The 115,343-nt window shown below is 60.2% G+C and carries 93 protein-coding genes, 2 tRNA genes and 1 pseudogene (1 of these 96 cut by a window edge); 52 read left to right on the top strand and 44 right to left on the bottom strand.

What is annotated here, in order from left to right; genetic code table 11:
* The 5 genes from HMPREF2836_RS07605 to HMPREF2836_RS07585 all read right to left on the bottom strand — a co-directional run.
* On the bottom strand, positions 1-357 hold the start of the coding sequence (locus HMPREF2836_RS07605) for a S8 family peptidase (RefSeq protein ID WP_070630000.1). 1,605 nt of this gene lie to the left of the window's left edge; 357 of the gene's 1,962 nt are visible here — the first part of the coding sequence; its start codon is at positions 355-357; the stop codon falls past the left edge of the window.
* 641 nt (positions 358-998) lie between these two features.
* Complete coding sequence (gene purM, locus HMPREF2836_RS07600; protein ID WP_005504604.1) at positions 999-2,144, bottom strand: phosphoribosylformylglycinamidine cyclo-ligase; 1,146 nt, start codon at positions 2,142-2,144, stop codon at positions 999-1,001.
* The gene (gene purF / locus HMPREF2836_RS07595; protein ID WP_049340957.1) at positions 2,144-3,895 is read right to left on the bottom strand and encodes an amidophosphoribosyltransferase; all 1,752 of its coding nucleotides are present in this window, start codon (positions 3,893-3,895) and stop codon (positions 2,144-2,146) included. Before purF ends, purM begins: the two co-directional genes overlap by 1 nt.
* 240 nt (positions 3,896-4,135) lie before the next feature.
* Positions 4,136-4,588 (bottom strand): sterol carrier family protein, encoded by a 453-nt coding sequence (locus tag HMPREF2836_RS07590; RefSeq protein WP_070629999.1) that lies wholly within the window; start codon positions 4,586-4,588, stop codon positions 4,136-4,138.
* Between the two features lie 2 nt (positions 4,589-4,590).
* The gene (locus tag HMPREF2836_RS07585) at positions 4,591-5,718 is read right to left on the bottom strand and encodes an asparaginase (RefSeq protein ID WP_070629998.1); all 1,128 of its coding nucleotides are present in this window, start codon (positions 5,716-5,718) and stop codon (positions 4,591-4,593) included.
* Positions 5,719-6,289: 571 nt separating this feature from the next.
* Here HMPREF2836_RS07585 and HMPREF2836_RS09475 point away from each other — a divergent pair.
* The 3 genes from HMPREF2836_RS09475 to HMPREF2836_RS07570 all read left to right on the top strand — a co-directional run bounded on the left by HMPREF2836_RS09475 (position 6,290) and on the right by HMPREF2836_RS07570 (position 9,258).
* Positions 6,290-6,631, top strand: a complete 342-nt coding sequence (locus tag HMPREF2836_RS09475) for a hypothetical protein (protein WP_246822848.1) — start codon at positions 6,290-6,292, stop codon at positions 6,629-6,631.
* Between the two features lie 151 nt (positions 6,632-6,782).
* Complete coding sequence (purD, locus tag HMPREF2836_RS07575) at positions 6,783-8,066, top strand: phosphoribosylamine--glycine ligase (RefSeq protein WP_049340963.1); 1,284 nt, start codon at positions 6,783-6,785, stop codon at positions 8,064-8,066.
* Positions 8,067-8,331: 265 nt separating this feature from the next.
* Positions 8,332-9,258: a phosphoribosylaminoimidazolesuccinocarboxamide synthase gene (locus tag HMPREF2836_RS07570; RefSeq protein WP_005508230.1), complete on the top strand. Its 927-nt coding sequence runs from the start codon at positions 8,332-8,334 to the stop codon at positions 9,256-9,258.
* 113 nt (positions 9,259-9,371) lie between these two features.
* Here HMPREF2836_RS07570 and HMPREF2836_RS07565 read toward each other — a convergent pair whose 3' ends face one another.
* The 6 genes from HMPREF2836_RS07565 to HMPREF2836_RS07540 all read right to left on the bottom strand — a co-directional run bounded on the left by HMPREF2836_RS07565 (position 9,372) and on the right by HMPREF2836_RS07540 (position 16,694).
* Entirely contained in the window at positions 9,372-10,529 is a 1,158-nt protein-coding gene (locus HMPREF2836_RS07565) for an ABC transporter permease (RefSeq protein ID WP_070629997.1), read from the bottom strand.
* The gene (locus tag HMPREF2836_RS07560; RefSeq protein ID WP_070629996.1) at positions 10,530-11,306 is read right to left on the bottom strand and encodes an ABC transporter ATP-binding protein; all 777 of its coding nucleotides are present in this window, start codon (positions 11,304-11,306) and stop codon (positions 10,530-10,532) included.
* A 1-nt stretch (position 11,307) separates the two neighbouring features.
* The gene (locus HMPREF2836_RS07555; RefSeq protein ID WP_070629995.1) at positions 11,308-12,522 is read right to left on the bottom strand and encodes a peptidoglycan-binding domain-containing protein; all 1,215 of its coding nucleotides are present in this window, start codon (positions 12,520-12,522) and stop codon (positions 11,308-11,310) included.
* A 196-nt stretch (positions 12,523-12,718) separates the two neighbouring features.
* Positions 12,719-13,621, bottom strand: a complete 903-nt coding sequence (locus HMPREF2836_RS07550) for a hypothetical protein (protein ID WP_005504617.1) — start codon at positions 13,619-13,621, stop codon at positions 12,719-12,721.
* 328 nt (positions 13,622-13,949) lie between these two features.
* Positions 13,950-14,798, bottom strand: a complete 849-nt coding sequence (locus HMPREF2836_RS07545; protein WP_070629994.1) for a FadR/GntR family transcriptional regulator — start codon at positions 14,796-14,798, stop codon at positions 13,950-13,952.
* A gap of 222 nt (positions 14,799-15,020) precedes the next feature.
* Positions 15,021-16,694, bottom strand: a complete 1,674-nt coding sequence (locus tag HMPREF2836_RS07540) for an L-lactate permease (RefSeq protein WP_070629993.1) — start codon at positions 16,692-16,694, stop codon at positions 15,021-15,023.
* An 844-nt stretch (positions 16,695-17,538) separates the two neighbouring features.
* Between HMPREF2836_RS07540 and HMPREF2836_RS07535 the strand changes: the two genes are divergently transcribed.
* Genes HMPREF2836_RS07535 through HMPREF2836_RS07525 form a run of 3 tightly spaced genes read left to right on the top strand, consistent with a single transcriptional unit; the run spans position 17,539 to position 20,622 of the window.
* The gene (locus HMPREF2836_RS07535; RefSeq protein ID WP_005504630.1) at positions 17,539-18,333 is read left to right on the top strand and encodes a (Fe-S)-binding protein; all 795 of its coding nucleotides are present in this window, start codon (positions 17,539-17,541) and stop codon (positions 18,331-18,333) included.
* A 16-nt stretch (positions 18,334-18,349) separates the two neighbouring features.
* Positions 18,350-19,978, top strand: coding sequence for a lactate utilization protein B (locus HMPREF2836_RS07530; RefSeq protein WP_005508245.1), 1,629 nt, complete (start codon positions 18,350-18,352; stop codon positions 19,976-19,978).
* Complete coding sequence (locus HMPREF2836_RS07525; protein ID WP_070629992.1) at positions 19,978-20,622, top strand: LutC/YkgG family protein; 645 nt, start codon at positions 19,978-19,980, stop codon at positions 20,620-20,622. Before HMPREF2836_RS07530 ends, HMPREF2836_RS07525 begins: the two co-directional genes overlap by 1 nt.
* Positions 20,623-20,838: 216 nt before the next feature.
* Here the strand turns inward: HMPREF2836_RS07525 and HMPREF2836_RS07520 are convergent, their stop codons facing one another.
* Both HMPREF2836_RS07520 and HMPREF2836_RS07515 read right to left on the bottom strand, forming a co-directional pair.
* Positions 20,839-22,398 (bottom strand): molybdopterin-dependent oxidoreductase, encoded by a 1,560-nt coding sequence (locus HMPREF2836_RS07520; RefSeq protein WP_005504634.1) that lies wholly within the window; start codon positions 22,396-22,398, stop codon positions 20,839-20,841.
* Between the two features lie 607 nt (positions 22,399-23,005).
* Positions 23,006-24,589, bottom strand: a complete 1,584-nt coding sequence (locus tag HMPREF2836_RS07515; RefSeq protein WP_070629991.1) for a cation:proton antiporter — start codon at positions 24,587-24,589, stop codon at positions 23,006-23,008.
* 371 nt (positions 24,590-24,960) lie between these two features.
* On the opposite strand from HMPREF2836_RS07515, the gene HMPREF2836_RS07510 reads away from it, so the two are divergent.
* Positions 24,961-26,094, top strand: coding sequence for a hypothetical protein (locus HMPREF2836_RS07510; RefSeq protein ID WP_070629990.1), 1,134 nt, complete (start codon positions 24,961-24,963; stop codon positions 26,092-26,094).
* Between the two features lie 139 nt (positions 26,095-26,233).
* Here the strand turns inward: HMPREF2836_RS07510 and HMPREF2836_RS07505 are convergent.
* The 5 genes from HMPREF2836_RS07505 to HMPREF2836_RS07485 form a co-directional block, all read right to left on the bottom strand.
* A tRNA-Pro gene (locus tag HMPREF2836_RS07505) sits at positions 26,234-26,307 on the bottom strand.
* A gap of 109 nt (positions 26,308-26,416) precedes the next feature.
* Positions 26,417-28,279, bottom strand: a complete 1,863-nt coding sequence (locus HMPREF2836_RS07500) for an ABC transporter ATP-binding protein (protein WP_070629989.1) — start codon at positions 28,277-28,279, stop codon at positions 26,417-26,419.
* A complete protein-coding gene (locus tag HMPREF2836_RS07495) occupies positions 28,279-30,318 on the bottom strand; it encodes an ABC transporter ATP-binding protein (protein ID WP_070629988.1) in 2,040 nt (679 codons plus the stop codon). The genes HMPREF2836_RS07500 and HMPREF2836_RS07495 overlap by 1 nt, the downstream gene beginning before the upstream one ends.
* Entirely contained in the window at positions 30,318-31,331 is a 1,014-nt protein-coding gene (locus tag HMPREF2836_RS07490; protein WP_070629987.1) for a metallophosphoesterase, read from the bottom strand. The genes HMPREF2836_RS07495 and HMPREF2836_RS07490 overlap by 1 nt, the downstream gene beginning before the upstream one ends.
* Positions 31,332-31,371: 40 nt before the next feature.
* Complete coding sequence (locus HMPREF2836_RS07485; protein WP_070629986.1) at positions 31,372-33,516, bottom strand: transglycosylase domain-containing protein; 2,145 nt, start codon at positions 33,514-33,516, stop codon at positions 31,372-31,374.
* Between the two features lie 166 nt (positions 33,517-33,682).
* On the opposite strand from HMPREF2836_RS07485, the gene HMPREF2836_RS07480 reads away from it, so the two are divergent.
* From HMPREF2836_RS07480 to HMPREF2836_RS07470, 3 genes are all read left to right on the top strand, one after another.
* Positions 33,683-33,886, top strand: coding sequence for a DUF4177 domain-containing protein (locus tag HMPREF2836_RS07480; protein ID WP_005504647.1), 204 nt, complete (start codon positions 33,683-33,685; stop codon positions 33,884-33,886).
* A gap of 185 nt (positions 33,887-34,071) precedes the next feature.
* Entirely contained in the window at positions 34,072-34,554 is a 483-nt protein-coding gene (locus HMPREF2836_RS07475; protein ID WP_005508253.1) for a RidA family protein, read from the top strand.
* Positions 34,547-35,722: an NUDIX hydrolase gene (locus HMPREF2836_RS07470; RefSeq protein ID WP_070629985.1), complete on the top strand. Its 1,176-nt coding sequence runs from the start codon at positions 34,547-34,549 to the stop codon at positions 35,720-35,722. Before HMPREF2836_RS07475 ends, HMPREF2836_RS07470 begins: the two co-directional genes overlap by 8 nt.
* A 146-nt stretch (positions 35,723-35,868) precedes the next feature.
* Here the strand turns inward: HMPREF2836_RS07470 and HMPREF2836_RS07465 are convergent, their stop codons facing one another.
* Positions 35,869-36,546 carry a Crp/Fnr family transcriptional regulator gene (locus HMPREF2836_RS07465; RefSeq protein WP_012902921.1) on the bottom strand — a complete coding sequence of 226 codons (678 nt, stop codon included), beginning with the start codon at positions 36,544-36,546 and terminating at the stop codon, positions 35,869-35,871.
* Positions 36,547-37,032: 486 nt separating this feature from the next.
* Here HMPREF2836_RS07465 and HMPREF2836_RS07460 point away from each other — a divergent pair, with 486 nt between their 5' ends.
* Positions 37,033-38,211: a MarP family serine protease gene (locus tag HMPREF2836_RS07460; RefSeq protein WP_049351934.1), complete on the top strand. Its 1,179-nt coding sequence runs from the start codon at positions 37,033-37,035 to the stop codon at positions 38,209-38,211.
* 138 nt (positions 38,212-38,349) lie between these two features.
* Here the strand turns inward: HMPREF2836_RS07460 and aroQ are convergent, their stop codons facing one another.
* Positions 38,350-38,790: a type II 3-dehydroquinate dehydratase gene (gene aroQ / locus HMPREF2836_RS07455; RefSeq protein WP_070629984.1), complete on the bottom strand. Its 441-nt coding sequence runs from the start codon at positions 38,788-38,790 to the stop codon at positions 38,350-38,352.
* A 131-nt stretch (positions 38,791-38,921) separates the two neighbouring features.
* Between aroQ and nth the strand changes: the two genes are divergently transcribed.
* Both nth and HMPREF2836_RS07445 read left to right on the top strand, forming a co-directional pair.
* Positions 38,922-39,857, top strand: coding sequence for an endonuclease III (gene nth / locus HMPREF2836_RS07450; protein WP_070629983.1), 936 nt, complete (start codon positions 38,922-38,924; stop codon positions 39,855-39,857).
* Positions 39,858-39,907: 50 nt separating this feature from the next.
* A complete protein-coding gene (locus HMPREF2836_RS07445) occupies positions 39,908-40,672 on the top strand; it encodes an NUDIX hydrolase (protein WP_070629982.1) in 765 nt (254 codons plus the stop codon).
* Positions 40,673-40,841: 169 nt separating this feature from the next.
* Here the strand turns inward: HMPREF2836_RS07445 and HMPREF2836_RS07440 are convergent, their stop codons facing one another.
* Positions 40,842-42,848 (bottom strand): bifunctional 3'-5' exonuclease/DNA polymerase, encoded by a 2,007-nt coding sequence (locus tag HMPREF2836_RS07440; RefSeq protein ID WP_070629981.1) that lies wholly within the window; start codon positions 42,846-42,848, stop codon positions 40,842-40,844.
* A 237-nt stretch (positions 42,849-43,085) separates the two neighbouring features.
* On the opposite strand from HMPREF2836_RS07440, the gene HMPREF2836_RS07435 reads away from it, so the two are divergent.
* The 5 genes from HMPREF2836_RS07435 to HMPREF2836_RS07415 all read left to right on the top strand — a co-directional run bounded on the left by HMPREF2836_RS07435 (position 43,086) and on the right by HMPREF2836_RS07415 (position 47,922).
* Positions 43,086-44,708 carry a TadA family conjugal transfer-associated ATPase gene (locus tag HMPREF2836_RS07435; RefSeq protein WP_246822847.1) on the top strand — a complete coding sequence of 541 codons (1,623 nt, stop codon included), beginning with the start codon at positions 43,086-43,088 and terminating at the stop codon, positions 44,706-44,708.
* Positions 44,709-44,750: 42 nt separating this feature from the next.
* Positions 44,751-46,025 (top strand): type II secretion system F family protein, encoded by a 1,275-nt coding sequence (locus HMPREF2836_RS07430; protein WP_070629980.1) that lies wholly within the window; start codon positions 44,751-44,753, stop codon positions 46,023-46,025.
* Positions 46,026-46,154: 129 nt separating this feature from the next.
* Complete coding sequence (locus HMPREF2836_RS07425; protein WP_083309184.1) at positions 46,155-46,796, top strand: DUF4244 domain-containing protein; 642 nt, start codon at positions 46,155-46,157, stop codon at positions 46,794-46,796.
* Positions 46,797-46,877: 81 nt separating this feature from the next.
* The gene (locus HMPREF2836_RS07420) at positions 46,878-47,393 is read left to right on the top strand and encodes a TadE family type IV pilus minor pilin (protein ID WP_070629979.1); all 516 of its coding nucleotides are present in this window, start codon (positions 46,878-46,880) and stop codon (positions 47,391-47,393) included.
* A complete protein-coding gene (locus HMPREF2836_RS07415; RefSeq protein WP_246822846.1) occupies positions 47,362-47,922 on the top strand; it encodes an Rv3654c family TadE-like protein in 561 nt (186 codons plus the stop codon). Before HMPREF2836_RS07420 ends, HMPREF2836_RS07415 begins: the two co-directional genes overlap by 32 nt.
* Before the next feature lie 57 nt (positions 47,923-47,979).
* Here the strand turns inward: HMPREF2836_RS07415 and HMPREF2836_RS07410 are convergent, their stop codons facing one another.
* Positions 47,980-50,727: a DEAD/DEAH box helicase gene (locus HMPREF2836_RS07410; RefSeq protein ID WP_070629977.1), complete on the bottom strand. Its 2,748-nt coding sequence runs from the start codon at positions 50,725-50,727 to the stop codon at positions 47,980-47,982.
* Between HMPREF2836_RS07410 and HMPREF2836_RS09330 the strand changes: the two genes are divergently transcribed.
* The 7 genes and pseudogenes from HMPREF2836_RS09330 to HMPREF2836_RS09470 form a co-directional block, all read left to right on the top strand.
* Positions 50,717-50,887, top strand: coding sequence for a hypothetical protein (locus HMPREF2836_RS09330; RefSeq protein ID WP_168163661.1), 171 nt, complete (start codon positions 50,717-50,719; stop codon positions 50,885-50,887). The genes HMPREF2836_RS07410 and HMPREF2836_RS09330 overlap by 11 nt on opposite strands.
* 61 nt (positions 50,888-50,948) lie before the next feature.
* Positions 50,949-51,860 (top strand): oxygen-dependent tRNA uridine(34) hydroxylase TrhO, encoded by a 912-nt coding sequence (locus HMPREF2836_RS07405; RefSeq protein WP_070629976.1) that lies wholly within the window; start codon positions 50,949-50,951, stop codon positions 51,858-51,860.
* Positions 51,860-52,357 (top strand): GyrI-like domain-containing protein, encoded by a 498-nt coding sequence (locus tag HMPREF2836_RS07400; RefSeq protein WP_070629975.1) that lies wholly within the window; start codon positions 51,860-51,862, stop codon positions 52,355-52,357. Before HMPREF2836_RS07405 ends, HMPREF2836_RS07400 begins: the two co-directional genes overlap by 1 nt.
* A 326-nt stretch (positions 52,358-52,683) precedes the next feature.
* Positions 52,684-53,784 carry an LLM class flavin-dependent oxidoreductase gene (locus HMPREF2836_RS07395; protein WP_070629974.1) on the top strand — a complete coding sequence of 367 codons (1,101 nt, stop codon included), beginning with the start codon at positions 52,684-52,686 and terminating at the stop codon, positions 53,782-53,784.
* A 195-nt stretch (positions 53,785-53,979) separates the two neighbouring features.
* Positions 53,980-54,339: a Cd(II)/Pb(II)-sensing metalloregulatory transcriptional regulator CmtR gene (locus HMPREF2836_RS07390; protein ID WP_070629973.1), complete on the top strand. Its 360-nt coding sequence runs from the start codon at positions 53,980-53,982 to the stop codon at positions 54,337-54,339.
* Positions 54,336-54,986 carry a cation diffusion facilitator family transporter gene (locus tag HMPREF2836_RS07385; RefSeq protein ID WP_005508275.1) on the top strand — a complete coding sequence of 217 codons (651 nt, stop codon included), beginning with the start codon at positions 54,336-54,338 and terminating at the stop codon, positions 54,984-54,986. The genes HMPREF2836_RS07390 and HMPREF2836_RS07385 overlap by 4 nt, the downstream gene beginning before the upstream one ends.
* A 38-nt stretch (positions 54,987-55,024) precedes the next feature.
* A pseudogene (locus tag HMPREF2836_RS09470) lies at positions 55,025-55,111 on the top strand (luciferase); the annotation flags it as partial.
* Between the two features lie 231 nt (positions 55,112-55,342).
* Here HMPREF2836_RS09470 and HMPREF2836_RS07375 read toward each other — a convergent pair.
* Positions 55,343-55,606, bottom strand: a complete 264-nt coding sequence (locus tag HMPREF2836_RS07375; protein WP_049357223.1) for a pyrimidine dimer DNA glycosylase/endonuclease V — start codon at positions 55,604-55,606, stop codon at positions 55,343-55,345.
* A gap of 2 nt (positions 55,607-55,608) precedes the next feature.
* Positions 55,609-57,360 (bottom strand): DUF7059 domain-containing protein, encoded by a 1,752-nt coding sequence (locus HMPREF2836_RS07370; protein WP_246822845.1) that lies wholly within the window; start codon positions 57,358-57,360, stop codon positions 55,609-55,611.
* A 144-nt stretch (positions 57,361-57,504) separates the two neighbouring features.
* On the opposite strand from HMPREF2836_RS07370, the gene HMPREF2836_RS07365 reads away from it, so the two are divergent.
* The 6 genes from HMPREF2836_RS07365 to HMPREF2836_RS09465 all read left to right on the top strand — a co-directional run bounded on the left by HMPREF2836_RS07365 (position 57,505) and on the right by HMPREF2836_RS09465 (position 66,462).
* On the top strand, positions 57,505-57,963 hold the full coding sequence (locus HMPREF2836_RS07365) for a pyridoxamine 5'-phosphate oxidase family protein (RefSeq protein WP_044145909.1): 459 nt from the start codon (positions 57,505-57,507) through the stop codon (positions 57,961-57,963).
* 343 nt (positions 57,964-58,306) lie between these two features.
* Complete coding sequence (topA, locus tag HMPREF2836_RS07360; RefSeq protein ID WP_070629970.1) at positions 58,307-61,123, top strand: type I DNA topoisomerase; 2,817 nt, start codon at positions 58,307-58,309, stop codon at positions 61,121-61,123.
* 341 nt (positions 61,124-61,464) lie between these two features.
* Positions 61,465-62,436 (top strand): Ppx/GppA phosphatase family protein, encoded by a 972-nt coding sequence (locus HMPREF2836_RS07355; protein WP_070629969.1) that lies wholly within the window; start codon positions 61,465-61,467, stop codon positions 62,434-62,436.
* Positions 62,437-62,550: 114 nt separating this feature from the next.
* Positions 62,551-64,143 (top strand): hypothetical protein, encoded by a 1,593-nt coding sequence (locus HMPREF2836_RS07350; RefSeq protein WP_053087942.1) that lies wholly within the window; start codon positions 62,551-62,553, stop codon positions 64,141-64,143.
* Between the two features lie 155 nt (positions 64,144-64,298).
* Positions 64,299-65,414 (top strand): hypothetical protein, encoded by a 1,116-nt coding sequence (locus HMPREF2836_RS07345; RefSeq protein WP_049358929.1) that lies wholly within the window; start codon positions 64,299-64,301, stop codon positions 65,412-65,414.
* A 499-nt stretch (positions 65,415-65,913) separates the two neighbouring features.
* Positions 65,914-66,462 carry a DUF6609 family protein gene (locus HMPREF2836_RS09465; RefSeq protein ID WP_070614891.1) on the top strand — a complete coding sequence of 183 codons (549 nt, stop codon included), beginning with the start codon at positions 65,914-65,916 and terminating at the stop codon, positions 66,460-66,462.
* Between the two features lie 78 nt (positions 66,463-66,540).
* Here HMPREF2836_RS09465 and HMPREF2836_RS07335 read toward each other — a convergent pair whose 3' ends face one another.
* A complete protein-coding gene (locus tag HMPREF2836_RS07335; protein WP_070614894.1) occupies positions 66,541-67,950 on the bottom strand; it encodes a chloride channel protein in 1,410 nt (469 codons plus the stop codon).
* A 351-nt stretch (positions 67,951-68,301) separates the two neighbouring features.
* Between HMPREF2836_RS07335 and proC the strand changes: the two genes are divergently transcribed.
* The gene (gene proC, locus HMPREF2836_RS07330) at positions 68,302-69,147 is read left to right on the top strand and encodes a pyrroline-5-carboxylate reductase (protein ID WP_070614895.1); all 846 of its coding nucleotides are present in this window, start codon (positions 68,302-68,304) and stop codon (positions 69,145-69,147) included.
* A gap of 233 nt (positions 69,148-69,380) precedes the next feature.
* On the opposite strand, the gene HMPREF2836_RS07325 is transcribed toward proC, so the two are convergent.
* Positions 69,381-70,043 (bottom strand): potassium channel family protein, encoded by a 663-nt coding sequence (locus tag HMPREF2836_RS07325; RefSeq protein ID WP_005504725.1) that lies wholly within the window; start codon positions 70,041-70,043, stop codon positions 69,381-69,383.
* Positions 70,036-71,661 (bottom strand): TrkH family potassium uptake protein, encoded by a 1,626-nt coding sequence (locus tag HMPREF2836_RS07320; RefSeq protein WP_049338027.1) that lies wholly within the window; start codon positions 71,659-71,661, stop codon positions 70,036-70,038. The genes HMPREF2836_RS07325 and HMPREF2836_RS07320 overlap by 8 nt, the downstream gene beginning before the upstream one ends.
* Positions 71,662-72,071: 410 nt before the next feature.
* On the opposite strand from HMPREF2836_RS07320, the gene HMPREF2836_RS07315 reads away from it, so the two are divergent.
* The 4 genes from HMPREF2836_RS07315 (at position 72,072) to HMPREF2836_RS07305 (ending at position 76,656) form a co-directional block, all read left to right on the top strand.
* The gene (locus HMPREF2836_RS07315) at positions 72,072-73,256 is read left to right on the top strand and encodes an ArsR/SmtB family transcription factor (RefSeq protein ID WP_070614899.1); all 1,185 of its coding nucleotides are present in this window, start codon (positions 72,072-72,074) and stop codon (positions 73,254-73,256) included.
* A 93-nt stretch (positions 73,257-73,349) separates the two neighbouring features.
* On the top strand, positions 73,350-75,446 hold the full coding sequence (locus HMPREF2836_RS07310; protein ID WP_070629968.1) for a FadR/GntR family transcriptional regulator: 2,097 nt from the start codon (positions 73,350-73,352) through the stop codon (positions 75,444-75,446).
* Between the two features lie 263 nt (positions 75,447-75,709).
* Entirely contained in the window at positions 75,710-75,808 is a 99-nt protein-coding gene (locus tag HMPREF2836_RS09155) for a 30S ribosomal protein bS22 (RefSeq protein ID WP_005504750.1), read from the top strand.
* Positions 75,809-75,966: 158 nt separating this feature from the next.
* A complete protein-coding gene (locus HMPREF2836_RS07305; RefSeq protein WP_070629967.1) occupies positions 75,967-76,656 on the top strand; it encodes a histidine phosphatase family protein in 690 nt (229 codons plus the stop codon).
* 126 nt (positions 76,657-76,782) lie between these two features.
* On the opposite strand, the gene HMPREF2836_RS07300 is transcribed toward HMPREF2836_RS07305, so the two are convergent.
* The 6 genes from HMPREF2836_RS07300 to gluQRS all read right to left on the bottom strand — a co-directional run bounded on the left by HMPREF2836_RS07300 (position 76,783) and on the right by gluQRS (position 83,918).
* Positions 76,783-77,181 (bottom strand): PLD nuclease N-terminal domain-containing protein, encoded by a 399-nt coding sequence (locus HMPREF2836_RS07300; protein WP_070629966.1) that lies wholly within the window; start codon positions 77,179-77,181, stop codon positions 76,783-76,785.
* A gap of 102 nt (positions 77,182-77,283) precedes the next feature.
* The gene (locus tag HMPREF2836_RS07295) at positions 77,284-78,198 is read right to left on the bottom strand and encodes a 1,4-dihydroxy-2-naphthoate polyprenyltransferase (RefSeq protein WP_005504756.1); all 915 of its coding nucleotides are present in this window, start codon (positions 78,196-78,198) and stop codon (positions 77,284-77,286) included.
* 126 nt (positions 78,199-78,324) lie between these two features.
* The gene (locus tag HMPREF2836_RS07290) at positions 78,325-79,695 is read right to left on the bottom strand and encodes an AMP-binding protein (protein WP_070629965.1); all 1,371 of its coding nucleotides are present in this window, start codon (positions 79,693-79,695) and stop codon (positions 78,325-78,327) included.
* A 188-nt stretch (positions 79,696-79,883) separates the two neighbouring features.
* Positions 79,884-80,837 carry a 1,4-dihydroxy-2-naphthoyl-CoA synthase gene (locus tag HMPREF2836_RS07285; RefSeq protein ID WP_005508297.1) on the bottom strand — a complete coding sequence of 318 codons (954 nt, stop codon included), beginning with the start codon at positions 80,835-80,837 and terminating at the stop codon, positions 79,884-79,886.
* Between the two features lie 186 nt (positions 80,838-81,023).
* Positions 81,024-82,511 (bottom strand): sodium/proline symporter PutP, encoded by a 1,488-nt coding sequence (putP, locus tag HMPREF2836_RS07280; RefSeq protein WP_070629964.1) that lies wholly within the window; start codon positions 82,509-82,511, stop codon positions 81,024-81,026.
* A 381-nt stretch (positions 82,512-82,892) separates the two neighbouring features.
* Entirely contained in the window at positions 82,893-83,918 is a 1,026-nt protein-coding gene (gene gluQRS, locus HMPREF2836_RS07275; protein ID WP_070629963.1) for a tRNA glutamyl-Q(34) synthetase GluQRS, read from the bottom strand.
* Positions 83,919-84,226: 308 nt separating this feature from the next.
* Between gluQRS and HMPREF2836_RS07270 the strand changes: the two genes are divergently transcribed.
* Positions 84,227-85,135: an MBL fold metallo-hydrolase gene (locus HMPREF2836_RS07270; RefSeq protein ID WP_070629962.1), complete on the top strand. Its 909-nt coding sequence runs from the start codon at positions 84,227-84,229 to the stop codon at positions 85,133-85,135.
* 108 nt (positions 85,136-85,243) lie between these two features.
* Here the strand turns inward: HMPREF2836_RS07270 and HMPREF2836_RS07265 are convergent, their stop codons facing one another.
* From HMPREF2836_RS07265 to HMPREF2836_RS07255, 3 genes are all read right to left on the bottom strand, one after another.
* Positions 85,244-86,263 (bottom strand): glycosyltransferase, encoded by a 1,020-nt coding sequence (locus HMPREF2836_RS07265; RefSeq protein ID WP_070629961.1) that lies wholly within the window; start codon positions 86,261-86,263, stop codon positions 85,244-85,246.
* Positions 86,264-86,540: 277 nt separating this feature from the next.
* Entirely contained in the window at positions 86,541-88,370 is a 1,830-nt protein-coding gene (menD, locus tag HMPREF2836_RS07260; protein ID WP_070629960.1) for a 2-succinyl-5-enolpyruvyl-6-hydroxy-3-cyclohexene-1-carboxylic-acid synthase, read from the bottom strand.
* A gap of 79 nt (positions 88,371-88,449) precedes the next feature.
* Positions 88,450-89,493, bottom strand: coding sequence for an o-succinylbenzoate synthase (locus tag HMPREF2836_RS07255; RefSeq protein WP_070629959.1), 1,044 nt, complete (start codon positions 89,491-89,493; stop codon positions 88,450-88,452).
* A gap of 293 nt (positions 89,494-89,786) precedes the next feature.
* Between HMPREF2836_RS07255 and HMPREF2836_RS07250 the strand changes: the two genes are divergently transcribed.
* The 3 genes from HMPREF2836_RS07250 (at position 89,787) to HMPREF2836_RS07240 (ending at position 93,082) form a co-directional block, all read left to right on the top strand.
* The gene (locus HMPREF2836_RS07250) at positions 89,787-91,463 is read left to right on the top strand and encodes a phosphatase PAP2 family protein (RefSeq protein WP_070629958.1); all 1,677 of its coding nucleotides are present in this window, start codon (positions 89,787-89,789) and stop codon (positions 91,461-91,463) included.
* Positions 91,464-91,631: 168 nt separating this feature from the next.
* On the top strand, positions 91,632-92,009 hold the full coding sequence (locus HMPREF2836_RS07245; RefSeq protein WP_005504776.1) for a cupin domain-containing protein: 378 nt from the start codon (positions 91,632-91,634) through the stop codon (positions 92,007-92,009).
* Positions 92,010-92,248: 239 nt separating this feature from the next.
* Positions 92,249-93,082, top strand: a complete 834-nt coding sequence (locus HMPREF2836_RS07240) for an oxidoreductase (RefSeq protein WP_070629957.1) — start codon at positions 92,249-92,251, stop codon at positions 93,080-93,082.
* 101 nt (positions 93,083-93,183) lie between these two features.
* Here the strand turns inward: HMPREF2836_RS07240 and HMPREF2836_RS07235 are convergent, their stop codons facing one another.
* From HMPREF2836_RS07235 to HMPREF2836_RS07225, 3 genes are all read right to left on the bottom strand, one after another.
* On the bottom strand, positions 93,184-93,963 hold the full coding sequence (locus HMPREF2836_RS07235; RefSeq protein WP_070629956.1) for an amino acid ABC transporter ATP-binding protein: 780 nt from the start codon (positions 93,961-93,963) through the stop codon (positions 93,184-93,186).
* Between the two features lie 33 nt (positions 93,964-93,996).
* The gene (locus HMPREF2836_RS07230; protein ID WP_070629955.1) at positions 93,997-94,800 is read right to left on the bottom strand and encodes an amino acid ABC transporter permease; all 804 of its coding nucleotides are present in this window, start codon (positions 94,798-94,800) and stop codon (positions 93,997-93,999) included.
* A 132-nt stretch (positions 94,801-94,932) separates the two neighbouring features.
* Positions 94,933-95,772, bottom strand: a complete 840-nt coding sequence (locus HMPREF2836_RS07225; protein ID WP_070629954.1) for an ABC transporter substrate-binding protein — start codon at positions 95,770-95,772, stop codon at positions 94,933-94,935.
* Between the two features lie 276 nt (positions 95,773-96,048).
* On the opposite strand from HMPREF2836_RS07225, the gene HMPREF2836_RS07220 reads away from it, so the two are divergent.
* From HMPREF2836_RS07220 to HMPREF2836_RS09150, 4 genes are all read left to right on the top strand, one after another.
* Entirely contained in the window at positions 96,049-96,780 is a 732-nt protein-coding gene (locus tag HMPREF2836_RS07220) for a demethylmenaquinone methyltransferase (protein ID WP_049349165.1), read from the top strand.
* Positions 96,781-96,834: 54 nt separating this feature from the next.
* Positions 96,835-97,896 carry a polyprenyl synthetase family protein gene (locus HMPREF2836_RS07215; protein ID WP_049356287.1) on the top strand — a complete coding sequence of 354 codons (1,062 nt, stop codon included), beginning with the start codon at positions 96,835-96,837 and terminating at the stop codon, positions 97,894-97,896.
* A gap of 380 nt (positions 97,897-98,276) precedes the next feature.
* Positions 98,277-99,860, top strand: coding sequence for a sodium-dependent transporter (locus HMPREF2836_RS07210; RefSeq protein ID WP_049353378.1), 1,584 nt, complete (start codon positions 98,277-98,279; stop codon positions 99,858-99,860).
* A gap of 8 nt (positions 99,861-99,868) precedes the next feature.
* Complete coding sequence (locus HMPREF2836_RS09150) at positions 99,869-100,012, top strand: methionine/alanine import family NSS transporter small subunit (protein ID WP_005508316.1); 144 nt, start codon at positions 99,869-99,871, stop codon at positions 100,010-100,012.
* A gap of 114 nt (positions 100,013-100,126) precedes the next feature.
* Here HMPREF2836_RS09150 and rarD read toward each other — a convergent pair whose 3' ends face one another.
* Both rarD and HMPREF2836_RS07200 read right to left on the bottom strand, forming a co-directional pair.
* Entirely contained in the window at positions 100,127-101,098 is a 972-nt protein-coding gene (gene rarD / locus HMPREF2836_RS07205) for an EamA family transporter RarD (protein ID WP_049349172.1), read from the bottom strand.
* A gap of 188 nt (positions 101,099-101,286) precedes the next feature.
* Positions 101,287-102,624 carry a DUF6882 domain-containing protein gene (locus tag HMPREF2836_RS07200; protein WP_049353377.1) on the bottom strand — a complete coding sequence of 446 codons (1,338 nt, stop codon included), beginning with the start codon at positions 102,622-102,624 and terminating at the stop codon, positions 101,287-101,289.
* A 280-nt stretch (positions 102,625-102,904) separates the two neighbouring features.
* Here HMPREF2836_RS07200 and HMPREF2836_RS07195 point away from each other — a divergent pair, with 280 nt between their 5' ends.
* On the top strand, positions 102,905-104,239 hold the full coding sequence (locus HMPREF2836_RS07195; protein WP_049338047.1) for an SseB family protein: 1,335 nt from the start codon (positions 102,905-102,907) through the stop codon (positions 104,237-104,239).
* A gap of 114 nt (positions 104,240-104,353) precedes the next feature.
* Here the strand turns inward: HMPREF2836_RS07195 and HMPREF2836_RS07190 are convergent, their stop codons facing one another.
* Positions 104,354-104,944, bottom strand: a complete 591-nt coding sequence (locus tag HMPREF2836_RS07190; protein ID WP_070629953.1) for a Fur family transcriptional regulator — start codon at positions 104,942-104,944, stop codon at positions 104,354-104,356.
* Between the two features lie 194 nt (positions 104,945-105,138).
* On the opposite strand from HMPREF2836_RS07190, the gene HMPREF2836_RS07185 reads away from it, so the two are divergent.
* Entirely contained in the window at positions 105,139-105,402 is a 264-nt protein-coding gene (locus HMPREF2836_RS07185; protein WP_049338049.1) for a hypothetical protein, read from the top strand.
* Between the two features lie 139 nt (positions 105,403-105,541).
* Positions 105,542-106,426, top strand: a complete 885-nt coding sequence (gene htpX, locus HMPREF2836_RS07180) for a zinc metalloprotease HtpX (protein ID WP_070629952.1) — start codon at positions 105,542-105,544, stop codon at positions 106,424-106,426.
* Between the two features lie 233 nt (positions 106,427-106,659).
* Here htpX and HMPREF2836_RS07175 read toward each other — a convergent pair whose 3' ends face one another.
* Positions 106,660-107,151, bottom strand: coding sequence for a YajQ family cyclic di-GMP-binding protein (locus HMPREF2836_RS07175; RefSeq protein ID WP_005504808.1), 492 nt, complete (start codon positions 107,149-107,151; stop codon positions 106,660-106,662).
* Between the two features lie 141 nt (positions 107,152-107,292).
* Here HMPREF2836_RS07175 and HMPREF2836_RS07170 point away from each other — a divergent pair, with 141 nt between their 5' ends.
* The 3 genes from HMPREF2836_RS07170 (at position 107,293) to HMPREF2836_RS07160 (ending at position 108,705) form a co-directional block, all read left to right on the top strand.
* On the top strand, positions 107,293-107,679 hold the full coding sequence (locus HMPREF2836_RS07170; protein ID WP_005504812.1) for a hypothetical protein: 387 nt from the start codon (positions 107,293-107,295) through the stop codon (positions 107,677-107,679).
* Between the two features lie 254 nt (positions 107,680-107,933).
* Positions 107,934-108,015, top strand: a tRNA-Tyr gene (locus tag HMPREF2836_RS07165).
* Between the two features lie 312 nt (positions 108,016-108,327).
* The gene (locus HMPREF2836_RS07160; protein ID WP_049353817.1) at positions 108,328-108,705 is read left to right on the top strand and encodes a thioredoxin family protein; all 378 of its coding nucleotides are present in this window, start codon (positions 108,328-108,330) and stop codon (positions 108,703-108,705) included.
* A gap of 91 nt (positions 108,706-108,796) precedes the next feature.
* Here HMPREF2836_RS07160 and HMPREF2836_RS07155 read toward each other — a convergent pair whose 3' ends face one another.
* A complete protein-coding gene (locus tag HMPREF2836_RS07155; RefSeq protein WP_070629951.1) occupies positions 108,797-110,074 on the bottom strand; it encodes a DNA-3-methyladenine glycosylase family protein in 1,278 nt (425 codons plus the stop codon).
* A 235-nt stretch (positions 110,075-110,309) separates the two neighbouring features.
* Here HMPREF2836_RS07155 and HMPREF2836_RS07150 point away from each other — a divergent pair, with 235 nt between their 5' ends.
* Positions 110,310-112,151, top strand: coding sequence for a DUF2079 domain-containing protein (locus tag HMPREF2836_RS07150; protein WP_070629950.1), 1,842 nt, complete (start codon positions 110,310-110,312; stop codon positions 112,149-112,151).
* Between the two features lie 648 nt (positions 112,152-112,799).
* The gene (locus HMPREF2836_RS07145; RefSeq protein WP_070629949.1) at positions 112,800-115,007 is read left to right on the top strand and encodes a DEAD/DEAH box helicase; all 2,208 of its coding nucleotides are present in this window, start codon (positions 112,800-112,802) and stop codon (positions 115,005-115,007) included.
* Positions 115,008-115,343 lie beyond the last annotated feature (336 nt).

Below are 115,343 nucleotides of genomic sequence, written 5' to 3'. Positions count from 1 at the left end.
CTTGGCTTCGTCGGTGTAGGTGACGATGAATCGGTCGAAGTTCTGCTGGGGAAGCGTGCCGGGGGCTGCCGCGGTGGGGGTGGTGGGGCGTGCTACGCCGTTGCGTGTGAGGGTGAGGGGGCTGACGGGGCCTTCAATCTGGGGCGCTGCCTGAGCTGCTGCCAGGATGGCTTCGTCGCTGGGTGCCTGCGCGAGGACGGCGGGTAGGTCGCCTCCGAAGAGGACGGCGCCGGCGGCGAGCAGGCTCAGTGCTGCGCGTGCGGGGCGCTTGCGGCGGCGGTTATCGACGCAGTGGTTATCGATGCGGGGGCGAGGAGGTGTTTCGGTGCGCTGCGCACCGATGTATGGAAGCCTCATCTGGTTCTCCTGATGTAGGTGGTATGCGAACTGTGTGATGTGTACTGGTGTTTCCGTCTGTAGGTGCACGAGGTGCGCATAGGGTTTTACGGGGCGGCAAAGGGGCCTGTTTTTGGGCGCGCTGAAGTAATGAATGGGGTGAGGGAATAGTGTTTTGTAGACCCTTTTTCGTACCGGAAGAACCCTTTTTGGACGGTGTGCAACGTACATTTCTAAGGTATCACTTCAAGGTGAACTTGAGGGATTTTTGAGGTGCTTTTCACGGGTTAATGTGCAGAAAATCAACCTCTGGAGACTGAATAGTGCCCAATGATTGAGAGTTTATGTAAGTAAAGCTTGAGGGTTGGAATATGCGAGGCAGGATATGCGGTACCTCTTGCTGACAGGGGAGAGGAATAAATGTTTTAACACTGTGGTGTAAGCACTAGAATGCATTAAAAATGCAGTTGATAGCAAAAAATAAAAATAGCCTGAAATGCGCGTGAAAATAAATAAAAAGCTGGCATCAATACGCTGGACAGCACGCACCGCCGGTAGACACACACACAGACCGGGGCGGCCACCGCGTTGGTGACCGCCCCGGTCTATAGAATCATCAGCACCAGCAAACTGGCGCTCGCAATCTACTGGAGAAAGCGTCCTTAGGAAGCGTAGGAGCCCAGCAGGCGAACCGCTCCGCCGTCCACGCCCTTAGCTCCCTGAACGTAATCGGGGTTGTTAGCCTCGGGCTCGCCGGCGGCAACAACGTCACCCATAATCCAGGAGGGGATGCCGCGGTCGTTCAGGCGCTTGGTAGCGGCCTCAGCCACGGAGGGATCAACGATAGCAATCATGCCCACGCCCAGGTTCAGGGTGCGCTCCAGATCGGCCAGGGGCACGTTGCCCAGCGAACCGATCAGGGAGAAGATTGCAGGAATCTGCCAGGTGGAGCGGTCCACGCGACCCTCCAGGCCCTGGGGCAGAACGCGAGCCAGGTTGGCAGCCAGGCCGCCGCCGGTCACGTGAGAGAAGCCGCGCACACCGCTACCGGTGGTGCCGTCCTCACCGTTGACGGGGAATGCTGCCGCCAAATCCAGGCAGTCTGCCGCGTACACGCGGGTGGGTTCGAGCAGCTCTTCACCGATGGTGCGGCCCAGCTCGTCCACCTGACGCTCCAGACCCCAACCGGCAACGTTCAGGACCTTGCGGACCAGGGAGTAGCCGTTGGAGTGAATACCGGAGGACGCCATAGCAATCAGTACGTCGCCCTCACGCACGCGCTCGGGGCCGAGCAGCTCATCTGCCTCGACCAGACCGGTTGCTGCGCCCGCGACGTCGTACTCGTCTTCTGCGAGCAGGCCGGGGTGCTCAGCGGTTTCGCCGCCAACCAGGGCGGTGCCAGCCTGTGCACATGCGCCAGCGATACCGCGCACAATGTCAGCGATACGCTCGGGAACGACCTTGCCGGTGGCAATGTAGTCGGTCATGAACAGCGGCTTCGCACCGCACACGACGATGTCGTCCACGACCATGCCGACCAGGTCGTAACCGATGGTGTCGTGAATATCGAGTGCCTGCGCAATAGCGACCTTGGTGCCCACACCGTCGGTGGAGGTGGCAAGGTAGGGCTTGCGGTACTTGACCAGCTCGGAGACGTCGTACAGGCCCGCGAAGCCGCCCACGCCACCAACGACGGAGGAGTTGTGGGTCGCCTTGATAGCGCCCTTCATCAGCTCAACGGCGCGATCGCCAGCCTCTACGTCAACACCTGCGCTTGCGTAGGTTACGGTGGTGGTGTTCTCGCTCATTAGGATTCCTTCGGGGTAGTGGTAGCGGAGGAGTTTGCGGGGGTGCGGTCCTGCTCGGTGAGCAGTGCCTCGAGGTCGGCGTCGGGGCCGGGGTTGCACATGCCCATGCCGGGGTCGTCAGCAGCGATTTCTACGTCGGAGGCGTTGAACTTCGTTTCGAGAGTTTCGGTACCTTCGCGGGTTTCAATGGAGACAGCCTCGGCGTGCTCGGGCTTGGAGGGAACGGGACGTTCCACGGTCACCTCTGCCGCCTTACCGGCAAGGGGGCCGCCCTTGCCTTTTTCTTCGGCGTCAAAGAGGGACTTGCCGCGTCGTTCCTCGCTGGGCAGTTCAATCGGGTATTCGCCGGTGAAGCATGCGGTGCACATGTTTTCGGTGGGCTGTTCGGTGGCTGCCATCATGCCGTCCTGGGAGATGAAGCCGAGCGAGTCGGCACCCAGGGAGGAGGCGATTTCGTCCACGGACAGGCCGTTAGCGATCAGCTCCGCGCGGGAGGCGAAGTCAATACCGTAGAAGCAGGGCCACTTTACGGGCGGGGAGGAGATGCGCACGTGCACTTCCTTCGCGCCGGCTTCGCGGAGCATACGCACGAGGGCGCGCTGGGTGTTACCGCGAACGATGGAGTCGTCAATAACGACGAGGCGCTTGCCAGCAACCACGGACTTGAGCGGGTTCAGCTTCAGACGGATACCGAGCTGGCGGATGGTTTGCGAGGGCTGAATGAAGGTTCGACCCACGTAAGCGTTCTTGACCAGACCGTTACCGTAGGGAATGCCGGACTCTTCGGCGTAACCGATAGCAGCCGGAACACCGGATTCGGGGGTGGGCATGACCAGGTCAGCTTCGACGGCGTGTTCGCGGGCGAGCTGACGGCCCATTTCTACGCGGGATTCGTAGACGCTACGGCCGGAGATGGTGGTGTCCGGGCGAGCGAGGTAAACGTACTCGAAGACACAACCGGCGGGCTTAGCCTCAGCGAAGCGCTGGGAACGCAGGCCGTTCTCGTCAATGGTGAGGAATTCGCCGGGCTCAACTTCACGCACGAAGGACGCGCCGACAATATCAAGTGCCGCGGTTTCGGATGCGACAACCCAGCCGCGCTCCAGGCGACCGAGCACGAGGGGGCGTACACCCTGCGGATCGCGTGCGGCGTAGAGGGTGTTCTCATCCATGAAGGTGAGGCAGAAGGCACCGCGCAGGGTCGGCAGTAGGTCGAGTGCTGCTTCTTCGAGGGAGTCGAAGTCGTGCTCCGCCAGCAGGGCGGTGACGAGTGCGGTGTCGGTGGTGTTGCCCTGGGCGAGTTCGCCGTGCTTGGGGGGCTTGCCGCCATTCTTAGCGATGACTCGGTCGTAGAGATCAGCCGAGTTGGTGAGGTTACCGTTGTGCGCCAGGCAGAGCGTGCCGTGCGGGGTGGTACCGAGAGTCGGCTGTGCGTTAGCCCAGTGGGATGCGCCGGTGGTGGAGTATCGGGCGTGGCCGATAGCGTGGTCGCCGGGCATGGAGCTGAGGGTGGCTTCGTCAAAGACCTGGGAGACGAGTCCCATATCTTTGTACACGTGGATGCGTTTGCCGTTACTGGTTGCGATACCTGCTGATTCCTGGCCGCGGTGCTGGAGTGCGTACAGGCCGTAGTAGGTTAGCTTTGCCACGTCCTCGCCGGGTGCCCAGACACCGAAGACGCCGCAGGCGTCCTTGGGGCCGTGGTCAATCGGATCGAGGTCGTGAGTGAGTTTTCCGTCGGGGCGAATCAATTCACTTCTTTTCGACGTTGGGACTGCGGATGCGTCTGCGCAGGCGCAAGACGGACGTGTGTTTCTGTACTCGCACCTGCCTGTGTGTGCGGTAGCATACACCAGACCTTTAAAAGTGTACCGGGTTTCAATGTAGACGTGGTGAAGGATACGCTAAATACCTCAGTATGGACCACTAGAACAGGCAACAAACACGCCAAATTACGAAAACTGCGTGGACCTGCGGGCTCGTAGCAAATTCTAGAAGAGCGGAAGAAGCACCGATAAATCACTGCGCTCGCCCGACGCATCAAGCGCACCGGCACCCACCGCCTGCTCCCATGAACACGCACCCAGCACTAGTGCCGCCCACACGAGCGGGCGCGCCTCCACCACGGACGGCGGGGTGCCGCGCGTATGGCGAGGACCCGCCACGCACTGGGTCACGCCCAGCGGGGGTACGCGTACCTCCACACTATTGCCGGGGGCGAGGGTGGCAAGCTCCTCAAGGGTGAAGCGAACGAAGGTCGCACGCACAGAACGGGGGAGCGCGGCGAACGCCTGCTCCACCTCGGTGGCGCTCAGCAGGTACTCGCCTCGGGCGTGCGAATCCGCAGGCTCGCCGGCTGCCGCACGCCGTTCCTCAAAGAAAGCACGCACTTCGCGTACCGCCGCCATGCCGTCTGCTTCGGAAGTTTTACGTCGAATCGCCACGATTAGTCCTCTTCCGGGGCGCCGGGAACCAGACCCTCGCGGGTGAAAAGCTCCTCATGCACACGCAGCTCGCCCACCTCAACCGGCTTACCGTCCACGAAGCCGCCGGTCACCGGGTGAACCACCAGCGCGAGTAGGCGCTCGCATTCCTCGGCGCTCAGGTAGCCGCCAGCGGCGAGAGCGCGCAGAGCCACGGCGTACATGGCGCGGTGCGAACCGTCGCTCATCTTCACCACCACGGACGCGCCCGAACGCAGACCAATGCAGAGCACGCCCTCCGCACCGCCCTTGACGATCGCGTCCAGTTCTTCGCTGAGCACGGTGTCGGGGGAGCCGGGCGCTTGAATCAGCTCGGGGTAGTCCACCATGGCGGTCGCGACCGTGGAGGCGCGCGCATCCGCCCCGAGGTTGCGGATTGCCGCACCCAGGGTCGAGTAGGCGCGTGCGGCACCGGCCAGGGAGACGGCGTGCACGGGCGCACCACAGCCGTCAACGCCGATAGCGGCTACGGGCTCGCCGGTGAACGCCTCAATTTCTTCGGTGATGACCTGCTGCAGCGGGTGGGTGGGGTCGAGGTAGTTGTGCAGAGTCCAGTTCTGCGAGCCCTCTTCAAGGTCGCCGCGCTCAAGTTTGGCGGTGCACGCCCACAGGAATGCGGCGTGCTTGCCGGAGCAGGGGTGCGCCAGGGCAGTAGCGGCAAGGTTTGCCTGAATCATTGCCTGGCGTGCCTGCTTGTCGGAGGGGAGCGTGGGCTTGAGCGCCAGGTTTGCCGGGGTGAGCGGGTGGGTTTCGGTGCTGCCCTGGGTGAGTACGTCCTGCACGGCGCGCATCTGCTCGAAGGTGCCGCGGTGCGAGCCGCAGGCGATGGCGACCTGGGAGCCGCGCAGGGGAGCGCCCGCCTTCATGGATCCGATAGCCTGCAGCGGTTTGGCGGCGGAGCGCAGGTAGAAGGGTTCGTGAATGTCGCCGAGGGCAAGCTGCACATCGCCGTCGGGGTTGAGTAGAATGAGGCGGCCGCGGTGGCGTGCCTCAATGAAGTTGTTGCGGGTGAGCTGCGCGAGTTCTACGTCGAAGGCGCTGCTGTGGTCGGTGGTGTGAGTGGTTGCCTGTGGGGTGGTGCTGTTGGTCATTCTTCTAGTTTAAACGGGGCGTGCGGCTTGACCCTATTTGTCTCTGGTGGCGCGGAGCTAGGATGGGCTGGCATGGTCGAGGGAGAGACGTGTGAAGAGATTCACGCCCACTACGGGTTGAAGCTATGAGTAACTCATTTTTATAATTGAAGGGTGCTCAAGCGCAACGGGTAAGACTAAGGTAAGTGAGCGAGGCACAGCCCGCACGAACCGAAAAACCCAGCACCGCATAGGACCGACTACGATCGACGCCCGACGAACCATTCCCGCGCCTCGACGTACCGCCTCATGAATACGGCGATGACCAAGGCAGCGGCAGATGAGCAAAACCCCACCCCGTCAATCGATGAGCTATGAGTGTATCCACGGTTTATCATCTCTGACATGCCCCAATATGCAGTCTGAGAACGGGCGTATGTATCCAGTTAGGAAAATGATGCGGCCCCGGGGTCCTAATATCTAGGCAAAACTAGTTAGACGTGACCCGGTACGAGTATGCATCGCTTAATGCCCCTCACCCCTCAACTTACTCTTGATCGGTGAGAGGCAAACCATGTAAAGGAGTACATCCATGGCAGAGCAGAACAACACCTCCGCAAACACCTCCGCACAGAACGTCTCCCCCAAGGGCGGTTTGAGCGCAGAATCTGAATTCCACGCAAAGTTCTTCCCCATCCTGGCTCGCGTTGCTTCTGTGACGGCAGTGCTCATGTACGTCTTCTACTTCCCGCAGATTATCGGTAACCTGAACGGTCACAAGGGTGACTGGATCCAGCCCCTGGTCGCTGCCGTGAACTGCACCCTGTGGGTTCTGTACGGTCTGTGGCGCCCCAAGAAGGACGTCCCGATCATCATCGCGAACGCTCCCGGTATTGTCTTCGGTGGCCTGGCTGCTATTACCGCCCTCATCTAAGGCTTTAGCTTGATTCGGTAGCTTCAACTGCCGAGCTGTGCGGCTCTTCTCCCAGCGCGCATTCTTGCGAATGTGCCGCTACATGAGAAGGGCCGCATTTTTAGTGTGCTCAGCTCACATTTTTGAGAGGGTACCGGGTACCCTAAATACTATGAAGGTTTTGGTACTGGGCCCCGGCGGCCGCGAACACGCAATTATTCGAGCGCTTCTGCGCGACCCTGAGGTAACCGAGGTGCACAGCGCCCCCGGCAACGCCGGCATTGCCCAGGATGTTCCCGTCCACGCAATTGATGCGAATGACCCCGCCCAGGCAACCGCCCTGGCACGCGAACTGAACGCCGACCTGGTCGTTATCGGCCCGGAGGCGCCCCTGGTCGCCGGTGTCTCCGATGCACTGCGTGAGGCGGGCTTTGACGTTTTCGGCCCCTCCGCAGCTGCCGCACAGCTTGAAGGCTCCAAGGCCTTCGCTAAGCAGGTCATGGAAGAGGCTTCCGTACCGACCGCCCGCGCCTACGTGGCAACGAACGCCGCTGAGGCGCAGGCGGCACTGGACGAGTTCGGTGCACCCTACGTGGTGAAGGACGACGGCCTGGCTGCAGGTAAGGGCGTTGTGGTGACCGAGGACCGCACCGCGGCACTGGAGCACGCTCAGGCTTGCTTCAACGCCGGCGGCACCGTGGTCATTGAAGAGTTCCTGGACGGCCCCGAGGTGTCCCTCTTCGTCATCTCTGACGGTAAGAACGTTCTGCCGCTGTCTCCGGCTCAGGACTTCAAGCGCATTTTTGATAACGACGAGGGCCCGAACACCGGCGGTATGGGCGCCTACACCCCGCTTCCCTGGCTGCCTGAGGGCTTCGTGCAGGAGGTCGTGGAGAAGGTGGCACGCCCGACCGTGGCTCGCATGGCTGAGCGCGGCACCCCGTTCGTGGGTGTGCTCTTCTGCGGTCTGGCTGTGACCAGCCGCGGCGTGCGCGTTATCGAGTTCAACGCACGCTTTGGCGACCCGGAAACCCAGGCGGTTCTGGCGCGTCTGCGCACCCCGCTGGGTCAGCTGCTGCGTGCGGCTGCTCGCGGTGAAATTTCTGAGGGTACCGAGCTGGATTGGGATCCCCGCACCGCAGTTGACGTGGTTATGGCTGCTGAGAACTACCCGGACACTCCCCGCAAGGGTGACGTCATCTCAGGTCTGGACGAGGCGAACGCTCTGGAGGGCGTGCACGTGATCCACGCGGGTACCGTGGTTTCCGGCGAGGAGATTCACACCGCTGGCGGTCGTGTGCTGGCTGTTGTGGCGCTCGGTGAGAACCTGGGCGCTGCCCGCGATGCCGCCTACGAGGGTGTTCGCGCTATCTCTTGGGCTGGCGCGCAGTACCGTACCGATATCGCGTTGAAGGCTGTGGAGAACCGCATCCACATTCCCGCTCCGCGCGGCTAAAACCTAAGGTGACCGGCTTCCCCGCTTGAGGGTGGGGGAGCCGGTCGCTTCTTTGCCACTCGCTTCTTTATTCCTCGCGCCTCAGCTTTTCCGGGTTCATTTCCTCAGCTCGGGGTGCTGGCGGCGGCGACCGGGGTAGGTTGGGCTCTCAAGATTGTGCCGTATTGATAACTGATGGCACTATCGGGAGCCGTGCCTGTCGCGGTATTGTAATTACACAGACTTTTTGCATCCACATCACACCACCTCATCAGGAGAAATTCTCATGACTTCTCGTTCTAACCCCGTGGAAATCCCCGGCTGGACTCACATTTATTCCGGCAAGGTCCGCGACCTGTACGTTCCGAATGAGGAACGTTTTGACGCTACCGGCTTGACCGTCAATGATGACGCTGAGCTGCGTGCCGGTTCGGTTATGGTTGTTGCCTCGGACCGTATTAGCGCTTTTGACCGTATTCTGCCCACCGAGATCCCGGATAAGGGCAAGATTCTGACTCAGATGTCCCTGTGGTGGTTTGAGCAGCTTAAGCAGGTTCCGAACCACGTGCTGTCCACTGACGTTCCGGATGTTGTGGCTGGTCGAGCAATGATTTGCCGCTCCTTGAACATGTTCCCGGTGGAGTGTATTGTGCGCGGTTACCTGACCGGTTCGGGTTTGGCTGTGTACAACGAGACTGGTGAGATTGCTGGCGTGAAGTTGCCTGCGGGTCTGGTGGATGGTTCCCGCCTGGAGACCCCGATTTTCACTCCGACCGGTAAGGCTGAGGTGGGTGAGCATGATGAGCTGGTGACCCGTGAGGAGCTGTACGCTGAGGTGGGTCAGCCGGTGGGTGAGCGCCTGGAGGAGCTGAGCCTGAGCCTGTACACCACTGCGGAGAAGATTGCTCGTGAGCAGGGCATTATTCTGGCGGATACCAAAATGGAGTTCGGTACTGATTCGTACCGCGGCGAGATCACTCTGGGTGATGAGGTTCTGACCCCGGATTCTTCGCGTTTCTGGGACGCTCAGCAGTATGAGCCGGGTCGTGCGCAGCCGAGCTTTGATAAGCAGTACGTGCGTGACTGGCTGCGTTCCCCGGAGGCGGGTTGGGACGGTTCGGATAATGTGCCGCACCTGCCTGAGGAGGTTGTGGAGAAGACTCGTGCCCGTTACGTTGAGGCGTATGAGCGTCTGACCGGCACGAAGTTCTAAACTCTATATTTCGGGCTGAAATAAGTCTTAGAGATAGCTAAAGGGCGGTGCCCCGGAAGGTCATTCTTCCGGGGCACCGCCCTTTATTTGCTGGGCATTTATTTGCTGGGCACTTATTGCAGGAGCTCAAGCGGCTGAACCTTCGTCGCCGCGTAGGCGGGCAATGCACCCGCCACGATACCCACAGCCAAGCCGAGGAAAGGAATCCCCAGGATAAGGGGAGGCAGAGATAGCGCCCACCCGTTGAGAAGGCACACAACCCAGGAACCGAGAACACCGAGGATGAAGCCTCCAAGAGCGCCCAGCGCCCCGAGGAGAGCTGCCTCCGCCAGGAAGCTCACCGCCACATCTCGCCGTCCCAATCCCAGGGCACGGTTAATGCCGATTTCCCGGCGGCGTTCCCAGACCGAAATCTGCATGGTCATCACAATGCCGAAGCTTGTCGAGACGATAAGGACCACCAGGATGATGGTCGTAAGAGCTCGACTGTCCTTCGTCAGAGAAGCACGAAGAGTCACCGGTGAGGGTGGAATCTCAATGTTCGTATCAACGGGGGAACGTTGCGGATCGAGCACCTGCTTGAGCTGTTCCGCGACAGTATCTGCGCTTCCGGGGTTCACGATGACGTCCATACCGCGTTGCAGGGTGTGAGCTTGCGGCAAGAAAGTGGAGGTGGTCGGCAGGATAAGAGCGCTACTGAGAGCAGCGTTCTTACCGCCGTCACGGATAATGCCGAGCACGTAGGCTCGCATTCCGTTGACCTCAATCATGTTCCGCCCGGGCTCAGTGCTAACCCCCAGCTCTTTCGCGAGGGCAACGCCTAGATAGACGGTAGGCTCACCGGGGCGTTCGCGGGCAGGTTCCGAAAAGCGCCCTTCGACAATGTGCGCACCTCGTGCTTTCAAACCTGCTTCCGAGACAACTGCGAGGGGCGTCTGTTGGCCCTCATGCCCCGGCCTGTTGACCTGCGGACGCGTTGTCTGCGTATCGATGGTGACCGTACCGGCAGCTTTGACCTCTGGAACTTGGTTAACGCGCCAGAGCAGTTCATCCTCCGGTATATCCCAGGTCTGCGGCTGGAGGCGCACACCGAGCCGGGTGGAATCGTAACTGGCCAGCTGCGAGCTCGTATTGAGCGCTGACGACTCGCTGACCCCCACCAGCATGATGATGGTGGTTGTTCCCGCGAGCATCGCCAGTACTGTGAGCAGGTTGCGGCGCCAACGGCGGACAACGGCGAGGAGAGCGTAGTGAAGGTTATTCCTTAGCATCTATCCTCCCCTGACGACGGGTTCTTTGAGCGCTTGGTGGGCTGGTTCTTCGGGACTAGCGAGTTCGGGGCTCACGAGCATCCCATCGACCATGTGTAGCTGCCGGTCGCAACGAGCCGCAATATCGGGTTCATGGGTGATAATGACCAGGCTTTGCTTCTCCTCACGACCGGCGAGGAGCAAATCCAACACCTTGTGAGAGTTTTCAGTGTCGAGGTTTCCTGTAGGCTCATCGCACAGCAGGATGCGCGGGGCGCAGGCTAACGCGCGTGCGACCGCAACTCGTTGCTGTTCGCCACCGGACATATTGCGTGGAAGAACCTCCAGGCGGTGCCCCAAACCCACCTGTTCGAGTGCCTGCAACGCACGCTGATGTGCCTGACGGCTCGGTACGCCGCGCATCCGGAGGGTGTGGGTAATGTTCTCGGTGGCGTTCAGGTGAGCAATGAGGTGGTACGCCTGAAAGACAAAAGCGATGTGCTCACGGCGTGCCACAGTTCGCTCGGCGTCGCTGGCGGTGCCCATATTTTGGCCCAATATTTTCAGCTCACCTTCGGAGGGCTGATCGAGTAGCCCGATGATAGAGAGGAGCGTAGATTTTCCGCTTCCGGAGGCGCCGGTAATGGCCACTGATTCGCCTTCATGAATGCTGAGGGTTGCGTTTTTTAGCGCCCAGGTGGAGGGCGGGAAGAAACGCGCAATATTGTGGCACTCGATATTAGGTTTTGTGGCGGTAGCGCTCGCGGGGAGGGCACGTTCTGTCTCGTGATGAGGCATTTTAGCGCTCCTTCAGCTTCACGACGGTACCTGCCTTGAGTTCTGCAGCGGGGTTGACGAGCTCGCAGATTCCGGCGGAGCACACGCCAAGGGTGACGGGAACGCTCTGACCGTTATCCAGGGTGATGGAGTGCGTTCCGTTTTCTTCGGTTTTGACGGCGGCTTCAAGCACTGCGAGGGCGTTTTCAGCGCCTCGGTTGAGAGTGACGGTTGCTTGAAAACGTGTTGATGCCGTCGTGTTTTCCGGCAAGTCGATTGTGATGGGGTAGCGTTTCCGTGCGGTAGCTCCCGGTGCGGAGGTATCGCTGTTAGGTCGCGCGCTGTTCTGCGCACCGTTGGAGGCACCTGCGTTAGCGCCGCCGTCAGCGTTAGTTGAGCCTTCGGGTGTGAGGGCCGCGCCCAGGGTGCCTTCGAGCGAACTTCCGTTATCGGTAAGAATCTGGACTTTCTGTCCCTCAGCGAGTTCATTGCTGAGAGCGCTACCGTCCGCGGAGAGTACCAGACGGTATCCACCCGCGGATAGGGTGCACAGCGCCTGAGTTGAGGTTTGGCCTTTGGTGCCGCAGCTGTTGTCTACGGTGTATTCATTGCCGTCAGCGAAGAGGTATTCAGAGAGCGGCAGTGCGGTGCTGTAGCGTCCTTCTTCGGTTCGGTCAGTATCCCCGGGAGGGTAGTAGCCACGATCCAGGTAGAAACGGTAGACAGCGTTGGCGGTTGCTTCGCCGTAGTTTCCTTCCTCATCCCAGATACTGTAGCCAAGCGATTCTAGAGCCTCTTGGAGCTGTTTAACATCATCGCCGCGAGCGCCTACGGCAAGGTCGCGGTAGGCGGGAATACTACCCTTGAACGCAATGATGGGACGCTCATTGATAGTGGTGATAATTGAGCCGTTACTCAGCTGGGTACCCGCCTTGGCGCCGTCCCTGGTCACCACTCCTTGAGGGGTTCCTACGGTGTAGCTTCGGGCGGGTGACACGCTGACTTCTCCCGAGTAGGTGCGGGTAACAGTCTGCGTGCTGATTCGGGTTGTTAGTTGCGCGGCGCGGGACGGCTGCGCATTGGATTCAACATTGGTGCGTAGCCCCGTATTAAGTGCGTAGATGGAGAACCCGCCGGTGATGACGAGCAGAATGACGAGCACCGGAACCAGGTAGGCGCGTATGGTTGCCGTCGTGGCGGCGCGGCGGGGGTTTTCTGAACTCTGCTGCGTGTTCATGGGTTCACCTTTCTGCGGTGAAATATGGGGCGGGACTAGGGGTAATTGCTGAGGGTAACAACGTGGCGGGGGTTGAATAAAGGGGTGTATCCTCTGCTCTCATCCGCGGGTGAACGCGGTTGAGAGCAGAGGACCGGTAGAAAATTTTCGCTAGAAAATGTCCAACGAGGAATCAGCGTTTACTGGTTGCCGTTGGCTAGTTGCCGTTGACTAGAGCTGCGGCACGCTCCTGTGCCTGACGTTCAATATCGCGTACTTCAAGGATGAGCGGCTCATGCTCATTGAGCCAGGTCGCAGCCTTTTCGTAGTAGATATTCTGTGCCTTAGTCAGGATTCCAGTAGACTTTTGGCAGTTGTAGTCAGCATGAGCTAGGGATTGCTCTTCCGCATTGGCGGCGGCATTGGCTGCCTTATACTTACCCCAGGTTTTCTCTGCGTAGCTGGGAGCATCTCCGAAGTGCTGGATATCGGTGTATCCGCTTTCTTTCATGCATGCACCGTAGGTGGTGTCATTACGGTAGTATTTCCCCATTTCTTCTACTGCGTTATTTTTGGATCCACCCACGATGAGCTCGTTAATGAAGTTGATGTATTTGAGGTAGTTTTCTGCTGAGCCAAAGACAGCCTCTGCCGCACGTCCCAGGCATGAATCTGTTGCCATGCCGGTCTGGGAACCGTTACTCATCGTGATGGTAACGGTTTTGCTGTCTGCGGCTTGGGGGTCGCCTTGAAATGCTTTCCGATATGCCGGGTTTTCCATCGCGGGTGCATTGCTGGAGCTAGCGTTGCCCTGCCGGGTGGATAAGTACCCTTGGGTGGCCGCTTCTTCGTTGGCGAAGTGGGCGTCACTCATCGCAAGTTCATGAACGGAGCTGCCGTCAATAATGTTCTGGCTACCGGAGTAGGTGAAGGACTTCTCACTCATGCACTTTTTGACTTCGTTAACGAGGGCCACGTTAATGTCCGGGGAGGGATTCTCGTAGCTTGCCAGGACATTGCGAATGTCTTGCTTAACTTCAACGGTGGTGGAGCAACTCGATACGCCCAGGCAACAGGCAATACCGATAAGGGCGAGGGGTGTGAAGGGCTTCTTTGCCATGGACTTCACCTTTCTCAAGCATCATTGATGGGCGAGAACCGGCAGTGATACGAGCGTATCGTGAGGGCTATCTACAGACCAGCTATATGGTGTGAACCTGCGTTTTGTGGGGTAGAACCTTGGTGAGCCGATTACTAAGTATGATAGAGGACAGACCCCCCCGTACAATAGACATGCAAGATATATTTATGACGTATGGCACCTATAAGAATGCATGTAAAAGGGCTTATAAGTTAAAGGGCGGTGCCCCGGAAGGTCATTCTTCCGGGGCACTGCCCTTTAACTATGTGGGTTTATGAGAGCGAGATACGAATGTGAGGGGTGCACCTTAGCTGTTGTGCACGCCTTCGTGGCACAAATCCTCGTGCAGAATATCCTGCGCCGGATGCTGCCGTGCCCGCTCTTCCGCAGCACGGTCAGACAGCGAATAAAACCACGTAATATGCTCACACACACGCTCATAGGCTGCCTGCTCATCGTGAGAGGTAATCGCCTCAATAATGCCGTAATGCTGCTGCTGCAACGTGCGCTTGACCGCCTCCCAGTCCTTCAAGAAAGGAACCGCCTCCTGCACATAACTCATCGTCGCCATGTGCAGAGAGTCAATTACCGTATCAAGAACAATATTGCCGCCGAGCTTCGACAGCTCATAGTGAAAACGCGTATCGCAGAAATGGAAACGCTCATTACTGATCTTCTTATCCATCTCTGCCAGATGCACGCGCGCCCGATCCAGCGCCGCTGCACGCTCCGGAGTGTCCGGCGCCGCTGCCGCCGCACGGGCCGCAGGGCCCTCCAACAGCAGGCGGGTTGAGACAACGTCCTTCACCGGCAGGCTACGGGTCGCAATGTGCATGCGTAGCGCCCAGCTGAGTGCATCCGACGGCTCCGAAATGATAATCGCACCGGACTTCGGGCCTGAACCGGTGCTGGAGCGAATCAGACCCAGCGCGTTCAGAACCCTCAAACCTTCACGGACTGAGGGTCGGGAAATGCCGTGTCGTGCGGCAAGTTCACGTTCGGAGGGGAGCTTATCGCCCACACGCAACTCACCCAGGCGCAGGCGCCGCTCAAAAGTCTCCAGGATGATGCTGTAGCTGCGGTCCGCCAGAATCGGCTGACGCTCAACCACAGGGGGCGCCTCTGCAGGCTGGGTGTCGTCAAAAGAACGAGGCATACTCTCTCCTGATAACGAGGCGGATAACGAAAAGAAGTCTCGACTCAGCATGTTCTCCCAAACTATTGGGGCAACCTGTCGAGTCATAAGGGGCATAAAAAGCGGGGCGGCAGAACCGAGAAGGTTCGCCGCCCCGCCGTGGCCTCGGAAAATACCGGGGCGAATGTCCTATGGTCCTTGAGGCTTTCACCTCAAGAACTTATCTAAGGGGTGAGCCTCAGATTAGGGAACCAGGAAGGACAGAACGTTGGTCTGCAGGAAGACCAGGACGCAGACGAACAGGAGCATAGCGAAGGACCAGGGGAGGACAGCCTTGAGGATGTCGGATTCCTTGCCTTCCATGTCCACGGAGGTAGCAGCAATAGCCAGCGACTGCGGGGAGATCATCTTACCGACCACACCACCGGTGGTGTTAGCAGCCAGCATGAGCTCGGGGGTTGCGCCGTGGATACCTGCGTGCTGCAGGTTCTCAGCAGCAGACACCTGCAGCTTGGAGAACAGTGCGTTCGCGCTGGTGTCCGAACCGGTCACAGCGGTACCGATCCAGCCCAGAGCCGGTGCGAGGAACGCGTAGACGGTGCCCAGGCCTGCCAGGAAGGTACCCATAGCAATGGTCTGACCGGAGAAGTTCATGACGTATGCCAGTGCCAGAACCGAAGCAATGGTCAGGATGGACCAGCGCATACGGTAGACGACGGAACCGAACTCGGTGAAGATTGCCGGGAACTTGAAGGCGTAGCGGCCCTTCTCGTTGAAGAAGAAGTAGATGACCGCAACAACCAGGCCGGAGATGATCAGCAGGGTGCCGGGGTTGGACATCCACGCGAAGCTGTAGACAGCGTCCTTGACGGGCTTGCCGTCAGCGGTGACGAGGCGGGAGCTCAGAGCCTGGATGTCGATCTTGAGGACGAAGCTCTTCAGCCATGCCTTCAGGCCAGCGTGCAGGTTAGCAACACCGAAGATTGCAACGACGATGACGTAGGGCAGCAGTGCCATCCAGACGCGAACGGCGGGCAGAGCTTCCTTCTCTTCAGCCTGTGCGGGCAGGCCGTAGCGTTCACGAACGCCTTCGACGCCGCGCGGCTTCCAGAACTGCAGGAAGATAACAGCAACACCCATGGAGACGATGCAAGCAACAACGTCGGTCAGGTTGAACGCGGGGGTAGCAGCGGTGACCCACTGGGTAATTGCGAAGGAAACACCGATGATCAGTGCGGGCAGCCAAGCGTCCTTCAGGCCCTTCATACCGTCGAGGATGACGAGCAGGATGAGCGGAACGAGCATTGCCAGGAACGGAGCCTGGTGACCAACGATGGTTGCGATAACGTGTGCGTCCTTGCCGCCGACGTCAGCTGCGGTGGTAATCGGGACAGCAACTGCGCCGAATGCCACGGGTGCGGTGTTAGCGAGCAGAACGGTAATAGCAGCCTTGAGGGGCTTAACGCCCAGGGCGAGAATCATGGTTGCGGTAATTGCAACGGGAGCGCCGAAGCCAGCCAGTGCCTCGAGCAGACCGCCGAAGCAGAATGCGATGAGGATAGCCTGGATGCGCAGGTCGCCGCCGCCGAGGCGGTCGAAGACGCGGCGCAGGTCTTCAAAGCGGCCGGAGAGAACGGTGAGCTGGTAGAACCAGATTGCACCGAGGATAACCCAGCAGATGACCAGGCCGTAGATGCCACCGCGGACGGCGCTCAGACCGGCGAGGTCAGCGGGCATGTGGAAGCCCAGGACTGCTACGAGGATGGATGCTGCCAGTGCCACGAGTGCGGACCAGTGAGCGCGTGCCTTAACGCCCAGTAGCATCACAAAGAAGGTGAGGAGGGGAATGGTTGCCACGAGTGCGCTGAGGCCGAGGCTACCTCCCACTGCATTGGTTACAGCGGTATAAGTTTCCACTGGAACTCCTTTGGTTCAGGGTGTGTCTTGTGTGTGGTCAGACCATAGATAATCCCGCTGGGGAACGGGTCATTGTTTCCCATGCGGGGATGTGGTCAGACCATTGATCGCATGTTTAGAAGAGTACCGGATAATGTGGTGTTTCACCAAAAGTGACCTGACTCATTTTTGTGGAAGGCGACCGGAACCTGGGCTCGCTTCCAGTGAAACTGCCGAAATATTGCGGTTCTGATAGTTAATTCCAGGTTCTGAAACTCGAATATTTTCAGATACATCACGAGTCGGGTGTATGGGTCATTGGTTTACCCAGGGGAGAGTCTTCATTTGGACGCATATACCCGAAAAGAATGTTGTTTTAAAAAGGAAAAGCCCCATAAAACAACCATAAAATCTTCAGAACGGCGGATTTCTAGGGGGTTTATGGTCCACTTCTGTGTGTTTGATAAATGTTCAATCTGCGAAAAGAATATAGAGGTCTTACGGGGGGTGCATGGGAGATGAGGTCACATGTACCGGAAGGTAGGGAAATATACCTTAAGGTCAGGTCGACCTAACCGGTTATTTAACAAGGAAAGTATGTGCTATTCCAACTAGAGAAAAGCCGCCCAACGGTGTTAAATGGCTAGAAAGATAAAAGACATCACCACGGTTTCTGATCCCACCGCATCCCACCTCCACTTGGGGCGCGCACATCAGCCGGAACCATCCGGCCCAGCTTCCCCGACTCAATACATCTGAGTCGCCTCTTTGGAAGACCGAACTTATTCGGACTGTGCCCCGCCTGCCCCAGACGCAGGCGGTGAGACCGAGAAACTCTGAACACAGAGGAAAGGACGGACAAGTCATGCGCATTGCACTCTTCTCCACGTGCATCGTTGACGGCATGTACCCCCGCGTAGCACGCGCCACCGTCGAAATTCTTGAGCGCCTGGGCCACGAGGTTGTCTTCCCCCCGAACCAGACCTGCTGCTCCCAGATGCACGTCAACTCCGGTTACTTCGATGACGGCTACGAAGTCATCAAGAACCACGTCGAGGCATTCGACTCCTGGGACTGGGACGTTGCTGTTGCACCCTCGGGCTCCTGCGTTGCCTCCCTACGTCACCAGCAGGCAATGGTTGCTCGTAGCCGCGGCGACGAAGCGCTGGCTCTGAAGGCAGAGCAGATTGCTTCCCGCACCTTCGAGCTTTCCCAGCTGCTAATCGACATCCTGGGCATCACCAACGCTGCCGAGCAGCTCGGCTCCTACTTCCCCGAGCACGTCACCTACCACAGCTCCTGCCACGGTATGCGTATGCTCGGCCTGGGCACCCGCCAGCAGGACCTGGTCCGCACCGTCGAAGGCATCAAGTACACCCAGCTCGAGGGCATGGACCAGTGCTGCGGCTTCGGTGGTACCTTCTCCTTCAAGAACGCTGACGTCTCCGGCGCAATGGTCAACGACAAGGCAGACAACGTTGAAGCAACCGGTGCTTCCGTCTGCACCGGCGGCGACTGCTCCTGCCTGATGAACATCGGCGGTGCGCTGATGCGTCGCGGCTCGGACGTTCAGACCATCCACTTCGCTGAGATCCTCGCATCCACCAAGGAAAACCCGCTCAAGATCAACTCCGAGCGTGTTGAGCTCTCGATCGGCTAAGGAAAGATAAGACCTCATGACCGCTATTCAGCTTGGTATGCCCAAGGTCGTTCACTACGGCGAGGGCAACATTTTCGAAGAAACCCCCTTCCCCAAGTACGCGAAGGAAGAGCTCAAGAACGAGCAGCTACGCGCCAACCTGCGCTTCGTGACCCACGCGATCCGTAACAAGCGCGCACGCGTCACCGCAGAGGTGCCCGACTGGCAGGACCTGCGTAACACCGGTGAGTCCGTCAAGAACTACGTTCTGGCGAACCTGCCCGAGCTGCTCGAACAGTTCGAGCGTAACTTCACTGCCGCAGGCGGCCACGTGCACTGGGCACGCAACGCCACCGAGGCAAACCAGATTGCTTTGGACCTGATCCGCGAGCAGGGCGTGGACGAAATCATCAAGATTAAGTCCATGGCAACCGCAGAGACCGGCCTGAACGAATTCCTCGAGGAAAACGGCATCAACGCTATTGAGACCGACCTCGCGGAAGAAATCGTCCAGCTCGGCCACGACCGCCCCTCCCACATTCTGGTGCCCGCAATTCACCGCAACCGCCGCGAAATCCGCGACATCTTCCTGCGCGAAATTGAGGGTATTAACCCGGACATCACCGATGAGCCGGCAGAACTGGCAGAGGCATCGCGTAACCGTCTGCGTAACAAGTTCCTGAACACCACCGTGGCAGTCTCCGGCACCAACTTCGGTATTGCTGAGACCGGTACCCTGACCATCGTGGAGTCCGAAGGTAACGGCCGTATGTGCCTGACCCTGCCCGACACCCTCATTACCTTCATGGGTATTGAGAAGATTCTGCCCACCTTCCAGGACTACGAGGCATTCCTGCAGTTGCTGCCCCGTTCCTCCACCGGTGAGCGCATGAACCCCTACACCTCCATGTGGACCGGTGTGACCCCCGGTGACGGCCCGCAGAACATGCACGTCATCCTCATCGACAACGGCCGTACCGCCGTTCTGTCCGACGAGCTGGGCCGCCAGGCACTGCGTTGCATCCGCTGCTCCGCTTGCATGAACGTGTGCCCCGTATACGAGCGCGCAGGCGGTCACGCCTACGGCTCCACCTACCCGGGCCCCATCGGCGCGATTCTGTCCCCGCAGCTCTCCGGTATCGAGGCTGCAGAGAACAACTCCCTGCCGTACGCGTCCTCCCTCTGCGGCGCATGCTACGAGGTCTGCCCCGTGAAGATTAACTTCCCCGAGGTCCTCGTGCACCTGCGCGCTAAGGACGTCGAGTCCAAGCACGCTATCCGCGAGTTCGAGGGTAACAAGAAGGCTCCCTTCTCGCAGATGGACGGCATGATGCTCGGTGCGAAGAAGCTCTTCACCTCCGGCAAGATGATGTCGATTGCAGAGCGTGGTCTGCCCATGTCCCGCCTCATCAGCGGCCGCAAGCACAGGATCACCGCTGTTCCCGGTATCGTCGGCGGCTGGACCGCTTACCGCGACATCCCCGAGCCTCCCAAGGAATCCTTCCGCAACTGGTGGAAGAAGGAGAAGGGTCAGGCTCCGGCACGCGATAACGCTCAGCGCGTTGACATTCAGGCCCTCATCGAGGCTAACAAGGGTAAGGCAGCTGAAGCGGCTGCAAACGCTAAGGCTGCTCAGGAAGCCCGTGAAGCTAAGGAGAACAACTAATGTCCTCTGCTAAGGAAGATATCCTCGCACGTATCCGCTCGTCCCTGGCTGACGCACCCGTCGCCCCCGAGCCCGTACGTAACTACCGCCGCGTCAGCGAGCTGACCGAAGAGCAGACCATTGAGATGCTCGTCGACCGCCTCATTGACTACAAGGCAAACGTGTTCCACGCGAACAAGGAGAACATCTCCGAGGTCATCGCAGAGCGCCTGGGTGAAAAGTCCACCTACGTGGTTCCCGAGGACCTGAACATGGAGTGGCTGCCGGCTGACACCGCTGACCGCAAGCGCGTTACCGACTCCGGTAGCACCCTCAAGCCCGGCTGCCTGTCCCTGAAGGAACTGGACGCAGTTGACGCTGTGGTGACCGGTTCGACCGTCTCCTGTGCAGAGACCGGCACGATCTTCTTGAACACCAACCCCGATGAGGGTCGCCGCGCCATCACCCTGGTGCCCGACCACCACATCTGCGTGGTGCCCCGTTCCACCGTGGTGGAGCTGGTTCCCGAGTCGATCGAGCGTATCACCTACACCCGCCCCGTGACTATGATTTCCGGTCCGTCGGCAACCAGTGATATCGAGCTGATCCGCGTGGAGGGCGTGCACGGCCCCCGTACCCTGGACGTCATCATCTACGATGCCTAAGGTAAAGCGCCAGAAGGCAAACCTCTAAAGAAACCGCCCGAGAGCTAAGGCTCCCGGGCGGTTTCTTTATGCCCTCTCGGCTTCTGCATCTTTCAGAGCAGTAGAGAGCGGCGGAGAAGATAAGCGAACGGTGGCGGGCCCATGTTTCCCGCCACCGTTCTGTGCTTTATAGGGTGGTGTATCGACGGTTAGCGTCGTAGCGCTCCGTGAGGGTGCTTAGGCGCGTGCGTCGAAGTGCTGCAGACCGGAGTCCTCACGGCTACCGCCCTGGCCATCGCCAACATCGTGGTAGTCCTTGATCCACTCGATCTTCTGAACCCACTTGACCATCTTGTAGCCGTGCATGGAGTCCGCACGCAGACGGAGCGGGCCACCGTACACATCCGGCAAGGGCTTGTCGTTCATGCCCCACGCCAGGATGGTCTCATCTTCCATTGCCATGGAGATGTCCAGGCACTCGTAGTAGGGTTCGGTCGGGCGGCCGTCGTAGGTGTGGCCCACGTGGCCGAAGGAGGTCACCATAACGTAGCGTGCCTCGTCGGTCTTCTCGACCAGTGCGAGAACGTCGCGCAGGCGCACGCCCTCCCACTTGGCGATGCCGGTCCAACCCTGCATGCAGGTGTGCATGGTGATGTTGACTTCCTTGCCCAACTGCTTGAGCTCGTCAATGCTCAGGGACTTGGATTCCTTCACCAGGCCGCCCAGCTCGAGGCGGTAGTCAACGAACTCGTGCTCCTTCAGGCGGTTCCACTCGGTGCTCTCACGCTCTGTCGGCGGGCGAGTGTTAACCCAGTGGAAGGGCGAGATGTCGGCATCGGTGAAGGTCTTCTTCTGCACCTGACGGGAGGTGATACGGTCCAGCAGGACGTTACGAATCGGCTGGGTCAGACCCCAAATGAAGGTCTGGGTGAATCGCAGGTCGCGCAGGGACCAGTACGAAGCGAAAATCCACAGAGCCACAGCGAAGACAATGCCGCCAATGAGCATGGTGACTGCCTGAGCGAACTGTGCTGCGTCCACCTCGTTGTAGGGCTTGTTCAGCATCATGTGGGCGATGTTGTACTGGGGGTGAACCACGAACACCAGCGCCACGTGAATGACGGTGAAGACGCAGTAGAACGCCATGCCCAGGAAGTGGATGGAACGTGCGGTCTGGCGGTTACGGAAGAGGCGCACGTAGCCGGGGAAGCGGCCGCAGAATGCCGGGCTCATAATCGGGCCGGTTGCAATCATCAGCGGTGCCACGATGAACACCACAGTGAAGTACATAATCTGCTGCAGAGCGTCGTACGGCTGGAAATGCTCAATCGAGGGAATCTGGAAGCCAGCGTAAATCTGGATGGATTCCCACGCCTGCGGGATGATGTCCCAGCTGGTCGGGACGATGCGGCGCCACTGACCGGTCAGGAACAGCAGGGAGACATATACCAGACCGTTAACAATCCAGATGACGGTCACCAGCGCGTGCCATGCGCGGCCCAGACCAATCTGAGCCTTACCGGGCAGAGAAATCAGGGGAGACAGGGTGCGCTGGTCATCGCGCGCAGTAAATGCGCCGGGGGTGGTAGGGACCTTGTCCTTGGTGAACTTAATCCACTCAGAACCCGGGGTGCAATGGTTGTTCCAGTACAGGCGGGGGTGAGAGGCGAGAACTTCCCAACCTGAACGAATCAGGAAGCCCATCATAATGAAATTGATGAAGTGCGTAATTCGGAGCCAGGCCGGGAAGTCCAGCTCTACGCCACCAGTGCTCGCGGTGAGGAGTAGTTGGTGCATGATATTTCCTTCGGAAATGACTGTGTGTGCAGACAATCGTTAGGATTCAGTGCGAGGCCTTGCGATGCGAAGTTAGAAATAGTTACCTTTCTGAACCATATAATCCTCCTCCATGGTTGGGAGCCGCCGGGGGTATCGTCGCGGATACTCCCGAAAGGGGCGCCTCCCGTGTGTGAGATGGGAGGCGCGCCAGCTCCCGCTGGGGCGGAAGCGACTCTGTGTATGTATGTTGGTTTATGTGTGTTTTAGGGAAATTCCCTGTCCGCTTTCAATTTTATAGGACAAAGTGTCAGTCGTGAAAGCTAAGACACGTCATGTTCTGTAATATTTGCATAAAAAATCCGAATTTAAGGAAGATTCTCATCTTTCCGTGGTTTATAGGGTCTTTCGGGTGCAAAAAACCCACCGCAGCCTCAAGAGGGGATGCGGTGGGTTTTGATTCTATATGTGGGATGCATGTTGGTTTGCAGGGCTTTAACTGCCTGGTATTGTGTGGTTTTATAAATTCAATCCCACATAAGGTTGCGGCGACTGTAAGCGAGATTCTCACTTAAACCGGTTTGTAACCGACCTTGAAACGCCGAAGGCAACCGTACCGTAGCCGCTGCTAGATTTCTGCAGAACCCGTATTTTCCGCAGAACCCTTACGCTTCTTTGCCCCAGCCCGAGAGGCTGCTCGGGACGCAACGCTAGAACCAGCGGAAGCGCCCGTAGCCTCGGCAGAGCCGGGCTGAGCATCAGCCGGGGACTCAGAATCAGGCTGGGACTCAGAATCAGGCTGGGTTTCGGAATCAGCCTGCGACTTCAAACGAACCACCGGAATCATGCCCGTGGCAAGCTTCGCCTGCGCATTACGCTGAGCCTTCAACGCATTCATCTGCTCCTTACGGCTCGGCTCCTGTTGCGCCGGCTGGCCAGAACCAAACGCCTGACGAATACCCAACGCCCATAGCGGGAACAGCAGAACCGTCAGCGCGCCGCCGGCAACCAGCAGCGACGCCGTGGACTCCTCCAAAAGATCCGAACTGGTCGCAACCTCCGTCACCGCCACAATAATCGGCAGACCCGCAGCTGAATACAACGCCAACTGCGCCTTCTGTGCGCGAGTAGTCAACCCCGAACGGGTATCGAAGAAATGCTCCGCCAAAAGAACTGGAACGCCGCGGCACAGCAGAATACCCACCACCACGGCAAGCAGACCCAAAGGCTTAGCCACCACAGCAGAGACATCAATGCCCATACCGCTGACCACAAAGAACAGCGGAATCATGAACGTAAAACCAACCACCTCAAGGCGGCGAGTCATCATATGCAAAGCCGCCGGAGGGGTTAGGGTACGCAGAATAAGGCCCGCCGCAAAGGAACCGAGCACCGCATCCAAATCAAAGAGGGCAGTGCACATGATCAGGGTCGCCAGCAGGAACATGGCAAGACGCAGAACCGTCTGACCGGTCGTATTCGCCTCCGCAGCCATAATCTGACGCAGACCCGGCACATGCGCAAACAGACGGTGAGGAATCAGCGCCACAATCACCGCCACCACCATAAACGCCAGCAACACCACAATCGCCATGCCCGGCGAACGCGAAGACAGCAGCAGCGAAATAGCGAAAACCGGCAGAAGCTCACCCACAGCACCGTGCACCAGCACCGCATTACCCACCGGCGTACCGGCAGCACCGTGAGACTTCAACATCGGTAGCAGAGTACCCAACGCCGTGGAACTCAACGCCACGCCCACCGCAATATACGTATTCAGCTCATGCGAGAACGACGTAATAACCGCCGCACCCGCCATACCCAAAGCAAAGCACACCACCCACGTGGCAATAGCGCTATAGCCCTGACGGCTACGCAACGACGACACGTTAATCTCAAAGCCCGCAATCAAAAAGAGCATGCCCAAGCCCAGCTCCTTCAGCAGCGGGATACCGCCCTCACTGCTGGCAAGGTTGAGCATATTCGGGCCAATCAGCAGACCAAAAATGAGCAGGAAGACCACATCAGGGATCTTCTTACCCGTCAGACGCGAAAGAATCGGGGACAGCAACGCAACCAACGTAATCCAGAAAATGGACACAAACTGGCCGCTATCGTGGCTCGACCCTTCCGACAGAGTCGTACCCGAAGCAAGAAGAGCACCAGAAGCCCCCAAATCCGTCAAGAAAAGCGGGGAAAAAGTCGAAAACATAAAACCTCAACGTGGTGTGTGCAGGTGGGGCGTGTTTGGGACAGTAAAAGGAGCGAAATCATGCTCCCGCGGGATTGCCCCACCTTTAAGAACGTACCAATGGTACACACCTAACCTCGTGCAACAACACTTGAACAGCACGTATCGAGCGCCTGAACACCGAAAATAACCGCACGAGGAAACCACATGAGAGCAAAACCTCCGCGCCACCACCCGAGCAGACACAGCTTCCACCGTTACACTTAACACCTATGCCAGCGCATCCGGCTCACACCACCGGACGCGGCAGATACCCCGGCAGGGCACACCCCCTGGCGTAGCCCTAGCAGGGCGCACAGACTCTCAAACACGGCACTACAAGGAGCGAGGACATGGCAGCAGGGCGCACACAACCCATCCCCACCGTCAGCAGCGGGGCACGCGCCGCCTCCCTCGGAGGCACCCGACGCGACCTCGGGCTCGACCTCGCCCGCGCCTTCGCCGTGCTCAGCCTGCTCATCCCCTTCGGATACTGGCTACAGCTGATCCCGGTGTCCTGGAAATTCTGGATCCCGCAGACCCTCGTACCGGCAGAACCGCTCTTCGCCGCAATCCTGGGTGCCGCCGCCTGGCGCTACGCCCGCACCGCAAACTTTCCGCAGCTCTTTGCCGGAACCATCGTGCGATTCCTCGCGCTGCTGCTACTGGGTGTGGCACTCATGCAGGGCATCACCTACCTGCCGCAAGCCGGCGTGACCGTACCGGCGCAGGGCTTCTCCTACTCCCTGCCCTTCGACATGCTCGTGCACCTGGCGCTACTCACCCTGCTGACCCTATTCGTCGTGCACCTGCCCCTGTGGGCAATCGCAGTGCTAGCGGTAGTCACCAGCCCCTTCATTACCTGGACCTACACCCTCCTCATGGACGTAGCCGCTCGGGCCGACCAGTGGACCGCTACCCAGCTGCCGTTCCTGGCAAACCACGGCGTCAACCACGCGCAGAGCGCCCAGCTCATCTGGGTCATGTGCCTGGGCATCGTGCTCGTGCGCCTCTACGACAACCTGCAGGCAAAGCTCGCAATCCCCGTAGTACTCGCCGTGCTGGCGCTCGCCGTCTACCGCACCTTCAACCCCTACACCGAGCTCGGCTTCCTCAACAGCCCGCAGGTGCTGCTAACCCTAAACCTCGCGGCAACCCTCTACTTCTGGGCCGAATGCGCGCGCCTGCTCTCCGCACAGGCGGGAATGCTTACCCCCATCGCCCGCCTGGGCCAGATGTCGCTGAGCGCCTCCATTGTTCTGAGCGGAATCATCATCTACGCCGGCCCCACCGTCAAGGCTCTCACCGTCGGCGAGCACTACATCGCCACCGGAGGCTGGGGCACCGCCGTGTACTGGAGCGCCTTCCTGCTGCTCGGCGCTGTTATCGCCCTGGGCTTCTGCACCCTCTGGTCACGCATGGCACGCTCCATTGCCGGACGCGGCCCCCTGGAGGCGATTCTCGCCCTCATCTCCGGGCGCGGCTAAACGGAACTGAACTCAAAACGAAAGCGACCCCCTCCCCGCGTTCCTGCGCGGGTAGGGGGTCGCCTCTATATGCTCAACATCTGCAACAGAAATACTGCGGGTACGACAAAGCCCCGGTCCAGAGGACCGGGGCTTTCTGTCGGGATGACAGGATTTGAACCTGCGACCTCGTCGTCCCGAACGACGCGCGCTACCAAGCTGCGCCACATCCCGATGTTGACCTATCAGTGAATACCGTAGGCAACTCACCTAGGATAACCCAAAAAAATTCAGAACGCAACACAGCGGCACACCACCGGTCGGGGAGAGGCAAATAAAGTTCCTAGGCTTCAGCCTCCTGAACCTGATTCAGCTCATCCCAGGAGGCGTACATCGCTGCAAAACGACCACCGGAAGCAATCAGCTGCTGCGGGGAGCCATCCTCCACCACGGAACCCTCATGAATCACCAGCACACGATCAGCACCCAGAACCGTCGAGAGGCGATGCGCAATCACCAGCGCCGTACGCCCCGCCAACACGGTTCGTAGCGCCGCCTGCACCGCACGCTCACTCGGGATGTCCAGCGAAGCCGTCGCCTCATCCAGGATCAGCACTCGCGGATTCGCCAAGAACACGCGAGCAAAGGACACCAGCTGACGCTGACCCGCCGACAGGGTAATACCGCCGCGACCCAGCTGTGATTCGTAGCCCTCACGCAGACGCTCAATGAACGCGTCAGCGCCCACCGCCTTTGCGGCAGCCTTCACCTGCTCATCGGAGGCCTGTGGGTTACCCATGCGGATATTCTCCAGAATCGACGCGGAGAACAGGAACACCTCCTGGGTCAGCATGAGCACCTCACGGCGCAGCTGCGCATCCGCCAGCTGGCGGACATCCACGCCGTCAATACGCACCTGACCGGCTGAGACATCGTAGAAACGAGCTACCAGCTTAGCGATAGTCGACTTACCGGCACCCGTAGCACCCACCAGCGCCACGGTCGTACCCGGCTCGATGCGCAGGGTCGTCTCCTTCAGCGCGTGACGATCCGACGTGTACCCAAAGACCGCCGAATCCAGCTCCACCAGGGCACCCTGAACCTTGCCGGACGCGCCCTCAGCGGTACCGGCGGCAGGCTCTACAGTCCGCTCATACGGATGATCCGGCTCAGCAACCTCCGGCTCCTCAGCCAAGAACGACGACAGCTTCTCCAGCGCAGACATCGCAGACTGGAACATGTTGTAGAACTCAGAAAGCTGCATGACCGGCTCAAACACACGGTTCGCGTAAATCACCAGAGCCAGCAGGGTGCCAATCTGCATGGTGCCGCCCAGCACCGCATAACCACCCAGCACCAGCGCACCGGCAATAAACACATTGCCTAAAAGCATCAGCATGGGCGAGTAGACGCCGAAAATCTTAATCGAATCCATCACCGCAAGGCGGTAACGCTCCGACGCCTGCGCGTACTCGGAACGCATCTGCGCCTCCGCACCAAACGCCTTCACCGCGCGGATACCCGTAAAAGTCTCCACAAAACGGCTCGTCAAATGCGCAGATTCGGTACGCATCATGCGGAAAACCGGCACCGCCGTCTTCTGGAACCAGCGCGTCAAGAAGTAAATCGGCACGCCCATGACCAGCATGAACAGGCCAATACGCCAATCCAGAAGGAAAATAGCGACCGCAGAAATCACCATGGACAGCAAGGTAATCGCCAACTGGCTGATGCCGCTATCCAAGAAGCTGCGGACCGTATCAATATCGCTGGTTAAACGCGAAATGACCTTGCCCGAGGTGTACCGCTCATGGAACGACACGCTCAGCAACTGCGCGTGACGGAACACCCGCTTACGCAGGTACACCACCACGCCCAGCGACACGCGCACCGTGTACGCCACGTTGACCCACGAAAAAATCGCGGTCACCGCGGTAGCCACCACAAAAAACGTCAGCAGGGTCAGTAGGGGAGAAACGTCACCCTGCTTGAGTGGCTCAATGGAACTATCCAAAACGCGGGCAATCAGAATCGGCGCAACCGCCGAGGAACCCGAGACCAAAAGCACTGAAATAATCGACAGAGCCAACGCCCCACGGTGCGGGCGCAACATCTGGCGCAGCAGAGCCATCGAGCGTTCACGGGTCTCCGCGCGCTCCTGCGGGCTCATCTGCTCCCGCGGCTCCGCCGGACGATGATGGGCCATTAGCCCTCCTCCATCGTCATCAGCTGACGGTACTGCTCCGAAGAGTCCATCAGCTCAGCGTGAGTGCCTTCGGCGACCACGGCACCATCAACCATCAGTAGCACACGGTCCGCCAACGCCACGGTGGAGGGGCGGTGCGCCGTCAACAGGGTCGTAGCGCCGCCCAGGCCCTCCAGACCCTCACGCAGACCGGTAATAATACGCTCCTCTGTGTTCACGTCCAGCGCCGAGAACGGGTCATCCAGCAGCAGCACGGAGGGGCGCTTCGCCAGGGCACGTGCCAACGACAGACGCTGACGCTGACCACCCGAAAGGCTCAGACCCTCCTCACCAATGACGGTATCCAGACCCTGCGGAAGCTCCGCCACGAAATCGCACGCAGCCAGCTGTAGCGCGGTCTGGAGGGTCGCCTCCAGCTCTTCTGCGGCGGGGTAGTCCTCATCCTCGGTGCCGCGCTCGTACTGTTCAGCAACGCCCATCAGCACGTTCTCGCGGACCGTGCCGGAGAAGAGCACCGCCTCCTCAAAGACGAACGCGGTCTGGGCGCGCACCTCCTCAATAGACATGTCGGCGGTATCTCGGGTGCCAAAACGCAGGGAACCGGAGGTCGGCTCGTAGAAACGCGGAACCAGCGACAGCACGGTCGACTTGCCGCTACCGGTTGCACCCACCAGCGCCAGAATCTCGCCCGGGAAGACCTTGAAATCTACGTCCTTCAGCACGGAAACCTCGGGTGCCTTCGTCTCAGAAGCAACTTCAGAATTCGCCTCAGTGGTAGCCTCCGCCGGCGCCTTGATAGCGTCGTAGCTGAACTGAACGTGATCGAAAGTGACAGATACTGCGCCACCGCTGGGGTACTGCATAGTTTCCTTCCCGGAGCCGCCCTCGGCAGATACTCCAGCTACTGTTGACGAATCAGAAGCACCCTGCGGATGCTCGGGCCCAGACACAGCCGCGGAGCCACGAACCAGCGGCACCGCCTCAAAACCGGGCTCGTCCATGACCTCGTTGTGGCGTTCCAACGCCACCTTATAGCTCAAATAGGCAGACATCAGCGCGGTCGAGCGCGTCACGTGGCTGAGCACAGTCGTCTGCACCGCAAAGTAGGCGGTCATCGCACCCAGGCTCAAGGTGCCCGCCGCAACCTGCGAAGCGCCCACAGCCAGCGCCACTGCCGTGGAGACACCCACAATCAGGCCCTGGTACAGGGCAACACGAGCCACCAGCATCGACCTGCCGTACTCGCGCACCTGCAGGGCATCTACCGACTCGGAATATTCCTGAATCTGCTCGGGGGAGCGGCCCAGCGCCTTAATCACGCGGATGCCGCGCACCGACTCCTCAATACGGGTGGAGAGATCACCCGTCATCTGCTGAATCTTATGTGAAGCGCGGTAGTACTTGCGGGTGAAGTTCACCAGTGACAGCACCAGAATCGGCACGGTCACCACGAACACCAGCGCGAGCGACGGCGAAGAACGCAGCATGAAGAAGCCACCGACCAGGAACATCACCGCAACAGTCAGCATCTGAACAATACCGAAAGACAACCAACGGCGAATCGTACCCAAATCGCTCATGGAGCGGGTCAGCAACTGACCGGAGGGCCAACGATCCAGCAGAGAAAGCGGGGCGCTGAGCAGGCGGTCAAAGAAGTTCATGCGCATGGACAGCTCAATCGTGGAGGTCGGGTCCACAATCAGCCAGCGCCTCCAATACATGAAGGAGGCGTGCGCAATGCCCAGCAGAAGCACCAGGCCACCGGCAATCCAGATGGCGCTCTCGGTGGTGCTCTGCGAGAGATGATCCACAATAATCTGCAGTACCTGCGGGATGGAAATCTCAAGGGCACCGGCACCGAACGCCACGAGCAGACCCACGCCCCAGCGCACACGAATCGGACGCGCATACGCGGCGAGGGTGCGCGGGGCACGCTGACCGTGCGCGTAGTCGATCGGGTCGGGGGTCGGTTCGCTCGCCGTCTCCAAGAAGGGGTTGCGGCGGCGCTTAGTCGTGCTTGCTGTAGAAGCTTCAGACATTAGCGGCGGCCACCTTTTGAAGCGTCGGCTTCACCCTTATCGCGAGCCGTGAGGGTCACCAGGATTGCCTCCGGCGGGCAGAACAGACGCACCGGCGCAAAACGAGAGGTGCCCAAACCGGCAGAAACCTGAACCGGAATACCGGACTGCTCACTGACACCCTTCGCACGCGAAGGCGGCAAATCGCAATTGCTGACCAGGGCATGACCGCCGGGCAGGCAGACCTGACCGCCGTGCGTATGACCGGCAAAAATAGCCTGCGCACCGTCCTGCACGAAGCGGTGCAGGGTACGCATATAGGGGGCGTGTGCCACGCCGATACGGACGCTCGGCTCGTCCCCCTCGTCGAAGGCCCCGGGGGCGAACCCGGGGTGCTCATCGTAACGCAGGTGCGGGTCATCCACACCGGAGAACTCCAGGCGCAGACCCTTGAGGTTCAGCGTGTCGTAGCGGTTGATCAGGCCCGTCCAGCCGCGCGACTCGAAGGCGTCGTGCATCCGCTCAATGGGCAGTGCTACACGCGAGCCCTCCTCAATCATCTGCGGGGTGCGCGGCTGCCACAGGTAGCGTGCCGGGTTCTTGAAAACCGGCGCGAAATAGCAATTCGAGCCGGGCACAAATACGCCGGGGAAGTCCATGAGCGGGTCGAGTGCCTCCAGTAGCGGGCCCATACCGTCCACGTGGGAGAGGTTATCGCCCGTGTTCATCACCAAATCCGGCTCCAGGGTAGCCAGCGAGTGCATGAAGTCAATCTTCTTCTGCTGGCCCGGAATCATGTGCATATCCGAAATATGCAGAATCCTGAAGTCGGGGCTCCCGGCGGGCAGCACCGGCAGGGACTCGGTGCGGAGCTGAAAATTGTTCAGCTCAATAAAGTGCCCATACGCCGCCGTGGCGGCCCCCAAGGCTGCAGTGGCGGCTACCGCCCCCGCTACCTTCTTCAGGAGCGGGGAGGAGCCGCGTGCGCCGGGGACCGCCACGGGGACGCGGGCGTTGACTGCGTTTTCACACATTATCAATCGCCTTTCAGGCTTCAGCTGGTGAGCTGTGATTCTAGCTGTACGACAGAATCTTATCGCTGGGGGCGGTGAAGTCCTTCGTGTTGTACTTCGGTGCCATCGTCTTCATGAACGACTGCCACTGTGCACCCGCGTAGGTTGCACCATCGACGTACTCGAGGACTCGACCGTTAATGCCCACACCGTTCAGGGAGCGGAAGCCGAGGTTGTTAGAACCAACCCAAGACGCGGTGGACAGGCCACGAGTGTAGCCAACCTGCCAGGTCTGGGAGGAGTTATCGTTCGTACCGGTCTTCGCAGCCGAACCGTTCGGCAGACCAATACCGCGCTGAGAAGCGGAACCGCCAGGCTGGATAACACCCTTCAGAACCCAGCTGACACCGTTCGCGATGTCCGGATCCAGGACCTGCTCACACTGGTTCTGGTATTCCTTCATGGTTTCACCGTTGGTCTTGGTGATCTTCTCAATCGGGCGCGGGGTGCAGTACTTACCCTCGGAAGCGAAGATAGCGTACATGGATGCGCTGGTCAGCGGGGAGATACCGTACTTGGTACCACCAATGTTGGTACCCAGGTCGGGGATGCTGTGCAGCGGTTCGCCGGTACCGTCCAGGGCGTGCATCTTGATGGACAGGTCGTGCACATCGCACAGGTCAAGCTGGGAGAGCATGCCGTACAGGTACGAGTTCAACGACTGGCGAATACCGTACGCAGCGGTACCGTAGGTCAGACCGCCGTTGACTGCGTTCTTATAGGACCAGCCGTTCGGCTGACCGGTGTAGTAGTACTTACCGCCGTCGTAGCACTTGGCGTTCCAACCGAAGCTGGTGGGCCAGAACAGCTGGGTACCGTTCACGGTAGCGTTAGCGCCGCGGCCGCTGATGAGCCACTGAGCCAGAATAATCGGTTTGAACGTCGAACCGGGCTGGAAGCCGCGGGTACCACCGTAGGCGCTATCAACGTTGTAGTTGTACTCGGTCTTGGAGTGGTCGTTTGCGTCAGCCGGGGTGCCGAGCTCAGTGTTCTGTGCCATCGCGATGACGCGACCGGTACCGGGCTCAACACTGGTCAGGGCGGAGTTCACGTCGTTCCAGTTGGTTGCTGCCGGCTGGGTGGAGTCAACTGCCTGCTTAGCCGCGGTCTGAGCCTCGGGGTTGAGGGTGGTCACGATCTTCAGGCCGCCACGCTTGATGGCGGTGTTACGCAGCTCAGCGGTTGCGCCGAGGGACTCATCCTGCAGCAGGTAGTTGACCACGTAACGGCAGAAGAACGCCTTGTCGCCTGCCAGGGAGCAACCCTGGGACTTGGTATGGACGTTGAGCTTAATGTCGCTGGCGATGGCGTCGCTGTATTCCTTGTCGGAAATCTTGCCGTCGCGGAGCATGGTGCCCAGAACGATGTCGCGGCGTTCACGGGCAAGTTCGGGGTTCACGGTCGGGTCGTACACGTTCGGTGCCTGCACCAGACCGGCCAGAAGCGCGGACTGCGCCACGTTCAGGTCCTTAGCGGAAATACCCCAGTAGTACTGTGCAGCAGCCTCAACACCGTAGTTCGAACCACCAAGGTTCACGATGTTCAGGTAGCCTTCAAGGATTTCGTCCTTGGACTTGTTCTGCTCCATAGAAATCGCAAGCTTCATCTCGCGAATCTTTGCGGCGTAGGTCTTGTTACCGTTCAGGGTTGCGGTTGCGTCCTCACCACGAGCCACAGCGGAGTCAACAATGAGGTTGTTAACGTACTGCTGGGTCAGGGTGGATGCACCCTGACGGCGGCCGCTGTTGGAGTTAATGATGTTGTTCAGGAACGCACGACCGATACCGATAGCGGAGACAGCACCGTGGTTGTAGAAGTCGCGGTCCTCCACCGAGACGATAGCGTCCTTCATGTGCTGAGAAATCTGATCCAGCTTGACCGGTTCGCGGTTCTCTTCAAAGAAGGTCGCGATTTCGGTTTTGCCGTCAGCAGCGTAAATAGTAGAAGGACGGGAAGAGATGCCATCGGCAATGTCGTTAGGAAGGTCCTGGAACCATGACATCGACGCGTTCGTGACCATACCCAAGCTCACGGCAGGGGGTACGACAATAATTGCCGCAAGGAAACCGGCAATCACGCTGAACGCGAGGAACTGCAAAAAATCTCCCGGGCGGCGACGCGCACGGGTTTTCTTAGATGAAGCCATTCATTCAGTTTATCCCATGAAGCTGTGAGAGGAAGTCCGGTTCGGTACCCCATAGGGACGCGGGGGCTTCAACCCCGAGAATAAAGCCCCCAAAAGCCCCGGACATTGACCGAAACCATAGTGAATCCCTTTTACTTATTCGACCCTGAAAGCTAGTCTAGAGGGTATGAAGAAATGGGAATACGCAACTGTACCGCTGATGATCCACACGACCAAGGCAATCCTCGACAACTGGGGTGAAGACGGCTGGGAGCTCGTAACTGTTCTCCCCGGCGCATCCGCACCTGCTGGCGCAACCCCCGCGTCGAATATGGTCGCTCCGACTCAGGGCAACCCCATCGCCTACTTTAAGCGCGAGAAGGCTGACTAAGAGCAGCGTACCCGGCGGTCACCTCGCTATCCCGGCTCTCCTTTAACTAGGGGAGCGCGGGAATAGATGAGGAAGGCCGCCGGTTAGCCGTTTAACAGCTGCCTGAATATCAGTAGCGTTTAGATTTACGGCATTTCCCCTATCACCGTTTGGGTGCCATCACCCGCCATCCTTCTGGAGTAATCATGACTGAATCCCGTATTGAAGCACGTATCCGCGAACTCGGTTACGAACTGCCCGTAGCACCCGCCCCCGTTGCCGCATACGTTCCCGCGGTGACCTCCGGCTCCTACGTGTACACCTCCGGCCAGCTGCCCTTCGTTGAGGGCGCCCTGCCCGAAACCGGTAAGGTGTCCGACTCCGGTGCTGAAGGCTTCGTGACCCCCGAGAATGCGAAGAAGTACGCGGGTATCAGCCTGCTCAACGCCCTGGCAGCGGTCAAGTCCGTCATTGGCGACCTGGACCGCGTGCAGCGCGTCGTGAAGGTTGTCGGCTTCGTGGCATCCGAGGTGAACTTCACCGCTCAGCCCGCCGTCATTAACGGCGCATCCGAACTGCTCGGCGAAATCTTCGGTGAGGCAGGCCAGCACGCCCGCTCCGCCGTCGGCGTTCCCGTTCTTCCCCTGGACTCGCCCGTAGAGGTCGAGATCATTGTTGAATATGTCTAATCTGTACACCGGCGCGCTGCCGCTGTCTGCTATTCGTGCTGCCCAGGCTCAGCGGGCAGCACAAAGTGGCGCCCAAAAGACGGTGAACGGTATCGACGGTCACGGATCCGGCGAATCGCAGGATATCAAGACTCTGCCCCTGCCGGTGCAGGAACGCCGCTTCGGCACCCCCACCCCGGCTGAAGGCGTGGAACGCCCCCGCATGTTTACCGGCCGCCAGTCTGCGGCTAACCCGCGAACCTCCTGCATTCAGCGTCTCTACACGATTCCCGAGTTCATGCGCACCGCAGCCGAAAGTTGGCGTGAAGGCGGTAACGAAGGTGCGACCGGCTGTACGATGCGCCAGGCGGCATCCGTCATTTTTGTGCGCGATGGTGACAACGGCCTTGAAACGATTCTGACCTACCGCCCCGGCAGTTCGCCGTTGGGCGTGGTGGCTTTCCCCGGTGGTACAGCTCTTCCCGGTGATGATGAGGCGGCCTCCTGGGTCGGCCCCGGCGCCGAATACTGGGAAGAACAGTTCCACTTCTCTGACGTAACTCAGGCACGCCGCAGCGTCATGGCTGCCATCCGTGAGTCCTTCGAAGAGACCGGCATTCTGCTTGCAGGCGAGGACGAACAGGACGTCGTGGAACGCTCCAGCACCCCTGAGCTCATGGCGTGGCGTGAAGCGGTTGCCGAGCAGGACAAGAGCTTCTCGGACTTCTTGACCTCCAGCGGCTTGAGCGTGCGCGCCGACCTGCTGCGCCCGGTCGCGCGCTGGCAGTCCCCGGACTTCTTCCTCAAACGCTACGATATCGCCTACTTCACCACGGCGTTGCCCGTCGGTCAGGACCCGAAGCTACTGCTCGGTAAGGGCGTGTGGGGTGACTGGCTGAACGTGCGTGAACTGCTCGAAGCCAAGGACACCAGCGAACTGGGTGACCGCATCGGCCAGCCCAACACGGTGGGCCGTACCCTCGACCAGCTCATTACCCCCGGCGTGATGTGCATGCTCGAATCGCTGGCGAAGGCTCAGACCTCCGTCGCGTGGCTGTCGAAGCGCCGCAAGATTGAGGTGAAGAAGCCCGTGCTCGTCACCCACAACGGTGCGTGCATGCTCTCCTTCACCGAGGTGGTTCCGGCTACCACCGGTTCCATATACACCGGCGCGATGGGTGCGCTCTAAGAGGGTATTGCAGCCGTTCGCTCGTACGATGAAGCGTTAAAGAAATCAGGAGCCGTTTCCCCATGCAGAGGGAAACGGCTCCTGATCTATTTAAGCTGTGCGTCTTTCAGCGAGGGCGTCCTAGAATGCCCTAACTCAAAGAGACCTTAGCGGGAACGCTGGCGCAGGCGGGGCAGGTCCAGAATGACAACTGCGCGTGCCTCCAGACGGATCCAGCCGCGAGAAACGAACTCGGCAAGAGCCTTGTTCACGGTCTCGCGGGATGCGCCAACCAGCTGTGCCAGCTCTTCCTGAGTCAGCTCGTGAGCAACGAGCACGCCGTCGGTTGCGGGGCGGCCGAAGCGGTCAGCCAGGTCCAGCAGCGCCTTAGCGAGGCGGCCGGGAACGTCGGAGAAGACCAGGTCAGCCAGTGCCTCGTTAGCGTGGCGCAGGCGGCGAGCCAGAGTCTTAATAACCTGATCGGAGATAGTGGGATCGAGCTGCTGTGCACGCTTGAAGGACTCGTGCTTGATGGCAGCCAGGCGAGTCTCAGAGACAGCCACAGCGTTGGTCGAACGGGGCGAAGGATCGAAGAGAGCCATCTCGCCGAAGACGTCACCGGGACCCATGATTGCAACCATATTCTCGCGGCCGTCAGCGGCGGTGCGACCCAGCTTGACCTTACCGGAGAGTACAGCGAAGAGCTGGTCGTCCTGGTCACCCTCGTAGAAGAGGACGGCGTTGCGGGAGAGGTCAATCTCCTGAATGTCATCGGTCAGCAGAGCGAAAGCTGCGTCGTCGAGGTTAGCAAAGAGAGGGGTACGACGGAGGATCTCGAGATCCATAAAGTTCTCCTAGATATGAGGTGATGAGCCGAAACTCGTAAATGTTCAGTGAGTGAGCCCGAACCGGTGTCATGCGTCTCAACATCTGAAATGTGAGAAGGCTCAAGCTAGTGTGACATATTCAACTGATACGAGCGTACCCTAAAAAAGCGCTTTATGCATTCCGATACAGCGAGCTTTACACCAAAAGTTATTTCTTCCGAGAAAATTCAAAGCTTCCCCACAGGTTTACCACCTAATATCAGGCATTCAGGTGTGTACTTTTTTCGGTACCAAGCACGCAGACACCCTCATGACCAGGAGGCGCACCGCCTCTACACACGGTACGATGCGACGAGGCAGAAACCCGAGCCCAAAACCCCGGGAACACAAGCCCGCCGCATCCACCACTGGGTGTTAACGCGCCGCCACACTCACCGGGCACAGCCCGCACCAACCACATGGGCACACCGTGACCATTTCTACCCACCAAGGAGGCAATTAGTCGTGACGACTGGCATCAACCTGCTTGATATTGCTATCCCCATCATTCTGCTGCTCTACTTCCTCGCCGGAGTCCGCAGCGGATTCTTCACCACCCTCGGAACCTTCCTCGGCCTGGGTCTGGGCGTCTGCGCCGCAGCCTGGCTCGTGCCCCTCGCCGTGGCATCCGTGGGATCCCAATGGAGCCTCATTACCGCCGTCGGCGTGCTCATCATCTGCCTGACCATCGGACAGTGGCTCGGCCTCGTTGCCGGACGCACCATCCGCCGCGTCACCGACATCACCCCGCTCAAGGGCGTAGAACGCTTCTTCGGCGGCGTGCTGAACCTCGCCGCCTGCGCCCTGGTCATGGTCGTGCTGACCATCTCCATGCGCACCGTGCCCATCCCGCAGCTCAACACTGCGCTCAGCGACTCCAAGACCCTCTCCTGGATGGTCGCCTCCACCCCCGAGGTCGTCAAGGACCGCATCAACACGGTACGCAATGACGTGCTCGCCTTCGGAACCATTCCGGAAGTCAGCCAGCTCATCGCCCCCGAAACCAGCGCCCCCACCGAGACGGTAGAATCCGCGGCACTGGACCAGGCGGCAGCCTCCGTCGTTGAGATTCTGGGCGCCGCAGAGCAGTGCGGCTACACCTCCACCGGCTCCGGCTTCGTGGCGGATAACGGCCTGGTCGTCACCAACGCCCACGTAGTCGCCGGCGTGACCTCCCCGGTCGTGCAGGACTCCCGCGGCCGTACCTGGCCCGGCACCGTCGTCTACATGGACACCGAACAGGACCTCGCCTTCATCAGCGTTCCCAAGCTGCCGCTTGCACCGCTGAACATTGGCACCAACGCCACCGCAGGTAGCCTCGTAACCTTCATGGGCTACCCCAAGGGCGGCCCGTTCAAGGCACTGCCCGCCACCGTGCAGGGCATCGGCAACACCCAGACCATCGACGCTGACACCGGCCGTGCCAACGCCATGCGCCAGGTCTACCAGCTGGCAGCCGACGTGCAGCACGGCAACTCCGGCGGCCCCGTCCTCGACGAAAACGGCAACGTGGTCGGCGTGATCTTCGGTAGGGCAACCACCGGCCAGACCGGCTACGCCATCACCGCAAGCACCCTCAAGCAGGCACTGGCCGAAGGCGGCGACAACACCGCCGCAGTCTCCACCGGCACCTGCCGCAAGTAACTAGCCGCTAAATAGCGATAAAAGTTCAGGCTCCCCCCTCACATGAGGAACGGGAGCCTGAACTATTTAACGAACGGAGGCAGTGCTGGGCTATTCCGCCAGGCGCTGGGCTGCGCTATTCAGCGAGATGCTGCGCTGTTATTCCACCAGGTGCTGTGCCAGGAAATCAACCGCCATGACATAGCCGTACGCACCCGCACCGGCAATCACCGCAGTAGCCTGCGGCGACACAAACGAATGATGACGGAACTGCTCACGACGATGCACATTCGACAGATGCACCTCAACCACCGGAAGCTCAGCTGCCTCCAGCGCATCATGCAGCGCCACCGAGGTGTGCGTGTACGCCGCCGGGTTAATAATAATCGCCGCGCCACGAGTACGAGCACGCTGAATCTCATCCACCAGCGCACCCTCATGATTCGACTGCATAAACTCAACATCAAAACCATGATCCGCCGCGCGCTCACGCACCATACGCTCAATATCGTGCAGAGTGGTGTAGCCGTACACCTCGGGGCGGCGCTGCCCAAGCAGGTTCAAATTCGGTCCATTAAGCACAAAAATCGTATCTGACATAAAACCAGTGTGGCACAGCAGGTGCCCGCTGAGCGTCAGTCGGCGCGAACTGCCCAGAAAATGATGGGGAGCGGGCCAAGTACGGTGAGCCTCGCTACCGCCCGCACCCCCAAGCCCGGTACCCTCGCGCTATGACCGAGAACGCCACCCGCACCGAAGTAGAGAACACCGCGGCAGAAAATAACGCGGCTGAGAACAACGCGGCAGAGAACACCGAATCGCTCCTGCAGATCCGATTCGTTCCCGAATTCAAAGCCGCAGCCGCCGCACGCCGCCTCAACGCCCGCGCACCCGAAAGCCACCTCGCCACCGTGCGCCGCGCCCGCAAAATCAACCGCATCCTCGGCGAAACCTACCCCTACGCCGTTGCAGAACTCGACTTTGACAACCCCTTCGAGCTACTCATCGCCACCGTGCTCTCAGCACAAACCACCGACGTGCGCGTCAACTCCGTCACCGGTGCACTCTTCGCACGCTACCCGGACGCCGCCGCGCTCGCCTCCGCACGTAGCGAAGAGGTCGAACCCTACATTCAGTCCCTCGGCTTCTACCGCGCCAAGGCACGCTCCATCGTCACCCTCTCCCAGCAGCTCGTAGAACGCCACAACGGGCAGGTTCCCTCAACCCTCGAAGAGCTCGTAGAACTCGCCGGAGTCGGCCGCAAAACCGCGAACGTGGTCCTCGGAAACGCCTTCGACGTGCCCGGACTGACCGTAGACACCCACTTCGGCCGCCTCGCACGCCGCATGGGATTCACCACCGCAGACGCCCCCGAGACGGTCGAAAAAGACGTCGCCGAACTCATCGAACGCAAAGACTGGACGCTCTTCTCACACCGCATGGTCTACCACGGCCGCCGCATCTGCCACGCCAAAAAGCCCGCCTGCGGCGTATGCCCCGTCGCCGATCTCTGCCCGTCCTATGGCGCCGGGGAGACGAACGAACAAGCAGCACGTAAACTCATGAAATACGAAATGGCACCCGGCCGAGAAGACCTGCACCTGCGATTCCTGCAGGGCGCAACCCGCCGCGAACTCATGGCAGAAGGCTACCCGCTCAGCGCCTAACGGCGACTGAGCCGAACCGGAATGTAGCCGCGCAGAAGAGAGGTACACAGATGAGCGAAAACACGTCCCAGCAGGAGGCGCAGCACCCCGCCCAGCAGGCACTGGCGGCTCTCGCAGAGGGCGGCGTGGAATTTGACGTCCAAGCCCTACTGCGCAGCGCACCCGCCAGCCCCCTGAGCAAAGAAGCCGCCGTGCTGATCCTCTTCGGAGTGCTCGACAACTCGCCCTCCACCGGCGAATTTGACGGCTGCCCCGAAAACGTCAGTGCCGACCTGGATGTACTGCTCCTCGTACGTGCCGCAACCCTGCGCTCACACGCCGGTCAGCCCGCCTTCCCCGGCGGCAAAATCGACCCCGAAGACTACGCGCTCGCCGAAACCACCGGCGAACCCGTCGCCCACATCGCCGCCCTGCGCGAGGCGGTCGAAGAAACCGGGCTCGACCCCGCCGGCGTGCAGATCCTCGGCCAGCTGCACACCCTGCCGCTACCCATCAGCAACTTCATGGTCACCCCCGTCATCGGCTGGTGGAACAGCCCCGTGCCCGTCGAAGTCGTCGACCACAACGAGTCCGCGCTCATCGCCCGCGTGCCCGTGCGCGACCTGCTCAACCCCGCCAACCGGCACACCGCCTACGTCAAACGCGGCCGCACCTCACACCGCACCCCCGCCTTCGAGGTGCGTATGCCCGGCGGCGAAGAATTCACGGTGTGGGGATTCACCGCGATTCTGCTGGACCGGATCTTCGACTCGCTTGGCTGGACCGTGCCCTGGGATACAAAAAAGATGCGCCCGGCACCCGGCTACGAGGAGTAAAGCTTATCGCAGAATAAACGCCTGACCAGCGGATATAGGGAGCAGAATAGTGCGCAGATAGGGGCGGTAGGTAACTTGAATGAAGTTACCTGCCGCCCCTATTTTTTTATTGCACGGTGCCGCTTATGCGCAGCTGATTATTTACCGCAGATTATTTACCGCTGATTATTTATTTACCCTCAGCGTAGTTGCGCACTCGCGCCACCGACACCGGAAAATCAACCGGCACACGACCGAACAGCAGACGCGCCGCCTCCGCAGCGCCCTCACGCACAATACGCTCCACGCGATCCGCCTCCAGCTCGGGACCGCACAGCAGAAGCTCATCGTGCAAAAAATACACAATGCGGGTGCGCATCGGCATACCAAAAATCCGCTCCGACAACAGACGAGAACGCACCGCGCCCATCCAACACAGAGCCCACTCCGCCGCCGTACCCTGCACAATAAAATTGCGGGTCATACGCCCGTGTGCACGCGCAGTCGACACCGCACGCGACTCAGCCGCCGGCGAAGACCGATCAGCCACAATCTCACGGAAACGCTCATCCACCGGCGGGGACGTACGACCCAAAAAAGTCGTCACCTGACCGCCCGCCTCACCAATGCGCGCGGCACGCTCCGTAAAGTCCATCGCCTGCGGAAAAAGCGCCGCCACATGCGGCAACAGGGCGCCAATCTCACCGCTGCGGCCGCCATACATAATCGCCAGCATGCCCACCTTCGCGTGGGAACGCTCCGTCAAACCCACACCCTTCATGCGCGCCAGCTCGGCAATACCCGCATACAGGTCAGCGCCACGACCCGCCGAAGCGAGCGCCTCATCACGGCTCAACGCCGCCAGAATACGCGGTTCAATCTGCGAGCCGTCCGTCACCGTCAGCACCTGACCCTCCGGCGCCTGCACCGCCTGACGAATCTCCGCAGGCAGTTGCAACGCACCACCGCCGGAAGCACCCCAGCGCCCCGTCGCGGCGCCACCCACCTCAAGATGCGGGCGGAATGCGCCCTCAGAAACCCACGTATCAGCCCACGTCCAGCCGTTAGCAGTCCAAATACGGTACAGCTTCTTATAGCGCAAAATCGGGTCAATCAGCGCCCAACGCTTCTGCCGCTGAGCCGGAATCGCTTCCGCCCAACTCTTCAACTCCCACGAACGCGTAGACTTCACCGAAACCCCCGCAGACTGCAGAGCACGCAAAAGATCTTGCGGCGAATCCGGGTTCAACGACGGCATAAACAGCATGCGCTGAATCTGCTCCGCCAACTCCTGCATCTTCTGTGGACGCTCCCCGGGCACCGGACGCGGACCCAACAACTCGCACAGATGCTCATGATGCGCCTGCACATTAAACGGGATGCCGTAATAACCAATCTCAGCCGCCACCAACGCACCGGCAGACTCAGCCGCCGCCAAAAGACGCAGCCGCTCCGGGTGCCTTGACTCGCTAATAGCGCGCGCCTGCGCCAGCCATTCACGCATCAGCACGCGCACCACCGGATGCTCCGGCAGCAGAGTCACCGGGCCCGCCGCCAACTGCGGGGCAAAAGGCTCATGAGGCGCCGCCTCAAGGAAATCGGGGGAGGAATCAGCAGGAGAACCGGCATGTGTAGCGGAAGAGGTGGCGGGGGCACTCAAAAAATCAGTGCCGAACAGCTCCTCCTGACCCTGAACCTGCCGCGCCACCGGCAGATACCCCTGAGGCTCGGCCGCCTCACGCACATCAGAAAGATCCAGCACCGGGCTGTACTCCACAAAACCGCTCGGATGCGTAGCGGCAGTCGTCAAAATTCGCTGCACCAGACGCAAATCATGGCACAGATGCACCCGCACCCCGCGGCGCAGAAGCAGCGGGTCAACGTGGCGGGTATCAGCCCAAATCCAGCGGGGAAAACGCGCCTGCGCCGAATCTGCCGCCTGCCGCTCCACCTCTCGCACATACGCCGGAAGATTCGCCGCACTCACCCGATCCGCCCGCGTAATCCGCGGAATAAAGGTCGGGTCCTGCAACTGTTCAGCGGTCGGCGCCGAAAAATGAAAAGCACCCCACGAGGTCACCGGTTGAGCACCGCGCGGGGACGCACCCGCGGCAATAGCCGAGGTGACCGGGTGCGCGGAGGTGCCGGTCTGGGCGGTAATACCCGCGCCGGTGGCAGGACTGAGCAGAACGTACATTCTTCCATTATCGGTGACCGGGTGCGAAGGCGCGTGGTTTGTGGTCGCGGGCGGGCGGTTTGCGGAAGAGGCAGGGGAGGGCTGAATGCGCCGCGGTTTGTCATAAAAGCGCCGGATGTGTGCGTTTTGTTCGTTTGAGACGCGTGCATCGTGGATATTTCGGGGTGCGCGAGGAGTTATCCACAGAACGCTCATTCTCTTAAAAATTCGAGGCGGGCGTAATGGTCTCCTAGAGCCATGAACTCCGCCATGAATCCCTCCAGCAATCCCGCCGGGCACCCTGCCAACAATCCCGGCAACCCCAACGGTTGCTCGCCGCGTGCCGCACAGGGCGCGAATCAGCCGGGCGCACAGAATACGGGTGTCCAGAACACCGGCGCGCACTCGCTACCCGCCCTGCTCATTCCCGAAGACTATCGCGCCCGCGCCGTCGCCCTGCACGCCCGCGAGCTGATTCTGCGCTCGCCGCAGATGAGCGCTATCGCCCTGGGCGGTTTTAGCGGCGGGTTCAGCGCCGGGTTCAGCGGCGGACCCAGTAACGGATTCAGTGCCGGAGTCGAGAAGGCAGGGGAGCGGCCGCCCGCAGAGGGTGTGGTTGCCGCGGGCAGTGCAAACGCTGCGAGTGCCGCGGGCGGTGGGTTACTCCAAGAATCCCAGCCCCTCCGCGAGATCCTCGAAAATGCCGTGGATGAGGCAATTTGCGCCATCGATGGCGGATGCCAGGGGAATGCCTGGGGGAACACGAACGCAGAAGGAACGGGCGCAGATAGAACTAATGTGACGAAGCCCCGAAAATTCCGCACCAAAACGGTGCAACCCGCGCCCGCCTCATGGAGCTACCCCAGCGTGGAATACGTGCCCGTCAACCGGCAGACCGCGCTGCGCTACCTCGCCGCGGAACTCTACGGCCTCGGTGCCCTCGGACTGCTCCTTGACGAGGGGCAACGCGCCGGAACCATCACCGATATCTACGTGAACTCGCCCTGCGATATCTGGGTGGGCATCAACGGAACCACCCGCCCCGTGGCGCTGAGCCTCGGTAACGAGCGGCGCGTGCGTGACCTTGCCGAGCGGCTCATCCGCAGGCACGGCGGGCAGCTGGATGCCGCGCATCCGGCGGCTGACATTAGCGACGAGCACGGCAGGCGCATCCACGCGATTATCCCGCCGCTGAGCGAACGCACCCGGCTCTCCGTGCGCCTACCCGCCCGCGAGCGCCCCACCCTGGCGCAGCTGCAGGCCTCCGGGCTGTGCGATGAGGCGACCGCCGCCTACCTGCGCCGCATGATTGCCGAACGCCGCGGATTCCTCATTAGCGGGGGCACCGGCACCGGCAAAACCACCCTGCTCAACGCCCTGCTGGGGCTGTGTACGCCGCAGGAGCGCCTCATTTTGCTCGAAGACACCCCGGAACTTGCGCCGCAGCATGAGCAGGTTATTGCCCTCAAAACCCGCGTCGCCAACTCCGAGGGTGCCGGCGAAATCGGGCTGGGTGAGCTGATCGTGCAGGCGCTACGTATGGGCCCGGATCGGCTCGTGGTCGGTGAGTGCCGCGGCGCGGAGGTGGTGCACCTGTTGACCGCCATGAACACCGGTCACCGCGGTGCCGGAACGACCCTGCACGCCAATAGCGCGCAGGCGGTTCCCCTGCGTTTGTGTGCTCTGGGCGCGCTCGCCGGACTGGATAGTAGAACGGTCGCTCTACATACGGCGACGGCTTTTGAACGCATTATCCACCTGGAACACCGGGATGGTCGCCGCCGCATCGAGGGCGTCTACAGCCTGCACCCCGCCACACAGGGGAGCGAAGAGTACCTGCAGGTCAGGTGTATTTCTACCGGGTCTGAAGTTGGGTACTAGCCCCCGAAATGGGGGAAGCAGAAAACGTGAAAGGAGGAAGCAATGCAGCAGAACGAGAAGAGCAACGGAAGCCTTCACGAACGCTGGACTGAGCGCCTAGCTGGGCGCATCGCCGGAGCAGCCAGCGCCGAGGAAATGCACATGTGGCCGCTCATGCTACGCACCCTCGCTCTGAACCTACGCGCCGGCATCCCCCTGCAGGAGGCGGTGCACGCCGACCCGGGCTCCGCGCAGTTTGCGCAGTTCGGGCAGTTCGGGGGGAACGAGCTGGTGCCGGGTACGGGGAAACCGTGTGCGAAGAGAAGCGCCCCGGCTCTACGTGCACGAGGCCTCTCGCCCCTCTCTGAAGACTACGGGCACAAGCGGTGCGCCGAAGATATCCGCCGCTTCATGCAGGCTCTCGCCACGGTTACCTCCTGGGGTGCACCCGCGCACCTCGCCTGCGCGCAGCTACTCGAAAACAGTACCCGGATGCGCCCGCACAGCCGCGAGCGCCTGCACGACCTGCAGCTGAGCCTGCGCATGAGTGAGAGTGCCGGTGCGCCGCTCGCCACGAGCCTGGAACGCGCCGCAGAACACGCCGAAGAACGCATCGACGCGCTCCTGGGCAGGCAGAGCGCCCTCGCCGCACCGCGTGCCACCGGCAGGATCCTCTCCTGGCTGCCGCTGCTCGGCCTCGGCTTGGGGGTGCTCATGGGAAGCGACCCTGTGGGTGTGCTGACCGGGTCCGTTCTCGGAGCGCTCACCGGTTTGCTTGGGCTGGGGCTCGCCTTCGCCGGGCGCCGTTGGACCGCCGCGCTCGTGCATCGGGCGGAGGTGGAGAGCGTAAGGCCGAGCACCGGGGCGGTGAATGCTGAATCTGAGACGGAAAAGTCTGCCTCGCCAGCAGGTTCCGCGCCCGTTGATACCGCCCTCGTGCTGGAACTACTTGCCGCGCAGTTGAGAGTCGGGCTCGCACCGCTCGCCGCACTGGGCACTCTCGCCGAGGCACTCAACAGCCGAGCGTTGCACACGGTCTGCCAGCGCCTACAGATGGGTAGTAATTGGGGGAGTGCCTGGTCGGGGTCCGCGGCGGGAACCTTCGGTGAGCTGCGGGACGCGCTCGCTCCCGCCTACACGGGTGGCGCACCCAGCACTGCGCTGCTGCTCTCCCTTGCCGATGCGCACCGCCTCAGCGAGCGCCGCGCGGCAGAACGCGCCGCCGGAAAGCTCTCCGTAGCGCTCGTGGTACCCCTCGGGCTGTGCTCGCTGCCCGCCTTTATCTGCTTGGGTATTGTGCCCATCATCATTTCGCTACTACCCACGCTGACCGGCTAAAGAACCATGCGCATAAGCGCTGTTGACCAGCTGAAATGCCGAAAAGTTTAGACCCTCGCCCATCTGCAGCGAACGCGGATGAGCACCCACCCCGCCCCGCATGTTTAGGGCACAACGAAAGGAAAACCAATGACGAACACCCTCTGCGAAGCAATCCGCCACGACCTGCACCCCGTCGGCGCTCCGGTCAATGCCCCGGTCGGTGCTCCGGGTGGCATTCCGAACAAAATTCAGCCCGCCGCCCCCGGTGCAGAAGCGCAGACCATTCTGGGCCCCGTGCCGCTGTCCGTTGCCATTGCAACCACCATGAAGCAGCTGCGTGAAGAATGCCCCGAACTCTTTACTGATGCTGAACTTTCCCCCGGCGCTGAGCAGAAGCATGCCGGCCCCAGGATTGACCCTCACGAAATGGAGATTGATATGAACACGGACCGTTTGAGCCCCGAACAGGCATTGACCATCGCCCGCGCGCTCGCCGAAGGCTGCACCTTGGACGAATGTGGCGCCACCTGCCGCAGCCTGGGTGAGCACGCGCCCGGCTGCACCGAATATGTACCCTCTGAGGAGCACGAAAAGGCGCTCGAAGAGTACGCCCCCGCGGGGGATCCGGAGGAGGGCGCCTCCACTGCGGAGTACGGCATTGTGATGCTCGCGGCGGTCGGTTTTGCGGGCCTGCTGGTGCTGATTCTCAAGTCGGATGAGGTGCGTTCCATGCTCCTGGATATTGTGCGTAACGCCCTGTCGATTGCGGGTAACACGGGGCTGCTCTAGAGGTCTTGGGAAACCCGCCACAGGGTTTAACTCTAGAGGCAAGGAATCCCGGAAAGTCAGGCTAGAAAGGAGGAATAAAGAATGAACGCTCATGTGAATTTGGGTTCTTTGTGGAACACTTGCCCTGCAGGAAAAGTCGGGGCGGAACCGGCACCCTCGACCCCGCACAAGAGCCCAGCAGAAGAGGGCGTGATTACCGCCGAATTTGCGGTCGCCCTACCCGCTGTCACGGTGGTGCTCGCCCTCTGCCTGGGTGCCGCCTCCACGGGGGTTGCGCAGCTCAAAGTGGAGGAGTCCGCGCGAACGGCCGCGCGATCCGCCGCCCGCGGAGATTCCGAGGCGCAGATTCGCTCCGCCGTCAGCCGCATCGACCCGGCGCAGAGCGTGCAGATTTCTGTTTCTCCTGATGATGCAGCCGTGACAGAGGCGGGGCGCGCCCGGGAAGTGCACGTGCGGGTGAGCCGCCCCGCCCCCGGTGTGATTGGCTCGGCAACCGGCTGGGTGCTATGGGCGGATGCCCACGCCCGCGTTGAAGGCGGCGGCGGCACCCAGGAAAGCAGTGACAGTGAAGAAAGCATCGGCAGTGATGGTGAATAAAAGCTCGGTTCTTGCTTGGTCTGCGGACGAATATTCCGAAGAGGGTAGCGGTACCGTCCTCGCCCTCACCATTATTGCCGCGCTGCTGGTGCTGACCGTGGTGATTGCCGGGCTCATTGGGGTGGTGTCCGCGAACCGCAGGGCCTCCGCAGCCGCCGATTTGAGTGCACTCGCGGCGGCGGATGCCTACCGCGGGCTCACCGAGGGTGACCCGTGTGCGGTGGCGGCTGATCTTGCCGAACGCCACGGTGCGCACCTGGAATCCTGCACGTTTCCGAATCGACCCGAAACGGTGGAGGTGACGGTCGCCGTCCCGGTCGCAGGGCCCATGGGGATGCTGGGCCCGGCGAGGGTGCGTGCCCGCGCCGGGGCTGAGCGCCCCGAAGAAGAGCACCCCGAAGAAGAGCACGCCGTGGCGGGCAACGCGGAGGAGCTGAGCCCCGATGAGGTCGCCGAGCTGGAGGAAGAACTGGGGGTCGAGCAGGACTCAGTACCCGAACCTCCTGAGCCGGAAACCCCAGTCGACTAGGCTATTTGCGCTCGCCGGGAGTTGTCATCCCAGCCCGTCCTGCATCCCCAGCGCGTTCTACGCCTCCGCCATGCTCCGCAGCATTGCCTGCAGCAGCGCCCGCGCGCCGTGCTTGCTGAGCGGCTCGTTGCGGTTGCCGCACTTGGGTGAGTGCACGCAGGAGGGGCAGCCGTTGTCGCATCCGCAGCTTTCGATGGCTTCGAGGGTGGCGCTCAGCCACTGCACAACCGCGTTGAAGCCGCGCTCGCTAATGCCCGCACCGCCGGGGGCTGCGTCGTAGACGAAAATGGTGGGCCTGCCGGTGTCCACATGAAGTAGCGTGGAGAGTCCGCCCAAGTCCCAGCGGTCGCTGGTGGCGATGAGGGGTAGCAGTCCGATGGCGGCGTGTTCGGCGGCGTGCAGGGTGCCGGGGCCGTCCTCTTCGGTCACGCCCGCGCCGAACAGGTAGCTGGGCTCGAAGGTGAACCAGACCGCCTCGGTCATGAGCACTTCCGGCGGCATGGGTTGCGCCTCTTCGCCCAGGTATTCGCCGCCGTAGACGGAGAAGCGCCGGTAGCCGGTGACCTGGTCGGTGACCTGAACCTGCCCGCGGTGCATGGTGAGCGGGGCGAGCTGCTGCGCGTCGGTTTCGGGTGCAGACTCTCCGGGAGTAGGCTCGCCAGGAATAGCAGCTCCAGCTGGCGCACCGTAACTAACCCGCGCACGCTCCGTCAGAATACGCACCTCGGTGCTCTCAACGGCACGCGTGTAGTAGTCCGGGTAGACGCGGCTGAGCAGAATCACGCGCTCGCCCTCGCTGAGGGACTCGACCACGTACTGCGCGCTCTGGTGAATGTAGATTGCGCCCGGGTGCCCCTGGCTCATGGCGTGCGCGGCGTCCATGGTGCCAACCAGGGTGCCGTCTTCGGCGTCGATGAGCTGGTAGGGTCCGCCGCCGGTGCCGCGGATATCGACCAGGTCGGCGGCTGATTCGGCGTGCGTCCAGTACCAGCCGTCCGGGCGGCGACGCAGGTACCCCTGCTGTACCAGCCGATCCAGCAGGGCGGCGGTATGCGGACCGAACAGGCTCAGCTCTTCGGCGCGCAGGGGTGCCTCCTGCGCAGCGGCACACAGCTGCGGTGAGAGAACGTACGGGTTCGTCGGGTCGAATACGGTCGCCTCAACCTCCTGCCCGAAAATCGCCTCCGGGTGGTGCACCAGGTAGGTGTCTAGCGGGTTGTCGTCGGCAATGAGCACGGCGAGCGCGTCCTGACCGCTACGTCCGGCGCGGCCCACGCGCTGCATGAAGGAGGCGCGGGTACCCGGCCAGCCCGCCACGAGTACGGCGTCCAGTCCGGAGATGTCGATGCCCAGCTCCAGTGCGGAGGTGCTTACCAGGCCGAGCAGTTCGCCGTTGCGGAGTTTGCGTTCGAGTTCGCGGCGCTCTTCGGGGGTGTACCCGGCGCGGTATGCGGCGACGCGGTGGGAGAGGCCCGCCTCCACCTCGTCGAGGTAGCGTTGGGTCTTCTGCGAGAGGATTTCTACGCTGCGGCGTGAACCGGCGAAAACCAGGGAGCGGGTGCGGGAAAGCACCAGGTCGGTGAGCATTTGCGCGCCCTGCTCCACAGGGGAGACGCGGCGCGGCGCCTCCTGCTCAGCCTTCGACTGGACCGCCTGCTGCTGGGGGCTGCGGGCGCCCTTGGCGAGCTGATCGTGCGCCTTGGGCGGCATGAATTCGGGTTCCCAGAGTGCGACGGTGGTTTCACCGCGTGCGGAGGTGGACTCGGTAATGGCGGTGACCGCCTGCTGTGGCACGCCGATGAGCTTGGAGAAAGACTCGACCGGGTTGGAGCTGGTGGCTGAGGCGCCGTAGAACACGGGCACGGTGCGGTAGAGCGCGCAGACGCGGCGCAGGCGGCGCAGCAGGTTGGCGATGTGCGCGCCGAAAACGCCGCGGTAGCTGTGCGCCTCGTCGAGCACCACGTAGCGTAGCCCGCGCAGGAAGGATGCCCACTGCCGGTGGTTGCTCAGGATTGAGTAGTTGAGCATGTCCGGGGTGGTGAGGATGAAGTTGGCGTGTTCGCGGATCCAGCGGCGTTCGCCGGTGGGGGTGTCGCCGTCGTAGCTTGCTGCGTGGAGTCCGGGTAGGTTGTAGGAGATGAGGGCGGTGAGCTGGTCGGCGGAGAGCGCCTTCGCCGGTGAAATATAGAGAACGTTCGCTCTATTATTGAGGTTTTCCGCCCCAGGATACGCGGAAGTTGAGCTCACCGGTTCGCCGCAGGATGCACGATAAATAGCGTCCAGGGTGGGCATCAGGTAGCTCAGGGTCTTGCCTGAGGCGGTGCCCGTCGCCACAATCACGTGCCCGCCGCTGCCGGTGCTCTTCGTACCTTCGGAGTGCATGGGAGCCGGTGCTTCAACGCGCCCCGCCTGCCAGCCGTAGCGCGCCGCACTCGCCGCCAGCGCCGCATCAAGACCCGCGTGGGCGGCGTCTGCCGCCTGCACCTGGTGGGCGTAGGGCTCGGCAATGCCGAGCGATTCAAAGGCCTCCGCCACGCGCGGATGCAGCCACTGTGGCCACGGCGCGTAGCTCGCCTCCCTGGCGGCAATGGTGTGGATATGGGTCACCTGCTCGGGCAGGGTTCCGGTGCGTTCCGCCTCCGGCAACAGGGAGGCCAGCACCTGCTGTGCGCTCGCGGGCAGCTCGCGGTAGCGTAGCGTTTTTGGGCGCGCCGCAGACTGCCCCTGCTCGTGCCGGTGAGCGGGCTGTTGTTCGGGATGCTGGTTGGCGTTCTGCGAGGAAGTGCTGTGCGGCATGGGTTCCATTGTAGAGCGGTGGGCTAAAACCCGACCTGCCGCCGGTCACGCGCTACCCTGGACGCCGGCTCCGAACCCGCTCGAATCCTGCCCCGACCCCGAGCCTAACCCCGCCCTAATCCTGTCCCAGAACCGCCCCGGCACCGCTTCTGTGCCGCCGAACCCGTAGTCAGCGCGCACATATCAAAAAATTTGCATGCTTTAGACGTATATGACGATAAAATAGTTTCGTGGCTCAAAATAAGATTATTCTGTATTACCAGTTCGCCCCCATCGCCGACCCGCAGGCGGTCATGCTCTGGCAGCGTGCCCTCTGCGAGAAGCTCGGCCTGCGCGGGCGCATCCTCATTTCCAAGCACGGCATTAACGGCACCCTCGGCGGCGAAATCAGCGCGGTCAAGGCGTACACCAAGGAAACCCGCAAGTACCCCGGCTTCAAGAACATGGAGTTCAAGTGGTCCGAGGGCGGCGCGGAGGACTTCCCCCGCCTGTCCGTGAAGGCACGCGACGAGATTGTGGCTTTCGGTGCTCCCGACGAGCTGCAGGTGGACGAGAACGGCGTCGTTGGCGGCGGCGTGCACCTGAAGCCTGAAGAGGTCAACAAGCTTGTTGAAGAGCGCGGCGACGAAGTGGTCTTCTTTGACGGCCGTAACGCGTTCGAGGCGAAGATTGGCAAGTTCAAGAACGCTATCGTTCCCGACGTGCGCACCACCCACGACTTTATCCGCGAGATCGAGTCCGGCAAGTACGACCACATTAAGGACAAGCCGGTCGTCACCTACTGCACCGGCGGTATTCGCTGTGAGATTCTCTCCGCACTCATGAAGAACCGCGGTTTCAAGGAGATCTACCAGATCGACGGCGGCATCGTGCGCTACGGCGAGAAGTACGGCGATAAGGAGCTGTGGGAAGGCTCGCTCTACGTCTTCGACAAGCGCATGCACATGGAGTTCACCCCGGACACCGTCACCATCGGCAAGTGCGAACAGTGCGGCGCCCCCTCGAACAAGTTCGAGAACTGCTCCAACGATTCCTGCCGCGAGCTGGTTCTGCTCTGCCCCGAGTGCGCAGCTGATGACGCGAAGCGCCACTGCGTGCCCGAGTGCTCGGTGGACCGCGAAGCAGCTGAGGCGAACGCCTAATGGCAGCAACTAAGGGCGGCGCGGTTCAGATTTCTGAACCTCGCATTGAGGAGCACCCGGCGATGGTCGTTGCTGGCGTTTCGCAGGTGTTCCCCCTGGATGGCGACTTCTCCTCGCTGTGGGATGAGCTGAATCAGAAGGCGTCCCCGGCGATGCTGGATGTTCTGAAGGTGACCCAGTACCTGGGCGTGTGCACTCAGCCGAACCCGAAGGGGCAGGTCCGCTACACGGCGGGCTTCCTTGTGTCGGAGCCGGCGAGCGCGGCGAAGCTTGGTCTGGGCGTGCTGGAGTTGCCTGTGAGCACCTACGCGGTGGTTGAGGTGACCGGCCCGATTTCGGAGTCCATTCCGGCTGGCTTTGCGAGCTTTGAGGAGGCGTTCTTCGCGAAGAATCCGCAGTACCGCCCGGTGGGTGGTCTTGAGGTGTACGGTCGCGGCGATATGCAGGCGGCTGATTACCGTATGGAGCTGTGGGTTCCGCTGGTGAAGCGTTCCTAGGGCAGTTTGTTTCTGCCGTTGTAGTTGCAGTTTTAGCTGTTGAATAGAAGGGCCCGGTGGTGCGATGTGCTCGTGCCGCCGGGCTTTTTTGTACCCTTTTTGGCTGTATTTTGCGCAAGCATTTTGTGGCGGTATGTGTGCCTCGTGCGGGTGAGGCGTGCGGGCGGGTGAGGCGTGCAGGTGGTGTGTGCAGCGAAAGTTGGGGAGGGATGCTCTGTGCGTAATACCCTGAAACAAAATACTTGACATGTAAAGTATTTGGGTTTAGATTTAAACCACCAGCCCGGCACTACACGAACCCGAGCGCAACTCGCAAAGGAAAAACAATGAGCACCCCCACCGCCTCCAACAGCCAGAACACCCCGCAGCTCGACGAATCCATCCGCATCAGCCACCTCGAACCCATGCGCGGCGACGAGAAGAAGCTCGGCTTCCTCTCCTTCGGCCACTGGGCTGAGGTTCCCGGCTCCCGCGTACCCTCCGCTGCAGAATCTCTACACCAGGCAATCGATCTTGCCGTAGGCGCCGAAGATATCGGACTGGACGGCGCGTTCTTCCGCGTGCACCACTTCGACCAGCAGCAGGCAACCCCCTACCCGCTACTCTCCGCAATCGCCGCCAAGACCGAACGCATCGAGCTCGGCACCGGCGTGATCGACATGCGCTACGAAAACCCGCTCTACATGGCAGAACTTGCCGCCACGGCAGACCTCATTGCGGCGGGCCGACTGCAGCTGGGTGTCTCCCGCGGCTCGCCCGAATCCGTTATCCGCGGCTTTGAGAGCTTCGGCTACTACCCGGCAGAGGGCGAAAACGAAGGCGACATGGCGCGCCGCCACCTCGACATTTTCCTCAAGGCAATTGAGGGTGAGGGCATGGCGCCCAGTGCTCGCGTGGCGGGCAAGTACGCCCCCATACAGCCGCAGTCGCCGGGTCTGCGTGAGCGCATCTGGTGGGGTGCAGGCACCGATAGCACCGCCGTGTGGACCGCGCAGAAGGGCCTGAACCTCATGTCCTCGACCCTGATGTTGGAAGATAAGGGTATTCCGTTCGATCAGCAGCAGGCGCAGCAGATTCGCCTCTTCCGCTCCGAGTGGGTGAAGGCGGGTAATTCGGGTGTTCCGCGTGTTTCGGTGTCCCGTTCGGTGCTGCCCGTTATCGACGAAACCTCGGCACGCTACTTCGGTCGCCGCGCCGCGGAGGACTCGCAGGATTACACCGGCATTATTGATAACAGCTTCTCCCGCTTTGGTCGCAGCTACATTGGTGATCCGGCGGATATTGCCGAAGAGCTCGCCCGTGATGAGGCGGTCCAGGCGGCAGATACCGTGCTGCTGACGATCCCGAACCAGCTGGGTGTGGACTTTAACCTGAAGATGCTTGAGGCAATCGTGAAGGAGATCAAGCCCGCGCTGACCACCAAGTAAAGACCCTGAGGTGAAGACCCCGCAGAACCTTCTGCGCTAGCAGGGTTTCACGCCAGCGTGCCGCTGTCGCTTCCGTGATGGGCGGTGGTCGCTGATGAGCGCGAACTCTGCCGCCTCCCGAGGGCAAGGGCGCGGAGCACGTGCGGCAGCCCGCACAAGTGGACAATTGGTCAGTTATCACTGTATAGTCATCGTATGCTGACTATTGCTTCACACCTCGACGTTATGAACCGGCTCGGCCGCGCCATGGCCGACCCGACACGTTCCCGGATTCTGATGACCCTCCTCGGCGGCCCGAGCTATCCAGCCGTGCTCTCGCGCGAGCTGGAGCTGACCCGCTCGAACGTGTCCAACCACCTGACCTGCCTGCGCGATTGCGGAATCGTCGTCGCCGAGCCCGAGGGCCGCCAGACGCGCTACGAGATCGCCGACCCGCACCTCGCCGCGGCACTGACGTCCCTGATCAACGTCACGCTCGCGGTGGACGAGGCCGCGCCGTGCATCGACCCGGCATGCTCGGTGTCGGGCTGCTGTGGAACGGCGGCGGGAGCATGAGCGAGACCCTGACCACCGCACGCCGCGCGATGCTGCACCGGCGCGTCCGCTTCATCGTCGGCTTCACGATCACGTACAACGTAATCGAGGCAATCGTCGCAGTCTGGGCAGGCGTCCTCGCCTCGTCTGCGGCGCTCATTGGCTTCGGGCTCGACTCGGTTGTCGAGGTACTCTCGGCCGCGGCCGTCACCTGGCAGTTCACCCGCAAGGACCCTGAGCGGTGGGAAACGGTCACCGTCAAGGCCATCGGCATCGCGTTCTTCGCGCTGGCGGCCTACGTCTCGATCGACGCGGTGCTAGCCCTGGTCGGCCAGGAGGGCCCCGACCGCAGCCCGCTGGGTCTCGGTATCACCGCGCTGAGCCTGGTCGTCATGCCTCTGCTGGCGTGGATTGAGGTCCGCACCGGGCGGGAGCTGGGCTCCAAGAGCGTGATGGCCGACGCCAAGCAGCTCATCCTGTGTATCTACCTCTCCGGTGCAGTGTTCATCGGCCTCGTCCTCGACAGCCTGTTCGGCTGGTGGTGGGCTGACTCGGTCGCGGCGCTGGTCGTGGCGGTGCTCGCGGTGCGCGAAGGCCTGGAGGCCTGGCGCGGCGACGTCGAGTCGCCGTTCGAAGTGCTAGAGGACCTCGAAGACGAGGACGACTAACCCGTCACCCGACGATGAAGAGCCAGTGCTGCAACCCAGACATGCGCTACGAAAACCCGCTCTACATGGCTGAACTTGCCGTCATGGCCGATCTCATTGCGGCGGGTCGACTGCAGCTGGACGTGGACTTCAACCTGAAGATGCTGGAGGCAATCGTGAAGGAAATTAAGCCCGCGCTGGCCACCAAGTAAAAGTCCTGAGGTGAAGGTCCTTGGGTAAAGACCCCGTGCCATGCTGTTTCCAGCGCTCTGTAACGCGCTGAGATGCTTGCTCCCATATAGCTGAGCCCGTACATACAGCAATGCCCCGGCAGGCACCCGCAAGGGTTCCGCCGGGGCATTACTATGCTCACGTTCTTAAAAATCTTTCGTCTTTTCCCAGGGCTCAATAGCGCCCGGAACCACCTCAAAGAGCGGATGCGCACACGCCGCCAGCCCGGACAGGTAGGTGGCAACCGCCTCCAGCGGCTGCGGATGCGCGCGAAAACGAATCAGCTGCGGATGGTTCGTGTACCCGCGAGTCAGACCCCGCAGCACCTTCTGCGCCAGCAGGGTTTCGCGCCAGCAGGCGACCAGGGCGCGCCGATCGAGCAGGCAGGGGTGAAGGGACCAAATGCGCACGCTTAGCCCTGCACTTCTGCAGTGCTCTCGTCAGCCGATGCTGCGCCCGCGTGCTCGTCGCTAAAGTGCAGGAAGCTCTTGAGCACCAGCTCGCGCACCGCATGCAGCAGGGTGTCGCGCGGATGCTGCTCCTGCGTACCGCGTGCCGCGGCGGCGGCCTCATCGTATTCGGGCCAGGACAGTAGCATGGCAAGAGCCGTCACAATCTGACCCACGGCAAGCTCACCATCGCTCGCCGACGCAAAACCCGCCGTCTCGGTGGAGAGTAGCTGGGTGCGGCACAGACCCGAGCCGGCACGCAACAAAATGACGCTGGGGTGCTCGGCGCCGGGGCGGCCGTGGCGTTCCTCGGTGACGTCCTCGGCGACCTCCAGGTGTGCGGTAAGGAGCGCCTCATCGTCCATGGCGGCGAGGCGGTCGTAGCGGTGCACAGACTCGGTGAGGGCGCGGGCGATGGGCTGCTGAATCGGGTAGGTAATCTCCTCGAAACGCTGCAGGGGCTCGGTCACACCTGCCGCGGTCGCCTCGGTCGGGCGGCGCAGCCAAATCATGCCGAAACCAATAGAATGAACGTTCCGGGAAGCGAAGTCGTTCAGGTACGCCACGTAGGTCTGCTCGTAGTGGCTACGGTCGCGGTTCTCGCTCGCATCCTTCAACCAGGTCTCCGCGTAGGAGGCGGGGGTCAGCGCCTCACGCTGAATAAACCACGCCTCCGCGCCGCCGTCGGCAACCCAGGCACGCGGACGCTCATCCCACGGACGCGGTGCATCCGGGTCCGCCGAATCGCGAATAATCTCCCAGTTACCCAGCATCTGCGCGCGGCCACCGGGCACCAGCACCGACGGCAGCTGACGCACCATCGTGCTCACAATTTCGTCACCGGGCAGGCCGCCGTCGCGGTAGGTGAACTGCTCCTCGGCGCTCTCACCGGCAACGCGCGGGGTAATCACGAATGGCGGGTTTGACACCACCAGGTCGAAGCGTTCACCGGCGACCGGCTCCAGCAGGGAACCCTCACGCAGGCTCACGCGATCCTGCGGGTTCTGCGGGTCAATATCAAGGGCGGGAGCGTTCAGCAGCAGGTTAAAACGGGTGAAGGCCAGGGCGCGTTCCGAAATATCGGTGGCGGTCACGTGCTCAGCGTGGGCGAGCAGATGGAAGGTCTGAATACCACAGCCGGTACCCACATCCAGGGCACGCTTGACGGGGGTGCGCTCGGTAATCTGCGCCAGAGTCAGGGAGGCGTGACCAATGCCGAGCACGTGATCCTTACGGAGCACGCCGGGGCGCTGATGCGCACCCAGGTCGGCGGCAACAAAGATTTCGGTGCCGTCATCGGCGGCGTGCGGGCGCAAATCAACGCTCGCGGACCAGCGGGCAGAATCCGCAGCGTCGCGCTCAATCAGCGCGGCATTCTCAAAATCAACCAGGGTATTGCCGAAAACCTCGGCTGCCTCCGCCTCAGTGAGCGGGCGAGCCAGCAGGAAAAACGCCAGCAGACGCGCCAGGTTCTTCTCACCCGCACTGTAACCGCCGCGCAGAATATGCTCCACACGCCACAGGGCCGGAACCACCTGGTCGCGAGCCATCGCCTCAGCCGCCTCAACACCGAGCAGCTCCTGCACAGCGTCATAGCTGTAGTTCAACGCCAACAGGCGTTCACGGATGCGGGTCAGGCGGGCGTAATCATCGCTGCGGGGAGCATCCGCAACGGCGGCGTACTCGGGAGCGAAAGAGGCGGCAGAAATAGTCATGCACACCATTCTACGCACCCGCCGCATCTGCCCGGGCGCGCCCACAGCCTATAGGCGGCAGCGCAATGACACAGCCCCGACCCACCCACTGACCAAAACCGTCATCTGCGCAAGAGCGCCCACCCCATCGCATACACTGAAACCATGAGTAACCTGTACCCCGATGAAAGTATCAGCGTCGACAAGTGCTGGGAGCGTCTGCACGCAAACACTCTCGGCCGCCTCATCCTCACTGACGGACAGCACGTCGATGTGCTGCCCGTGCTCTACGCCGTCGCCAGCCAAGACGACAAGCAGGAAATCTACATCCGCACCACCCGCGGCAACAAGTTCTCCTCCGTGGTGGTCAGCCGCCGCGTCGCCTTCGAAATCGACGAAACTCTCGAAGACGGCATCCGCTCCGTCATCGTGGTCGGTATCGCCCACTGGCTGCCGCCGGAAATGACCCCGCAGATTGTGCGCACCTTCGACCTGCCCGATTCCGAAACCCACGAAATGCAGTGGGTGCGCATTGCGCCGCAGACCGTGTACGGCCGCGAATACCCGCTGTTGCCCGCATACCTGGACGGCACCCATCCCGACTCGGACACCCTCACTAGCTAGAAACGCAGGTGAGCGGGTGCGGTGCGCCCCAGCACCCGCCCCCATGTACCCCGTGCACACACCACCGCTCCGGTACCGTATGATGTACCGAGTACCCTGCGCACTCATGCAAGCTTCAACACGCCCGGTCCACATCAACCAGAACCGTGCCAGCTCGCCTCGCGCCGGGCCACCGCGCGCTCGCCGCATGAAACGCACCGAGCGCACCACATCAACCCAACATAAACTACACCCCCCCCCGATCACCTCACCCCACGTACACCACAGCCCGCCGGCGCCCACAAGCGCCAGCGTAGGTTATGGTTGAATACGTAGCTTTTCAACACACAGATAGAGGAGTGCCGTGCCCGCTCAGGCAAAGACCGGAAAAGCCCTGCTGATTGTGGAGTCTCCCTCCAAGGTCAAAACCATTAGCAGCTACCTCGGCGAGGACTACCTTGTCGACTCGTCCATGGGCCATATCCGCGACCTTCCGCAGCCCTCCGAACTGCCCGAAAACCTCAAAAAGAGCCCCGTCGGCAAGTTCGCTGTCAACGTTGAAGAGAACTTCGAACCCTACTACGTGGTCAACCCCGACAAGAAGAAAAAGGTCGCCGAACTCAAGCGCAAGCTCAAAGAAGTAGACGCGCTCTACCTGGCAACCGATGGTGACCGCGAAGGTGAAGCCATCGCATGGCACCTGAAGGAAGTCCTCAAGCCCAAGGTACCCGTCTACCGCATGACCTTCCCCGAAATCACCCGGGAAGCCATTCAGCGTGCCTTCGGCGAACTGCGCGACATCGACCTGCACCTGGTCGACGCGCAGGAAACCCGCCGTATCCTCGACCGCATCTACGGTTACGAAATTTCCCCCGTACTCTGGCGCAAGGTCGGCCGCGGCCTCTCCGCAGGTCGTGTGCAGTCCGTCGCAACCCGCCTCGTGGTTGAGCGCGAACGCGAACGCATGGCATTCGTCGCCGCCAACTACTGGGACCTGACCGGACGCTTCCTGACCGCAGCCTCCGAAGGCTTCGACGCCAAGCTGGTCGCCGTAGACGGTAACCGCATCGCCACCGGCAAGGACTTCGCCGACAACGGCACCCTCAACACCTCCAAGGTCACCCACCTGAATGAGGAAGCCGCCCGCGCGCTCGCCGCAGCCCTGCAGTCCGCCGCGTTCTCGGTACGCTCCGTTGAGACCAAGCCGTACAAGCGCCGCCCGGCAGCGCCGTTCACCACTTCCACCCTGCAGCAGGAAGCCGCACGTAAGCTGCGTTTCTCCTCCCGCGTGACCATGCAGGTGGCCCAGCGACTCTACGAAAACGGTTACATCACCTACATGCGTACCGACTCGGTGGCACTGAGCGAGCAGGCTATCTCCGCCGCACGCCGCCAGGCCTCCGAGCTGTACGGCGCCGAGTTCGTGCCCTCCGCACCGCGCGTGTACACCTCCAAGAGCAAGAACGCGCAGGAAGCCCACGAAGCAATCCGTCCCGCCGGTGACACCTTCCGCACCCCGGACGCTGTGCGCGGCTCTCTGTCCAACGACGAGTTCCGTCTCTACGAGCTGATCTGGAAGCGTACCGTCGCCTCCCAGATGGCTGACGCGACTGGCTCCACCGCCTCCGTGCGCCTGGGTGCCGTGGCATCCAACGGCCAGGACGCTGAGTTCGCTGCATCCGGCACCGTCATCACCTTCCGCGGCTTCCTCGCCGCCTACGAGGAGGGCGTTGACGCATCCCGTGTGGCCGAGCGTGAGGCGAAGGATGCTGAGAAGCGCCTGCCGAACCTGACCACCGGCGAGGCACTGACCGCCGAGGCGATTGAGCCCGCCGGCCACGAGACCCTGCCGCCTCCGCGCTACACTGAGGCGTCCCTTGTGAAGACCCTGGACGAGCTGGGCATTGGCCGCCCGTCCACCTACGCGGCGGTTATTTCGACCATCATGGACCGCGGATACGTGAACGTTCGTTCTGGTTCGCTGATTCCGTCCTGGACCGCGTTCTCCGTGGTGCGCCTGCTCGAATCCAGCTTCGGCCCCTACGTGAACTACGAGTTCACCGCGCAGATGGAAGAAGACCTCGACCGCATCGCGCGCGGCGAAGAATCCCGCGTCGAATGGCTGGGCGAGTTCTACTTCGGCGGCGGCTCCAAGCGCGGCCTGAAGCCCATCGTCGACAACCTCGGCGAGATTGACGCCCGCAGCATCAACTCCATCCCGATTGCGGACGGCATTGTGCTGCGCGTGGGCAAATTCGGCCCCTACCTGGAAGCCGAAGGCACCCTCGACACCGAGACCGGCGAGCTGACCGAACCGGTCCGCGCGAACGTACCCGCCGACCTGGCACCGGACGAGCTGACCGAAGCGAAGGCACGCGAACTGCTCGAACAGGGCAAGTCCGACGGTCGTGTGCTCGGCGTGGACCCGGTTTCCGGCAACCAGATTGTGGCACGCGACGGTCGCTACGGTCCCTACGTCACCGAGGTTATCGAGGAGATGACCGAGGAGCAGATTCAGGCGTACCTGGACGCGCAGCCGACCGAATACTACAAGAACGGCAAGCCCAAGCCGAAGAAGAAGCCGAAGCCCGCCAAGCCGCGCACCGCGTCCCTGTTCAAGTCCATGGACCTGGCGACCGTGACCCTTGAGCAGGCACTGCAGCTGATGAGCCTGCCGCGCGTGCTCGGTACCGACGCTGAGGGCGTGGAAATCACCGTGCAGAACGGCCGCTTTGGCCCGTACCTGAAGAAGGGCACGGACTCCCGCTCGATTGGCAGCGAAGACGAAATCTTCACGATTACGCTGGAGCAGGCGTTGGAGATTTACTCCCAGCCGAAGCAGCGCGGTCGTGCGGCGGCTAAGCCTCCGCTGGCTGAGCTGGGCGTGGACCCGGTCAGCGAGAAGAAGATTGTGGTGAAGGACGGCCGCTTTGGCCCGTACATCACCGACGGTATTACGAACATTACGGTTCCGCGTGCGGAGTCGGTCGAGTCGCTGACCCACGAGCGTGCGGTGCAGCTGCTTGCTGACAAGCGCGCGAAGGGCCCGGTCAAGCGTAAGACCGCCGCGAAGAAGACCACCACGGCTAAGAAGACGACTGCTAAGAAGACGACCGCTAAGTCTACTACCGCGAAGAAGACGACCACTCGTAAGACCGCGGCGAAGAAGACCGCTGAGTAGCGTTTCTGCCGCGTAGCCGAGTGTGGTTCGAGCTGAACTGAAGGCGCAGGATGCGTTCCGCAACCCCCGCGTGGGGTGGGTCGCCTCCTGCGCCTTTTGCGTGCTCGGGCTTTTGCGTGCCCGGGGAAAGTTTGTACTCGGGATGTTCGGCGCATTTTTGTGCCCGCGCTGTGTTTCTTAGGCTTGCGCTGTGTTTTTATGCCCGCGCTGTGCTGATGCTGGGCATCCGCCCGGATTGTTTGCGGAGTGAGCCGCGCCTCTGACAGACTGGGAGAGGCGCCGCACCTGCGGTACCGCACACAGACGATATCCCGCCGCGGGGCGGGGGAGGGGAGCGCATCGTGCGCCTGGGAGTTCTGGATGTCGGGTCGAATACGGTCCACCTGCTACTGATTGACGGCAGCCCTGGAGCGCGCCCCGAACCGTACGCGTCGCACAAGATTCCGCTGCAGCTCGTGCAGTACCTCGACGCTGAGGGCAATATCTCGCAGGAAGGTGCGGACGCGCTGACCCGCTTCGTGACCAGCGCCCGCGACTTCGCGATCGAGAATGAGGCGGAGGACCTGCTGGCGTTCTCCACGAGTGCTATCCGTGAGGCGGGTAATGGTGCGGCGGTGCTGCAGCAGGTGCGTGAGCAGACCGGCGTGAGCCTGAACGGTATTTCGGGCGACCAGGAGGCGGCGATTACGTACTTTGCGGTGCGCCGCTGGCAGGGCTGGGGTGCGGGCCGTATCCTTGATTTTGATATTGGTGGCGGCTCGTTTGAGTTTTCGACGGGTACGAATGCGTTGCCGGATGCGGCGATGAGCGTGCCGTTGGGTGCGGGTCGTCTGACGCGTGAGTTTTTTGATGAGCAGCCGCCGAGCCCGAAGCAGGTGAAGCGTCTGCGTAAGTATGTGCGTGAGCAGATTGCCCCGGTCGCGGAAAACCTGTTGCAGTATGGCACGCCGGATATGACGGTGGGTACGTCGAAGACGTTCCGTTCGTTGGCGCGTATTTGCGGTGCGGCGCCGTATTCGGCGGGCCCGCATGTGAAGCGTGAGATGCATTTGCAGGATTTGCGCCTGTGGACTCGTCGCATGGAGGCGATGACGGTGTCTGAGCGTAGCGATTTGCCGGGTGTTTCGAAGGCGCGTGCGGAGCAGATGCTGGCGGGTGCTATCGCTGCGGAGGCGGCGATGGAGGCGTTCGGTATTGAGACGATGCGCGTGTGCCCGTGGGCGCTGCGTGAGGGCCTGATCCTGAAGCGTATTGAGCACCTGGCGGAGGGTACGGGTACTCCGGTCAACCCGAAGACCCTCCTGGGTGAGTAGAACATGATGATGAACCCCGCAGGCTGGTGCGTAACGGGCACCGGCCTGCGGGGGTCACCGCTTTTCTTTTGTATATAACCCGCCGACAAAGATGTAGGAAAGGAAAAATCACCGATGAAAATCCAAGAAGTTATTGACGAAGTCAATGAAGCCTGGGGCGAAGAGCACGAGGAAAAACGAAAGAAGATATTTCGGGAAAATATTTTTTGGAAGCCTTTAAGGTTTTTTAGAGACATTTCTTTGTTTTGTCTCCTTGTTAATTGTATTTCAGGTCTTTCTTATATGTCTAGCTCTGCTAATACGCCAAAAATTTTTCCTGCATATACTTTTAATGTTCCATATTATATATTTGATGTGCGCGCTGGAATTATTGCTTCTCTAGCGAGTCTGCTATTAAGCCTATATGTTAGTGTGGGCAAATTTGCAGATGGGTATGAAGGTATTTTGGGTGAAGCTCGACGGGCTGCTTATCGTAAGTTTGCTAAACGTGTTAGCTATATTATTTCTGCAGTTTTTATTATAAATTTTTGGCATGCCGCCCTCGCAGGGTATCTTCAAGGGACCTCGTACGCCCCAGATTTCTTCAGGGATTTGCGGACGGGTCCAGAGTGGGGTAAATATTTTGTTCCAGCAGAAATTGATCTTTCAAGATATGGTGATATCCCCTTATGGGTTATTGCATTTTTCGCCTGGTTTACTTTGGTGTCTGGATTGATGCTTACTTATAATGAAAAAGATGTCTTGATTGAAAATGTTTATAAGCTTAAAAAATTTAATAAGATATACAAAAAGATTAATAAATCTCATGTCAATGAGTATTCTATAGTGGACTCTTTGCTTGCAGAACCGAAGATTAAAACGAGTGATTTTTCTTCTATAGATGGGAATGTTGATTCAGGCTGTGAATATGGAGACCGTTTTATATCTGAGTTTAGCTATCTTGGATTCAGCTTTAAAGTCAAAACAAATCTATACCTCAAGGGTCTTGTCGAACTGCTTAGAAATCCTGGGCTGAGGTTCTTGTGTATTATTTGCTTATTTTTTAGCCCGTTATCAGTTTTCCTTGTCACGGAGTCGTTTGAGTTTACAGTCTCGGTTTTTGGTGTTATTCTGAGTGTTTTTCTAATTGAATTGCTTATTAGGCTCTTTGAAGTTGGAAATCTATATAAGGGGCTGTATGTCGCGGAAACATCAGATTTGAGATGGTGGCATAGAACTTTAATTTGGGTCAGGTATTTTTGGGCTGACTTGGTTGGAAAGTTACTATACAGAACTATATATAGTCTATTTATCTTATTGGTGTTGGTATATTTATATGCGTCATATTTGGAATCCATTGATAAATCAGTGAAGTCTAGTCTCTTGGCTCTCATGGCTATATTTATTATTTCAATATTTAGCGCCTACTGGGTAATGAAATTATGGCAGTATGATATAAAGTGTATTTTTGATAAAGAACTTAAATTGTACTCTGATAAGTTTATACCCTGCGATATTGAAGGCTCTGAGGGTGGTAAACCCCTGGACTATTTAGCTATAGCTTATATTTATGTGTCGGTGCGGAAGATTAACGATTACTATGTGGCATATAAATCTGAAGTGGGTGAAGATAACTTATCTCCTGTTTATAATAGAAAAAAACTTTATCGGTATTCAAGGTCAGCTAATTCTAGGCCACCAAAATCTATTCGCCATATGTGGCCTTAAATCTTTTTGGGTTTACGGATGGGCAGGATTTTGTGTGGTGATGAAAATATTTTTTATGGATTGGGTTTCGGTAAATTTGATAAGGGGCTATGAAAAGTGTGAAATTTTTTTGCTAAGGTAATTAATCGACAATACGAAGAAAGGAGTAATCACCGATGACGAACCAACTACTGTTAGCACAGGTGCTAGCTGAGGGATTTACCTGGGATTATCTCTGGCATTGGACTCATGACCAGGAATTCGGCAAAGTACTAATTTCTGCAATCGCACCGATTGCAACCGCAACCATCGCTGCTTTAAGTCTTATGCTGACTGCTCGCAGGGAGAATAAGCAGATGGAAATCTCTAAACAAGGGATGCCACCTGAGTTAACTCGTTATAAGGAATGGCTTGAAATCTCTAAAAATCATAAAGATCTTATGGAATTTGAAAAAGGCAACAAGCTTGAAGGCATAAAAAATGAATATCAAGAAATTAGAAAATCTCGAAAAGTGGCTCTTGAGCGTGCTGTTTGGGAGCGCAAAGTAATCTCTGTCTGCCCGGACATTAATGGACAGAAACGTCTCTTAAATGTTCCCGAAGGAATAATAGTTAGCAGCATTAAAGTCAAATCTATTCCAAACTTTGGAAGTGCTGTATTTACTGCGTTTGAAGTGTTTATTTCGGCTCTAATATTCATATTTGCATCTATATTTATAGTGGCATACTTAATTTATATGTTTGATTATATTATGTCTGGGAATTGGGATATTGTACGTTTGGCTGAGGGTGTATTCTTGATTGGATTTATTCCCTGGCTGTCGGTATTTTTCAATAATGCTATAAGTGCTATTCATGCGGGCTTGACGGGGAAATGTTTTGCTGAATATGGTTACCTTCGCATTCTTCAAGAAAATATGTCACATGAAGAGTTTAAAGATGTGTTGAAAAATTCTTCTACTGTGGATAGTAATTCGCAAAGATTTTTCTTTGCCCTGTGGAATGGAAAATATCGCAATTTTGTATCCTGCCCAGAAACAGTGAATTCAAGATATTTAAGTATTTTGGGGCTAATTATTTATGGTCTTCCTCATTGGCTCATAAATATTAGGCATAAGAGTCGTGGATACAACTACGGTGAATATAGACCAGAAATTTTTGGATTTGTAGAGGGAACTTTAGGGGGAGACCAAACTGGGCAAGATGAAAATATGAAAGGTAAAAAATCCTCCATAATCAGGCGGTTGGTTCTGTGGATTTCTAAAGAGTGGGAATCTCGGAACCGTGGTTAACGCATTTTGGTTAGACCCTCCTCCTCTGTAGTTTCTAGCTGTAGGGAACCTATAACCCGTGCAGAATTTGTGCCTTGGTTTAGCGTCTTCGGCCATGGTTTTTAACTACGACCAAAGACACTAACCTATGGCACGAATCCGTACCCCTTGACCGGATCTCCATCTGCGACAGGTAGGTGAGAGCCGGTTATGGGTTATGATTTAGCCTTTTCGTCGATAGGTTAGTGTCTTCACTGCGGGTTAAAGACCCACGGCGAAGACACTAACCTATCGAAAACCTCGGTCTAAAAAGCAGGCGGCCCCGGATGCATGCACGCATCCGGGGCTGTCTCTTTTGCTTTTTTGACGAATTCTCTATTGCTATTTTGATATAATCATAGGAGATGTAATTAATAGTCAGAAGGACTGGGTAATATTGATATATTGCAGAATTTTTTCATATTAAAATTTAGTGACGTAACAAGAGAAGTGACTCTACGAGAGGCTATTGGAGGTATCGATGAGTTTTCTAAACTATAACAAAGATGAAAAGCTAGAATTTAACTATAAGAGGGCATGCGGCCTGTGGTTAATTGTGGTGGCGGCAGTTATAGCAATAGCCGCCATGACTGGAGGAAAGCAAATAATAAACATGCAAGTATTCAGTATTGGCTATGTTATTAGCTTTTTCTCGATCAACATGAACAAAAAGGTGCTAAATAGCCTGTCTGATGGTCCTTCAAGTGAATTTCAAAAGAAAGTATCTTCACGTGCCGTTATTCTATTATTTGTCTTGATGATTTTGCTGGGCGGCCCATTCTTTGCAACTGAAAATTGGAGACTGATTTGGCTGGGAGCGCTGATGGCAACCGCGCTGCATTTCTTCCCATACTATTTTGTGCATGGAAAGTCAATGATATATCTGGGTCTTATCTGTGCCATTAACGTGTTTGCAGGATATATTTTTACCAGCATCCCGTTAGAGGTAATTGCATATATCGATGCGGCGATTAAGCTCCTCTTCGGAATCTATCTGCTATTCCTTTCAAAGCCGTCAAAACAAAAGTAAGGCAAATCTTCGGCACGGCAAAACAGGGCGGCCCCGGACGCACACACGCATCCGGGGCCGCCCGCCACCTGTCAGGACCTACTTCTTAGCGCCGAACGCCCGTGTCCACGCCCAGCGGGTCAGCACCGCCGTGCCCACCGCAACCGCCATCGGCAGCCACGCACTCGCACCCTGACCCGTAAAACCAATCAACAACGTCAACGCAGACAACGGCGCATTCATCGAAATACCCAAAAACGCCGCCGTACCCGTCAACGCCGCCGCATACAACACCATCGACGCGCCACCCGGCACCCCGCCCAAACCCGGGAACGCCCACAGCACCAGCGCCGCCACACAAAACGCAACCGCCGCACCCAACGCCAAACCCGGCGTCAACGTACCGCCATAAGAACCGAAACGCAGACTCAACACCACCACGGCAGCCTTCGCAACAGCCAACGCCAACACATACACTGCCGCCGATGCGGTCAAACCGCCCGCCGCCGCATCCAGCGACACATTAAACGTGTGCTGAGTCAGCAGACGACCATTACCCAGAATCTCCGGAAGCCACAGCGAAACCACCGCGACCAGCGCAAACGCTACAGGAATACGCCACAGAAGAGAACGATCCTTCGCCTTCAACTTCTCCGCACGCTGCGACAACGCCCTAAAACCCAACGCCAACGGAGTCAACACCACACCCGTCAGCGCCGCCACTGTCAGCGTCGTCGCATCCAACGGAAGCTGCGGCACCGGGTACGTCGGCTCATTGACGATCACCAGATTCGCCGTGACCGTCGCCGTCCACACCGTCACCGCACCCACATATAGCGACCGCAGGCTCAAACCAACAGCCATCGCCTCCACAAGGTACACCACGCCACCAATCGGCACCTGATACACCGCCGCCAAACCGGATGCCGCACCCGCCGCCACCAGCAGACTACGCTCACGAACACCCAACAGTGCGGCACCGTCAGCGCCCACAAAACCAAGACGCTCCAGCAGATTCGAGGTGCGGCCAGCCGCCAAAGCACCCAGCTCACGAGGCGCGACTTCCTTACCCACAGGAGAGCCCGCACCCACCGCAACAATCTGAATCACCGAATGCGAAATCTGCCGCCACAGTGACGGGGTGCGGTCCTCCTCGGTAGCACCGGCAATCTGCGACTTCACGCCGACCACACGCCGCCCACCGGACTGCAGGTAGTACCATACCAGCGCCACAAACGGGCCCAGCGCCGCCAAAACCAAGGCACGACGCGCCGGATCGGCGCCGTCAGTCACCATCGGGTGATGACCCTCAGCCTGACCGAAAGTTAGCTCCTGCATGAAGTCCAGAACATAATGCAGAGCAATCGCGCCCAAGCCGCTGAACACGCCCGTGACCAGCGCGGCAAGGGTCAGCCCCAGCAGGAGGCGAAACGAAAAAGAACGGAAACCCGCAGGGCTCTGCGGGCTATTCGGGGAAGAACTCGAGGAAGAACCAGTATGAGAAGACATAGAAAAAGGGGTTTGTGTGTTGCGTGCTGTGTGGTGTTGGAGGCTTCATGCCCGGCACAAACTGCCGCGGGTGAAGCTGTTTTCATTCTACGCCCGCAGAATTACGCCCTCCCCGGCATGCCAGAACGTGAGAAGCGGAGCCCCGCCCATTGGGTCGCGGAGCATGAGGTGAAGCCGCCGCCCAGAAAACGCGGAAGAAACAGAGCCAGGTCACATGCCCGTAGCCACACCCGCTATGCTGGAAGGGTACGCCTCCACGCGCCCGCCGCGCACCGAACAGTAGCCCCCGGAACACACCGGCGGCACGCCTGCCGGCACCCGGCGCAGGCACCCCATTAGGAAGGATCAACGATGACCGCAACTATTGCTTTTCTCGGCACCGGCTCCATGAACGGCTCCATCGCCGCAGGTCTGCTCGCTGCAGGCCACGACCCCGCCCACATTCGCGCCACCGTGCGTAGCGAAGAATCTCGCGCTGCCCTCGCCCAGCGCCTCGGCGACAAGGTAGAAATCATCACCACCGGCGGCGAAGCTGACGGCAACCACAAGGCAACCGCCCACGCAGACGTCGTTCTGCTCGGCGTGAAGCCCTACGGCATTGTTGAGCTTGCCCGCGATATTGCACCCGCCCTCGCGCCGAACGCTGTTGTGGTGTCCGTTGCTGCTGGCGTGACCCTCGAAACCCTCGCCGAGTGCCTTCCCGCAGGTCAGCCCATTGTTCGCTGCATGCCGAACACCCCCTCCTCCGTGGGCAAGGGCGTGCTCGCCATCTCCACCACCGACACCGTGAAGAACGAGCAGAAGAAGCTCGTCGAAGAGGTCCTGGGCACTGTCGGCTTGGTCGTTGAGGTCCGCGAAGATCAGATGGATGCGGTCACCGCCGTCTCCGGCTCCGGCCCGGCATACGCGTTCCTGCTTGCGGAGGCGATGGCCGCCGCCGGTGAGAAGCTCGGCCTGGACGCAGACACCGCCCTCAAGCTTGCCAGCGCAACCGTTGCCGGTGCGGGCTTCCTGCTCGACACCAACCCGGATGCGCCCGCCCTGCGCCGCGCCGTGACAAGCCCGAACGGCACCACCGAGCGTGCACTGAACACCTTCGTGGACGGTGGCCTCTTCCAGCTGACCGAGGACGCGATGCGCGCCTGTGCGGCACGTTCGGCGGAAATGAGCCAGCTGTACACCGCTGATGAGGACTAATCAGCGGGAATTAACCAGTGGAAACTAATCAGCGGGGACTAATACCGTCTGGTAGCATCCCCCCCCTGACTAGGTGAAACTACAGAAAAACAGCCTCCTCCCGGCAGAACGGGAAGAGGCTGTTTTTCTATGCCTATTTGCTTTTCTATGTCTAATCGCGGGCTACTCAAATGCGGGCTCTTCAAAACCAGCAGAGCTGGGGAAGATAACCGCCGCAGCGAGGAAAAACGCGCTTAGGGTCGTGCCGCGAAACGCTCAATCAGGTCCACCTGACCGGACACAATCAGAATGTCGCGCGAGTGAATGCGGGTGGTGGCGTCCGCGTAGGTGAAGTCCTCACCTGGGGACTTAATGCCGACCACGGACACGCCGTACTTGGAGCGGATATCCGACTCAGCAAGGGTGAAGCCGTGGGTTTCCTTCGGCGGGCGCATCTTCGCAATCGCGAAGTCGTCATCAAACTCAATGTAATCCAGCAGTCGACCCGAGACCAGGTGCGCGGCGCGGCGGCCGGCATCCGCCTCAGGGTAGACCACGTGGTGCGCGCCAATACGCTCCAGAATCTTGCCGTGCGCGGGGGTAATAGCCTTCGCCCAAATACGCTCCACGCCAATGTCCACGAGGTTCGCGGTAATCAGCACGGATGCCTCCACCGAGGTGCCCACACCCACCACGGCGGAACCGAAATCGTCCGCACCCAACTGGTGCAGGGTGTCGATATCGGTCGCATCGGCGGAGACCACATGGGTCAGCACGCCGGACCACTTCTGCACCAGCTCGGGGTCCTTCTCAATAGCAAGGACCTCCTTGTTCTGCAGGCGCAGCTGGGCCGCCACCGCGGAGCCGAAGCGTCCCAGACCAATCACGAGGACGGGGGCGTTATGTGCACTAGCCAATGGTGGGCCTTTCTTCGGGGAACTTGTAGAGGCGGCGGCGTGAACGCAGCGCCAGGCCGGTCGCGGCGGTTGTGGTGCCCACACGGCCAATGAGCATCAGGCCGCTGAGCACATAGATACCCGCCGGCGGCAGGCTGGAGGAGAGACCATTCGAGAGGCCGCAGGTCGCGAAGGCGGAGATGACCTCGAAAATGACCTCCTTGAGGTCCGCGCCGCTAATAATCAGAATCGACGCGGCGCCGACACCTACCACGGTAGCACCCATAACAATCACGGAGATAGCAATACGCAGGGAGGACTCGGGGATGGTGCGGTTGAACGCGACAACCTTCTGATCGCCTCGCGCCTCAGCAAGGATAGACAGGGCAATCACGGCGATGGTCGTGACCTTCACGCCACCCGCGGTCGAGCCGGAGCCACCGCCAATGAACATGAGCATGTCCGTCAGGAGCGTGGAGACGGGGGTAATGCTGCTCATATCGACCAGATTGAAGCCGCCCGAACGCATCATTACAGAAGCAAAAATGGCGTTCAGAACCTTGTCGCCTGCGGAGTAGTCGCCGATGGTGGCGGGGTTGTTCCACTCGAAGAGACCCCAGAAGAACGCGCCAAAAGCAAAGAAAAACAGGGTCGTCACGGTGGTCAGCTTCGCGGTGAGCGACCAGTGGCGGGGGCGGAAAGGATGATGCTGAATCGCAATGAAAACAGGGAAACCGAGCGAGCCCAAGAACACGGCAATGCAGATGGGCACGAGCAGGAAAAGGTCATGGCCGTAAGGCACGATGCCGTCGGAATGCGGAGTGAAGCCTGCATTGTTGAAAGCTGAAATAGCGTAGAAGATGCTGTGCCAGATGGCTTGGAACGGGTCTTCGCCGAGGGTCAGGAAACGAGGAATCAGCACAAGCGCAATGATTGCCTCGATGGAGAATGAAGCATAGGAGACGCTCTTGATGATGCCACCGACCTCGCCAAGACGGCTGATGTTCAGGTCTTCCTGTGCGATGAGTTTGGTGCGCAGACCCATCTTACGGCCGATAGCCAGCGCCAGCAGGGAGGTAATGGTCAGAGTACCCAAACCACCGACCTGACAAGCCACAAGAATCATTGCCTGACCGAAGGTGGACCACTGCTCGGCGGTGGAGACGGTAGTCAGGCCGGTCACCGTCACCGCGCTGGTAGAGGTAAAAAATGCGTGGTGGAAAGGCGCGGGCTGCCCATCATTGGAGGAGATGGGCAGTAGCAAGGTGAGCGTAAAGAAGATGATGACCAGCAGAAACGCAGTGATTGCGGTGCGCGAAGGCGAGGCAAGAACGGTCACGTCAATAAAGTCACGGAACCGTTCGAGGGTCTGCAGATTGAACCCCATGGGGGCGCGCTTACGCTGAACCTCGGAGGTTTCGCTCACGTGGTCGCGTAGGGCAAGCAGACGATCGAGGTCAATACCGGGCACACTCGTGAGGATGCTAAGGTTTTCGGCCTCGAGACGGTCGCGTCGACTACGGTGAACCTGCTGCTTTTGAGGCACGGATGTGGTGCCGCTGAGGGTGTCCCAGCGGCGGTTGAGCTGGCCCTGGGGGTGGTGGTGTCGGCGCCGGGTGCGGCGGAGTATGCGTCCCATGCGCCTCCTTCAGCGGGTCTGGGTGTTGGTGTGTTGGGCGGCGGATATGTGCCTGTTTTGACGCCTTCTAGTGTATCGCGCCGGGTGCCTACTGAGGGGGTTGAGGCTCTGGTGGTTTGGGGGTAAATATGTGAGCTTGGAGAAGGCGTGCGGTTGGTTTTGTGGGTGGAACCACGAAAACTATATATTCTGAATTAGCTATATAAGTATTGAGGGTCTGGGTGGCTCGCATATGCCTAGGATGAGATACAGGAAATCTCCACGAGATGTGATAGGCACTTCATGCTTTTCTCCCCTTCAGTGCTTCATATTGAGGTAGCATTCAGCGGTCTTTCAGAATTTTTGAAGGTAATTTCTGTATCAGCCTCATTCTAAGCTTGAGGCGTCACTTTATATGTCATAATCGCTATATGCATTCTGATGTTTTTTCTGTCATCGCGGATCCGACTCGCCGCCGAATTGTGCGTATTCTCGCTGAGCAAACCCACACGGTGGGTGCAGTGGTTGAAAAGCTGGGCATGAGCCAGCCGACCATTTCGAAGCACCTGAAAGTCCTTCGCGATGCAGATGTGGTCTCCGTGACCGTGGAGGGGCAGCGTCGCCTCTACTCCCTGAACCCGGATGTATTCGCCACCGTGACCGAGTGGATCAACGAGACCGTTCAGATTGCACGTCAGTCCAATGAGGCGCACGCACCCGTGGCACTGCCCGGTGGCGTGACTGCATCTGCCTCCGATAAGACGGCAGCTGAGAAGCCGGTCGAGAAGACCTCCGAAAAGAGTGCTCCGAAGCCCGAGGCGACCGACTCCGAAACTCTCACCGTTGAGGCACCCACCTCCGAGGAAATCGAGCAGGCTCGCATTCAGCGCGCCCGCGCACAGTACCTGACCCCCAGCGCGCGCATCTACTCGCGCCCTGCGGAGCAGGCTGCTGAGAGTGCCGCTTCCGAAGCTGTCGCTGAGAAGGCAGGAGCTACTGAGCCTACCCCGCAGGAAGAGGCAGTGGATAGCACCCCGATGCGCCCCTTCACTCCCGCATCGTACGGTTACGATGCTGGGGTGACCCCCGCGGCGTCGGCAACCCCCGTTCAGCCCGCTACCCCGGCGGCATCCGCTGAGGTGAAGCCCGCTGAGACCAACAAGACCACTGAGGCGAAGCCTGTCGTAGAGGATAAGCCGGTGGTAATCGCTCAGCCTGCCGCTACTGTGTCTTACGGTATTGACCCGGCTGCGGTTGTGGGCGGTTCGATTCAGCCTATTGCTGTGACCCCCGAAGCTCCTGCTGCCGAGGAGCCCGCGGTGGCTGAGAAGACTGTCAACGAACAGCCTGCAGAAAAGGCTGAGGAGAAACCCTCGGTTGAAGAAACCGTAGCTACTGAGAAACCTGCAGTTGAAGAATCTGCCCCCGAGAAGGCCGCTGTAGAAGAGTCTGACAAGGCTGAAGGCGCGTCTGAGACTTCCTCTGAGGAGACCGAGTATCAGACCATGCCCGCCTACGATTCGGTGTACCGCCCCAGCACTGAGACGACCAGTACCGAGGTGAAGGACGCCCACCGCGGTGGTCTCTTCGGCTTCCTGCGTGGCCGCCGCCGCTAAGGCGCGCCCTGACGCCGTTCAACCTCCGGCATAACTCATCGATAAAGCACACACACTCTCACTCACCTTTATCTAACCGAAAGACGCATTCACGTGGCTATTCATCGTAAAATTCTGCGCTGGCTCGAGAACGAACTGTTCGAGGGCAATATTCAGCTGGGTCAGGACCTGCCCAGCGATAGCGAGATTGCACGCGCTATTGGTGTGGGTCGTTCCCGCACTCGCGAGGCTCTGCGCACCCTGGAAGATATGGATCTGGTGCAGCTGTACAACGGCCGCGGCAAGGAAATGCTGGTACACCTGAGTGATGAGCCTGCCGCTGCCGCGAGTGCCGCTCTGCGCCTGCACATGTCCAGTTCGCGTTACCCGACTCGTGACCTGGTGCAGACCCGTATTCTGCTGGAAAGCTGGGCGATTGCGCGTATTGACCCGAAGACCGCCTCCTTCGCGGAGATGGACGAGGTCCTGGAGCAGATGGAAGATTTCGATCTGTCGATTCGTGACTTCCTGGAGCTTCTGTTGACGTTCCACCACCAGGTGATGCGTTGCGGTGGTAACGAGCTGCTGGTGGGTCTGCTCGCGTCGGTGCGTCAGCCTAGCTTTGAGTCGATGCTGTCGCTGGTGGGCCGTATGCCGCTGTGGAGTAGCGCTGTGGAGCGTTTGCGTGCTGAGAGTCGCGCTATTGCGGAGGCTCTGAAGGCTGGCGACGCTGCGACTGCGCGTGCCATGGTGATTGGTCAGCTGCGCGGCATGTATTCCGATGCCGGTATTGACCTGGAGCAGGAGGCGACCTCTGCGAATGGTCTGCCGGGTGAGCCGATTGCTTCTGAGTTTGCGCCGGTTGATGCGGATGAGTTTGCCGCTGATGACTTTGATGATTTGATGCAGGATGACCCGTCCTTCGCTGATGTGGAGGGTCTGCCCGCCGCAGATGCACCCGTTGCGGCACCCGCTTCTGTGGAGCCTGCGGCTGAGCCTGTTCAGGCTTCTGCTCCGTCTTCTGTCGTGGAGTACACGGTGCCTGAGGGCGATATTGTCTACATTGAGGAGACTGCTGCTGAGACTCCTGTGGATCGGGTTGATGAGCCTGCCGAGGTTCTTTCTAGCTCTAACGCTTCTGGCTCTGACAAGGTAGAACGTTCCATTCCCGCTGTTGCTCAGCCCGCACCTGCTGCAGCTCCTGCAGCTCCTGCTGCTCCCGCGCAGCCTACCGCTCATTCGGTGAGCGCGGATGTGCCGCTGAGCTTCGGCACCCCGCGCCGTAGCACCTCGGTATCGCAGGTTACCCCGGCTGCTTCTGCGGCACCGGTTGCTTCTGTAGCGGCTAGCTCCCAGACTCTCGCTTCCCAGCCCCTCAGCTCGCAGACTCTCAGCTCCCAGACCCCCAGCGGTCAGCTGCCGAGTGTCCCTGCCGCGTACGCGCAGGAAGAGGCTGAGGGTCCCGCGAAGGTTCTGCGCGCCTCCACGGCGGCTCCGCGTCGTCGTAGCGGCCAGATTGTTTCCCCGGTGCGTGCGACCATCATTAAGCCTGTGGATCGTAGCAAGGTGCTGACTGCGCCTGCCCGTACCGCGCGTCCCGCGGCTGTTGTGACTGCCGCGGCTCCTGCGGAGTCTGAATCGGCTGAGAATGTTCTGCGTGCCCCTGCGCGCCAGGAGGCGCCCGCCGTTCAGCCTGCTGAGCCTACCCGCCTTGAGGCGGCAGCGACCATTCACGATACTTACGAGAAGCTTCCGCATGAGGAGCCGGTGCAGGAGCGCGGCGGCATCTTCTCGAAGATGAAGCGTTTCTTTGGCGTGGATGTGTACGAACCTGAGCATGACGAAGCGCAGGAGAGTGCCGAGAAGGAGCAGGTCCTGAAGGCTGAAACGAAGCCCGAGTCCCAGCCCGTCATTGATGAGGAGGCGCTGGCTCGTGCCGAGGCTGAGCGTGCTGAGCGTTTGAAGGCGTTGCATGCGGCGGCTGAAGAAGAGGCGGCTGAGGAAAGCGCCGCTGAAGAGGTTTCGGTAGAAGAGCCGCTTGAAGAACCCGCTGAGGCTTCTAATCCCGCCCAGGAATCGGCTGCGGAATCGGTAGAGGTCGCCTCCTCGGCTGAGGAGAGCGCTCCTGAGGATGCTGTAGCTTCTTCCGGTTCGGTGCTGTCTCATGGCCGCGCTAAGGGCTCGAAGAAGTCGAAGAAGAAGCGCCGTTAGGGCTACCGAATCCCCGTTTTCGCCCCGAGATATCCTCGATATACCCGCGGGAAAAGCGGAAATTCAGGGAAAAACTCCTGAAAAGCCGCTCTCGAATGGTGAAAATGGGGGTAAACCTAGTACTCTAGGTAGGTAGCGCTCTAAAACGCAAGGGTATTTCTGTGCCTAAAATGCGTTTTGGATCGGTTATACCGGTATAAATATCCCCGGGTAGCTACCGAGTCGAATGGCTCGGCCGGGTACGAGTAAAGTGAGGAAATCCTATGGGTTCCGTTATCAAGAAGCGCCGCAAGCGTATGTCCAAGAAGAAGCACCGCAAGCTGCTTCGTAAGACCCGCCACCAGCGCCGCAACAAGAAGTAAATAGACTTCTTTCGCCCCGCCCTCCGCATGGAGAGGCGGGGTTTTCGCGTTCCTGCAGTTTTGGCGGGCCGGGTTTTGTACGCCAGGTTTTGTATTTGTAGAGGGTATGTGCGGGTCACTTGTTTGGGGTGCGGCGCGCTATCTGAGAGACTGGGATTATGACTGAAACTTCCACCATTAAAGTTCACCTCATGCGTCACGGCGAGGTGCACAACCCCGAGCGTATCGTGTACGGCCGTCTGCCCGGTTACCGTCTGTCCGATAAAGGCCAGCAGATGGTGCGCCTGAGCGCCGAGGAGTTCGCGGCTCGTGCTGAGCGAGGCGCCCGTTTCGTGCATCTGGTCTGTTCGCCGCTGCAGCGTACCCGTGAGTCTGCCGCTCCGGTTGAGGAGCTGCTGGGTCTGACCGCGCAGCCGGATGAGCGCGTCATTGAGGCGGATAACTACTTTGAGGGTCTGCACGTGAACGCGCAGGAGTTGCTGAGGAACCCGCGTCACTGGACGAAGCTGTACAACCCGGCGCGCCCCTCCTGGGGTGAGTCGTACCTGGAGCAGATTCGCCGTATGGCTGCAGCTGTTCAGGATGCGGCGCGTACCGCCTACGAGCGCGGCGGCGAGGGTGCGGAGGCGATTATTGTGTCGCACCAGCTGCCGATTTGGATTACTCGCCTGGGGGTTGAGGGCCGCATGCTGCAGCATGACCCGCGTGCCCGTGAGTGCAACCTGGCGTCGATCACGACTCTGGCGTTTAGCACCACTGATTTTGAGCATGAGATGCCGCATTGTGTTGGGTATTCGGAGCCTGCCGCGCCGCTGTACGGTGGCGTGATTCAGCTGCCCGGTAGCTGAAACATCCGGTAGCTAGTTCCTGAAGCTGTTTTTGAGCATAGTAAGAGGCTGTGAGCCCATCCGTTGCGGATGCGCTCACAGCCTCTTGCTGTAAACCTTGAGGGGGTGCGAGCCTAGCTGTCCTGACTAGTTCTGCCCGCTGCTTTGACCAGGAGTGTTGTCCTCGGGGTCTTGTTTGTTCTGGGATTCTGCTTCGCGGCTGCGGCGTTCGCGTTCTGCTTTTGCTTTGAGCCAGCGCAGGTACTCTTCATCGTCGTCGGGGGAAGACACCGAGGGCGCCGGGGTGCTGCGTCGCTGACCGAAGCCGGGGCGAGGAGTGCCTGCTGCGGGCTGTGCCTTGGGGTGGCCCAGGATAAGCCACATGAGCGGGCCCACCACGGGGAAGAGTAGGGTGACGAGAACCCACAACCACTTGGGCAGGGTTCGCGCCTCGTGTGCGGGGGTGCGGACGGCGTCCAAGAGGGTGTAGAGGGTCAGCCCCACGATGAGGGCGGCGCCGCCAATAATCAGCATGGCTCGAATCATAAGCACTACTATGACACACCGCCGCGTTATTGCGGAACTGTGAACCGGGTGCCCGCTAGCGGCGTAACGGCGCGGCAATCCGGCGCAGATTTGTACGTCGGCTTAGTAGCCGGTGAACACCTGAACTTCGTGGCTAATAATGTCCAGCGAGCCCAGCCACACGGCGAGGGCAAGAATCACGGAGTACACGAGCGCCACAATACCCGCCTGCTTGAGCACGGGGATCAGGTCGCGGCCGCCGCGCGTCCACACGGTCACGCAGGAGTGGATGGTCGGGCCGACCAGCAGGAAGATCAACAGGAACCAGGGGTTCTCATCGAGCAGGAGCACACCCAGGCCCAGTGCCAGCGCCATCTCCACGATGTAGGTGATGCGCGACCAGCGTTCGCCCAGGCGGACCGCCATGGTCAGCTTGCCCGCCTCAATGTCGGTGGGAATGTCACGCACGTTATTCGCCATGAGCAGCGCACAGGAAATCAGACCAATGCCGATAGCGCCAACCCAGCCGAGCAGGGTCAGGGTATGCGCCTGCGTATAGAGGGTGCCCAGGGTAGCAACCAGACCAAAGTAAACGAAGACGAACACGTCTCCCAGACCCATGTAGCCGTAGGGGTGCTTGCCTCCGGTGTAGCCCCACGCCGCGAAGACACTGGAGGCGCCAATCGCCAGGAACCACCACTGGTTCGCCAGAGCCACCAGGGCAAGACCGGCAAGCATCGCTAGACCGAAGCAGGCGAAGGCGGCGTACTTGACGGAGCGGGGGCTTGCCACGCCGGAACCGACGAGGCGTAGCGGACCCACGCGGTCTTCGTCGGTGCCTTTGATGCCGTCGGAGTAGTCGTTGGCGTAGTTCACGCCGACCTGCAGGAAGAACGCGACGAGGAACGCCAAGAACGCGTAGAGCGGCTTGAATTCGTTGATCTCGTAGGCGGCAGCTGAGCCGGCAATAATGGGGGCGACGGCGAGCGGCAGGGTGCGCAGGCGAGCGCCTTCGATCCATTGGGCGGCAGTTGCCACGGGGGTTCCTTCCGGGTCTAAGTGCGTATGATGCGTGGGTTTTGTGATGAGACGGGTTGTGACGGTGACGGTCAGAGCGTGCGGGCGACTGCGTGTGCGGGGTGAAAACCCGCGGATGAGCCTGCTTTAGCCCTGACGATAGTCTCTGTCCAGGATACTGTATATTTCTGCGCGGTCCGGCTTGCCGGTGCTGGTGAGCGGGAAATCCGGCAGGATGCTCAGATGCTTGGGTGCGGCGGGGGCACCGAGCTTTTCGGCGCAGCGGGCACGCAGTAGGGCGCAGAGTTCTTCGTTCAGGGCGGGACGATTCTCGGTAGATGTAGCCGCGGCACCGGCAGAAGGTACGAGCGTGACCGCGGCGGCAATGGCTGTGCCCCAGCGGGCATCGGGCAGGCCGACTACGCAGGCTTCGCGTACGGCGGGGTGCTCTTCAAGGACGGTCGCCACGGCGCGGGCGGAGATTTTTACGCCTCCGCTGATGAGTACGTCGTCGCTACGGCCGAGCACCTGCAGGCGCGGTTCGCTACAGTTCTTGTTGCTGTTGGGAACCGCTACAGGGCTCAACAGCCCGTAGTCGTCGGTGCGGTACCAGCGGGTGCCGTCGGCGGCGGTGAAGAAGTGCTCGGCGGTGCGGGTGGCGTCGCCAATGTAGCCGCTGGCGAGGTGCGCGCCGCTGATCCAAATACGGCCCACCTGCACAGACTCTTCATTCGCCGGCTTCCCCTCAATATCCGGTACGGCGGGCATGCCTTCTTCCGGTACGAGCTCCACCCGCACGCCGGGCAGTACGGAGCCGGAGTAGACGCATCCGCCGGCGGTTTCGGCACTGCCGTAGGTGGTCACCGTGTTCAGCCCCAGGGCAGTAGCGGCGGCGAGCAGGTCGGCGCTGGCGGGGGCGCCTCCAAGCAGGATGCCGGTGAAGGATCCGAGCGCCTCGTGAATTTCAGCGCCCAGGTGCGGATCGGCGTCCGCGCTTTCGAGCAGTTTATGGAGCTGGGTGGGTACCAGGGAGATAAACCGGCGTGCCGAGCTCATGCGCTCAACCGTCTGCAGGAACACCTCGGGGCTAAAGTGCACGGGCTCAATGACGGAGCGGGCAATGACCGGGGCGGTACCGGCGAGCACGGAGCGGGCGAGCACCTGCGCACCGGCAATATAGTGCGCGGGAAGAGCCAGGAGCCACTGCGATGCCGTATCGGAGTTTGAGCCGAAGAAGCGTTCGGTGGCTGCGGCACTGGCGGCAAGAGCTCGCGCGGTCAGTGCGGTGCGTTTGGGGGTTCCGGTGGATCCGGAGGTGCCCACCACCAGGGCAATAGGCTCCGCAGCCGCGCCCGCACCAGCATCCGCCGCGTACCTGCCCAGTAGCTGCTCAAAGGCGCCCAGCATGGTGTGCGGGTCGGCGGGCTGGTCGGCGCGCACCTGTACCGCCTGCGGGTGCAGGGCAGCCTCCTGCGGGGCGGGGGAGGGCATGAGCCCGGGTACGGGGGTGTTCATCATGGCTAAATCCTTAGCGGCTGTTGGTAGCGGCTGCGTGCTGTTATGCGCCGGTGTCATATGCCGGGGCGGGGAAAAAGAGAGGGGCGGCATCAAATGCGCCGGAGCCGGATTCTTAGCTGAGGTTCTCAGGGTTGAATCCGGCTCCGAGCCTATGCATCTGAAACTACTTCTGTAGAGGGGACTGTCTCTTAGAAGTAGTAGGGGTAGTTGGACCAGTCCGGGTCACGCTTCTGCAAGAACGCGTCGCGACCCTCCACGGCCTCGTCGGTCATGTACGCCATGCGGGTTGCCTCACCGGCGAAGACCTGCTGGCCGAGCATGCCGTCATCAGGCAGGTTGAAGGCGTACTTGAGCATGCGGATTGCCTGCGGGGACTGGCGGGCGATGTGCGCCGCGTATTCCAGGCCCTTGTTTTCGAGTTCTGCGTGGGGGACTACGTCGTTGACTGCGCCCATTTCGTACATGCGCTGTGCGTCGTATTCCTTGGCGAGGAAGAAGATTTCGCGGGCGAACTTCTGACCCACCTGGCGTGCGAGCAGTGCCGAACCGTAGCCCGCGTCGAAGGAGCCGACGGTTGCGTCGGTCTGCTTGAACTTGCCGTACTCTTCGGAGGCGATGGTCAGGTCAGCTACCACGTGCAGGGAGTGGCCGCCGCCTGCAGCCCAGCCGGAGACGAGGGCGATAACGACCTTGGGCATGGTGCGGATGAGGCGCTGCACTTCCAGGATGTGCAGTCGGCCTGCGCGTGCCGGGTCGATGCTTTCTGCGGTGTCGCCGCTGGCGTAGTGGTAGCCGTCGCGGCCGCGGATGCGCTGGTCGCCGCCGGAGCAGAATGCCCAGCCGCCGTCCTTGGCGGAGGGGCCGTTGCCGGTGAGCAGTACGGTGCCTACGTTGGAGGTCATGCGGGCGTGGTCGAGGGCGCGGTAGAGTTCGTCCACGGTGTGCGGGCGGAATGCGTTGCGGACCTCGGGGCGGTCGAATGCGATGCGCACGGTGGGCAGATCGCGTAGGATTTCGCCGTTTTCGTCGCGCTCAACCTGGCGGTGGTAGGTGATGTCAGTGAAGTCTTCGAAGCCTTCGACGACACGCCAGTCGGCGGGGTTGAAGATGTCCGAGACCTTTTCGGGAAGTTGTGCAGTCATAGACCCTATTCTACGTTGCCCGGGCGCTGCGTGAGGCTGTGGCATGGGTTGCCCGGTATAGCGAATCAGGTTGCCGAGCATAGCGAATCAGGTTGCCGGGCATATAGGAAGGCCCGGACCGCGTGTGTGCGGTCCGGGCCGTAGAGGTTGGGTAAGGAACCTTACCCGGTCTCGATTATTTGTGGGCTACTTGACCTTTGCGAGCTCTACCGCGCGGTCGAACTCTTCGTCAATGACCGGGTTCTTCTTGTAGGTGACCAGGGAGACGATGATTGCGACCAGCATTGCCGAAGCGAAGCCGGGAACCATTTCGTAGAGCACGGACTTCATCGGGCTCTGGCCCCAAGCGAATGCCACAACGGCACCGGTAATCATGGAGGCGAGTGCACCCTGGGTGGTCAGCTTACGCCAGTAGAGGGAGAGCAGAACGGTCGGGCCGAATGCCGAACCGAAGCCCGCCCACGCGAATGCGACCAGCTGCAGAATGGAGCTATTCGGGTTCCACGCCAGGGCGCCGGCGACCAGTGCCACGATTGCCACGCCTGCACGACCGAGCCACAGGGACTTGGACGCGCTGAGCTTCTTCGAGGAGAAGATGCCGTAGAGGTCCTCCACCAGAGCGGAGGAGCACACAATCAGCTGCGAGGAGAGGGTGGACATAATTGCCGCCAGAACCGCAGCCAGAATCAGGCCCGCGATGAGGGGGTGGAACAGAATCTGGGCGAGGTCCAGGAAGACCGACTCAGCGGTTTCGGGGTTGGTGAGGGACGCCTCGGGGTGGCGTGCAAAGTAGGCGATACCCATGAACGCGCCGCTCAGTGCGCCGAACACGGTCAGAACCATCCAGCTGATGCCGATGCGGCGGCCAGACTTAGCGTCCGCGGGGGTGCGCATTGCCATGAATCGCACAATAATGTGCGGCTGACCGAAGTAGCCCAGACCCCATGCGAGGGATGAAACAATACCGGCGAAGGTGGTACCCGCGAAGATGCTCAGTGCGTCGGGGCGTACCTGGCTGATGGACTCAACCACGGGGCCCACGCCGCCGAGGTCAATGATGGTGACGACCGGAACGGCAATCAGTGCTGCGAGCATGAGCAGACCCTGAACCATGTCGGTGTAGGACGCGCCCATGAAGCCGCCGAAGAAGGTGTAGAACACGGTAATGCCTGCCAACAGGAGCATACCGGTGTGGTATTCCTGACCGAAGGAGGACTTGAAGAACAGACCGCCGGACACCATACCGGAGGAGACGTAGAAGGTGAAGAATACCAGAATCACGACGCCGGAGACGATGCGTAGCACGCGCTTGGTGTCATGGAGGCGGTTGCTCAGGAAGACGGGGACGGTCACGGCGTCGCCTGCTACTTCGGTGTAGCTACGCAGTCGCGGTGCCACGAACTTCCAGTTGCACCATGCGCCGATGGTCAGACCGACGGCGAGCCATGCCTGGGAGAGGCCGCTGAGGTAGACGGCGCCGGGCAGACCCATGAGGAGCCAACCGGACATATCGGAGGCGCCCGCTGAGAGAGCGGCGACGGTGGGGGAGAGCTGTCGCCCGCCCAGCACATAGTCGTCAAGACTGTTGTTTTTGCTATTTGCCCATAGGCCGATTGCGATCATGGCAACAAAATAAATCGCCAGCGCGATGACCTGGTATGTACTCGCGGCCATAATGTTCCTTCTCTCCTGGTGATAGTGTGCGCCTGTGTGTATTTATGCGCTACCCCATAACTTTATGAGTGGCATAGGATACAGTCTAGGCTTTGAGGGCTTGAAAATAAAGTCTATTTGACGCTTAGGGGTGAGGATCTATGGAATAAATATGTATTTTCTGTGTAAAATCCATGGTCGTACACGTGGGTCATTGTGGGAGCGTGTGCGAAAAAGTGCCCGAAAAATCCTTGAATTTCAGGGTTTCGGGCACTTGAGTGAAAGATATGTAGTTGAAAAGCAACGCAAACGCTCAATGGCATATGCATCTAAAACGAATTAAACGAAAAATTTAAAAGCCGTTCGGAGTGTTGAACTGTTACACGACAATGTCACAGAGGCTTAGAGATCCCTCACAACCCATGGTTCAGTAGCCATACGAGCCGGATCAAAACGCTCCAAAATCGCTGCCGCATTGGGCACCGGAACATCCGCCGAATGGGTGGAGCCATCGGCGTTATACACCGGAATAGATGCGGCAATCCACCCCAAAATCGTAGGGATTTCAACGCCCGCCTCACGCAACTGCGGCAGAGTCACCGCACCGTCACGCTTCGCCAGGCGCTTGCCCTCCTCGTTCAGCGCCAGCGGCACATGCGCGTAACGCGGCTGCGTCAAACCCAAAAGCTGCGCCAAATACGACTGGCGAGGCGCCGAAGGGAGTAGATCATCACCGCGCACAATCTGCTCAACCCCCACAAAGGCATCATCCACCACGGAGGTCAGGTTATAGGCATAGGTGCCGTCATTGCGTACCAGCACAAAATCATCCACCAGCCCCGTGTAGGCACCGTAAAAATCATCCTGCACCGTGTAGCTCGTGCACTCGGCGCGCAGACGCAGAGCCGGCGGACGCTGGGTACGGCGCTCCTGTCGCTGTGCTTCCGTCAGCTCACGGCAGGTACCCGGGTATGCGCCCGGGGCACCGTGCGGGGCACTCGACGCCTCCTGAATTTCGCGGCGGGTGCAGTAGCACTCGTACACGAGTCCCGCCTCGCGCAGCTGTTGAACCGCCTGCTCATAGGCGGCAAGGCGCGTGCTCTGGTACAGTACACCTGCTTCCTTGCCCTCGGTGCTTTCGCTACCCTCAATACGCGCTGCCGAGGCGCCGGGGCTCGCATCCCAATCCAAACCCAGAGCCGCCAAATCAGCAATCTGACGCTCCGCAGCACCCGGGCGCACGCGATCCAAATCCTCCACACGCAGATAGAAGGGCTTGGTGCCGCGGCGAGCCATCGCCCACGCCAAAATAGCGGTACGCAAATTACCCAGATGCAAATCCCCCGAGGGGGAGGGAGCGTAGCGTCCGGTACCGCTGGGGAAAGGCAGGTTCGAAGGAGTGGAAGACGAGGTGGGGGAAGAAGTCATACTCCTATCCTATAGGGGCGTTAGATGCGGGTTAATCGTGCGCACGACTCTAGGTTGAGTGGCATTGTGGCATAAATATTGCTTCTACGGATGCGTGCCGGGCTCTTCGAGGGGCTCCTTTGGCGATGATGTGCTGTTCAAACAATCCGGAGAGGTTGATAAGGCTCACCACTTTCTTATCACTAGAGATAATTTTGTACAAAATAATGCGCTTTCATTGCCTTGAATTGTTACCGAACAGTAAATTTCTGTTCTCTGGAAGCCCGAATAGCCCCGCAAGTACCAAAAATTACAGTAGGGTTGTATCTATGGCTCGTACTATTGAACTCGCAGACGGCGTGTACCGCATTGCGACCGACAACTACCGACTGAACACCGGACTGGTCCTCGGACTGGAGCGTGCACTAGTCGTAGATACCGGCGCAGGTCCCCGTCAGGCAACCGAAATTTATGATGAGGTTCGCCGTCTCACGCGCCTTCCTATTACCGTTGTAAACACTCACGGACACTATGAGCGTTTCTTCGGCAACGATGTTTTCGCGGCAATGGGTACCGAAGAATTCTGGGCGCATCCTCGCGCCGCGCGTGCAATCCGTAAATACGGCGAGGCGCAGCGTCCCTACGTCGAGACGCTGGAACCGGAAATGGCACACAATCAGGGTGCCGCCACCAATATTGTTGTTCCCAACCGCCTGGTCGCCAATAGGGGCGACGGCATCACTTTCACCCCCATCGACCTGGGTGAGCGTAGCGCAACCCTCATGTACATGGGACCCGGCCACACCGACGGTGACATTATGGTCGGTGTTGAAGATGTGCTGTTCATGGGCGGTCTGATTGAAGAGGGTACCGATCCCTATTTCGAGGATTCCTTCCCCGACCGTTGGATTGACACTCTCGGTGCCGTGCTCGAATTTGACCGTTACCGCGTGTATGTGCCCGGTAACGGTGAGCCGGTAGACCGCACCTTCGTGGAGCGTGAACGCAACACCATGGTGACCGCTATTGAGTCGATTCGTTCCTCCACTCTGGACCGTGATGACGAGGCGACGACCGCGGCAATGTATAAGCTGCCGTACGCACCGGGTGCTACGCGCTTCCTGCTGGATCGTTTGGCTCAGCTTGAAGGTGCACCGGTAGCGGCATATCTCGAAGCGGATCACCCGGACACCAGTGGTTTCACGGGTCCGATTACTCTGGGTCAGGCTTCGTACTAAAACCCCGTATGCAATATGCCTCATGGGGCATAAATGCAGGTGAGGGCTGGTTTCTATGATAGAAACCAGCCCTCACCTTTTATATACCCATAACCTTAGGGCACGTATTTAGCGCTGAACGTACTGGGCGCGCATTGCCTCGCAATCAGCCGCCAAAGAAGCCGGGACTTCACCCATTGCCTCGCACAGCTGCACGAAACGGTGACGCCAATCCAGGTGCTGCAGAGCCTGACGAATCTGCTGCTCACCCTGCGCGGGGGTCCAGCGGGAGACCGCATCGGCAACCTGCGCGAGGCCCGCGCGTGCATCCGCGTGATCAATGTCGATGGTCGCGCCATCCCAAAGGATTTCACGTACGGTGGTGGTGTTCGGAACCTTGCCGACCACGGTCACGCCCGAAGCCAGGGCGTCGGTCCAACGACCGGTGATGTACTCCTTGGTCGGGTGAGTGTACGGCGCCGGGCTGACCGAAGTGGAGAACGCCAGCAGGAACTTCGCGCGGTTCAGAGAATTCTGCAGGTGCTGAGCCGACTCGCGGTCATTTGCACCGAAGGGCGGGCGGCCCTCAAAGCTCAGACCCAGCTCCGCGGCGAGGGCGGCAGTCGCCTCGTCATCTTCGTAGGCGGCGGGCTGACGGCCCACGCGCAGCAGGTCGGTGCTCTTCGACTCCAGCGCAGCCAGACGGTCGCTGAACTTGCTCCAAACATCCGCACCCCAGGGCAGAACGCCGGGGACCTTCACTCCCGCGGCAGTCCAGGGCTGAACGTCATCAACGTCTGCAACGAAAATACGGTCGTAGGTGGAGGACTTAGCCACCGCGGGAATACGGTCATCCCAGAAGCTATCAATCACCCAGCCGTAGATTGCACCGTAGCGGCGGAACGCGAAGGAACGCTGCGAAATGGCGTACAGCTGACCGGGATCAGAAGCAATCACCAGGCAGCGCTTGGAGCCGCCCTTGAGACGGGGCAGACGCGCCAGAAGCTTCGTTTCCTTGCTGAGGGATGCGCCCACATCCACGGTGTGTACGGTACCGCCGGTGTAGCGGGCGAGAAGCTCCGCCATGGCGTGTACGGGAACCCAACCGGCTCCGGAGGGGACAGCAACAATAATATCGAGTGAGCTCATGAGAATCCTTGGGAGCAACGTCCGCCGCATGCGCCGGGCTCACCGGGGTAAAACCTCGGGTCGCGGGCGGTGTGCATCAGCGGCAAGAGCGTGAAGGTCAATAAATGATAGATAGGGTGCCTTACGTCAGCAGGCGCGCAAAAAACGCGAATGCAACGGCGAGTGAAACCGCTACGACCGGCTAGCTTTCAGCCACGGAAGGCTACGGCACAGGTAATTTTCAGTATATCGGTCAACCCTGCGCACGGGGCTTAGCCTGCTGCCTTTAGAAACAGCTTTAGGGTGTGTGAATGCGCACCTCAACGCCCGATTCGGTGCCAAACCCGGCAGCCATGCGCGCCAAATCAGTATTCGGGGCGGCAACCACCGTGAAGAAACGGTCCACAGCGGCGGTGAACTGCTCCTGACGAGCCATATCACCGTGTTCAAGGGTCGTGAAAATACCGCCGCCGGCATCGTCAAAGACCTCAACGCGCAGTTCAGGCAGAAGCTCAGTATTCGGCAGGTTCAGCGATGACACATCGTGCTGGAAGGTCAGGTCACCGCACAGCAGGGTCACCGGCAGGGCGGCACCACCAATGACCGGGCGGGAGCTATCATCCACACCGGCAGGGTAGTAGCCCGACAGAGACACACCAATAGCGGTCGCAATCGTCCCGTCAATACCGGCAAGACCGCGGTTCGCAAACACGCGCGCGGGGGTGGGCTCGCCCAGGGCGGGGGCTGCCGCATCCAAATCACGCACCAGGTTTGAAGAGCCCAGTACGAGCAGGCGGCGCTGAGCCACCGCATCCTGCCAGACGCGGCGGGCGTAGGAGCGGCCAGCGGTGCGGTTGCGGTAATCGGTGTAGTCAACCGAGCTCTCAGCACCGGGGTGTTCGTAGGCGGCAATGGTGCGCAGGCACTCATCCTGTAGCTCGCGGGCGGGCTCAACCCACTGCTCCAACCAGCTCAGCTCGTCCACCAGCTCATCAGCGGGCACAGTGGAGGCGCTCGCAAACTCGGCAAGCTCGTGCGGGGTTGACAGTTCTACAAAGGAGCGGGCGCCCGGCTCATACCAGCTGGCGCGGCGCGGGGCGTAGAACGCGCACTGAATATCTTTGCGTTCCAGCAATGCGGTAATCGGGCGCGAGAGCGTCGGGTGGCCGAAGAGCACCACACGCTCAATCTGGGCGGCGGGGGCGAACGAATCATCAGCGAGCAGCTGCGGGTAGTGAGGAATGGAGGTGGCGCCGTGGCGCGCCTCGGAGGAAGGCTCCGCAAACAGCGGCAGGTTCAGCACGCGCGCGAACTCCGCCGCAAACTCACCGGCACCGTCAGCAGCAACCACCACGGTGCGGTGCGCCGGGGTGAACTCCGACAGGTCAGCCTGTGCCTCCAAAGAATCCAGAAGCCAACGCTGCTCGGCGCTGGAGAGTCCGGAACCCTCAGCGCGGGCGGTGCGGGCACGGCCCTCAGCCTGCGGGTCGTAATCTTCCAGCAGGCTCTGCGCCCACTGCGGCAGCATCTGCGCAAAACGACCCGAGGGGGTCAGCGGCGTATCAAAACAAATGTTCAGGTGCACCGGGCCAATCGGCTCGGCAGACTGCTTGCGCCAATGCTCGGCGCTACGACCGGTCAGCGCGTTCAAGCACGCCGCAAAAGCCTGAGTCTGCTCGCCCTCCACCTGCTCGGGGTAGGAGGTCAAATCAGCTTCAGCACGCACAAAAGGATAGAAGAAACTCGCCTGGCGGGTCGTCTGATTCACGCCGCTACCGCGCAGACGCTCCGGGCGGTCCGCGCTCAGCACCGCCAGGGGCACACCGGCGTGATACGCCTCCATGACGGCGGGCACATACTCGCCCAGTGCCGTACCGGAGGTGCACACCAGACCCACGGGCTGACCGGATGCCTTGGCAATACCCAGGGCGGTAAAGGCTGCACTTCGCTCGTCCACGCGCACGTGCGCAATGAGGGCGCCGGCTTCAGCGGCTGCGGCAATAGCGTACGCAAGAGGTGCACTACGGGAACCCGGAGACACGACAACATGCCGCATACCGGCACGAATCAGCGAATCGAGCACGGATACTGCGGTGAGCATGGCGGGGGTTGAGCGGTTTTCAGTCACCGTACCATTCTAATGCCGTAAGGTTTTTCATTCAGTTATGGTTACCCTTCACGGGCGCGACCTTGATAACTTGCAGTCTTCACAGTCCGCAGGCGCGTTCCAGTACCCGGTAGCAGGCGGTGACGCGCTCCACCCACCACTGGCGGGTCTGCTCATCGGTGGCAAGACGCTCCAGGCACCGCGGGTTGGGGCTGATGGTGCGCAGGTCCATGAACCCGTCGTGGGCGATGAGCGGCTCGTCGGTAACGTCCTCAGCCATGAGGGAGACCGTGCCCAGACCGCACCCGTACCTCAAGGTCGGTAGGGAGGCCGCCAGAGAGGCACCGGTGGCAATGCCCACCGAAGACTCCAGCGCAGAAGACACCACCGCCGGAAGCTGCGCCTGCTCCACCAGCGCGAGCGCACGGCGTACACCGCCCAGCGGTGCCGCCTTAATAACCATGAGGTCCGCGGCGTTCGCGCGAGCCACCTTCAGCGGGTCTTCCGCCTTGCGAATCGATTCGTCCGCGGCAATCCGGGCGGGTAGCCCCTCCTTAGCAATGGCAAAGCGGAGCGCCGCCATATCTTCAATGGATGCCACGGGCTGCTCGGCGTAGATAATGCCGTACTCGCAGAGCTTGCGCAGCGCATCAAGGGCACCGCCGAGGGTGTAGCCCATGTTCGCGTCCACCTTCAGGCGTGCATTCGGGAGCGCATCTCGTGCCGCCGCCACGCGGGCAATATCGTCGGCGAGGCTCTGCCCCTTCTCCGCCACCTTGATTTTGAGCTCCTGAATCTCACCCTCGTACTTGGCGAGCACCTCCGGCACACGCTCCGCAGGTACCGCGGGCAGGGTTGCATTCAGCGGGATGCGCGTACGCACCGGCTCCGGGGCGGGTAGCCACGCCGCCTCCAGCGCGCAGGCAAGCCACGCGGCAGACTCCTGCGCACCGTACTCGAAGAAGGGCGCGAACTCGCCCCAGCCGTGCGGGCCGCGAATCAGCGCGCTCTGGCGGCTATTGACCCCGCGGAAGGTGACCGTCATCGGAATTTCGACCGTGAACAGGTTTTCCAGAACCTCCTGCAGTGGCGGCAGGGGAGTGTTCGTGAGGTGAAAACCGTAGCCGAGAGGTGGCACGCTCATACTGGTATTCAAGGTATCTGCCCTTCTTCGATGCGCTATGAGCTCACCATAACATTCCGGGGGCGGGTGGGTGCGCTCGCGCCCTGTCACGCATTCTCTGGAAACTCTCAGGTTGTGGTCGAAAAAACTTTAGTTTTTCATAGCTTAACCTGGGATAGTAGGTAGTTATTCGCCCGAGAACTCGGACGGTGCTTCGCATAAAACGGCAGCTTGGGGGCTACCGTTTTGAGGGGCTGGCATCGGCGGGCTCGGGTATCACTAACAGACATGAGGGCGAGAAGGTACAAAGGGTTATGAAGAAGAAAACACCGGCAAATACATCGGGTTCGGAAAACTCCGGTTGGGAGAGCTCCGAAAACCTCGATGCTACCAGTGTGCTTCACCCCGCTGATGTGCATGCGGCCGCTGCTGACAATGCGCCCACTACGGTGTTTTCCTCTGATGAGACTGCGGTGCTCTCTGATTATCAGGACCCGACTGCGGTGCTTTCTGATTATCAGGATGCTACCCAGGTGCTCACCTCCCACGAAACGGCTACCCCTGCCGCTACGCACAGTGATGACCGTACGAAAGTTTTGATGGATTACGGTTCGTCGCCGGCTCACGAAGCTACGTCTGTGGGTTCTGCAAATGCGGGTTCCGTAAACGCTGAATCGGCGAATACCGAAGTTATTTCTTCGCACCAGGACTCTACAGAAGTTATTGGCGCGACCCGTCCTTTGCCGCGCGTTTACCGTGCCCCCATTAAGATTCCTGAGACGATTCCCTCGCCGCAGGAACGCGCTTCCCAGGGGCACTACGGTGCGGATGAACCCATGCAGGCTACGCGCCGCCTTGACCCGCCGAGGCCTCCCGTAAGCGGTTTCCCACTGAACGCCAATATGGGTGCTGGACACATGGGCGCTCCTCAGATGGGTGCTGAACAGATAAGCGCCCAGCAGCCGCTTCCCCAGCGTGTGCCGCCGCAGGCACCTCCGCAGCCGGTGGCTTATCCTCCCGAGGCGTATCCTGCCGCCGCCTACCCGAACGGTGCGTATGTTCAGACCGGTCAGGTTCCCGTGGATGCTTCGGGCCGCCCGGTGAATCGTCCCGGCGAAGAGCAGGGGCACCATCTTCCGAGTACCGGTATTTTGATGCGTCACGTGATGGCGTTGCTGTTCTTGGGTCTGTCTCTCTACGGTGCGTTTGTGTTCTTCATTTACACGGCGACCGGCCAGCAGGTTGATGAGCAGGCGTACACCGAGTATGCGCATCAGTTCAAGAGTTACCGCGGTCCGACCCTGACGGCGCTGGATTCTCTTCCTGCGGTTGTCGGCGTGATTGCCGTCTTGGGCCTGGTTGCGGTGCTGATTTGGAAGCACCGGTTCCTGCCTTCGCTGATTGGTGTAATGGCCGGTGCTGCGGCGGTGACGAGCACGTACCTGCTCAAGCACTACCTGATTGTGAAGCCCGACCTGGGTGTTCAGGAGGCGCTGAGCAACTCGGCGCCCAGCGGCCACACGACCTTCGCGGCGGCGGCTGGCGCGGCGCTCTTTTTGGCGGCGCCTCGTTTCTTGCGGCCCACGGTGGCTCTCTGCGCGGCGTTGGCGACCTGCCTGACGGGTGCCTCCACGATTATTAACGGTTGGCACCGCCCGGCGGATGTGGTGACCGCTATTCTGGTCACCGCCATCTGGACGGTTGTGGGTATGGGTGTGTTGCGTTATGTGCGTCCGGCAGATTTTGCGGTGCCGGCGCGTGGTGGTTTGGTGCTGGTGCCGTTGATGACGATTGCGACGCTGTTCCTGTCGTTTTGCGCGGTGATCCTGTATCTGATTGCGATTTTTGCGCCGATTCCCGGTGGTGCGTTTACCGCGGCGACCTGCATGATTATTGCGGTGAGCTTTGGTACGACGGCGTTGATGGTGAACCTGTTGCGTCCGCGTAATAGTAATCGCTCCGCCTATTCGAAGGTGTGGAGTTATCAGTAGATGTTGTCCCCCTCCTTGCGCGGGATGTTTCAGCTTGATGTGAGCTGAGGTATTGTCCAGTTGCGGGGAGGGGAATACAATATAAGAAATTTAGTATTTTTAATACCAATATTAGGGAGGGGGTTGCGCACCCCCTTTCACTCACCCCTGAAGAGAAAGGTGCATACCATGGCAGGTACCCATGAAGGCCGCGTCCTCGTATTCCCCCAGCTCACCGAAGCGCTGACCCCCTTTGAAGATAAGCCCCAGGCCCGCAAGATTGTTGATGCCGACGGCGGCAACCTGACCCTCATGGAACTGGCTGCAGGCCAGTCTTGGCACGAGCACCACAGCGTGCACCCCGTCTTCGTGCAGGTGCTCAAGGGCGAGGTGATTTTCCACGTGAAGGACCGCGATATTACCCTGGTACCCGGCAAGCCGATTCACGTGACCGCCAAGCTGCTGCACTCCCTGCGCGCCGTGAAGGACTCCACCTTGCTGGTGACCATGCTGACCGGCGAATCGCACCCCGAACCCAAGGTCAATATTGACGTCGAAGAGGTCTAATCCCCGGCCTCTAAACCCCTGACCCCAAAACCCCCGACCTCAAAACATTAGCTCGCCGCCGCATCTGCACAGGATGCTGCGGCGAGCTTTTTGTATGCCGTCCTGCCCTCACATATGCCGGCGAGAATACCCTCACGCTACGCCCTGAGCTTTCTGCGCGCTCGTACACCCCGTGCGGGCGTACCCTGGAAAAGTACACTCCCGCTAACCTCACAGGGAGCAAGCCGAAAGGATGCGCAATGCCTAAGTCACTGCAACGCCCCGTTGTTCTTCTCACCGGCGCCAGCTCCGGTATCGGCTATGACGTGGCGCCGCTACTGGTGCGCTACGGCTACACCGTCTACGGTGCCGCCCGCCGCGTTGAGAAGATTGAAGAGCTCGCCTCCGAGGGTGTGAAAGCGCTCAGCATGGATGTTACCGATGAGGCGTCCATGGAAGCCGCCGTACAGCAGATCATTGATGCAGAAGGCCGCATTGACGTGCTTATCAACAATGCAGGCTACGGATCCTACGGCGCCATTGAAGACGTCCCCATTGACGAGGCACGCCGCCAGTTCGAGGTGAACCTCTTTGGCCTGGCGCGCCTCACCCAGCTGGTGCTGCCGCATATGCGCGCACGGGGCAGCGGGCGCATCCTGAACATCTCCTCGATGGCGGGGCGTATTACCTCGCCCCTGGGTGCCTGGTACCACGCCACCAAGTACGCCCTCGAGGCGTTCAGCGATGCACTGCGCATGGAGGTTGAAGAGTTCGGTATCGACGTGGTCATTATCGAGCCCGGCGGTATCAAGACCCCCTGGGGGCTCATCGCGGCAGACCACCTGGAGGAGTCCTCCCGAAACGGCGTCTACGCGGCTCAGGCGCAGCGCGTTGCGGCAAATATGCGCAAGCTCTACTCGCCCTCCTCCAACCTCTCGGAGCCGAAGGTTATCTCTAAAACTATTCTGCGAGCCCTGGAGGCGCGCCGCCCCAAGACCCGCTACCTCGTGGGTTTCGGTGCTAAGCCCTCCGTGTTTCTGCATACGGTGCTATCGGACCGTCTTTTTGACAAGGTGGCGCGCCGCATCTTCTAGAGCCGGAACAGCCGCGAACTAGAGCATTAAAAAGCGGGCGGTGCTGCGCGAAACAGAATGTTTCGTACAGCACCGCCCGCTACGTTTTTCAAGAGCTAGTACTAGTCTACTACGGCGTGGGTCGGATCGAGCACGCGCGCCAAGAAAGCCTGAGTACGTTCGTGCTGGGGGTTACCAATCACCTGATCGGCGTGGCCTTCCTCCACGACCACACCGTCAGCCATGAAGACGACCTTATCGGCGACCTCGCGGGCAAACGCCATCTCGTGGGTCACCACAATCATGGTCATGCCCTCGTCAGCCAGGTTGCGCATAATGCTCAGAACCTCGCCGACCATCTCCGGGTCGAGCGCACTGGTCGGTTCGTCGAAGAGCATCAGGTCCGGGTGCATGGACAGTGCACGTGCAATAGCCACACGCTGCTGCTGACCACCGGACAGCTGAGCCGGGAAGCGGTCTTCCTTGCCCTCCAGGCCAACCTTGGCGAGCTGCTCGCGGGCAACCGCCTCCGCCTCAGCCTTGGAACGGCCCAGAACCTTAATCTGGGCAATCGTGCAGTTATCCAGAATGTTCAGGTGGCCGAACAGGTTGAACTGCTGGAACACCATACCCATGTGGGTACGCACGCGGTTAATGTCTACATCCGGGTCGGTGACCTCGGTATCGCCCACCATGATGGTGCCGTCGTTCGGCTCCTCCAGCAGGTTCACGCAACGCAGCAGGGTGGACTTACCGGAACCCGAAGGACCGATGAGGCACACGACCTCGCCCGGCTCGACCTGCATGTCGATGCCCTTGAGAACCTGAACCTTGCCGTAAGACTTGTGCAGGTTAGAAATGCGCACCGAGGCGGCGGCCATGGATGAAGTTGAAGCAGTCATAGTATCTTCCGTAATCCGTATCTGTCGTTGCGCTTACTTGCGGCCGGTCAGCTGGGTGCGGCGCTCAAAGTATGCGGAGAGCTGGCCCAGCGGAACAGTGATAATCAGGTAGCACAGACCCGCAACCACCAGGGGGGTCAGGCCCGCATTAGCGGCGGTCAGGCCCTCACGGCCGAACTTCGCCAGCTCGTACTGCGAGACGGTTACGCCCAGCAGGTATACGAGGGAGGAGTCCTTGGTCAGCAGGATAACCTCGTTGGTCAGCGGGGGCAGAACCACGCGGAACGCCTGAGGAATAATGATCGAAATCATCGCGCGGGTGTGGGACATACCCAGGGAGCGTGCCGCCTCCATCTGGCCCTTCGGGATCGCCTGCAGGCCCGCACGCAGAACCTCACTAATGTAGGCTGCCGAAACCATACCCAGGGACAGGGTCACCGGAATCAGGTTATCCACGAAGCGGATCTTGAACGCCAGGGGAATACCGTAACCGAACGCGAAGAAGACCAGCAGCGCCGGGATGCCGCGGAAAAGCTCCACGTACAGGGTCGCAATCCAACGGTAGGGAGCGATAGAGGAAATACGCATGAGCGCCAGCAGCAGACCGCCGGAGAGGCCCACGATGAAGCCCAAGGTGGTGTACAGCAGGGTGTTCTTTAACGCCACGGTGATGACGTCGGGGAACTGCTGAGCCGCAACGTCCAGGTTGAATACCTGCTGGCTGAGGGTCTTCCAGTCAGCCAAAAGAATGGCTGCCAGAGCGATAACTGCCAGAAGGGCGTACTGTGCGTAGCGGAAGAGCTTCTGCTTCTGACGGGGTGAGAGTTTAGAGGACATGCGCTTTCTTATTCGTGTGCTGTTCGGTCAAGAGCGTTTTATACGCTCACAAGGGTGAAGGCCGGAGAATCCCCCAACCCAAAAGTAATAAGGGTACTCCTGAATTGGGGGAGAGGCTAACCTGCTAGATGCTTAGGAAGCGGAGGAAGAGGCGCTCGCGGAGGTCGAGGAGGTGGTGCCCACCCACTTGGCCTTCATCTTGTCGAGCTCGCCGTTCTTCTTGAGCTTGTCGATGGTTGCGTTAGCCTTGGCCAGCAGTGCCTTGTTATTGGAGGAAACTGCTGCGGCAATCTGCTCGGTGTTCTCGGAATCCTGGTAGGCGATCTTGAAGGAGTCCGGGTCATTGGTCAGTGCCTCGGACACCACGGAAAGGTTCGCTGCGACTGCCTTGACCTGACCGGTCTTCAGGGCGGAGAACATGAGGGAGGTGTCTTCGTACTGGATGACCTCTGCGCCGTTTTCCTTGGCGTAGGTTTCACCGCTGGTTGCCTGCTGCGCACCAACGCTCACGCCCTTCAGATCTGCGGCGGAGCTGATGGAGGAACCCTTGGGGACCAGGATTGCCAGGTTGTCGTCGAAGTAGACGGTGGTGAATTCCATCTTGCTCTTACGTTCATCGGTCACGCCGATACCCGCAAGGGCGATATCGCACTGACCGGTGGCCAGGCCGGTGCCGGAGTCCAGACCCTCAAAGCTGATGGAGGTCAGCTGAGCCTTCACGCCCAGGTCGGAGGCGATAGCATTGGCGATGTCTGCATCCAGACCGACGATGGTGCCGTTTTCTTCGTATTCGAAGGGCTTGTAGGGGGTGTTGGTGCAGACGCTGAGGGTGCCGGACTTGACGAGGCTGACCTCGCCGTTGGCGTCGGAGTTATCGTTGGCGGTGGAGACGCAGCCGGTCAGTGCCAGGGGCAGTACTGCCAGTAGTGCGAGGGGCTTAAGGGATGCCTTCTTGAGGATTGCGGTGTTCATTGGGATGCTCCTGTGTGGGGTGTGCGTTCACTCGTTGAGTGGTGCGTTCTATGAAATCTAGAGTCTATTGTGCGCCCGCATGTTAAAAAATGCAAGCACATACATAAATATTCATAAATTTTTGCTGAATATGCATAAATCAACCCTTAAAGAGTGAATAAAACCCCGTCTGAACGACTCAAAAACCTTCACGGCACGCCCCTTAGCACGCCACATGATGCAACTACGGTTCACCCAACTATCGAATCCCCTAACCTCCATGCCACAATTGAGAGCGTGAACGCAGAGAAGAACACCCGCGCAACCCGCGCAACCCTAGACAAGAAAACCAGCGACATCGCCGCCATGTTCGATACCGTAGCCGAACGCTACGACCTCATGAACGGCATCCTCTCCCTCGGCCAGCACATCTACTGGCGCAAGCAGGCAGTCGCAGCCGTCGACGCGCACCCCGGCCAGAAAGTGCTGGACGTAGCCGCAGGTACCGGCGTCTCCTCCGAACCCTTCGCCGACGCCGGTGTGGACGTCATCGCAGCAGACCTCTCCGAAGGCATGCTGGATGTGGGCCGCCGCCGTCGCCCCGACATGACCTTCGTGCAGGCAGACGTCACAGCCCTACCCTTCGACGACGAAACCTTCGACGCAGTGACCATGTCCTACGGCCTGCGCAACGTCGCAAACTACCCCAAAGCGCTGAGCGAAATCTACCGCGTGCTCAAGCCCGGCGGACGCATCGTCATCCTCGAGTTCTCCACCCCGACCTTCGCCCCCTTCGGCGCGGTCTACAAGAACTACATCATGAAGGCGATTCCGCCGATTGCCCGCGCAATCTCCTCCAACCCCGAATCCTACGAATACCTCGCCGAGTCCATCATCGCCTGGCCCAACCAGCAGGAACTGGCGCAGAAGTTCAAGGAGGCGGGCTTCACCTCCGTGCAGTACCGCAACCTCACCGGCGGCATCGTCGCCATTCACCGCGGTTTCAAGCCTGAAGCACACAACGCATAGACACCGCGTTCACACACCACCGAAGACACCAACACCAAGAAGATAGAAGACACCGTGAGCAACGCAGAGCAGCCCATTGCCGCAACCGACCTGCTGGGAGACCTCGACCTGAAGCTTCCTGCAGGCTTCGAACTCATCGCCGCAGACCCCAAGCTGGGTCCGCAGATTCTTTCCTCCCTCGCGCGTATTGAGGAGCGCCTGGCAGAAGCCATCGCACAGACCGATCACCTGGCGGATGTTGCATCCCGCCACCTGCTCTCCGCGGGCGGCAAGCGTGTGCGTCCCCTGCTGGCGCTGCTCTCGGCAGCTGTCGACGGCGAAATCAACGACGAGGTTATCGAGGCCGCCGTGGTCGTTGAGCTGACTCACCTGGCAACCCTCTACCACGACGATGTTATGGACGACGCCCCCAAGCGCCGTGGTGTGGACAGCGCCCAGATGATTTGGGGCAACTCCGTCGCCATTCTCACCGGTGACCTGATCTTCTCCCGCGCATCCCTGCTGGTCTCCGAGCTGGGTACCCGCCCCATGAAGATTCAGTCCCAGACCTTTGAGCGTCTGGTGCTCGGTCAGCTCTTTGAGACCACCGGCCCCCGCGAGGGCCAGGACCTGCTCGACCACTACATCGCGGTCATTGAGGGTAAGACCGGTTCCCTGATTGCCGCTGCCGGTGAGTACGGCTCCCTGCTTTCGGGCGCTTCCGAAGACGTCATCTCCATGGTCAAGGCGTACGGCGAGCTGGTCGGCGTGGCATTCCAGCTGGCTGACGACGTGATTGACATTGTGAGCGACGGCAAGACCAGCGGTAAGACCCGCGGCACCGACCTGCGCGAGGGCGTGCCGACCCTGCCGACCATCCTGCTGGACCGCGCGGTAGCCGCCGGCGACGAATCTGCTATTGCTGTTCGCGCCCTGCTGGATGCAGACCTCAGCTCCGACGAGGCTCTGGAGACCGCTGTGGAGGCGCTCGCCGCCCACCCGGTCACCCAGGAAGCATGGCAGATTGCTTACGACTGGGCGGACCGCGCGATTGCCGCGATTGCTCCGTTGCCCGAGTCCACCGCGAAGGCTGCGCTGGAGTCCTTCGCTCACGCTGTGGTTCACCGCGAGGGCTAAAATGCCTCACCACGTAACGTGTGCGCTGGCGTAAGCGCTGATGCGTCTCATACTTCAAAACCCCCGCTGAATCCAGTCAGATTCAGCGGGGGTTTTCTGCATTATGGCTAGTCAGTACCGGTTTTCAGGGCAGGTATGAGCGGGTGCCCTGTCCCGCATAGTTCCGTATGCTGGGGTCTCCTTGACCGCTATATGCCTTTAAGGTAATCCTTATAGGCATGCCTGAGGCGCACATCCACCCTTCAGACGTTTGACGGCTTCCACGCCCACCCCGTGTTGGAGAGCCGTTTACTATTTCTGGACGCGAGCAGAGCCCACCACTCCGACGGGTTATTCTCGCACCAACCATCCGCGTCCCCACACATTCGAGGTTTACAACTATGGGAGCATCTACCCCTAAGGCGCCCACGAAGCGCGAAGGCTTCTCTAGCCGTCGCGTCTTTATCTTTGCCGCCATCGGTTCTGCTGTTGGTCTGGGCAATATTTGGCGTTTCCCCTACATCGCATTTGATAACGGCGGCGGCGCCTTCATGATTCCCTATATTGTCGCCCTGCTGACCGCCGGTCTGACCTTCCTGTTCTTTGACTACGCAATCGGTCACCGTGCGCGTGCGTCGTCCCCGCTGGCTTTCCGCCGTCTGAACCGTAAGACCGAGTTCATTGGCTGGTGGCACATGGGTATCAACTTTGTCATCGCTATCTACTACGCCGCTATTGTGGCGTGGGCTCTGCGTTACATGGTTTTCTCCTTCACCAATGAGTGGGGCGATAACCCGAAGGCGTTCTTCCAGGGCGAGTTCTTGAAGGTCGCAAAGGATCCCGGCGTCTCCCTGGACTTCAACATGAACATCCTGATTCCCATGGTTCTGGTGTGGGGCGTTCTGCTCGCTGTGATGGCTCTGGGTGTTCAGAAGGGCGTGGGCGCAGCCAACATTATCTTCATCCCGCTGCTGCTGGTCATGTTCGTTGGTTTGGTGATTTACTCGCTGACCCTGCCCGGCGCTGTGGACGGTCTGAACGCTCTGTTCACCCCCAGCTGGGACTCCCTGGCTAACCCGGACGTGTGGGTTGCTGCGTACGGCCAGATTTTCTTCTCGCTGTCCATTGGCTTCGGCATTATGGTCACCTACTCTTCCTACCTGAAGCCTAAGACTGACTTGACCGGTTCCGGTGCTGTGGTTGGTTTCGCGAACTCCGGTTTCGAGCTTCTTGCTGGTATTGGTGTGTTCGCTGCTCTGGGCTTCATGGCTCAGGCTGCTGGCACCCAGGTGAGCGAGGTTGCGACCAGCGGTATTGGTCTGGCGTTCATCGCGTTCCCGACCATTATTTCTCAGGCGCCCGGCGGCGTGCTGATTGGTATCCTCTTCTTCGGTTCCCTGCTTTTTGCTGGTTTCACCTCCCTCATTTCGATTCTTGAGGTGATTATCGCCGGTATTCAGGACAAGTTCGCGACTTCCCGTCTGGCGTCCACCATACTGGTGATTGTTCCGATGGCTCTGATTTCGCTGCTGCTGATGCCGACCACTACCGGCCTGTACGTGCTGGATATTCTCGATAACTTCGTGAACCTCTTCGGTATTCTGGCTGCCGGCCTGTGCGCCATTATCGTGGTTGCATACGTGGTGCGTGCTCTGCCCGCTCTGGCTGAGCACCTGAACCGCTACTCTTCCATCAAGGTCGGCAAGATCTGGATGGGTCTGCTGGCTGTCGTGACTCCGCTGGTTCTGGGTTACTCTCTGATTCAGAGCGTTATCAAGCTGATTGCGACCCCGTATGAGGGTTACCCTGCGGATCTGCTGGCGATTTTCGGTTGGGGTATGAGCGCACTGCTTCTGGTTGGTGCGATCGTTGTTTCTCTTCTGCCCTGGTCGAAGAAGTCTCGTGCGGCTGAAGAGCCGCCGGCACCTCCGGTGATTTCCGGTCAGGTGGAGCACGGCCACGTTGATTCGACTATTACCCGTTAGGAGCCCTCATGTCTATCTCCGCAATTGTGATGCTCATTGTGGCAATCCTGATCATTTGGGGTGGCCTGGGTTTGGCTCTGCTGAACCTGCACCGTCATCCGGATCTGGATGCTCTCGATGCTGCTGCTGAAGCTCAGGGGTCTGAGCTTTAGCGTGTGAACGCGACATAAAGTGATGCCCCGCAGGCTAACGTCTGCGGGGCATCACTTTGTTGTATGCGGGAGTGTATTTTGTGCGGGACAGTGTTTTAGCCGGGTTGGGGAGAGCTACTTGCTCTGTACGTCTTCAGCTTTTACGAGCGGGATCATGCCGGTTTCCGGGTCGGACAGCGCGGAGGCGCGGTAGGAGCGGGAGGCACGCACCGCATCCACGGTGAAAATGATGAGCGCAATCCAGATGAGGCTCAGACCCAGCACCTTATCGGCGCTCATCTGCTCGTGCAGAACGGTCAGCGCCAGAACAAATTGGATGGTCGGGCCCAGGTACTGCACCATGCCAATGACTGACAGCGGTAGCGCCTTGGTTGCCGCCGCAAAGAGCATGAGGGGCACAACGGTGACCACGCCGGTGGATGCGAGAAGCCAGAAGTGCCCGGCACCTTCGCTGAAGAGGGTCATTTGTCCCTGAGCATTGAGCACAAAGAGGGCGGCAATGCCGAAGGGCGCCAGAATCAGAGTTTCGAGAGAGAGTGAAACGATGGGGCTCACGTCGTGGGCTACGCGTGCCTTGAGCAGGCCGTAGATGCCGAAGGAGAACGCCAGGCCCAGACCCGTCCAGGGCACCTGACCATAGATGAGGCTCATCATCAGCACCGCGATACATGAAATTGCGACGGATACCCACTGCGCGGCGCGCAGGCGCTCCTGCAGGAAAATCACGCCCAGCACCACGGAGACCAGCGGGTTAATGAAATATCCCAGGGACGCATCAATCGTGTGACCGCTGGTTGTTGCCATCACGTAGATAAGCCAGTTCGCGCAGATGAGGAACGATGCCGCCGTCAGTACCAGCATGATGCGGCGATCCTTGAGGGCGCGGCGGAAGTCCGCGGTTGCCCGCACAATCGGTAGTAGCAGGGCGCAGAAAATGAGGGAGAAGACCACTCGCGCCACCACAATCTCAATCGGTCCTGCCGGCGCCATCAGCACAAAATACAGGGGGAGCAGACCCCAAATGATGTAGGTGCCGATGATGGTGATAAACCCGTTGCGGGTGGTGTGCTTCTGCGTTTCTGACATGGTTTCGTCTGACCTGATTCTTCGGTTACGTTCTTCTAAGCTATTCATCGGGATGCGCCGGCTGGGTATCCACACAGGTTTCGATGCGCGCACACTACTGTACCCGATACAGGGTGCAGCATACGCTATAGATGCCTCAGGCGCGGTACCACGAGGATACCGCGCCTGAGGAGTGCTGCGTATTCGGTTTAGAGGCCGAAGAAGCGGGAGAAGAAGCCCTTCTTCTTGGGCTGCTCTGCCTCGCGGCGTGCAGTTTCTTCCTGCTCGCGGCGGGCTGCCTCTTCGTGCTCTGCCTGCAGGTCGGGAGCTGCGCCAGCGTTGCGGATGGGCTCCACGTGCTGCTCTTCGTATTCTGCTGCGGGCTGCTCGGCCTCTGCGGGCTGCTCAGCTACAGTCTCAACGGCGACCGGCTCCTCAGCGTACTCTGCGGAAGCCTCAACGGTCTCGTACTCGGGCTGCTCGGCGCCGATGGACTCGTCAGTGTAGACGCGAGCCTGCTCGGTCTCCTCTGCCTCGTACTCGCCGGGCAGGGTCTCCACGGTGACCAAGCCGGGCTCTGCGTACTCTGCCGGCTCCTGATCGAAGGGAGCCTCGTCGGCGGGGTAGAGGTTCTCGGTGCTCTCGACGCCGGGTACCTCGGTCTCTGCGACCGGTGCGTGCTCGGCGATCTCGACCGCGCGCTCAGCTTCGGCCTCGGCACGTGCGGCGGCGCGTTCTGCTGCCTCCTGCTCGCGCTGTGCGTTCTGAGCGGCTGCCTCTGCGGCTGCCACGCGCTCAATCTCGGCGCGCAGTGCGGCGAGGGATTCGCGACGCTGTGCGGCAGCGGCTGCGCACTGCTCCAGAACCTCGGGGCCAACCTGGGGCTCAGCCTGCTCGATGCCGCTGATGCGACCCTCGTCGAACCACAGGCGCAGGGCACCGTCGGTTGCGGTCAGCACGGCGGTTGCCTCGGTGTCCCAGGCGATGTGGAAGCCGCGCTGCTGAGCGTAGGAGTCCACCGCCAGAACCTGGTTGTGGATTTCTTCGCTCTGCAGGGTCTTCGCGATTACGCGACCGATACCCTTGTAGGTCGGGGCCTCGAGGGTCAGCTCGGCACCCTCCAGCAGGGTCCATGCGCGCACGCCAGCGCCCGCGGGCAGCGGGTAGTGTGCGTACAGGCCGCTGATGGTCTTGGTTGCCAGGGTCAGGCGGCGTGCCAGGGACTCGGAGAGGGGCAGCTCGTCGGTGGTCAGTTCGGCCAGGCCGTCACGCTCACCGGTTTCGCGCGCCTGAATAGCAGCGGAAACAACGGAGTCGGGGAAGTAGCCCAGCTGCTGCCAAGACCAAATCCAAGTACCGCGGTTCTCGGATTCGGTGCCCAGCAGGTGCGGCTTGAGCGAAAGCGGGGGAGTGGTCTCAAAATCCAGAGACTGGGAGGTGAAATCCACGTTCCACTCGGAGGTACCCACGAGCTCAGCGAGTCGAGCCTGGTACTCGGTGGAGATAAAGATCGATGCGTCGATAAGGTCCTGCAGAGAATTCGTCATGCTTCAAGATTATCAACCTTTTAGCGTTCACTATGCCGTGTATCCCCGGTTTTGGGGTGCGCTTTAGGCGTATTGGACGTTAAGAGGGTCGAATGCACCGTCTGTAAGAGGTGTAGGGGAGAGGTAGAGCATATATCTTTCGGCGTAAACTATCTGCGTGGAGTGCCTGTGTTCGTTAGAATCGAAGAGACGGCTTCTTCCGGCACCCTGTAAGCCGACACTACGACCGAACACGGATGCCTCCAGCCGCGCCGTATTCACACTCAAGGATGTATGAACTATGACTGAACCCCGCCTCGCCGAGACGAGTAGCCGCGCCGCGCGCATCCAGGATGCGCTGAACAACATTGGAAGCTGGCTGCTGGATGTCGTTAGTGTTGACCCCGGCTGGAGCGAAATGGTGCTGGACGTCAAACCTCTGGCAGGTCAGATTTTCGTGCGTGTGCGTGAATTCCGCGACGGTGAAGAGTTCATTGGCACTATCGGCCCGCTCAAGGACGGCTCGCCCATTATTGCTGAGGTTCGCAAGTTGCAGCGTGCCGCCTACGACGGTAACCGCGGCACCTGGTTCACCGCCTCCATTGTGGTGGCGGCAACCGGCTGGCCGAACCCGCAGTTCAGCGTGGGTGCCTCCTATAACCGTGACGATGAGCCCGCCAGCTGGAAGAATGAAGGCACCCTGACCGCGACCGACGTGCGTGAGCACCTGACTGAGTTCCCGCGTGACGCGTCGCGTATCCCCGCCTGGGCTCGTGAACGTATGGAGGGTCGCGCCCGCCACTCTGCCGCCGCGGCGCTGTCTTCGAGCGAGCACGAGATTCCGAACCCCTACCTGGTCGCCGCTCTTGAGACGTTCCGTAACGATGTGCAGGAGCGAACCCTCATTAACGTGGTTCGCACGATGCTCGGCGGCGACGTTCTACTGGATGCGACCGGTTCCCTGCTGATTCCGTCTGAGACCGACCCGATGGGCCCCGAGTCGGTGCTGACCCACCAGGTCATTCGTATGCCCGAGACCGGTATGCAGGCGCTGTGCGTGTTCTCCTCCTCCGAGCACATTGGCAAGAGCTACGTGCGTCAGGAGTCCGAGGGCGACGAGTTGATTCTGCGCGAACCGGCGATGAAAGTCTTTATCGATTTCCTCGGCAACGAGGCGCTGGACCTGATTGTGGTTGACCCCGGCACCGACCACGAGTGCTACATTGAGCGCGCTCAGGTGCAGTGGATTGTCACTTCGCCCCGTAACGACGGCGCGAAGATGGCGCTGACCCAGGACAACATGCAGATGCTACTCGGCTCGCTGGTGTCCCCGGCGTCCGTGCTGCTGGTGGGTGTTGACCCGGCTGACCCGTCCGGTACCTCCTTCGTGTTTGACCCGGATGAGAACGGCAACCCGCAGAGCCTGCTGGTGTTCACCTCACCCATTGAGATTGCGGCACTGGATCCGCATATTGAGGTGCGTTCGGCGAACGCCCTGGATATTCTGCGTTACGCCCTGGAGATTGGTGCTCCGAGCGTGAAGGTGAACGCGATTAACCCCTCCACGGTGTTGACCGCGGCGCAGATTCGCGAGCTGCTGGAGATTGTGGGCTCTCAGCCCCGCATGGGTGCCTAAGCTCCTGCATTAAATAACTTAAACCGTTGAGGCGGCGACACTGCTCGTGTCGCCGCCTCAACGGTTTAAAAGCTCTCATGACCGAGCCTGCCCGAGACTCCCGGGGCTATAGGGTTATGCCGCCAGGATGCGCGTTGCCGCTTCCTGCTGGGTGCGGGCGAGTGCCGCCTCCTGCTCGGTCTGGCAGTCTACACATACGCCCTGGTAGAGCACGTCTGCGCTGAAAAGTGCCATGCCGTGAAAATCGCTGGGGGTCAGGCAGGGTGCGGAGCCGACCGCGCAGTCCACGTCTTCGACCTTGCCGCAGCGTACGCAGAAGGCGTGGTGGTGGTTGTCGCCCGTGCGGGTTTCGTAGAGGGCGGGGGTTCCCGGCGGCTCAAACTTACGCAGCAGGTCGATGTCAGTCAGGTCGGCAAGAATCACGTAGACGGACTGGACCGTAATGGCGGGGATGCGCTCGCGGACTGCCTGCACGATGGTGTCGGCGGTGGAGTGCGGGTGTTCCTGCACTGCGTGGAGTACAGCGAGGCGCTGCTTGGTGACGCGGCGGCCCCTGGCGCGCAGCCCGGTGGTCCATGCTTCTTCGAGCTGTTCGGGGCTCATTGCGGAGAGCATGGGCAGGCCGGTGGTGTGGGCGCAGCCGGTATTGTGATGGTCTGGGCTCTGGGTCTTCTTCGTATCGGAGGTTGTCTTTGCGTCGGTCATAGGTTTAAGTCTACACATTATTATGAGAAATTCATCATTATCTTATGAAAAACTCATAATAAGCCGGCAGGGCATCCCTTTCATCCACTCTGTGGCGCCCCTCCTCACCCCGGCCTCGGGTGTGAAGAGATGCCGTACAATCAAAGAACCTAGAGTAACCCGTACCGGCGATCACCATCAAGGAGGATAGGGTCATGGTGTACGACTTCACAAACCCCATCTACATTCTGCTGATGATTCTGCTCTTCGGTGTGCCCATCGTGACCCCGGTGATTTACGGCCAGTACCGTAGCACTACCACGGGTTTTGATCTGGAAGGTCAGCTGATGCTCGGCCTGCTCTTCATCCTTTTCCTGGGTGCTTACAGCACGATTCTGCTGCTCGGTATTTTTCCGACTGCTACGGCACAGGTGCTGGAGCAGGTGCCCCTGGTGAATATTCCGGGCGCTATTCCCTAATCCCTTTTGCGCTTTCGGCGCATGGGTGACGCTCTGGGTGAATCTGCGCTCCAGAAGGTGCACACGCGGGTGCTTGCACGTATTCTATAGAGTCAAGTACACGCTGTACGCACTGACCTAATTGTTCAGGAGGATACCCATGCACAGCCATAACAACGGACTGAAAACTGCCCTGTTGATGGGCTCCATGGTGGGCATGATGCTGCTCATCGGTGGCCTGCTTTCGGCGACTTTCCGCACCTCCATTTTCATCTGGGTTATGGGCCTGTTTAGCTTGGGTTCGGTCGCGTACACCTACTGGAACTCCGATAAGCTCGCCCTGCGTTCCATGAACGCGTACCCGGTCAGCCGTGAAGAGGTTCCGGTGCTTTACGACATCGTGGAGGAGCTTTCTTCCCGCGCGGGTCAGCCCATGCCCGCTCTTTACGTGGCACCGACCATGACTCCGAACGCGTTCGCGACCGGTCGTAACCCGCAGAACGCGGCGGTGTGTTGCACCGAGGGTATTTTGCAGTTGCTGGATGAGCGCGAGATGCGCGGCGTGCTCGGCCACGAGCTGATGCACGTGTACAACCGCGATATCCTCACCTCTTCGGTGGCGGCGGGTATCGCCTCCATTATCGGTACGATTGCGCAGATTCTTTCGTTTGGTGCGATGTTCGGTGGTTCCAGCCGCGATGGTGAACGCTCGAACCCTCTCGCGATGTTTGTGATTGCGCTGCTGGCCCCCATTGCTACGCAGGTTATTCAGATGGCTATTAGCCGCACCCGCGAATTTGATGCCGACGAGGACGGTGCACGTCTGACCGGTGACCCGCTGGCTCTGGCTTCGGCGCTGAACAAGCTGGAGAGCGGTGTGTCAATGTATCCGATGGACCCGAACAACCGCAACACGGAGGCGGCGAGCGCCATGATGATTGCGAACCCCTTCGGCTCGCTGAAGAACATGCTCTCTACTCACCCGCCGATGGACCAGCGTATTGCGCGTCTGCAGCAGCAGGCTCGTGAGATGGGGCAGTACTAAGTCTTTTCTTCGCTGAATCATCCGGGCGCGAGTGTGTCACTGTATGCATGTAACGCTGTACGAATATGACCCGGCGTGACGATTATGACCCGCGATGACGGGTCGGCAGACAAAAATCCTCGGGGTGGCTACTGTGGAAGTAGCCACCCCGAGGATTTTTGTGTAGAAGATTTTACGTTTCGGCTTCTAACCGCCTCCCTCACCCATTGCTGGGCGGGGAGCCTCGCCTGAGTTTAGCGGTAGTTGACGAACTGCAGGTCAATCTCAAGGTCAGCGGACTTGAGCATTGCAATGACTTCCTGCAGGTCATCGCGGGACTTGGAGGAGACGCGCAGCTCATCACCCTGGATGTTTGCCTTCACGCCCTTGGGACCCTCTTCGCGAATCATCTTGGAGATCTTCTTCGCCTGGTCCTGCGCGATGCCTTCCTTGATGGAGCACTCGATACGGGTTTCCTTGCCGGATGCGTAGGGCTTGCCGGAGTCCAGGGACTTCAGGGAGATGCCGCGCTTGACCAGCTTGGACTGGAAAACGTCGAGCACTGCCAGGGCGCGCTCTTCGGCGTTTGCCTTAATGAGGATCTTGTCGCCGGAGTAGTCGATTTCTGCACCTACGCCGCGGAAGTCGTAACGCTGGGAGATTTCCTTCTGCGCCTGGTGCAGTGCGTTGGAAACTTCCTGCTTGTCCACCTTGGACACAATGTCGAATGACGATTCGCTAGCCATGGGCTTTCCTTTCGTGAATGAGGTGCTACTGGCACCGGTTAGTACTAGCCTACCGGGTTGGGGCTCTTGTTCACAGCTAACTATCAGAATAACGGGCCTGTTTTACAGGTGTTACTAACCTTAAAAGAGGACAATAGAAACATGACCACTCCTAACCTGTCCACGACGGACCTGCGCACGAGCGAGGAAGCTCGCGACCTGCAAACCCTGCTCTTCATTGACTTGCATACCTCTCTGGGCGCTGAGCCCGAAGGTATTCCTGAGGCTGAGCGCCTCAACGAGTCTGACCACCACGATATTCATCTTGACCTGCATGCGGAAGAGTCTAAGCATTCTCCTTTTGAAGGCATTGGTATTACTCTGACTGAGCCTTCGCTGGTGGCACGTTTCCGTGGCGTTCGCCGTGACCTGGAGCGTGAGATTGCCGGTGACATGTGCACTGTGGAGCAGGCGCGCCGCTATCTGGAGCACCTGGAGATTGTGCTTCTGCTTGAGCAGGATGGCGATACTCCGTCCCGCTCCTTCTAAAGCTGCTGTAGGCATTGGCTTTATTCACGGCTTTATTCATGAGGGCTTTATTCAATTAGGATGAGGGCGCGGGCGCTGCGATAGATATGGATGCGCGGTGAGCGTGTACCGGCGCTCTGATGTGACGAAAAGACGATAAATATAGCCAGATATATAACCTTCGTCACAAAACCCTGTGTGAAGTGTACAAGTCCCTAAAACTGCTGTAGAGTAGTCTCTGTTCGCTTGAGCGAGCAACTAGCACCTAGCTAGGCGGCAGGTTACCCGAGCGGCCAAAGGGGGCTGACTGTAAATCAGCTGGCACTGCCTACGGGGGTTCGAATCCCTCACCTGCCACAAATAGCCCGGTTACGAAAGTAACCGGGCTTTTGTGTATCTAAAACCAATTTCACGACGGCTTCAGCGGCGGCGAGGCACAGCCTGCTGAGCTTCTCGGCAAAACTCTTGCTGGGCTTTCGACAGCCCGGTGGGGCGCCTCCATCACCTGGCGCGGAACTTTTCGCGGGAGCCTCCGCGACACGCCCGCGGGTCGGCTGAAACTACCGTGTAAAGAACCAACTATGACGGCAATTTGTCATATCTTTCACAATGTTTGAATCCCAGGGCGAACAATTCGCGATTGGGGTCTTGAGGGTGTAGCTTTATCTCATGGCTACTATTGAAATTACTCAGCAGAACCTGACTGCTACCGTCGAGAGCAACGACATCGTCTTCCTGGACTTCTGGGCAGATTGGTGCGGTCCCTGCAAGCAGTTCTCCCCCGTCTACGAGGCGGCTTCGGAGAAGCACACCGACATCGTTTTCGGCAAGGTCGACACCGAGGACCAGGGCCAGCTCGCTCAGGCAGCAGGCATCACCTCCATCCCCACCATCATGGGCTTCCGTGGCGGTATCCTGGTTTACCAGCAGGCTGGCGCACTGCGCGAAGACCAGCTGGAGACCGTGATCGGTTCGATCCGCGAGCTCGACATGGACAAGGTCCGTGCAGAAATCGCAGCAGCAGAAGGCTCTGCAGAGAAGAAGTAAGCTCACCACCACAAAAAGAGCTTGAACGGGGCGCACCCGCCGGTACAACCGGCTGGGGCGCCCCGTCCCCTTTTAACCTCGTGAGGGAGCGTTAGCGGCCGCGGTGATCGTCAATGCTCATGCGCGCCCCGAAGCGCTGCTTCGAAAAGCCTGAAGCGTGCATGAGCCGCACCAGGCGCTGTCGATGGGGGCTGTAGGGTGCCAGCAGAGCGAGCATTCCCGCGTCATCGGTGCGCTGACCGGTGAATAGCTCACCGACTGCGTGCGCCAGATGGTAGTCGCCCACGCTGATGGCGTCAGGGTGCCCGCATACCCGTTGCAGAGCCTCGGAAATACTCCACGGGCCCACGCCGCGCACAGTGTGCAGGCTCCGCGCCAGAAGCGCCACGTCGCCTTCTGCCGTAATGTTTTTCAGAGACTCAGCCGAACGCGCGTAAGCGTACACGGTATCGTAGCGGTTTTTATCAACGCCCGCCTGATGCCAATCCCAGGTCGGAATCGTCGCCAGGGTCCGGGCGCTCGGGTAGACGCGCATGCCTTCGGGCTGGTGACCCAACCCGGTCGAAGGGGCGGGGGAGCCGTACTTTCGCAGAACCCAGCCCAGGGTTCTGAACGCTTCGGTCTGGGTGATGCGCTGCTCCACAATGGCGTTGAGCATCTGCCGGTCCAACTGCCCCGAGGCGCTGAGGCGGAGCCCCGGATTCTGCCGCCACGCCTGCTGAACACGCGGCGGAAGAGAAACAAAAGAAGACAGCGCGCCAAACTGTTCGGCGGGGTCGTGCAACCCCAGCCAGTACGTCATTTCCTGCGCCAGCGCCTGAAGATCGGTTCGCGCCTGCATCTGCTGGTCGGCAGCAGCGTAGGAAGCCCAGATGCGAATACGCACCGGGCGCATCAGCACACGAAACAGGGAAGGGATAGACTCGGGAAGCTCGGCTGGCTGCGCCAAACGTTCGGCGTACAGCACGGCCGGGAACTCGTGAAACGGCGTGCGAGCCGTCACCCAGATTCGCTCGGCACCATCCGCGCGGCTCAGCGCACGATACGAAAGATCCTGAGCACCGCGGCGCAACGACCCCAAAGTCTGCGCCAACTGCACCGGAACATGCGGCTCAATCACAACCTCGCACGCCTCGGGAGCCAGGGCACCGGGAAGGGGCGAAGCGGCGGGGGAGAGCGTACGAACCTGGACGCGCGGCTGGTGAAGAACGGTAGGCTCCTGAAGAACATCCGCAAGCGCCGGCGCATAGGGTACACCAGCGGCCGCCAAAGGATGCCGGACGCACTGCACACCCGCTGCCGGGCGGCTACCGGGAGTTACACCATCAGGGGTCGCGCCGCCGGGGGCTGAGGAAGGAATCGTACTCACTCCACCAGTCTATTCCCTCATCGACGACGCCCCACCAATCTACGCCCCCCCCAACTAAAGCACCAGAAATACTCGGCAGGGCAGGCACACCGCTAATGCGATACCCTAAAAGGTAGAGCGATAACGAACGCAAACTCCGCCACCGGCACAACACAGGCTATGCGTTCCGCCCGTTCACAAGGGCGCCCACGCCCGGACACGCACCCCGGACATACACCCCGAGAGAAGGACGCCTATGGCACCGGAAGCACATGACGCACCCTCGACGACTAACGCACCTGAAACGACGAGCGGCACCGCTACAGGCGCGCGCCGCCAGCGTACCCAGAAAAAGCCGCGTCAGTCCCTCACCGAGCGCGTCAAGAGCATCCGACCCCTTGAACTTCTGCCCGGTCTGCTGCTTGCCGCTGCCGTCATGGCGCTGTACACCTACTACTCGCTTCAGCAGATGAAGCACTGGGTGACCCCCTCCTGGGATCTTGCGATTTTTACTCAGATGGCGCAGGCGTACTCGCACTTCTTCGTGCCCATCGTGCCGATTAAGGGGCCCGACTTTAACCTCTGGGGTGACCACTTCCACCCGATTCTGGTGCTTCTGGGACCCATCTACGCGCTGTTCCCCTCGCCGACCACCCTGCTGGTGGTGCAGAACGCCCTGGTCGCCTTCGCAAGCTTCGCCATTGTGCGCTTCACCCAGCGTGCCTTCGCACTCGCCCAGAAGACTGAAGACGCGCAGAAGAACGAGCCCGCGCAGAATGCTCAGTCCGCAAAACTTCAGAGCGTCATCCCGACCATCACCGGTCTGCTGCTCGGCGCCGGATTCGCCCTCAGCTTCGGAGTTCAGCAGGCTATCGCCGCCCAATTCCACGAAGTAGCCTTCGCCGTGCCGCTGCTCGCCATGAGCCTCGGCTACCTGGTGCTCGCCTCGCGAGTGAGCGGCACCGAACGTGCCCGCTACCTCGCCTACGCCTGCTGGTGGTCCCTGCCCATTGCCTTCGTCAAAGAAGATATGGGTATTACTGTCGCAGCCATCGGCCTCATCATCTTTATCCGCACCGGCTGGCTGAGCATCGCCGTTGACATTCTGATGCCGCGCCTCTCCGCTGGTACCCCCGCTCCCATGCGCACCCGCATGCAGCAGCTCTACTCTTCCTGGGCGCGCACTCCCGCCGTCGCCGAATCCACGATGGTCATGATGTGGGGCGTATTCTGGTCCGCCGTCGCCATCTACGTGATCCTGCCCTACTTCAATAGCGGTGGAAACTTCGATTACGCCGACAAGGTGAACTTCTCCGCAGCCCTGGGCGACCCCTTCGGCTCGGCACTGCAGATGCTCAGCAATAACACCAAGCTGGCAACCCTCGGACTGCTGCTCATTACCGGAGCGGTCCTCTGGGTGATTTCTCCGCTCGCGGCAATTGCCCTGCCGACTCTTGCATGGCGTCTGCTCTCCACCATGGAATCCTACTGGGCAAGCACCTGGCACTACTCGCTCGTGCTCATGCCCGTCGTCTTCCTCGCCTTGCTGGATGCCGTCGTGCGTGTACGCTACGGCGTGGTTCCCGCCGCAATTCCGGTGCGTTCGGGTGCGCGAGTAGCCGATAGCGCCTCCGCGCAGGAGGGCGATGCAGCGGCTGAGCCTGGCCGCCTCAGCGCTATGGCACGCCGCATGCCCGTATGGGCTCTGCCCGCCGTGGCGCTCTTCCTTGCCGCGTCCCCGATTTTTGTGCCCGGCTCCCAGCAGCCCCTCGCATCCCTGGCCAATACGCAGTTCACCGCCTCCGCGCTGACCACCACTGACCAGATAAAGCAGGACGCCGTGCAGAAGGTACCCGAAGGGGTATCGGTCGCGTCTGATCTGTCGATTCTGACTCAGCTGATTCCCGGCCGCACCGTCTACTGGATTGGTCACACCGGTGAGCCCGCACCCGACTACGTGGTCATCGACCGCAGGAGCAACTCCTGGGGCAGCAACCCGCCGACCAACGCCGCACAGTACGCGGCCGACCGCTACGGCCATTCCTACGCTAAGTACGCGACCGTTGGCACGATTGATATTGTGCGCCGCGTAGACTAGCCCCTCGGTTCAGCGTCTCAATGAGCGCCCACCCCGCAAACGCTGGGGTGGGCGCTCGCATTTAAGAGATGAGGTTTTAAGCACCTTTTTATAGCCCAAGCGGGGACCCTGCTGTACACTGGATAGAACACGGGAACCCCCGATGAAGGTCTTGTGCGCACCCGGCACCCAAGGTGGCGCTGGAATTGTAGGTGCGCCGTACTCACCATCACCGATTGATACGCCCCATAAACTTACGGTTTACACCGTACACGCGGGCTTCTCTTAACGATCTCTGGTCCAGCGTCTTTGCTGCGTCTGCTGTAACAGACACACCACCGCCGTGTCAGCGGGAAGGCGAACCACCAGGAATACGTGACATTGCATGTGAGCATTACCCACCCTGTACACCCCTGATCCACAGGGACTACTGTGCGCCAAGCGCAGAGTACGAGCAGGCGTGCGGATAATGTGCCGAGAAATTCAAGACCACCCCCAGCAAAAGCCGCTACCCGCAGCATCCGCAGAACACCTCTGCAGAATGCGCCGGTAACGGAGGACCCCTGGACGCTCTACTCCCCAGGGGATGATGTGTGGCTGGGCCGTGAAGGGGACACCCGGTAAGCGCCGAAAAGCGTGCGCTTCCACCCCTACCGTATAGAGGAAAAATTGACTGAGAATACTGCTACCCCGGCCGAACAGAACGCCGAGGCAGAGACCGTTGTGACCACCGAGAACATCGCCGAGAGCCCTGCTGTAGAAGCAGAAGAAACCACCGCAGAAGCTACTGCAGAAGCACCTGCCGAAGAAACCGCCGACAAGGCTGAAGAAGAAGGCGTACGCTTCACCGACCTGGGCCTGGACGCTCGCGTCCTGGCAGCTCTGGAAGAGGTCGGCTACGAGAAGCCGTCCCCCATTCAGGAACAGACCATCCCGCTGCTGCTCGAAGGCCACGACGTGGTCGGTCTGGCACAGACCGGTACCGGTAAGACCGCAGCATTCGCGCTGCCGGCACTGTCCCGCATGGCTGAACTCGCCGACATCAATGGCATCTCCCGCGACACCCAGGTTCTGGTCCTGGCACCCACCCGCGAGCTGGCTCTGCAGGTTGCAGAAGCCTTCTCCTCCTACGCAACCCACATGGAGGACTTCACCGTTCTGCCCATCTACGGTGGCTCCCCCTACGGCCCGCAGCTGGCCGGTCTGCGCCGCGGTGCGCAGGTCGTCGTCGGTACCCCCGGCCGTGTGATTGACCACCTCGAAAAGGGCTCCCTGGACCTGTCCAACCTGCAGTACCTGGTACTGGACGAAGCAGACGAAATGCTACGCATGGGCTTCGCCGAAGACGTGGAAAAGATCCTCGAAGGCACCCCCGACAGCAAGCAGGTTGCGCTCTTCTCCGCAACCATGCCCAACTCGATCCGCAAGATTGCTCAGCAGTACCTGAACGACCCCACCGAGATTCGCGTCAAGGCTAAGACCACCACCAGCGCAAATATCTCCCAGCGCTACATGCAGGTCATGCACTCCCACAAGCTGGATGCAATGACCCGCGTGCTCGAGGTCGAAAACTACGACGGCATCATCGTCTTCGTGCGCACCAAGAAGGAAACCGAGGAAGTTGCCGACAAGCTGAAGGCACGCGGTTTCGCGGCAGCAGCGATTAACGGTGACATCCCCCAGCAGCTGCGTGAGCGCACCGTTGACGCCCTGCGTGACGGCCGCATTGACATCCTCGTGGCAACCGACGTGGCGGCACGCGGCCTGGATGTTGAGCGCATCTCCCTGGTCGTCAACTACGACATCCCCCACGACACCGAGTCCTACGTGCACCGCATCGGTCGTACCGGCCGTGCAGGTCGCGAAGGTGCCGCAATCCTCTTCGTCACCCCGCGTGAGAAGTACATGCTGCGTCAGATCGAGAAGGCAACCCGCCAGAAGGTCGAGCCGATGCACATGCCCACCGCAGAGGCAGTGAACGAGACCCGTAAGCAGCGCTTCGCACAGCAGATTACCGAGACCATCGAGTCTGAGGACCTGAGCTTCTTCCGCCAGATTATCGAGGACTACGAGAACGAGCACGACACCACCGCTGAGGACATTGCGGCTGCACTGGCTGTTATCGCCCAGCAGGGTCGCCCGTTCTTCCTGGATGAGGAAGAGGATATCGCGCGCAACTCCCGCCCCTTCTCCGACGACGATTCGGACCGCGGCGGCCGCAAGGCAAAGCGCGCGCACAACGACGAGGGCATGGTCAACTACAAGTTGAACGTTGGCCGTTCCTCCCGTGTGACCGCAGGCGCTATCGTGGGTGCGCTGGCTAACGAGGGTGGCATTAAGGGCTCCCAGATTGGCTCCATCGACATTCGCCAGCACTTCACCATTGTTGGCCTGCCTGAGGACCTGCCCCGCGACTTCTTCGACCGTCTGCGTGACACCAAGATCGCTGGCGAGTTCATCAACATCCGCAAGGACAACGGTCCCAAGGGCGGCGGCGGTGGCCGTAGCTTCGGTGGTGGCCGTCGTGAGGGTGGCTACCGCGGCAACCGTGAGGGTGGTCGCGACTTCGGTGGTCGTGATAACCGTCGCGAGGGTGGCTACCGTGGCAACCGTGACGGTGGCCGTGACTTCGGCGGCGACCGCGACTTCAAGCGTGGCGGCCGCGATTTCGGTGGCAAGCGCAATGACCGTGACTTCGGTGGTCGCGACTTCGGCGGCCGTGATAACCGTCGCGAGGGTGGCTACCGCGGTAACCGCGATGGTGGCCGTGACTTTGGTGGTCGCGACTTCGGTGGTCGTGATAACCGTCGTGATGGCGGCTACCGCGGTAACCGTGACGGTGGCCGTGACTTCGGCGGCCGCGGCAAGCGCTACTAAGATTCCGGCTAAGCATGGATTTGCGGTATGAGAGGCTTGCTGAGGCTATCGGCTAGCAACCTTGTCATCCGCAGATGAGTCAAAGACCGGCAGGGGAGCGATGAGCTCTCCTGCCGGTCTTTTGTATTTGTGTGTTGATGTGTTTGCATCAGCTGTTGCGGTGGTGCCTGGTCATTGCGGGGGCTTCTGATCAAAGCTGGGCTCTCATGCGGCAATGCGGAGAACAGGAAAACATCAAATGTGGCGTATGCCATAGCTTTTCCGCTTGCGAGCATTCCTGAAGACCTGTATAGTTTTACCTGTTGCCCCGATAGCTCAGTGGTAGAGCGCCATCTT

Origin of the sequence: Rothia sp. HMSC065C12 (assembly GCF_001812085.1) — a bacterium.
GTDB lineage: Bacteria > Actinomycetota > Actinomycetes > Actinomycetales > Micrococcaceae > Rothia > Rothia mucilaginosa.
This window is presented reverse-complemented; position numbering and strand designations above follow the sequence as displayed.

What these genes read in the sequence shown, in the direction of transcription:
- HMPREF2836_RS07550 (WP_005504617.1), bottom strand. Translation starts at nt 13,621, where the DNA reads ATGGCAAAGAAGCCCTTCACACCCCTCGCCCTTATCGGTATTGCCTGT.
- HMPREF2836_RS07175 (WP_005504808.1), bottom strand. Translation starts at nt 107,151, where the DNA reads ATGGCTAGCGAATCGTCATTCGACATTGTGTCCAAGGTGGACAAGCAG.
- HMPREF2836_RS07445 (WP_070629982.1), top strand. Translation starts at nt 39,908, where the DNA reads ATGAGCGAAAACACGTCCCAGCAGGAGGCGCAGCACCCCGCCCAGCAG.
- HMPREF2836_RS07510 (WP_070629990.1), top strand. Translation starts at nt 24,961, where the DNA reads ATGGCAGCAGGGCGCACACAACCCATCCCCACCGTCAGCAGCGGGGCA.
- HMPREF2836_RS07465 (WP_012902921.1), bottom strand. Translation starts at nt 36,546, where the DNA reads ATGGATCTCGAGATCCTCCGTCGTACCCCTCTCTTTGCTAACCTCGAC.
- HMPREF2836_RS07515 (WP_070629991.1), bottom strand. Translation starts at nt 24,589, where the DNA reads ATGTTTTCGACTTTTTCCCCGCTTTTCTTGACGGATTTGGGGGCTTCT.
- HMPREF2836_RS07235 (WP_070629956.1), bottom strand. Translation starts at nt 93,963, where the DNA reads ATGACTGCTTCAACTTCATCCATGGCCGCCGCCTCGGTGCGCATTTCT.
- HMPREF2836_RS07565 (WP_070629997.1), bottom strand. Translation starts at nt 10,529, where the DNA reads ATGCTAAGGAATAACCTTCACTACGCTCTCCTCGCCGTTGTCCGCCGT.
- HMPREF2836_RS07170 (WP_005504812.1), top strand. Translation starts at nt 107,293, where the DNA reads ATGACCACTCCTAACCTGTCCACGACGGACCTGCGCACGAGCGAGGAA.
- HMPREF2836_RS07425 (WP_083309184.1), top strand. Translation starts at nt 46,155, where the DNA reads ATGACGAACACCCTCTGCGAAGCAATCCGCCACGACCTGCACCCCGTC.
- gluQRS (WP_070629963.1), bottom strand. Translation starts at nt 83,918, where the DNA reads ATGACTTCTTCCCCCACCTCGTCTTCCACTCCTTCGAACCTGCCTTTC.
- HMPREF2836_RS07365 (WP_044145909.1), top strand. Translation starts at nt 57,505, where the DNA reads ATGAGTAACCTGTACCCCGATGAAAGTATCAGCGTCGACAAGTGCTGG.
- HMPREF2836_RS07395 (WP_070629974.1), top strand. Translation starts at nt 52,684, where the DNA reads ATGAGCACCCCCACCGCCTCCAACAGCCAGAACACCCCGCAGCTCGAC.
- HMPREF2836_RS07230 (WP_070629955.1), bottom strand. Translation starts at nt 94,800, where the DNA reads ATGTCCTCTAAACTCTCACCCCGTCAGAAGCAGAAGCTCTTCCGCTAC.
- nth (WP_070629983.1), top strand. Translation starts at nt 38,922, where the DNA reads ATGACCGAGAACGCCACCCGCACCGAAGTAGAGAACACCGCGGCAGAA.
- proC (WP_070614895.1), top strand. Translation starts at nt 68,302, where the DNA reads ATGACCGCAACTATTGCTTTTCTCGGCACCGGCTCCATGAACGGCTCC.
- HMPREF2836_RS07400 (WP_070629975.1), top strand. Translation starts at nt 51,860, where the DNA reads ATGGCAGCAACTAAGGGCGGCGCGGTTCAGATTTCTGAACCTCGCATT.
- rarD (WP_049349172.1), bottom strand. Translation starts at nt 101,098, where the DNA reads ATGTCAGAAACGCAGAAGCACACCACCCGCAACGGGTTTATCACCATC.
- HMPREF2836_RS07520 (WP_005504634.1), bottom strand. Translation starts at nt 22,398, where the DNA reads ATGCACCAACTACTCCTCACCGCGAGCACTGGTGGCGTAGAGCTGGAC.
- HMPREF2836_RS07560 (WP_070629996.1), bottom strand. Translation starts at nt 11,306, where the DNA reads ATGCCTCATCACGAGACAGAACGTGCCCTCCCCGCGAGCGCTACCGCC.
- HMPREF2836_RS07305 (WP_070629967.1), top strand. Translation starts at nt 75,967, where the DNA reads ATGACTGAAACTTCCACCATTAAAGTTCACCTCATGCGTCACGGCGAG.
- HMPREF2836_RS07150 (WP_070629950.1), top strand. Translation starts at nt 110,310, where the DNA reads ATGGCACCGGAAGCACATGACGCACCCTCGACGACTAACGCACCTGAA.
- HMPREF2836_RS07190 (WP_070629953.1), bottom strand. Translation starts at nt 104,944, where the DNA reads ATGACCGACGCAAAGACAACCTCCGATACGAAGAAGACCCAGAGCCCA.
- HMPREF2836_RS07300 (WP_070629966.1), bottom strand. Translation starts at nt 77,181, where the DNA reads ATGATTCGAGCCATGCTGATTATTGGCGGCGCCGCCCTCATCGTGGGG.
- HMPREF2836_RS07500 (WP_070629989.1), bottom strand. Translation starts at nt 28,279, where the DNA reads ATGGCCCATCATCGTCCGGCGGAGCCGCGGGAGCAGATGAGCCCGCAG.
- HMPREF2836_RS07490 (WP_070629987.1), bottom strand. Translation starts at nt 31,331, where the DNA reads ATGTGTGAAAACGCAGTCAACGCCCGCGTCCCCGTGGCGGTCCCCGGC.
- HMPREF2836_RS07350 (WP_053087942.1), top strand. Translation starts at nt 62,551, where the DNA reads ATGAAAATCCAAGAAGTTATTGACGAAGTCAATGAAGCCTGGGGCGAA.
- HMPREF2836_RS07200 (WP_049353377.1), bottom strand. Translation starts at nt 102,624, where the DNA reads ATGACGAATTCTCTGCAGGACCTTATCGACGCATCGATCTTTATCTCC.
- HMPREF2836_RS07265 (WP_070629961.1), bottom strand. Translation starts at nt 86,263, where the DNA reads ATGAGCTCACTCGATATTATTGTTGCTGTCCCCTCCGGAGCCGGTTGG.
- HMPREF2836_RS07385 (WP_005508275.1), top strand. Translation starts at nt 54,336, where the DNA reads ATGAGCGAGACCCTGACCACCGCACGCCGCGCGATGCTGCACCGGCGC.
- HMPREF2836_RS07195 (WP_049338047.1), top strand. Translation starts at nt 102,905, where the DNA reads ATGACTGAACCCCGCCTCGCCGAGACGAGTAGCCGCGCCGCGCGCATC.
- HMPREF2836_RS07570 (WP_005508230.1), top strand. Translation starts at nt 8,332, where the DNA reads ATGACTTCTCGTTCTAACCCCGTGGAAATCCCCGGCTGGACTCACATT.
- HMPREF2836_RS09155 (WP_005504750.1), top strand. Translation starts at nt 75,710, where the DNA reads ATGGGTTCCGTTATCAAGAAGCGCCGCAAGCGTATGTCCAAGAAGAAG.
- HMPREF2836_RS07495 (WP_070629988.1), bottom strand. Translation starts at nt 30,318, where the DNA reads ATGTCTGAAGCTTCTACAGCAAGCACGACTAAGCGCCGCCGCAACCCC.
- HMPREF2836_RS07370 (WP_246822845.1), bottom strand. Translation starts at nt 57,360, where the DNA reads ATGACTATTTCTGCCGCCTCTTTCGCTCCCGAGTACGCCGCCGTTGCG.
- HMPREF2836_RS07470 (WP_070629985.1), top strand. Translation starts at nt 34,547, where the DNA reads ATGTCTAATCTGTACACCGGCGCGCTGCCGCTGTCTGCTATTCGTGCT.
- HMPREF2836_RS07440 (WP_070629981.1), bottom strand. Translation starts at nt 42,848, where the DNA reads ATGTACGTTCTGCTCAGTCCTGCCACCGGCGCGGGTATTACCGCCCAG.
- HMPREF2836_RS09330 (WP_168163661.1), top strand. Translation starts at nt 50,717, where the DNA reads ATGGGTTCCATTGTAGAGCGGTGGGCTAAAACCCGACCTGCCGCCGGT.
- purM (WP_005504604.1), bottom strand. Translation starts at nt 2,144, where the DNA reads ATGAGCGAGAACACCACCACCGTAACCTACGCAAGCGCAGGTGTTGAC.
- HMPREF2836_RS07525 (WP_070629992.1), top strand. Translation starts at nt 19,978, where the DNA reads ATGTCCTCTGCTAAGGAAGATATCCTCGCACGTATCCGCTCGTCCCTG.
- HMPREF2836_RS07585 (WP_070629998.1), bottom strand. Translation starts at nt 5,718, where the DNA reads ATGACCAACAGCACCACCCCACAGGCAACCACTCACACCACCGACCAC.
- purD (WP_049340963.1), top strand. Translation starts at nt 6,783, where the DNA reads ATGAAGGTTTTGGTACTGGGCCCCGGCGGCCGCGAACACGCAATTATT.
- HMPREF2836_RS07390 (WP_070629973.1), top strand. Translation starts at nt 53,980, where the DNA reads ATGCTGACTATTGCTTCACACCTCGACGTTATGAACCGGCTCGGCCGC.
- HMPREF2836_RS07225 (WP_070629954.1), bottom strand. Translation starts at nt 95,772, where the DNA reads ATGAACACCGCAATCCTCAAGAAGGCATCCCTTAAGCCCCTCGCACTA.
- HMPREF2836_RS07290 (WP_070629965.1), bottom strand. Translation starts at nt 79,695, where the DNA reads ATGATGAACACCCCCGTACCCGGGCTCATGCCCTCCCCCGCCCCGCAG.
- HMPREF2836_RS07255 (WP_070629959.1), bottom strand. Translation starts at nt 89,493, where the DNA reads ATGAGCGTGCCACCTCTCGGCTACGGTTTTCACCTCACGAACACTCCC.
- HMPREF2836_RS07535 (WP_005504630.1), top strand. Translation starts at nt 17,539, where the DNA reads ATGCGCATTGCACTCTTCTCCACGTGCATCGTTGACGGCATGTACCCC.
- HMPREF2836_RS07245 (WP_005504776.1), top strand. Translation starts at nt 91,632, where the DNA reads ATGGCAGGTACCCATGAAGGCCGCGTCCTCGTATTCCCCCAGCTCACC.
- HMPREF2836_RS07435 (WP_246822847.1), top strand. Translation starts at nt 43,086, where the DNA reads ATGAACTCCGCCATGAATCCCTCCAGCAATCCCGCCGGGCACCCTGCC.
- HMPREF2836_RS07240 (WP_070629957.1), top strand. Translation starts at nt 92,249, where the DNA reads ATGCCTAAGTCACTGCAACGCCCCGTTGTTCTTCTCACCGGCGCCAGC.
- HMPREF2836_RS07250 (WP_070629958.1), top strand. Translation starts at nt 89,787, where the DNA reads ATGAAGAAGAAAACACCGGCAAATACATCGGGTTCGGAAAACTCCGGT.
- aroQ (WP_070629984.1), bottom strand. Translation starts at nt 38,790, where the DNA reads ATGTCAGATACGATTTTTGTGCTTAATGGACCGAATTTGAACCTGCTT.
- HMPREF2836_RS09150 (WP_005508316.1), top strand. Translation starts at nt 99,869, where the DNA reads ATGTCTATCTCCGCAATTGTGATGCTCATTGTGGCAATCCTGATCATT.
- HMPREF2836_RS07345 (WP_049358929.1), top strand. Translation starts at nt 64,299, where the DNA reads ATGACGAACCAACTACTGTTAGCACAGGTGCTAGCTGAGGGATTTACC.
- HMPREF2836_RS07430 (WP_070629980.1), top strand. Translation starts at nt 44,751, where the DNA reads ATGCAGCAGAACGAGAAGAGCAACGGAAGCCTTCACGAACGCTGGACT.
- HMPREF2836_RS07555 (WP_070629995.1), bottom strand. Translation starts at nt 12,522, where the DNA reads ATGAACACGCAGCAGAGTTCAGAAAACCCCCGCCGCGCCGCCACGACG.
- HMPREF2836_RS07480 (WP_005504647.1), top strand. Translation starts at nt 33,683, where the DNA reads ATGAAGAAATGGGAATACGCAACTGTACCGCTGATGATCCACACGACC.
- HMPREF2836_RS07210 (WP_049353378.1), top strand. Translation starts at nt 98,277, where the DNA reads ATGGGAGCATCTACCCCTAAGGCGCCCACGAAGCGCGAAGGCTTCTCT.
- HMPREF2836_RS07270 (WP_070629962.1), top strand. Translation starts at nt 84,227, where the DNA reads ATGGCTCGTACTATTGAACTCGCAGACGGCGTGTACCGCATTGCGACC.
- HMPREF2836_RS07160 (WP_049353817.1), top strand. Translation starts at nt 108,328, where the DNA reads ATGGCTACTATTGAAATTACTCAGCAGAACCTGACTGCTACCGTCGAG.
- HMPREF2836_RS09465 (WP_070614891.1), top strand. Translation starts at nt 65,914, where the DNA reads ATGAGTTTTCTAAACTATAACAAAGATGAAAAGCTAGAATTTAACTAT.
- HMPREF2836_RS07335 (WP_070614894.1), bottom strand. Translation starts at nt 67,950, where the DNA reads ATGTCTTCTCATACTGGTTCTTCCTCGAGTTCTTCCCCGAATAGCCCG.
- HMPREF2836_RS07420 (WP_070629979.1), top strand. Translation starts at nt 46,878, where the DNA reads ATGAACGCTCATGTGAATTTGGGTTCTTTGTGGAACACTTGCCCTGCA.
- putP (WP_070629964.1), bottom strand. Translation starts at nt 82,511, where the DNA reads ATGGCCGCGAGTACATACCAGGTCATCGCGCTGGCGATTTATTTTGTT.
- HMPREF2836_RS07530 (WP_005508245.1), top strand. Translation starts at nt 18,350, where the DNA reads ATGACCGCTATTCAGCTTGGTATGCCCAAGGTCGTTCACTACGGCGAG.
- HMPREF2836_RS07185 (WP_049338049.1), top strand. Translation starts at nt 105,139, where the DNA reads ATGGTGTACGACTTCACAAACCCCATCTACATTCTGCTGATGATTCTG.
- HMPREF2836_RS07320 (WP_049338027.1), bottom strand. Translation starts at nt 71,661, where the DNA reads ATGGGACGCATACTCCGCCGCACCCGGCGCCGACACCACCACCCCCAG.
- HMPREF2836_RS07410 (WP_070629977.1), bottom strand. Translation starts at nt 50,727, where the DNA reads ATGGAACCCATGCCGCACAGCACTTCCTCGCAGAACGCCAACCAGCAT.
- HMPREF2836_RS07475 (WP_005508253.1), top strand. Translation starts at nt 34,072, where the DNA reads ATGACTGAATCCCGTATTGAAGCACGTATCCGCGAACTCGGTTACGAA.
- HMPREF2836_RS09475 (WP_246822848.1), top strand. Translation starts at nt 6,290, where the DNA reads ATGGCAGAGCAGAACAACACCTCCGCAAACACCTCCGCACAGAACGTC.
- HMPREF2836_RS07485 (WP_070629986.1), bottom strand. Translation starts at nt 33,516, where the DNA reads ATGGCTTCATCTAAGAAAACCCGTGCGCGTCGCCGCCCGGGAGATTTT.
- htpX (WP_070629952.1), top strand. Translation starts at nt 105,542, where the DNA reads ATGCACAGCCATAACAACGGACTGAAAACTGCCCTGTTGATGGGCTCC.
- HMPREF2836_RS07545 (WP_070629994.1), bottom strand. Translation starts at nt 14,798, where the DNA reads ATGCCTCGTTCTTTTGACGACACCCAGCCTGCAGAGGCGCCCCCTGTG.
- HMPREF2836_RS07285 (WP_005508297.1), bottom strand. Translation starts at nt 80,837, where the DNA reads ATGACTGCACAACTTCCCGAAAAGGTCTCGGACATCTTCAACCCCGCC.
- HMPREF2836_RS07315 (WP_070614899.1), top strand. Translation starts at nt 72,072, where the DNA reads ATGCATTCTGATGTTTTTTCTGTCATCGCGGATCCGACTCGCCGCCGA.